Genomic DNA, 111,079 nt, shown 5'->3' with positions numbered 1-111,079 from the left:
CTGCCGGCGGATCGGCCGGCGATCGGCCAGACGCAGTCGCTGACGAGCGCCGCCGTCGCGGCGGACGGCGAGCTGGCGCGGCGCGTGAAATCTCCCTCCACGACGGGAGAGGCCCAAGCCGCCGCGGCGCGCGCGCTCGTCGATCATATTTTCGTCGAGGGCGGCGAGCAGCCGAGCCAGCCCGGCCGCGCCGATGATTTTTCCTGGCCGCGAGGCGCCGCCAGGGTCACGCCGGTCTCCACGCCGACGCCGGCGCAGGCTTCGACCCCGGCGCCCGCCGTCGCCCCCTCCGCCGCCGAGACGCGCTGAGCGGGACGGTTCGCTCAAAACGCGCGGAAACCGTCAATTCCGCATTCAATTCGTCTCGAATGAAGCGCGCTGGCGAAGCGGCCTCGAGGGAACAGGCGCGCCGGCGGCGCATTTTTCTCCCGCTCGAAAGGCCCGAGGGCCTCGAAGGGAGTATCCATCATGTATTTTCGTCGTTCGTCTCTTTCTGTCGCGCTCGCGCTGGGCTTCGGCTGCGCTGCGCCCGCCGCGCAGGCTTTCGAAAACCCGTTCGCCTTTCTGTTCAGCGGACGCTCGGCGGCGGCGAGCGCCCCGTCCTCTTCCGAGGGCCAGCTCTCCGGCGAATATTCCTCGACGCGCTCGGTCGTCGCCGATCCGACCCGCCAGCGGCCGGGAACGGTCACCGTCGACACGCAGAATCGCGTTCTCTATCTGTCGATGAACGATGGCCAGGCGATGCGCTATGGCGTCGGCGTCGGCCGTCCGGGCTTCACCTGGCGCGGCCATACGCATATCGGCCGCAAGGAGGCCTGGCCGGCTTGGACGCCGCCTTCCGCCATGCTGCACCGCCGCCCAGATCTGCCGCGCCATATGAGCGGCGGAGCCAATAATCCGCTCGGCGCGCGCGCCATGTATCTCTACTCGGGCGGCCGCGACACCATGTTCCGCATCCATGGCTCCAACGAGCCCTGGACGATCGGCCATGGCGTCTCTTCCGGCTGCATCCGCATGCTGAACGGCGACGTCAGCGACCTCTATAGCCGCGTGAAGGTCGGCACGCAGGTCCACGTCCTCTGACGAGAAACGCCGGCGGCTCGTCTCGCGACGAGCGCCGGCGTCTTATTTTCGGCTCGGTCGCGTCAGCCGACGCAATTGGCGTTGGTCAGGCCGGAGATGATGACCTGCGCGACGACCCAGACGCCGATCAAAATCCAGGCGATACGCGTTTTCTTCTGCCCATAGAGATAGGCGCCGCCGATCGGCATGGCGAGCAGCGCATAGGGCAGAGCCGAATTTCCGATATTCTCGCAGAACCACAAGGCCGTGGGCATGTTTTCCTCACCTCGGTAGATTTGTTTCGCCCATCAGGAAGGCGTCCACCGAGGCGGCGCACTGCCGGCCCTCGCGGATCGCCCATACGACAAGCGATTGCCCGCGCCGCATGTCTCCGCACGCGAAGACTTTTTCGCGTGACGATCGATAGGATTTGACGTCGGCGGCCACATTGCCGCGCGGGTCCAGCGTGACCGCGAGCTTTTCCAGCAGGCCCTCGCGGACCGGCGAGACGAAGCCCATGGCCAGCAGCACGAGATCGGCCTTCAGCGTGAACTCGCTGCCAGGAATGGCGGCCAGCTTGCCATCGACGCGCTCGCAGCGCAGGCCGGTGACGGCTCCGTCGGCGCCGATGAACTCGCGCGTCATCACCGCGAATTCGCGGGTCGACCCCTCGTCATGGGAAGAGGAGGTGCGCAGCTTCAGCGGCCAGTCCGGCCAGGTGACGAGCTTGGCTTCCTTCTCCGGCGGGCGCGGCATGATCTCGAGCTGCGTCACCGAAAGCGCGCCCTGGCGCACCGATGTGCCGATGCAGTCCGAGCCCGTGTCGCCGCCGCCGATGACGACGACATGCTTGCCGGAGGCGAGGATCGGCTCATTGGTGACGAGCGGCTCGCCTGAGACGCGGCGGTTCTGCTGCGGCAGGAAATCCATGGCGAAATGCACGCCGCGCAGATCGCGCCCCGGAATGGAAAGATCGCGCGGCTGCTCGGAGCCGCCGGAGAGGATCACGGCGTCATGCTCGGCGACGAGCTTCTCCGCCTCGAGATCGACGCCGACATGCACATTATAGTGGAAGGCCACGCCTTCCGCCTCGAGCTGCGCCACACGGCGGTCGATGAGATGCTTCTCCATCTTGAAGTCGGGAATGCCGTAGCGCAGCAGGCCGCCGGCCTTGGCGAACTTCTCATAGACATGCACGTCATGGCCGACGCGCGCCAGCTGCTGCGCGGCGGCGAGCCCGGCCGGGCCGGCGCCGACGACGGCGATGCGCTTGCCGGTCTTGGTCTTCGGCGGCTCGGGCGAAATCCAGCCCGCCTCGAAGCCGCGGTCGACGATCGCACATTCGATCGTCTTGATCGTGACCGGCTGGTCGACGAGATTCAGCGTGCAGGAGGCCTCGCAGGGCGCGGGGCAGACGCGGCCGGTGAATTCCGGGAAGTTGTTGGTCGAGTGGAGATTGGCCAGCGCGCGGCGCCAGTCGCCGTGATAGACGAGGTCGTTCCAGTCGGGGATCTGATTATTGACCGGACAGCCATTGTGGCAGAACGGAATGCCGCAATCCATGCAGCGCGCCGCCTGATTGCGGGTCGCCTCCTCGGAGAGGGCGATGACGAATTCGTCATAATGGCGGATACGGTCGGCGGCCGGCTTATATTTGCGGTCCTGCCGGTCGACTTCCAGAAACCCCGTGACCTTTCCCATGCCTCGCCAACCCCTCGGCCCGTCGCATCAATGGCGCCTTCGAGGGATTTTTTACCACGAAGACGCGTAGGACACGAAGCAAATCGTCTCGGATATCGCTTTCCCAGCTCGTCCGCCGGCTCGCGAATGTCTCTCCGCGCGCGCTTTTACGCGGCGAAGCTCAGGCGGCGGCCGCTTTCGGATCGACTTCGCGCGTGTAGTCTTCGATCAGCGTGCGCGAGATCGCGCTCGGCGTGAAGCGATAGGGACCGGCCTCCGCGACCGGCGTGACCTCGGCGCCCGTGCCGCAGATGAAGCACTCGCTGAACTCCGGCAGCTCGTCCGGCATGATGCGGCGCTCGATCACCTCTATCCCGCGGCGGCGGGCGAGGTCGATGACCGTACGGCGGGTGATTCCGTCCAGAAAGCAATCGGCAATGGGGGTGTGCAGCACGCCGTCCTTCACGAAGAAGATATTGGCGCCGGTGCATTCGGCGACGCGGCCCTGCCAGTCGAGCATCAGAGCGTCGGCGTAGCCGCGGCGCTCGGCGCGATGCTTGGAGATGGTGCAGATCATATAGAGGCCGGCCGCCTTGGCCAGCGAGGGCGCAGTCTGCGGATCGGGCCGGCGATAATCGGCGACGTCGAGGCGAATGCCCTTCATCTTGGTGGCCACGTCGAACATGCTCGGCCAGTCCCACACGGCGATCGCGACATTGATCGTCGAATTCTGCGCGGCGACGGCCATCATCTCGCTGCCGCGCCAGGCCACCGGCCGCACATAGCAGCTGTCGAAGCCATTGGCCTTCACCACCGCGGCCTTGGCGGCGTCGAGCTCGGCGACGCTATAGGGAATCTCGAAGTCGAGGATTTGCGCGGAACGCTTGAAGCGCTCGGAATGCTCGGTCGATTTGAAGATCGCGCCGCCATAGGCGCGCTCGCCCTCGAACACGCTGGAGCCATAGTGCAGCCCGTGCGAGAGAACATGGAGCTTGGCGTCGCGCCAGGGGATGAGCGCGCCATTGAACCAGATGTAGCCGTCGCGCTGGTCGAAAGGCAAAACCGACATCCGACACTCCGATGAGGTCAAGGGCGAAAAAGAAGGGAGCCGTCCCGTGCGGCGGCCGGTCTCGAGCCGGCCTTCTCCAAACCACTAGCCATCGGTCAGAAATATGTCAATATAGCTGACGTATAAGTTCAGGACGATCGAGCGGCGCCGGAGGGAGCGTTTCACCCTCCCATTCAGAGGGCGGGCTTCCGAGCGCCCTGTCCAGGGCATGGTTCACGGCTTTTTCGCTTCCACCGACATATAGCGGTTCCCGACGTGAAAGCATCCATTGAACGCAAGCCATTGCGCCCGACCTCGACGCAGGCGCTCGTCGGACGCGAGCCTGCGCCCGAGAGCGAACCCATGTTCGATCTCATCGAGCTGTTCTTCTTCGCATATCGCGATTTCGTCGGCGACGCCGACCGGCTGCTCGAGAATTATGAGTTCGGCCGCGCCCATCACCGCGTTCTGCATTTCGTCTATCGCCGCCCCGGCCTCGCCATCGCCGCCCTGCTCGATATTCTGAAAATCACCAAGCAGAGCCTCAACCGCGTGCTCAAGCAATTGCTCGACGCCGGCTTCGTCGAGGCGCGCGAGGGCGCGACCGATCGCCGCCAGCGCCTCCTCTTTCCGACGGCCAAGGGCGCGCGTCTCGCCCAGGAGCTGGCGACGCTGCAATCGGAGCGCTTTCGCCGCGTCTTCGGCGAGTTGCCGCCGGAGGCGCGCGAGACGACCGTCGATTTTCTGCTGGCCATGGTCAACGCGCCGGACCGCGAGAAAGTGCGCGCCCATCTGCCGCCGCGCCGGCGCCGGCGGCAGCTCACCGAAGACGACGCCGCATGAGCGCGCCGGCGCCGCAGACCGCGGCCGAGCCCGGCCCACATATTCTCGTGGTCGACGACGACAGGCGCATACGCTCGCTGCTGTCGCGCTATCTCGCCGCGCAGGGCTATCTGGTCAGCGCCGCCGGCGACGCCGCCCAGGCGCGCGCGCGGCTCGCGGACATGACCTTCGACCTCATCGTCCTCGATGTGATGATGCCCGGCGAGAGCGGACCGGAATTCGCGCGCAAATTGCGTAGCGAGGCGGAGCCGCTGCGCTCCTCCCCCATTCTCATGCTGACCGCGCGCGGCGAGACGGCCGATCGCGTGGCCGGGCTGGAGGCCGGCGTCGATGATTATCTCGCCAAGCCCTTCGAGCCGCGCGAACTGTCGCTGCGCATCGCCAGCATTCTGCGCCGCGCCGGCCGCGCCGCCCGCCCTGCCCCGGCGGCCGCGAGCGTGCGTTTCGGCGCCTTTGGCTTCGATCTCGAAAAGGGCCGATTGCGCGAGCATGATCGAATCGTCCATTTGACGACTCGCGAAGAGGAGATTCTGCGCGTGCTGGCGACGAATGCGGGCGAGATCGTGTCACGGCAGAGGTTGGCGCAGCGCCTCGTCAATGGCAAAGTCGAAAGCGCCGGCGAACGCAGCGTCGATGTCGAGGTCGCGCGGCTGCGCCGCAAGCTCGAGAGCGACGCGCAAGGCCCGCGCCATTTGCAGACGATCCGCGGCCGCGGATACAGGCTGTGGGCGGACGCCGTCATCGGACCGGACGAGGAATACGGAAAAGCGCAATGACATCAGCCCTCCCCGCCGCGCTCGACGCCCCGCGCCAGCTCTGGCGGCGCTTCGCCGGCTGGCTGCACGAGCGCATGCCCAAAGGCCTCTACGCACGCTCGCTGCTGATCGTGATTCTACCGATCGTGCTGCTGCAATCGGCGGTCGCCTATTTCTTCATGGAGCGGCATTGGCAGGCGGTGACGTCGCGCCTTTCCGCCGCCGTGGCGCGCGACGTCGCCGCGCTGATCGATTTCTACGAAGCCTTTCCTAAGGATGAGCATCGCGACATCATCCAGCGCATCGCCGGCGAGGATTTGAGCATAGACGTTCATTTCCTGCCCAAGGAGCCGCTGCCGCCGCCCGCCGCCAAGCCCTTCTTCTCGCTGCTCGACCATACGCTGTCGCGGGAATTGTCGCTGCGCCTGCAGCGCCCCTTCTGGATCGACACGGTGGGGCGCTCCAACATCGTGGAAATCAGAGTCGCGCTCGACGATTCGGTGATGCGCCTGCTCGCGCATCGTACCCAGGCCTATGCGTCCAACTCGGAAATCTTCTTTATCTGGACGGTGATCGCGTCTCTGGTCATCATCGCCATCGCCACCTCCTTCCTGCGCAATCAGATCCGTCCGATTCTGCGCCTCGCCCGCGCGGCGGAGGAGTTCGGCAAGGGCCGCGAGGTCGCCTTCAGCCCACGCGGCGCGCGCGAGGTGCGGCAGGCCGGCGCCGCCTTTTTGGAGATGAAGCGCCGCGTCGAGCGCGCCATGGAGCAGCGCACCACCATGCTCAATGGCGTGTCGCATGATCTGCGCACCATCATCACGCGCTTCAAGCTGTCGCTCGCCCTCATCGGCGAGACGGCGGAGACGGCCGAGATGAAAAAGGACGTCGACGAGATGGAGCGCATGGTGGAGGCCTATCTCGCCTTCGCGCGCGGCGACGGCGGAGAGGCGACGGCGGAGACCGATGTGACCGCCATTCTGGACGAGCTGAAAACCGACACGGAGCGGCGCGGCCTTCGGGCCGAGACGAGCTTCGCCGGCCGCAGGCAGGTCGCCGTGCGCCCGGCCGCCTTCCGCCGCTGCCTCGCCAATCTCGTCGGCAACGCCCAGCGCTATGCGAAAAACATATCGCTCACCGCCGTCAATGACGGCCATATGCTGACCATCCACATAGACGACGACGGCCCGGGCATTCCGGTCGAGCGGCGAGAAGACGCCTTTCGGCCCTTCTACCGGCTGGACGAGTCGCGCAATCAGGACGAGAGCCATTCGGGCCTCGGCCTCGCCATTGCGCGCGACATCATGCGCTCGCATGGCGGCGAGGTGACGCTCGAGGGCTCGCCGCTCGGCGGCTTGCGCGCGACCGTCACCTTGCCGGTGTGACGGTCAGCCCTCCGCCGGACAGGGGATTTCCTTCGTCACGCCTTCCAGAAAGGCCTTCATGCCGCAATTGGCGCGCAGGGGGCTCGGCTTCTGATTGCCTTCCCAGGTCAGGAAGGTGACGATCCCGCGCGGATTGATGGCGATCACCTTGTATCGCTCCGGTCCGCGGGTCGCATAGCATTTGCCTTCTTTTATGTCCTCGGCGGTCAGGGCCATGTTCTGATCTCCTTTCGCAATGTGCCTGACCTCGTCCCGCAAGAGCCGTGCCGAGCCTCAATGCGCGTGATCGTGATCGTGATCGTGATCGTCGTGGTCATGATCGTGATCGTCCTCATGCGCCGCGCTCTTCTTGTGCACGACATGCTCGGTGAGGAAATCGCCCGCGGCGATCACCCCGTCATCGTCCATCGCATGCTCGAGACCCTTGCGCGTCATCGACAGGACCTTGGCGCCCTGCCCTGTGAGAGCCGTCTTGGTCTCGCGCACGGCGGCGAGCGGCGCGATGGCGTCGGCGTCGCCATGGATCAGCAGCACGGGCGGCGCGCCATCAGGGCCGATGGACGGCGCCGCGCCATAGGGACCGCCGGCAAAGGCGACCACCGCCGCCGCCGGCCCCGGCCGCGCGACGCCGGCGAGCAGCGAGAGGGTCGCTCCTTGCGAGAAGCCGACCAGCGCCAGATGCGAGGCGGGCAGCCGGCGCTTGGCCAGCGCCGCCTCGAGAAAGCGCTCGAGCGCCGCCAGCCCTTTGGCGAGCCCCTCTGGATCAGCGGCGTCGAACCAGCGCTTCACGCCATCGGCGCCGGCGGGCGCCTCGGCGGAGAGAAACTCGGCCTTGGGCATGGTGGGCGCCCAATTGAGCGCATGATCGACCATGGTTTGGCCGTCGGCGCCCTCCCCATGCAGCATCACGACGAGAAAAGCGGGCTTGCCGCAGGAGAGAGCGGCCAGCGCCGGCCCTTCCACAATGTCGGTCATGGGGTGCGTCCTCCGTGCGCCGGCGCCCCGCCGGCCAAAAAGGGAGGTTCAATAAGCGTGCCGCCGCATGTCTCGGCATATGGCGCCCAATCTGCTTCATCGTCGCCGCGCCGGAGACGGACCGGCGCACCGTGAGACCCAACGCAAAGCAACAGGAGGAGGACCGCGTGGCGGACTACAAAGTGACGGTCGAGGAGCAGGCCGACGGAAAATGGGCCTGTTTCCTGCACGTGCCGGGTGAGGAGCCGTATAATCTCGGCAAGTCGTTCAAGAGCGAGGACCGCGCGGACGCCTGGCTGACCGTCGGCGAGGCGACGACGGCGATCGATATGGCGGTGGCCAAGCTCACCAAGAAGTGAGCGAGCGGTAAGGGCCGCGACGCGCGCCTGTCGGATATCCGACAGGCGTTCCCGGCCCTTCGTCCATTTTGTCCCGCGCCGCCGAAGCCGCGCGCACCAAGGAGCGAAAAAAATGGCCGTTGATTTGAAGGGCGATTGGACCGACGCCGACATTGCGAAGCTCATCGGCTCGGTCGTCGACGACCGCGACTGGCGGCTCGAGGTCAGCACCGACGGAATCGCCTCGCTCGTCGACAAGACGGCGCATCCGACCGACGACGCCTATGACAACACGCTCCACTGCTTCCTCGAGACATGGATGCAGGGAACGGATTTCGTCGGCCCTTCGGCCGCCGGCGACAAGGATCTCGTCGGCAAGGTCGCCAAGGCGCTGCGCGAGAACTACCCGACACTCAAGGGCCTCAAATTCGTCTACGTGTCCTTGTGACGCTCGCGCATCGTGGCGCAAAGGCCACAGCGTGAAAATGTTTCCGCTCTGTTAACGATCGTGGCCAGACTGTCACCGAATCGTTAACAGGCGGCCATAGACCTCCGGCCAAGCTAAAGCCGGGGGATAAAATGCCTTTTCGTAACTGGTTGCTCGCGTCCATCTCCACGCTCGCGCTTCACGGCGCCGCAATGGCGCAGACCTATCGTACGCCCAATATCGTCGCCAATGACGGCGCCGCCTCCGTCGGCCTGGGTGGCGTGACCTTCACCAATCAAGGTCTCGTCGGAACCGGACGTCTTCCGGCGGGGACGATCGACTTCCTCGGCGACACGCTCGGCTCCTTCTCGAGCCTCGCCATCGACCCTTATTCCTGGCGGCGCAGCGGCTCGACTTTCGTCGCGACCATGCTCGCCCTGCCCGACCGCGGCCTCAACGATCCCGCCAATGGCGTCTTCTCCGATTATGCGGGACGGCTGCTGCGCTTCAACATCGCCTTCTCGCCCTATTCGGGCGCGAATCTCCCCGCCTCCACCAGCTCGCAGAATCAGGTGCAGATGACGCCCGACGGCGGCGTCCTGCTGCGCGACAATCAGGGCAAGACATTCACCGGCGCCGATTCTGGGTCGGGAGCCGTCAATCTCTTCGGCCGCCTCACGCCGAGCCCTTCCGCTGGCTCGATCGGCGCCGGCAAGCTATCGCTCGACGCCGAGGGGCTGGCCTTCAAGACCGACCGCAGCTTCTACGTCAGCGACGAATACGGCCCGTCGATCTTTTATTTCGACGCCAATGGCAATCTCGTCGGCTCGGTCGGAGTTCCCTCGGCGCTGCTGCCGCGGACCAATGGCGCGATCGACTTCAATTCGACAGTCGCGCCGACGACTGGACGCCGCAACAATCAGGGGCTCGAGGCGGTCTCGGTCAGCCCGGACGGCAACCGGCTTTTCGCGATCCTGCAGAGCGCGACGATGCAGGATCAGGCCTCTGGACAGCAGACGCGCAACAATACGCGCATCCTGGTCTATGATATTTCGCTCAATCCGACGCCGGCGGCGCCGATCGAGACCTATGTGCTGCAGCTGCCGACCTACAGGCTGAACGGCGATGGCGGCAGCGCCAATCGCACCGCGGCGCAGAGCGAGATGGTGGCGCTCAACGACAAGCAGTTCCTCGTGCTGGCGCGCGACGGAACCGGCCAGGGTCCGGCGGGCGGCAATCCCATCATGGTCAAATCCATCTATCTCGTCGACATCGGCAATGCGACCAATATCGCCGGCACGGCCGCCGATACGACGGCGGGCGGCCAGGTCGCGCCCAATGGCGTGCTGAATCCGGCGATCACGCCGGCGCAGTCGGTCGAGCTCGTGAACATGCTCAACACGACGCAGCTCGCCCGCTTCGGCCTCAATCTGAACAATGGCGCGCCCGGCCAGTCGGCGCAGTCGCAGCTCACTCTGGCGGAGAAATGGGAGGGCATGGCGCTCGTCCCGACGCTCGTCGAGGGCCGGCCGAACGACTTCTACCTCTTCGTCTCCAACGACAATGATTTCACCACGACCAATGGCGTGATGCAGGGCCAGAGCTATAACTCCGGCCAGAACAACGACAATATGGTCCTCGTCTATCAGCTCACCCTGCCGACCGCCGTCGATCCGCTGTTCCTCAAATCCATGCGCGATACGACGCCCCAGGTGCTCGGACGCATCGACGCCGGCGCTCTCGGCCTCGCCTCGAGCGCCGCCGCGCCGGTCATCGCGCAGCTGCAATCGATTCGACGCGCGCAGAGCGGCGTCTTCGCGGCGCAGGGCCTCTCGACCTGGCTCGGCGGCAATGTCGATTTCGGCCCCACTGCGTCGCGGCCCGGGCTCGACGGCGACCGCACGCTCTATGGCGGCTCCTTCGGCGTCGATTATGGCTGGAAGGAGATTCGCGTGGGCGTCGCGGCGACGGTGCGCGCAGGCCAATATGGCGGCGGCGCGCTCGGCTATTTCGACATTTCGCCGACCGTCTCGCCGAGCCTCTACGCCGGCTATTTCGGCGATCTCTTCTATCTGCACGGAACGGCGACCTTCTCACCGGACGTCGGCTTCTCCGACATTCGCCGCCTCGGCGCCTATGGGCTCACCGGCGTCGGCCGCACCAGCGTCGATTCTTACGCGTTCGGCGGCGAGATCGGCGCCAAGCTGAAGCTCGACGCCTTCCAATTCACGCCCTTCTTCGGCGTGACGCAGACCCATGCAACCATTCGCGGCTATACGGAGAGCGGGGCGGCCGGCGGCAATGTCGTCTATCCGGAGCACTCGACCTATGCGACGACGCTGCGCTTTGGCGGCGAGGTCTCGGCCTCTTTCCTCGGCGTCAATCCTTGGGTGCGGGTCGCCTATAATGAGATGCTCGACCGCGATCCCAGGCGTGTGAACGTCAGTCTCGCCGGCGTGCTCAGCCAAATGGCGACGCAGACGATCCTCATTCCGACCTATGATCGCAATTCCGTCACGGTCGGCGTCGGCGCGCAGGGCGATCTCGCGCCGAATATCGGCTGGCGCATCGGCTATGACGCCGATGTCGCGACTCGCAACGGGGCCGTCGCCCATTCGGTGACGACGGCCGTGCGCATCGGCTTTTGATGAAAGCGGGACGACGCCGCCGTCAAGCGGTGGCGTCGTCCGGATGCCGGCGATGGCCTTCGCCGTGGTGATGGCCATCGGCGTGAGGATGATCTTCGGCGTGGTGATGACGCCGACGCGCCTCCTCATAATCTTCCTCGAACTCATCGTCGCGGTCGCGCGCATGATGGCGGTGGCGACGGCGGCCGGTCATTCCGCGGAACACCGCCCGCGCCAGACCACGCAGCGGCGAGGTCAAGCGGCTCACATCCTCGATCCGCTCGATCACCGCCTCGCTACGTGAGAGCTCACGGTCGAGCGCGGCCTTGGTGCGACACAGATCGACGTCGCGATCGTCGAACCAGGTTCCGAGCACGCGCCACCAGGCGATGGAGAGGCCTTGCAGCTTCAACGCGCCGAGCGCGCCTTCGCTGTCTATGTCGGCGGCCTCCAGCATGAAACGCATGGAATTGACCGTCTCGCGATTGAGCGCGGCGGCCGCCAGCGGATCGGTGGACGCCCATTGCGACACCGATTCCAGCGCATTGCGATAGGGCTCGAGCGCCTCGAGACGGCGCAGCAGCACCTCATAGAGCCGCTCCTTGGCGGGCTCCGAGGCGTAGCGGCCGGCGAAATCCTCCAGCACCTGCCGGTCGATCTTGCGCGAGAAAGCCGCCAGCACCGCGCCCTTGGACGGAAAGCAGTCGCGGAAATCCGCGAGCGAGACATCCGCGTCCTGGGCGATGTCGGAAATCGCGATATCCTCGAAGGCGCGGCGCGCCGCCAGCCGCATCAAGGATTCGACGATACGGTCGCGGACCGAGCCGCTTCCATTGCCTGTTTCGTTGGTCTTGCCGCTCGTCGCCATCGCCGCCTCCTCACATCGCTCGAAGCCAGCCGCTTCCAAGAAGTCAATTTAGGCATGTTAATTTAGGGCGTTTTTGCCGGATCGGAAGCGCTTTGCGCCGCTCAGCCGGACAATTCCCCCGCCCGGCGCTTCGCCGCGGCGACCGCGCGCTCCAGCAGCGGCGCGAGGCCGTCGCCCGCCATCAGGACCTCGAGCGCCGCCGCGGTCGTGCCGCCGGGCGAGGTGACGTTCTGACGAAGCGTCGCCGGCGTCGTATCGGCGCTCTGACGCAATAACTCGCCGGCGCCGGAAACGGTTGCGCGGGCCAGCCGCGCCGCCGTCTCCTCCGGCAGGCCGGCCTCGACGCCCGCTCTGGTCAGGCACTCGACGAAATAGAAGACATAGGCCGGACCGGAGCCGGACACGGAAGTCACGGCGTCGACCAGCGGCTCGGTCTCGACCCAGACCACCTCGCCGACGGCGGCGAGCAGAGCCTCGGCCAGCGCGTGATTCTCCGCATCGACGGCGGGCGCGGCGAAGACGCCGGTGATTCCACGGCCGATGGCGGCCGGCGTATTGGGCATTGCGCGCACGAAAAGCCGCGCCTGCGGCAGCCGCGCGGAAAGATCGGCGACGCGCTTGCCGGCGAGAATGGAGACGATGAGCGTATCGGCGCCGGCCTCTCCCGCGATCGTCGGCGCGACTTGATCCAGCGCCTGCGGCTTCACGGCGAGCAGAAGCGCGCGCGGGGCCTCGCGATTTTCGGGGTTGAGGCGAAAGCCGCGCTCCTGCGCGAACGAGACGAGCGCCGGCGAAGGCTGCGGCTCGACAATGGTCACGCCCGCGCCAGAAAGCCCGCGAGCCGCCCAGCCCTGCAGCAGGGCGAAACCCATTTTTCCGGCCCCGACCAGAGTGATGGAGCGGGGCAGCTCGGCCGCGTCGGCCATTTGGATCACGCTTCTCCCTTGGTCTCGAAGGTCGCGGTCTCGAGCGCTTCCTTAGCGCCCTTGCCGGCCCAGAGCACGAATTGGAACGCCTGATAATAGCGCTCGCAGGTCTCCAGCGCATGGTCCAGCAGAGCGGCGCATTGCGGGCCGGAGGGTTGGGCGCCGCCGGTCAGCAGCAGGCCCTGGCGATGCATGACCACCCCTTCGGTCGGCCAAAGATCGAAATGGCCGACCCAGAGCTGCTCGTTGATGGTGCGGATCAGCGCCTGCGCCTCGGTGCGGCGGCGCTCCGGCACCCGCAGATCGAAGGCGCAGCTCACATGGAGCGTCTCGAGCTCCGCCAGCCAGGTGAAGGCCACATGATAGTCCGTCCAGCCGCCGGCGACCGAGATGGAAATCTCGTCTTCGGCGTCACGATCGAAGCTCCAGTCATTGGTGGCCGCCAATTGCTCGACGATGTCGACGGGATGCAGGGGACGGTCGAAGTCTTTGTCAGGTGCGATCAGCATGAGCGAAACCTAATGTGAGGGTCGGCCAGACGAGGGCGACGGACGCTTCTCTCTTCAGAGACGCATACGCTGACTGCGAGCCTCGCGTTCCCGTTGTTCGGGAACCGCCGACGAAACGAATCGTCCTGCTCGTTCACTATACTCGAAACGATTGAAATGCCGCCGACTCAACTCTTCGTGGGCGCGAACCTCAAGTGCGTTCGTCGATTTGTCGCACAGTGGTGGATTCGTTCCGGCCGGTCTACAGGCGGCGGGCCGACGTCCACAAGCTGAAGCATTCGCGGAACGAAAAACCATGGGACAAGTCTCCGCCGCTCGGCTTGCGCGAAGCTGCGCGACGGCCTTGGAGCTGTTCCGCTTTCGTCTTTCGAGCGCGTCATCCCTCCGATCCGACCGGATGACGCACTCTATTGTCTATTGGGGCGTGAGTTCTGATCGATCGAAAAGCGTGATCAGGGCGTCATGACCACCGGCGTGCCCACGCCGACGCGCTCATAGAGGTCCACAACATCCTCGTTCAGCATGCGAATGCAGCCATAGGAAGCGGCCGTGCCGACCGAGGCGCGCATCTTATTGGTGGTGCCGTGGATCGCCACCTGATTGCGGTCGAGCGTCAGGGCGCGAACGCCCATCGGATTATGCGGCGAGCCGCCATGGATGAAATTGGGCAGCTCGGGATGGTCCTGCTTGACCACCGCCGGCGGAACCCAATCGGGATTCACATATTTCCCGTCGATATGGGCGTAGCCGGACCATTCCTTGCCGGCCTTGGGCACGGCGACCGGATAGCGAATGGCGGTGCCGTCCCCGTTAACCAGGAACAGGCTGCGCTGGCGGGCGCTGATGACCACAGTGCCCGCCTGAACCGGGGCGCTGTAGGAGACGACATTATGCGCCGCGCTCGCCGTCCCCGGCAGAGCGAGGCCGCCCGCGAGCGCCGCCGCGGCCGTGAAACTCGAAATACGCTGACGAAACGAAATGCACATGGCTCACCTTCTCCGAATGGCCGGCGTCGCATTCGAACATGTCGCGCATTCTAGCTTCGGCCACATTCCGCGCCAGCCATCCCATAGTTGCGGTTACGGTTTAACACTAAGATTTCCTTACCTGTCTCGCTAAAGCGCGACAAATGCCGAGAAATCCCCGCCTAATTTCCGCCGCCCCATTTCCGGCGCGCCGGGCGGCGGTTGCGCGGGGCGCGCGTTCGGGGCATGACGGGGCATGGAGAGAGGACAGTCCGCGCCGGCGATCTTCGATCGCGCTCTGCTGCGTCGCCGGCTGGCGCGGGCCGCAGCGCGCGGCGCGCCGGATTTTCTATTGGCGCGCGCCGCCGATGATCTCGCCGACCGGCTGGCGGGCATAAAGCGCCCCTTCCCCCGCTCTCTCGATCTCTGCACCCCCGCGGCGCATTTCGCGCAGACCGTCGCCGCCGGCGGGCGGCCAGCGCCGCTGCGGGCCGGGCGTTTCTACGAGCCCGGCGTCGATCTCGTCGCCGAGGAGGAGGCGCTGCCCTTCGCGGCGGAGGCTTTCGACCTGATCGTCTCCGGCTTTGCGCTGCAATGGGTGGACGATCTGCCGGGCGCGCTCGCCCAGGCGCGGCGGATGCTGGCGCCGGATGGGCTGTTTCTGGCCTGCTTTCCGGGCGGCGCGAGCCTCATAGAGCTGCGCGCCGCGCTCGCCCAGGCGGAGGACGAGATATGCGGCGGCGCCAGCCCACGCGTCTCGCCTTTCGTCGATCTGCGCGATCTCGGTGGGCTGTTGCAGCGCGCGGGCTTCGCTCTGCCAGTGACGGACGTCGATTCCTTCACGCTGCGCTATGATTCCATGTTCGCGCTCTGCGCCGAGCTGCGCGCCATGGGCGCGGCCAATGTGCTGACGGAGCGCTCCCGCAAGCCGCTGCGGCGCGCCATTCTGCTGCGCGCGGCGGAAATCTACGCCGAGCGTTTCTCCGACGCCGACGGCCGCGTTCGCGCGACGATGGAACTGGTCTGGCTCTCCGGCTGGGCGCCGCATGAGAGCCAGCAGAAGCCGCTGCAGCCGGGCTCGGCGCAAATGCGGCTCGCCGATGCGCTGAAGCCGAAGGACGGCTAGCGCGCGAGAATTTTGATCGTCCGCCGCTGAACGGCCCGCTTCTCCCACGGCCGCTCCTCGACGAAGACGAGGCCCGCCCTCCCCGCGGCGACGGCCGCGATGCGGAAGAAACGCCGACCCGGCGCGCCGACCAGCGGCCGATCCGGCGCGCCGCCCGCGGGCGCGAAGCCGCCGTCGCCGACCCGCACGATCGCCGGATTTTCGCTCGCCTCGCGATCGAAGCGCCAAACATAGCCGGTAGAGGGGTTCTCGACGAAATCGATCGTCCGCGTCTCGCCCTTGGCCAGAGAAAGACACCCCTCCCCGGCCCGAACCGCAGATAATTCGAGCAAAATCATCGTGATCGCGACAAGAATCGGCTTTGTCATCCTTAAGCCTCGACCGCAATTGCCGCGCATCCGATCAACTCGGCGATCTTCGCCGCGGCAGCCGCCGCGCCATCCTCTCGGCCAATGCGATCGGCCGCCTCGCGGGCCTTCCGCGCATGGCCCTCGTCAGCGAGCAGCGCGCCCAGCTCCTTCGTCAGGCGGTCGGCGGCGCAGCGCTCATAGGGCAGCAGCCGCCCGACGCCGAGACGCGCCACTCGCGCCGCATTGTCGTGCTGATCGCCGAAGACGGGGACGACGAGCTGCGGCCTCCCGGCGCGCAGCGCCTGCCCGCAAGTTCCCGAGCCGCCGTGATGCACGATTGCCGCAGCACGTGGGAAGATCAGCGAATGGCGGATATGGCCGGCGACTAAGAGCTGCGGCGGCAATCCCTCGGCCAGCGCCTCGCGCTCCTCCTCGGCGACGAGCAGCACCGCGCGGCGCCCGAGCTGCATCGCCGCGCTGCCGGCGGCGCGGTAGAAGTCCGAGCGGGCATGGACGACGAAGCTGCCCAGCGTCACGACGATCGGCGGCTCGCCCGCGGCGAGAAATTCCGCTAACCCCGCCGGCAAGGCCTCCGCCGTATCGGTGAAGCGATCGTGGAAAGTGTGGCCGGCGAGGAAGAGATCGGCCGGATGATCGGGCTGCGGCGGCGCCAGCAGCGGGCTCAGCAGGCCGAGCGTCGCCTGCGCATAGGGGCCTCCGGTCAAGAGCGCGCGCCCGCGTCGATGCGGCAGGCCGAGCTCACGCCGCAGCCGCGCGATCGGCCGGCCCTGAAAGGCCAGAAAATGCGTCAGCGCGAAGCCGAGCGCCTCATTATAGGCGAGCGCGAGACCCGAGCGCGGCTGCGCCAGAAAGCGCGAGCGCGGGCCGAGCGGCGGATCATAAGCGGAGAGCAGAAAGAGCGACGACACGACGCCGTCGAAGAGCGGAACGCCGAGCCGCTCCGCCGCGAGCTTGGCTGAGAAACATATGCTATGCGCGACGATCGCCGCCGCGCCCTCGCTGGCCGCGGCGACATCCTCATAGCTCTCGCGCAGATAAGGAAAGATCAGCTCGCGGAACATGAAGCCATCCTCGCGCGCGACGCGATCGGCGAGCCCGCCGATATCCGTGCCGAGCCGCGCGGCCAGCTCGTCTATATCCGGCCGCATGACGGCGAAGCCGAGCCCCTCGCTCTCGATCCACTCCCGATAAAAGTCGCTGGCGACGATCACCGGGCGAAAGCCGAGGCGTTTCAAGGCATGAGCGAGCGCCACATAAGGATTGAGGTCGCCGAGCGAGCCGAAGGTCGCTATGACGATTTTCCGCCCGTCTCCCATAACCGCTTTGTTCCTCCGCCCCATGGAGTCGGCCCGCGCACATGTTATACTGCTTTCCTCGTGAGAAAGAGGACTTAGATGACCGCCGCTTCCGCTTCCGATCCAATGCCGTCGCTCGCCGGCGCCACGCGCGCCGAGCTGGCCGATGCGCTGCGCGCCATAGAGATTCCGGAGCGCGAGATCAAAATGCGGGTCTCGCAGCTGTGGCATTGGATCTATTTCCGCGGCGCGCGCGAGTTTTCCGAGATGCTCAACATCTCGAAAGTCGTGCGCGCAAAGCTCGCCGAGCGCTTCACCTTGCGGCTGCCGGAGATCGCCGCCGAGCAGGTCTCCACCGACGGCACGCGCAAATGGCTGCTACGACTCGATCCCGTCGACGCCAACGACAAGGGCGCGGAGATCGAATGCGTCTATATTCCCGAGAGCGATCGCGGAACCTTGTGCGTCTCCAGCCAGGTGGGCTGCACGCTCAATTGCAGCTTCTGCCACACCGGCACGCAAAAACTGGTGCGCAATCTCTCGACGCGCGAGATCGTCGCGCAGCTTCTCGTCGCGCGCACGCGGCTCGGCGATTTTCCCGGCCTTGAGCCGCCGACCGATGGGCTCGTGCCCTCGGGGCCGGATGTGCGCGCTGTCTCCAACATCGTCTTCATGGGCATGGGCGAGCCGCTCTATAATCTCGAGCAGGTCGAGGATGCGATCGAGATCATGTCCGACGGCGACGGACTGTCGCTGTCGAAGCGGCGCATCACCGTCTCGACATCGGGCGTCGTGCCGCAGATCGAGAAGCTCGGCGCCGAATGCGGGCCTATGCTCGCGATCTCGCTGCACGCCGTGCGCGATCCGTTGCGCAATGAGCTGGTGCCGCTCAACAAGAAATATCCGATCCGCGAATTGCTCGACGCCTGTCGCGACTATCCAGGCGCCTCCAATGCGCGGCGCATCACTTTCGAATATGTGATGCTGAAGGGCGTCAACGACAGCCCGGCGGAAGCGCGCGAATTGGTGCGGCTGCTGAAGGGCATTCCGGCCAAGATCAATCTGATCCCCTTCAACCCCTGGCCGGGCGCGCCCTATGAGTGCTCCGATTGGGAGACGATCGAGCGCTTCTCCGACATCGTCTTCAACGCCGGCTATGCGAGCCCGGTGCGCACGCCGCGCGGCCGCGACATTCTCGCGGCCTGCGGTCAGCTGAAGAGCGAGACGGAGAAGCTACGCGCAAGGGCGCGGCTCGCGGTGGAGTGAGCCGGGCCGGAACAGTCAGCCCAGCAGCCGGCGCAGCGCCTCCGCGCTGGTGACGGGGCCATTGGCCGGCGCGCCCTTATTGGCGAGCTTGTCGAGCGTGATGAGGATCTTCGTCAGCTTGTCCTGCATCAGATTGACGTCATTGGCGAGCTCGTTGAAACGATTCTCCAATAGGATGAGATGCCGGCCGAGCGCCCGCGTGTTGGGCGAACCGTCCGGACTGGTCTGAACGCCCTGCGTCTGCATGTCGTATTGCTGGAAGACTCGCATCGAATTCTCCGATTGGTCGCCGCCGAGAGGAATGGTCACATCTCTATCGGGCAGAGGATGGCGCGAGCCGGCCCTGCGACAAGGCCGCTCGGAGAATTTCAGCGCCCGCCGCGCGCGGCGCGAAAGCCGATGGCGGCGAGAGCGGCCGAGATCAGCACATTCCAATTGCTGAGCGTGAGCGCGAAGATGCGCAGCGCCGGACGATCGCAGCTCACCACTTTCATCTTGTCGAGCGAGGAGCGGAAATCGTCGAAGGAGCCGGCCTTGCGCAGAGCGCCCGTGCATTCGGAGGGGCCGGGAAAGAGCTTCAGCTCGACGCCCGAATGATAGAGCGCCAGCGCCGTTCCCGCCGCGAACAAAAGCCCGAGCAGCGCCAGGGCGACGCGCGCGGCCCCCTCCCCGCCCCGCTGCAGCGCTATGGCCGCGAAGGCGGCGAGCGGAATGCCGGCATAATAGGGAATGCGCTGCTTCAGGCACAGCTCACAGGGGGCGAAGCCCATCGCCTCGATGATCCAGGCACCGCCTATGGTGGCGACGGCGACGCCGAGAACGGCCAGCGCCGCGCGTTGTCGCGTGGAGAGCAGCGCCGCGATCACAGGAATTTCGCCGCCACGACGAAGCCGACGACGACGATCGCCGCCATCCCGCCGATGAACAGGCCGAAATGCGCCTCGAGCTTGTCGCGCAGAAAATCGCCGAAATGATTGATGGCGGCGGCGAGGATGAAGAAGCGCAGGCCGCGCGTCACCAGCGAGAGCGCGAGAAACAGGCCGAAATTATAATCCATCAGCCCGGAGACGATGGTGACGAGCTTGAAGGGAATGGGCGTCAGCCCTTTCACCAGAATGAAGAGAGCGCCCCAATGGGCATAGAACGCCCGCAGCGCCTCCATTTTGGCGGCGTAGCCATAGAGATCGATGAGCCACAGGCCGATCGTGTCGTAGAACAGCGCGCCTATGGCGTAGCCGAGCGCGCCGCCGGCCACAGAGGCCACGGTGCAGATGCCGGCATAGAACCAGGAACGCTTGGGCTCGGCCAGCGACATAGGCAGGAGAATCACATCCGGCGGAACCGGGAAGAAGGAGCTTTCCGCAAAAGCTATGGCGCCGAGCGCGAACGGCGCATGCCGGCTGCCGGCGAGCGACATGGTCCAGTCGTAGAGCTTTTTGATCATTTTCCAACCGGTTCTAAGGGCGAAGCGCCCCTCGCTTACCATCTCGCGGCGCCGGAGGCGAGGCTGGCCGCGCATCGGCCGTGCGAAACGCGCAAGCTCGCCTTGACGGAGGCTTCGGCCCGGCTAATATCCGCGCCGCGACGCCGGCCCCGCCGGCCCGCGCCCCTGTGGCGGAATTGGTAGACGCGCTCGACTCAAAATCGAGTTCCGCAAGGAGTGCTGGTTCGACTCCGGCCAGGGGCACCAATAGCCTAATAATTCAAGTAGATAGAACCGCGCCCGCATCTCAATAATGCGGCGGCGGTCGCTCCGGCGCGTCGCGGTGGCCGAGCGTCTGGAACTCCTCGCGCAGGCGAGCGATCTGCCGTTCCAGCGCGTCGATCCGTCGCCATTGCGAGGCGATGACGTCGTTCAGATCGGCGACGGTCTTGTCCTGATGCGCGAGCGCCGTCTCCAGGGCGACGAGACGAGAGGACAAATCCGAAAGCTCACCGCTCATGAGGGCTCCATTGCGCCGCGCATTCCATCGGCCGGCGCGCGCATCCAAGCTTCGATCGCGCGGAAAGACAAGAGCTTCCGCTCCGGCTCCGCCCGGCCGGAGCGTGTGTCGCCCCGTCAATCCGCCGCCAACGCCTTCAGCGTCTGCAGCGCCACGGAGGTCGCGGAGGAGCGGCTGTCGACGCCGAGCTTCACGAAAATGCGCTCCAAATGCTTATGCACCGTGCGCGGTGAGATGCAGAGAATCTCGGCGATGTCGTGATTCGACTTGCCGCGCGCGAGCCAGCTCAGCACCTCCGCCTCGCGCAGCGTCAGCGCGAATTTCTGGGCCAGAAACGCCTCGTCGCTGACGCTCTGCGGCTCGGTCAGGCGAAACAGCAGCTCGTCGCCGCCGATCTCGCAGAGAAAGGAGATGGCGACCGGCCCCGCCGCCGCGGAGGCATCATGGTCGCGGCGCTCGGCCGCTTCGCGCAGCAACGCCGCAAAAGCCTCCGGCGGCTGCGAGCGCAAGATCTCGAAGGGGCCGAGTCGCGCCGCGAGAAGATCGGCCGCCTGCGGCGTGCACCAGAGCAGGCGTCCGTCGCGATCGGTGGCCAGGAGATGGCGGCCCGTGGCGTCCAGCGCGACGCGTGCGCCAAAGGCGGCCTTGGCGTTGGAGACGTGAATGCGGATGCGGGCGACGAGCTCCTCTATGATGACTGGCTTCACCACATAATCGACGCCGCCGGCCTCGAGGCCCATGAGCACATGGCTCGTGTCCTTGAGCCCCGTGAGGAAGATCACCGGCAGATGTGCGAAGCGCGGATTCTGCTTTATGCGCCGGCAGGTCGCAAAACCGTCGAGGCCGGACATCACCGCGTCGAGCACGACGACATTCGGCGTCACGCGCTCGAGCAGAGCCAGCGCCGCCTCGCCATTGGTGGCGGCGAGCGCGGTGAAATCGGCGCGCTCCAGCGCCTCGACGAGCAGGCTCAGCTCGTCGCGATTGTCATCGACGACGAGCGCCGTGTCGCGTTGGCGCAGATCAGCCGACATGCTCGGCCTCCTGCGTCAATGCGGCCTCGAGCGTCTGCGCCAGCTCCTCGAATTCGAAATTCTGCGCCATGGCGCGCAATTGCGCGATCGCCGCGGAACGCTCCGGCGCAGCGGCCTCGATCTCGCGCAGCGCCGTCTCGATGCCGCGGCTATGGCCGACGCGGCAGAGCCGCAGCAGCTTCTCGACGCTCTCGCGCGGCAAAGCGAGCGCGGCGGGCGCGAAAGGCTCCTCGCGGGCGATCGAGCGCGCCGTCACATAGAACCAGTCGAGCCCGAGAAGATTGCCGATGCGGTCCAGCATTTCGGAAAATTCGATCGGCTTCACCAGAAAATCATCATGCGGCGAATCGGGGCCGCGACGCTCCATCAGCTCATGGGCGTTGGCCGAGACCATCATGATCGGCGTCTCCGGCCCGAGCGCGTCGCGCAATCGCCGCGCCGCTTCCCAGCCGTCCATGCCGGGCATTGCGATATCGAGCATGACGAGATCGGGATTGCGCTCGATGGCGAGCGCGACGCAATCGGAGCCATTGGAAGCCGTCAGCACGTCGAAGCCGAGCCCGCCCAGCGATTGGCGCATCACATCGATGTGCGTCGCCGTGTCGTCGGTGACGAGAATGGTCTTGCGCGCCCCGGCATAGCCGCGAATCTGTGGCGGCTTCTGCCCCTCCTCCGGCGAGGTCGCGGCGGTGAGATAGAGGCGCACGACAAAGCGGCTACCGCGACCGACCTCGCTCTCGACGCGCATCTCGCCGCCGATGATCTGCGTCAGCAGCTTGGTGATGGTGAGGCCGAGGCCGGTGCCGGGAATGGCGGAGACAGCCGCCATGCGGCCGCGCTCGAAGGGCGCGAAAATGCGCTGCATATCCTCCGGCATGATGCCGATCCCCGTGTCCTCGACGATGAACTCCGCAATGTCGTTGCGATAGGAGACCTTCAGCCCCGCATGGCCGCGCTCGGTGAATTTCACGGCGTTGGAGACGAGATTGATGAGGATTTGCCGCAGGCGCTTCCTGTCGGTGCGCACATAGCGCGGCAGATCGGGGCTGCGCTCATAGCGAAAGGCGACGCCCTTGGCCGCCGCCTGCAGGCGGAACATATCGACGAGCTGGTCCAGCGTCTCGTCGATGCGGAAAATATCGCGCGCGACATCGAGCGAGCCGGTCTCAATCTTGGCGACGTCCAGCAATCCGTCGATGAGATTGGTGATGTGCTCCGTGCTGCGGCGGATGACGCGCACCGCGTCCTGCGGACGATCGGTGGCGTCGCGCTCCAGCAATTGCGCATAGCCGTTGATGGCGTTGAGCGGCGTGCGAATCTCGTGATTGAGCCCCGCTATGAAGCGCGTCTTAGCGATATTGGCCGCCTCCGCCGCCTCCTTGGCGCGTTGCAGCTCGGCGTCGGTGCGCTCGTGAGCCGCGATCTCCTCGTGCAGAATCTCGGTCTGCCGGCGGGTCTCCTCCTCCGCGACGCGGCGGCTCTCCTGCGCGAGCACCAATGTCCAGGCGGCGACGCCCATGACGAGCAGCAGGCCGACGAAAACGATCTCCAGCGTCGTGCGAATGATCGGCCTCTGCACCGGGCCGACGACGGCGGCATATTGGAAATAGATCGCGCCGAGGATCGCCGCGCTCGTCACCGCGAGCAGACCGAGCACAACGAGAAATCGGCCAGCGCGCGTCGAGAAGAAGGGCAGCGAGAATCTCGGCAGAAGAGCGGAGAAGAGCGCGCGCGCCTGCGAGGCGAGCCGCGCCTCCGGCTTGCAGGCGTCCTTGCAGCGCATATCCAGCGAGCAGCAGAGCGAGCAGATCGCCGCGCCATAGGCCGGGCAGGACGCCATATCGCTGGGCTCGAACTCGTTCTCGCAGATCATGCAGCGCATGGGCTCGCGGAAGACAGCCTGCGGGCGCGCGATATAATAGCGCCCGCCGGTGGCGTAGGCGATGAGCGGCGCGAGCGAGAAGGCGACAATAAAGCCGACGATCGCCGAAAGCGGCTGCAGCGTGTCGCCGAGCAGGCCATAGAGCGCCGCCGTCGAGACGATGAGCGAGCCGAGCATCGCCCCACAGCCGACCGGATTGACGTCATAGAGATAGGCGCGGCGAAACTCGATCTGTGGCGGGCTCAATCCGAGCGGCTTGTCGACGACGAGATCTGCGGTCAGCGCGCCGATCCAGGCGACGGCGAAATTCGAGTAGAAGGTCAGAATGCTGTCTATGACATGGCTGACGCCGAATTCCATCAGCAATAGCGCCAGAGTGACATTGAACACCAGCCAGACGACGCGGCCGGGATGGTTGTGCGTGATGCGCGAGAAGAAGTTGGACCAGGCGATGGAGCCGGCATAGGCGTTGGTGACATTGATCTTCGTCTGACAGACGACGACGAAGAGACCGGTGAGCGCCAGCGCGAGGCCGGGCGAATGAACGAGGCTCGAGAAGGCGAGATAATAAATCTCGCTCGGCTGCGCCGCCCGCTCGGCCGGAACGCCGAGCGACAATGCCTGATAGGCGAGAAAGGAGCCGGCGGCGAGCTTGGCGACGCCGATCAATATCCAGCCCGGCCCGGCCGCGAAGAGCGCGAAACGCCAGCTGCGCGCGCCGATGCGCGCCGTCGTCGGCAGAAAGCGCAGATAATCGACCTGCTCGCCGATTTGCGGCAGCAGCGACAGCAGGATCGAGGCGGAAAGCCCGAAGAGCTTCAGATCGAAAGAGCCGTTCAGCGCGCCCGAAGCGCCGGCGAACGACATCCAGCCGGAGACGGCCGGCCCACCGACGGCGATGAGATAGACGAGCGGCGCGGTCTGCAGCACGAGCCAGATCGGCTGCGTCCATAGCTGATAGCGGCTGATGAAGCGAATGCCCAGCGCTGCAATGGGCAATATCGCGAGCGAAGAAATAGCGTAAGCGAGGCCGAGCGGCACGCCGAGGCACATTTGCAGCGCATCGGCCATGATCGTCGCCTCTATGGCGAAGAGGATGAAGGTGAAGCAGGCGTAGATCAGCGAGGTGACGGTGGAGCCGATGTAGCCGAAGCCGGCGCCGCGCGTCAGCAGATCCATGTCGACGCCATATTTGGCCGCGTAATGGCCGATCGGCAGGCTGGCGAGAAAGATCAGCGCGCCGACGGCGAGGATCGCCGCCATGGCGTTGGTGAAGCCGAACATCAGCGTCACGCCGCCGCCCAGCGCCTCGCAGGCGAGAAAGGAAATCGCCCCGAGCGCTGTGTTGGCGACGCGCCAAGGCGTGAAGCGGCGCGCCGCTTCCGCCGTGTAGCGCAGCGAATAATCCTCGAGCGTCTGGTCCGCGACGAACTTGTTATAGGTCCGACGGACCGGGAAAATTCGCTGCTGCTCGCGCATGCTCTCTTTACGTTGGGGCGTCGCCCGCGTCAGACCGGCCGAGGCTCGCCCGCCGGTCGCCAGCCCTGCGCCTCGAGACAGTCTAGCATGGGCTTGGTCAGGATCGTCGTCGAAGGCGGCGGCGACACCAGCGTCGGCCGCTCGGCCTCGCCGAGCTTCTTGACGCAGGCGTCTGTGGCTTTCTTCAGGCCGCCCATATCGCCGCCGATGTTCCACCACATGTCCACGGCGTAGCGTGGCGCGGCGACCGAAGCGGCCGGCTTCGTCCCCTTATGGCTCTTCGACGATGCGTTCGCCTGCCCCACCGCAAAGACGAGCGCGAGCGTTCCCGCAGTCAATCCGAAAATATCCAGTGCCGTCGATCTGCGCATGCGCGTCTCTCCCCCAGCGCCGACGAATCTGCGTCGGCTCTCATGCCCTATTCGACGAAAAGGCGCGAACGGAGCAATACGCATTTCAGCGTATTCCTACCTAGGGGCTCGCACGACTAGTCCTTGACGTGACGAAACCGGCGCGAATCGCCGGGGGGACGACACGAGGGGGACAGATGAACCAATCCCACGAAGCACTTGCGGCGCAAGAAACAACGCGCCGTCGGTCCAAGCTCGCGGCCAAGGCCGCGCCGGCGCTCGCCTTGGCGGTCTGCTGCCTGATTGGGGATCAGGCGGCGCAGGCCCGTGTGGTGGTTCCGTTCGGCGACGATCAATGGGTCAGCGTCGGATTCGGCCTGCGTCCCTTCTTCAGCGACGTCACGCGCAATCACACGCCCGGGACCAATCCCGATCGCGTCGACCTCGAGAGCTTCCGCATCTTCTCCTCGGCGTCCTTCAATCAATATCTGAAGGCGACCTTCAACACGGAAGTCTCCAGCAACAATACGATTCAGGTGCTCGACGGCTATGGCCAGTTCGAGCCGCTGGACGAGATCAACGTCTGGGGCGGCCGCATGCTGCCGCCGAGCGACCGCGCCAATCTCGACGGTCCCTATTATCTGCTCGGCTGGTCTTATCCCGGCGTCGTCTCGCGCTATCCCGGCAAGGTCTCCGGCCGCATGGACGGCGGCACGGTCTGGGGCAAGCTGTTCGAAAAGCGCCTCACCTATTCATTCGGCGTCTATGACGGCCACAATCAAATCATCGGCGCGTCGAACCAATCCGGCAATCCGCTGTTCGCCGGCCGCCTCAATCTCAATCTGCTCGATCCCGATCCCGATCCCGCCTATTACACCAGCAGCACCTATTTCGGCGGCGCAGATGTGCTGGCGATCGGCGTCGCGGCGCAATATCAGCAGGACGGCGTCGGCAATCAGCTGCAGCGCGCCGACTTCACCGCCTGGAACGTCGACGTTCTCTTCGAGAAGAAGCTCGGCGAATTCGGCGCCGCGACCTTCGAGGGCGCCTATTACCGCTATTACACCCATGGCGTGAACGACGTCGCCACCAATTTCAACAACGCCCGCTCGACCGATCTCGTCGGCGGCATACGGCCCGGCGAAGCCTATATGGTCGGCGCCGGCTATCTCATTCCTTACGTGATCGGATGGGGCCGTTTCCAGCCTTACTTCCGCTATCAATCCTTCCGCGACACGCTCGCCGCGACATGGGAGCGCCAATACGACATGGGCGTCTCCTATGTGATCGACGGACACAATCTGCGCATCACGGCCAATTACGCGATCAACCAATTCACCGCGCGCAAGGACATCGACAAGTTCATCCTCGGCGTTCAGATCCAATTCTGAGCGCGGCGCGACCTATCCGACCTGGGAGAGAGACGAATGAAACGTAGAGTTATGGTGAAGAGTCTCGGCATGCTCGCCGCAGGCGCGTTGCTCGCGTCGACCGCGCTCGTTCCGGCGCACGCGGAGGAAAAGGGGCCGATCAAGGTCGGCATTCTGCATTCTCTCTCCGGCACCATGGCCATCAGCGAGACCGTGCTGAAGGACACGGCGCTGATGGCGATCGAGGAGATCAACGCCAAGGGCGGCGTGCTCGGGCGCAAGCTCGAGCCCGTCGTCATCGATCCCGCCTCCAACTGGCCGCTCTTCGCCGAAAAAGCGCGCCAGCTGCTCGCCACCGACAAGGTCGCCGTCGTCTTCGGCTGCTGGACCTCGGTGTCGCGCAAATCCGTGCTGCCGGTGTTCAAGGAGCTGAACGGCCTCTTGTTCTATCCGGTGCAATATGAGGGCGAGGAGCTTGAGAAGAACGTCTTCTACACGGGCGCGGCGCCGAACCAGCAGGCCATTCCCGCCGTCGAATATCTGATGAGCAAGGCCGGCGGCGGCGCCAAGCGCTTCGTGCTGCTCGGCACCGATTACGTCTATCCGCGCACGACCAATAAGATCCTGCGCGCCTTCCTCCATTCCAAGGGCGTCGCCGACGCCGACATAATGGAGGAATACACGCCCTTCGGTCATAGCGATTATCAGACCATCGTCGCCAACATCAAGAAATTCGCCTCCGGCGGCAAGACGGCGGTCGTCTCGACGATCAATGGCGACTCCAACGTGCCCTTCTACAAGGAGCTGGGCAATGCCGGGCTCAAGGCGACGGAAGTTCCGGTCGTCGCCTTCTCGGTCGGCGAGGAGGAGCTGCGCGGCGTCGACGCCAAGCCGCTCGTCGGCCATCTGGCGGCGTGGAATTACTTCATGTCGCTGAAGAACCCCGCCAATACGGAGTTCAAGAAGAAATGGGCCGCCTACGCCAAGGCGCATGGCGTCGCCAACGCCGACAAGCCGCTGACCAATGATCCGATGGAGGCAACTTACATCGGCGTCAATCTCTGGAAGCAGGCGGTCGAGAAGGCCAAGACCACCGATGTCGACAAGGTGATCGCCGCCGTCGGCGGTCAGAAGCTCGAGGCGCCGTCGGGCTTCACCGCCGAGATGGATGCGAAGAACCACCATCTCCACAAGCCGGTGTTCATCGGCGAAGTGAAGGCGGACGGCCAGTTCAATGTCGTGTGGAAGACGCCCGGCCCCGTGCGCGCGCAGCCCTGGAGCCCCTTCATTCCCGGCAATGACAAGAAAAAGGACGAGCCGGACACGCATTGACGAGACTGGCGGGCGGCCCGGCGATCGGGCCGCCCGATGCGGCTTTGAAATGGAGCGTTGAAACTTGCGTATGCTCAGACTGATCGTCGGCCTGCTGCTGGCTATGTCCGTCGCGCCGGCCATGGCGCTCGACCGCGAGACGATCGCCCAGCTGACCGGCGGCGATCCCGACGAGCAGCATAGAGCGCTGGGCGCCGCCGCCGCGCGCGGCGATCTCTCCGCCATCCCTTTTCTACGCGATCTCCTCGCCGACCGCGTTAAGCTCGCCGGCGACAAGGCGTTCATCGTCGATGGCGACAAGGTCGTGGACGCGCTGGAACGCACGCCTGCCGAGCTTCCCGCCGACGCCGAGGACGCCTCGACCAGCAATAGCCTGCGTCTCGCGATCGAGGAGACGATCGCGCTGATCGAGCTTGCTTCGCCCGATCGCGCCGCCCGGCTCGAAGCGGTGAAGCGGCTGCAGAGCGCCGAGCTCGACGAGAGCCGCGTCGCCTTGCTGGCGAAAGCCGAGCAGAAGGAGCGCGACGCCAGCGTCCGCGACGTGCTGCGCCAGATGCGCGCGCTCGGCGAGCTGCAGAGCGCCGATCGCGTGCAGCGCCTCTCCGCCGCGCAGGCGCTGCGCACCACCATATCCGGCCGCGTCCGCGAGGCGTTGAAGACGCGCCTCGCCACCGAGGACGACGGCGAAGTGCGCGTCGCGCTGACGCGCTCGCTGCGCAATGTCGAATCGAGCCTCGCCATCGGCGAGAATCTCGGCGTCGTCTTCTCGGGGCTGAGCCTCGGCAGCATATTGCTGCTCGCCGCGCTCGGCCTCGCCATCACTTACGGGCTGATGGGCGTCATCAACATGGCGCATGGCGAGATGATGATGATCGGCGCCTATGCGACCTATATCGTTCAAAATCTCTTCCGCGCGCATCTGCCCGATCATTTCCAATGGTATCTCGCCGCCGCCGCGCCGGTCGCCTTCCTCGTCGCCGCTCTCGTCGGCGTCGCCATAGAGCGCACGGTGATCCGCTTTCTCTATGGCCGCGCGCTGGAGACGCTGCTCGCCACCTGGGGCGTCAGCCTCATATTGATGCAGGCGGTGCGCAGCCTGTTCGGCGCGCAGAATGTGCAGGTGGAGAACCCCGCCTGGATGTCCGGCCGTGTCTTCGTCACCGACAATCTCGAGCTTCCCTATAATCGCATCGTCATACTGATCTTCTCGGTCGGCGTGCTGCTGCTCGTCTCCTTCCTGCTGGCGCGAACGCGCCTCGGCCTCTTCGTGCGCGCCGTCACGCAGAACCGCGGCATGGCGCGCTGCGTCGGCGTCGATTCCTCGCGCATCGACACAATGGCATTCGCGCTCGGCTCCGGGCTCGCCGGCCTCGCGGGCGTCGCGCTATCGCAAGTCGGCAATGTGGGGCCGGATCTCGGCCAACACTATATCGTCGACAGCTTCATGGTGGTGGTGCTCGGCGGCGTCGGCCAGCTCGCGGGCGCCGTCTATGCCGCGCTCGGATTGGGCGTCGCCGGCAAGATCCTCGAGAATATGGCGGGCGCCGTGCTCGCGGAGATCGCACTGCTGATCTTCATCGTCGTCTTCATACAAAAGCGTCCGCAGGGCCTGTTCGCGCTCGGCGGCCGGCAGGCCGATTGAGTTAGCAACATGCTCTACATCCCCCCTGCCCCATCACTCGCCACGCGGCTGTTCGGCTTGCGCGGCTGGCTCGCCTTCCTTGCCGCGGCGCTGACGATATTCATCGCCGCGCCGCTCGCCAATCTCGTCGCGCCGGAGGGCTCCTTCCTCCACCTCTCCGACGCCTCGGTCGCGCTCATCGGCAAGCTCTTCTGCTACGCCATGCTGGCGCTCGCCATGGATCTCGTCTGGGGCTATGCCGGAATTCTCAGCCTCGGCCATGGCATATTCTTCGCGCTGGGCGGCTACGCCTTCGGCATGTATCTGATGCGCCAGATCGGCCGAGACGGCAGCTATCATTCCGATCTGCCGGACTTCATGGTCTTCCTCGATTGGAAAGCCCATCCCTGGTTCTGGAGCTTCACCGATCATTTCGCCTATTCCGCCGCGCTCGCCATTCTCGCGCCGGCGACGCTCGCCTTCGTCTTCGGCTATTTCGCCTTTCGCTCGCGCATCAAAGGCGTCTATTTCTCCATCATCACCCAGGCGCTCACCTATGCGATGATGCTGCTGTTCTTCCGCAACGAGACCGGCTTCGGCGGCAATAACGGCTTCACCGATTTCAAGCGCATATTGGATTATCCGCTGGCGACGCCGGAAACGCGCATGATCCTCTTCACGCTGACCGGCGCCTGCCTTCTCGCGCTCATTCTCGTCTCGCGCTTTCTCGTCTCCAGCAAATTCGGCCGTGTGCTCACGGCGATACGCGAGGCCGAGAGCCGCGTGATGTTCTGCGGCTATGACACGCTCTCCTACAAGCTCGCGATCTGGACCTTCTCGGCCGCGATCTGCGGACTCGCCGGCGCGCTCTATGTGCCGCAGGTCGGCATCATCAATCCCAGCGAAATGTCGCCGGCCGCCTCGATCGAGATCGCCATATGGGCGGCGGTCGGCGGCCGCGGCACGCTGATCGGCCCGCTCATCGGCGCCTTTCTCGTCAATGGCGCGAAGAGCTTCTTCACCGCCGCCATTCCCGAATATTGGCTGTTCTTCCTGGGGCTCCTCTTCGTGCTCGTCACTCTGCTGCTGCCCAAGGGCGTCATCGGCCTCCTCGACACGCTGGCCTCCTTCCGCAAGGAGCGCGCGCGATGATCGGCGAGCCGGATATCTCCAGCGGCGTCGCGCTCTATCTCGACGATGTGCAGGTCACGTTCGACGGCTATCGCGCGCTGCGTGGCCTCTCTCTGTCTATCGACACGGGCGAGCTGCGCTGCATCATCGGCCCCAATGGCGCCGGCAAGACGACGATGATGGATGTCATCACCGGCAAGACGCGGCCGGATGTCGGAACCGTCTATTTCGGCCGCACGCTCGATCTCACCAAAATGAACGAGCCGCAGATCGCCGCCGCCGGCATCGGCCGCAAGTTCCAGAAGCCGACCGTGTTCGAGCATTTGACCGTGTTCGAGAATCTCGAGCTCGCGATAAAGGCCGACAAGAGCGTGCGCGCCTCGCTGTTTCGTCGCCTCACCGGCGAGCAGATCGACCGCGTCAGTGAATTGCTGGAGACGGTCGAGCTCGCGGACAAGGCCAAGGAGCGCGCCGGCCTGCTCTCGCATGGGCAGAAGCAATGGCTGGAAATCGGCATGCTGCTCGCGCAGCGCCCGCTGCTGCTGCTGCTCGACGAGCCGGTCGCCGGCATGACCGATCACGAGACGAAGCGCACGGCCGAACTGCTGCTGTCGCTCGCGGGAAAGCATTCGATCATGGTGGTGGAGCACGATATGGAGTTCGTCGGCGCCATAGCGCGCAAGGTGACGGTGCTGCATGAAGGCGCCGTGCTCGCCGAAGGCCCGCTCAGCGAGGTGCAGAGCGACGAGCGCGTTATCGAAGTCTATCTGGGGCGCTAGGACCATGCTCGAAGTCAGCGGCCTGCATCAATATTACGGCAGCAGCCATATTCTGCGCGACGTCTCCTTCACCGCGCCCAAAGGCGCCTGCACCGTGCTGCTCGGGCGCAATGGCGTCGGCAAGACGACGTTGCTGCGCAGCATAATGGGCGTCACGCCGATCCGCGGCGGCGCCATAAGCTTCAATGGCGAGGACATCTCCAAGCTCTCGCCCAATCAGCGCGCCGCGCGCGGCGTCGCCTATGTGCCGCAGGGCCGCGAGATTTTCTCCCGTCTCACCGTGGAGGAAAATCTGCTGATGGGCATGGCGGTGAAGCCCGCGCGCAAGGCCTCCACCGTGCCGAGCGAAATCTATGAGATGTTCCCGGTGCTGAAGGAGATGCTACGCCGCCGCGGCGGCGATCTCTCCGGCGGCCAGCAGCAGCAGCTCGCTATCGCCCGCGCGCTGGTTTCCGATCCCAAGCTCATCATTCTCGACGAGCCGACGGAAGGCATCCAGCCCTCCATCATCAAGCTCATCGGCGAGGTGACAAAGAGCTTGAGCAGGCGCGGCGATCTCGCCATTCTGCTCGTCGAGCAATATTATGACTTCGGCCGCGAGCTGGCGGATCATTACATGGTCATGTCGCGCGGGCAGATCGTCAAGCAAGGTCTCGGAGCAGATATGGACAAGGACAATATCAGGGATTTCGTGGCGTTGTGAACGGCCCTCAACGCGCGAGGGGCCGAATAGAATTGCGCTATGCGCAAGTTCAGGGAGCGAGCCGGTTGCGACATCTGGCGCAGGAGGCGCCGCTGAGGGCGCTGTTTCCCGCAGTCGAGCCTAATGAGGCGCCCGAGGCGGCGATCGTCAACACCGGCGGCGGCGTCGTCGGCGGCGATCGCTATGCGCTGAACATAGAAGTCGAGGCCGGCGCCGCGCTGACGATCACCACGCCAGCGGCCGAGAAAATCTATCGCTCCGCCGGCGAGGACGCCGAGATCGTCACGCATCTTCGTTGCGGCGCGGATGCGCGGCTCGAATGGCTGCCGCAGGAGACGATCCTCTTCGACGGCGCGCGGCTGCGCCGACGCATCGACATAGAGCTCGCGCCGAGCGCGCGCTTTCTCGGCGTCGAGACCATTCTCTTCGGCCGCCGCGCGAGCGGCGAATGGCTGAGCCATGGCGCCTTGCGCGACGCCTGGATGCTGCGCATCGACGGCAAGCTGGTCTGGGCCGACGCCATCGGCCTCGCGGGTGATATCGCCGCGCATCGTGACGCGCCTTTCGGAATTGGAGACGCCGCGGGCTATGCGACGATCGTCGTCGCCGCGCCGATGGTCGCAGATTTGTTGCCGCTGGCGCGCGATTGCGCGGCCGGCGCCGCGAGCCTCGTCAATGGAGTCCTGCTGCTGCGCTTCCTCGAGGATGATGCGTCGCGGCTGCGCCTCATGCTCGTCGAGGCGCTGGCGGCTCTACGGCCGCTCGCGACGGGCGGGCGAGGCGGCGCGCCGCGTCTGTGGATGAATTGAATAGCTGCGCCGGGGGTGCGAGCCTGAAGGCTCGCGGTCCGGGCGCGGGTCCTTGGACCGCGAGCCTTCAGACTCGCTCTTTAGATAAGCAAGTGGGAGGACGCGGAATGCATCTGACGCCGCGCGAAAAAGACAAGCTGCTCGTCGCCGTGGCGGCGATGGTGGCGCGCCGGCGCCTCGAGCGCGGCGCCAAGCTCAACTATCCGGAGGCGGTCGCGCTCATCACCGATTTCGTCGTCGAAGGCGCGCGCGACGGACGTTCGGTGGCGGAGCTGCGCACGCAGGGCGCGAGCGTGCTGACGCGCGAGCAGGTAATGGAGGGAGTGGCCGAGATGATCGAGGCGGTGCAGGTCGAGGCAACCTTCCCGGATGGCGTCAAGCTCGTCACCGTTCACGAGCCGATCCGATGATACCGGGCGAGATCATTCCCGCCGAGGGCGAGATCACCCTCAATGAATGCCGCGCCACCATCTCGCTCGCAGTCGCCAACACAGGCGATCGGCCGATCCAAGTCGGCTCGCATTATCATTTCGGCGAGACCAATAGCGCGCTGCAATTCGACCGCGCCAAGGCGCGCGGCATGCGGCTCGACATTCCCGCCGGCTCGGCCGTGCGCTTCGAGCCGGGACAGACGCGCATCGTCACGCTCGTTCCTTATGCGGGAGAACGCGCGGTCTATGGATTCAATGCCGCGGTGATGGGACCTCTGGAGGCGCGCGATGGCGAATAAGATTTCCCGGCGCGCCTATGCCGGAATGTTCGGACCGACGGTCGGCGACCGCATTCGCCTCGCCGATACGGAGCTGCTGATCGAGATCGAGCGCGATCACACGATTTATGGCGAAGAGGTGAAATTCGGCGGCGGCAAGGTCATCCGCGACGGCATGGGCCAGAGCCAACGCTCCAATGCGGAAGGCGCGGTCGACACCGTCATCACCAACGCCGTGATCCTCGATCATTGGGGCATCGTCAAAGCCGATATCGGCATCGTCAACGGGCGCATCGCGCGCATCGGCAAGGCCGGCAATCCCGATGTTCAGCCCGGCGTCGATATCATCATCGGACCGGGCACGGAGATCATCGCCGGCGAAGGCCGCATCGTCACCGCGGGCGGCATAGACACGCATATTCATTTCATCTGCCCGCAGCAGTGCGAGGAAGCGCTGGCGAGCGGCGTCACGACGATGCTCGGCGGCGGCACTGGCCCCGCCGAAGGGACAAAGGCGACGACATGCACGCCCGGCCCCTGGCATTTGAGGCGCATGCTGCAGGCTGCCGAGGGGCTGCCGGTCAATCTCGGCTTTTTCGGCAAGGGCAACGCCAGCCAGCCGCGAGCGCTCGTCGAGATGATCGAGGCCGGCGCGATCGGCCTCAAGCTGCATGAGGATTGGGGCTCGAGCCCGGCGACGATCGATTGCGCGCTGACCGCCGCCGACGAATATGACGTGCAGGTCACGCTGCACAGCGACACGCTGAATGAGAGCGGCTTCGTCGAGGCGACGATCGCCGCCTTCAAGGGCCGCACCATTCACGCCTTTCATACGGAGGGCGCCGGCGGCGGCCATGCGCCGGATATCATCAAAGTGGCGGGCGAGCCCAATGTGCTCCCCTCCTCCACCAATCCGACGCGCCCGTACACGATCAACACGCTCGACGAGCATCTCGACATGCTGCTCGTCTGCCATCATCTCGATCCGAAGATTCCCGAGGACATCGCCTTCGCCGAGAGCCGCATTCGCAAGGAGACGATCGCGGCGGAGGATATCCTCCACGACCTCGGCGCGCTGTCGATGTATTCCTCCGACAGCCAGGCGATGGGCCGCGTCGGCGAGGTGATCATTCGCTGCTGGCAGACGGCGGATAAGATGCGCCGACAGCGCGGCAAGCTCGCAGGCGACGGCGCCGGCAACGATAATTTCCGCGCCCGCCGCTATGTGGCGAAATATACGATCAACCCCGCCATAGCGCATGGAATCGCCGATCTCGTCGGCTCGATCGAGCCGGGCAAGCTCGCCGATCTCGTGCTGTGGTCGCCGGCTTTCTTCGGCGTTAAGCCGGATCTCATATTGAAGGGCGGCAGCATTGCGATGGCGGCGATGGGCGATCCCAACGCCTCCATTCCGACGCCCCAGCCGGTGCATTATCGGCCGATGTTCGCCGGCTTCGGCCGCAGCCTCACGCAGAGCTGCGTCACCTTCGTCAGCCGCGCCGCGCGGGAGGCGTCTGTCGCGCAGAAATACGGGCTCGAGCGGCCACTGCATGTCGTGACCAACACGCGCGGCGGGATTTCCAAGCGCAGCATGATCCTCAATGACGCGACGCCGAAGATAGAGGTCGATGCGCAAACTTACGAAGTGCGCGCCGATGGCGAGCTGCTGACCTGCGAGCCGGCCACCGTGCTGCCAATGGCGCAGCGCTATTTCCTGTTTTGAGGAGGCGAAGATGCGTGCGGCGCATAGGCTTCCCGCGGGAAGCTGGGACAAAGGGCGAGAGCGCGGGACGGCGACGCTGGATTGGGACGAGCGCCATCGTCGGCGCCGCAGCCTGACCAGCGATCAGGGCGAGGCTTTCCTGCTCGATCTCGCCGAAGCCGCGCGGCTCGGCGAAGGCGACGGGCTCGCGCTCGAGGACGGCTCGGTGATCCGCGTCGTCGCAAAACCGGAGCCGGTTCTGGTGATAGAAGCGGGAACCGCGGGCCTGCCACGCCTCGCCTATCATCTCGGCAATCGCCATCTCGCCATTCAGATTTTTCCCGATCGGCTCGTCATTCGAGACGATTCCGTCATCGCCGACATGGTCGAAGGATTGGGCGGGAACGTCACACGGCGCGATCTGCCCTTCGATCCGGAGAATGGCGCCTATGGCGGCCATTCCTCGCATGGCCACGATCATCATCACGCGCACGGTCATCACGATCATGGACACGGCTGAGCCGCGCGACTGGCTGCTGTCGCTGCTGACATTCCTGTCGCCGGCCTATCCTGTCGGCGGCTTCGCCTTCAGCCACGGATTGGAGTGGGCCGTGGAAACGGGCGACGTCAGCGACCGCGGCGGCCTCGAAGCCTATACCGGCGCAGCGCTGGAAAAGGGCGGCGGCTGGTGTGATCTCGTCTTTCTCGCCGCCGCTTGGCGCGCCGCCCGCGCCAATGACGTGGATGGGCTAGACGTGACAGCCGATCTTGCCGCCGCCTGGCGCTCGAGCGCGGAGACTGCGCTGGAGTCGCGCCATCAGGGCGCGGCCTTCGCACGCGCTACATGCGCCGCTTTTCCTAGTTCGCCGCTCGATGCGCTCGCCGCGCGGCGCGATGGCGAGATCGCCTTTCCCGTCGCGGTCGGCGCGGCGGTCGTGGACGCGCCGCTGGACGCTGCTCTGCGCGCCTTTGCTCACGCCTTCGCCGCCAATCTCGTCTCGGCCGGCGTGCGGCTCATTCCGCTCGGCCAGACCGATGGGCTGCTGGCGCTCGCCGCGCTCACGCCCATCATCATGCGCGCCGCGCGCGCCGCCGAGACGACGCCGCTCGACACGCTCACTACCTCCGCCCTGCGCATAGACATCGCGTCCATGCGCCATGAAACGCAATATACGAGGCTGTTCCGCTCATGACCGCGCCCCATTCTCCTCACGGTCCGCTGCGCGTCGGCGTCGGCGGCCCGGTCGGCTCCGGCAAGACCGCGCTGATGGACCGGCTGTGCAAGCGGCTACGCGACCATTATCGCCTCGCCGCCATCACCAATGACATTTACACGAAAGAGGACGCGGAATTTCTTACCCGCTCCGGCGCGCTCGCGCCCGAGCGCATCATCGGCGTCGAGACGGGCGGCTGCCCGCATACGGCGATCCGCGAGGACGCTTCCGCCAATTTGGCCGCCGTCGCCGAGATGAACCGCAAATTCCCCGATCTCGATCTCATCCTCATCGAGAGCGGCGGCGACAATCTCGCCGCCACTTTCAGCCCCGAGCTCGCCGATATCACCATCTATGTCATCGACGTCTCGGCCGGCGACAAGATTCCGCGCAAAGGCGGCCCCGGCATCACGCGCTCGGACCTTCTCGTCATCAACAAGATCGACCTCGCGCCTCTGGTCGGCGCCTCGCTCGAGGTGATGGATCGCGACGCCCGCCGAATGCGCGGCGGCCGGCCCTTCGTTTTCGCCAATCTGAAGGAGAATATCGGGCTCGATACAATCGCCGGCTTTATCGAGCGCATGGGCGGACTTACCCGCGCCGAGGCGCGCTGAGGCCGCTCGATCTCACGCCTGCGCCACGAAGACCTGATTGCGGCCGCCGGATTTCGCGGCGTAGAGCGCCTTGTCGGCGGCCTCCTTCAGCGCGGAGAGATCGCTCGTCTCCTGGTCGGAAAGCGCGATGCCGACGCTGACGGATGACAATCCGTCGCCGAGCGCCGCCGCCGCGGAAACATAGGCCGAACGAATGCGTTCGGCCACGGCGACCGCCCGCGCGCTATCGACCCGCGTCAGCAGCAGCGCGAATTCATCGCCGCCGATGCGCGCCAGAAAATCCTCGTTGCGAATGCTCTTGGCCGCCACTTCGCCGAAAGTGGTCAGCGCGCGGTCGCCCATCGAATGGCCGAAGCTGTCATTGATCGCCTTCAGCCGATCGAGATCGAAGATGAGCAGCGCCGAATCGCCCTGGCCGCGCGAGCTGCGGATCACCGCATCGGCATTATGATCGAAGCTGCGCCGATTGGAGAGGCCGGTCAGCGGATCGGTCGCCGCCATGAATTTTTGCCGCGCGACGGCCCGCTCCTTGGTCACGGCCAGCAGAGCAAAGCCCATCAGCAGACCATAGCTCACGGATTCCAGCGCGACGGAGACGACGAAGGGCTTCGGATCGAAAGGAGCGCCGCGCGCCATCAGCATGACGACGATGACCGCGACCACCGCCCCGAAGCAGGCATGCGCGGCGGCGAGCGCGATCGTCGCCTGCTGCGTGCGCGTCCTGTGCCGACGCACCGAGGAGAATTCGTCGGCGAGCAGAAAAGCATAGACCGCCGATATAGCGCAGCGGTCGACGATACGGACCGAATCGACGCTCAGGGAGAAGAAGAGCAGCCAGATCGCGCCGCCGGCGAGCGCCAGACGCATGTCCACGGGACGGCCGATGAAAACCCGCGACCCGCCCCAGACGAGGCCGACGCCCCACAGAGTGAGCGCATTGCCGAGGCCGATCGCGAGCAGCGGATAGGATTCACGCAGGGACAGCAGAGCGACGCCCAGGCTGATCGTGAGCTGCGCCGCGCACCACCAGCGATATTCCACCGCCTCGGGATCCTCGCGCCAGACGAGATAGAGAAAGGCGCCGAGAACCGCGAATACGGCAGAATTCATCAGCAGCAAGGTCGGGAGACAATCCGCCATAGTCACACGATCCGGATGAGACTTTCCGACCGGCTCCGCCATGCGAATGGAAAACGCATATGAGCGAGGCGGCCGAAAAGCGAGCGCTGTTGAAACAGACTGCGCAAAATGGAGCGGGCGATGGGAATCGAACCCACGACATACAGCTTGGGAAGCTGTCGTTCTACCACTGAACTACGCCCGCGTACCGCCTGAAGACAGTTATTCCTATAGGGTTTTTCTGCTCTGTGGGCAAGGTCGGACAATTTATCCCGCGGTGAAAAAAGAAGCGCCGTCCGAGCGCTCTTTCGCCGCGAACTCGGCGAGAATCCGCGCCGCCGCCGCTGAGGCGCCGGCCTGCGCCGCCGCCGATAGGGGCGCGCCCGGAGCGAAGCCCTCGCCCTCGATCGTGAACAGAACGCAAACAGGCGGAAACGCGCCGAGGGCGCGCGCGAGGCCGATCGCCTCGGCGAGGCCGAAGCCGTGGCTGGACCAGCCAGAATCGATCGGTAACAGCTCCCCCTCGTCGCCGAGGTCGAAGCGCCGCACCGTCCCGGCCGGCGCGCCGGAAATGGCTGCATCGACGATAACCGCCTCGGCGGCCTCTTCCAGCGCCGCGAGAATGGCGCTCGCGTCGCCGCGGCATTCGACGATATCGAGCGCAGCCGCCTCGCGTAGCAGCGCGCCGACGCGTGGGCCGGCGCCGTCGTCGCCGCGATCCGGATTGCCGACGCACAGAAGGATGCGACGCCGCATCTTCAGCCCCGATCGATTTCGAGCCGCAAAAAATGCGTCGAGCAGGAGATGCAAGGATCGTGATTGCGAACCGTCTGCTCGCAGCGATGGCGAAGCTCGTCCTCCGGCAGATGCAGGAAGGCGCCGGTGAGGCGCTTCAGATCCTCCTCGATCATCGCTTGATTCTGCGAGGTCGGAGGGGTGATGATCGCCTCGGCGATCGTTCCGTCCGCCTCGAGCCGATAGCGATGATAGAGCATGCCGCGCGGCGCCTCGGTCGTGGCATGGCCGACGCCGGCGCGCGGCTCGATCGCGACGCAGGAGGCGTCCGGCTCCTCATAGCGCGCGATGATGCGCAGCGCCTCGTCCAGCGCATAGATCGTCTCGACCGCGCGCACGATGATGCTGCGATATGGATTGACGCAGACGGCCTCGAGGCCCGCCTCGCGCGCCGCCTCCTTCGCCAGCGGCGACAGCGCATCCGCGTTGAGCGCATAGCGGGCGAGCGGGCCGACGAGATAGGGCTCGTCGCAAAGGCGCATGCGCGCATGCAGCGCGGTCGAGCGCTGGACGTGAAACTCCTCGAAATGCGTCTCGAAATCGCGCGCGGCGATGTCGAGCCCGCGGCTCGACACGATGCGGCCTTCGTTGAAGGGATATTCATCCGGATGCCGCAGCGACACGAAGACGTAATCGCGCGCGCAATCGGGAAAGTCGAATCCGGCGACGAAGCGTGCGACCTGAAGCGCCTGTTCCAGCGCGCGCTCCAACCGCTCCGCCAATGTGCGCAGCTCGCGCTTGCGCGGCGCGCGATAAAAGCCGCCGACGCGCACATTGATCGGATGAATCTCGCGCCCGCCGATGAGCGTCATGATCTCATTGCCGACCTTTTTGATCGCGAGCCCACGCCGCACGATATCGCCATGGTCGCGCGCCATATCGACGCCGCCGGCGTAACCCAGAAAATCCGGCATATGCAACATATGCACATGCAGCATGTGGCTCTCGATCCATTCGCCGCAGTAGAGCAAGCGCCGCAGATCGCGCAGCGGACCCGTGACGGCGACGCCGAGCGCATCCTCCATCGCATGCACGGCGCTCATCTGATAGGCGACGGGACAAATGCCGCAAATGCGCGCGGCAATGTCCGGCGCCTCGGTGAAGGCGCGCCCGCGCATCAGCGCTTCGAAAAAGCGCGGCGGCTCGAAAATATTCAGCGCCGCGCTCTTCACCTCGCCGTCGCGCAGCACGATCTCGAGCCCGCCCTCGCCTTCCACACGCGCCAGCGCGCCGACCGAGATGGTTCTACTCGTCATGGCGCTCGCTCTCCTCGCGGAAGGCCTCCGCCTGCGCGTTGAATGTGCGATAGACGCGCTGCAACGCGTACTCATCCATGCCGAGCGACGAGAGACGCGCGCTCAGCGATGGCGCATTGGGCGTCTCGGCGGGGCCGAAGCAGCCATAGCAGCCGCGATCATAAGAAGGACACAGCGCGCCGCAGCCGGCATGAGTGACGGGGCCGAGACAAGGCGTCCCCCGCGCCACCATCACGCAGACATTTCCCTTCAGCTTGCATTGCAGACAGACGCTATGCGACGGCGTCGCCGGCTTGCGGCCGGCGAGAAAGCTCGAGATCACCTCGATCAGCTGGCCCTTGTCGATCGGACAGCCGCGCAGCTCGAAATCGACCTTCACATGATCGCTGATCGGCGTCGATGTCGCGAGCGCATGGATATAATCCGGCCGCGCATAGACGATCGACGCATATTCACGCACATCGGCGAAATTGCGCAGCGCCTGTATGCCGCCGGACGTCGCGCAAGCGCCGATGGTGATCAGCGCGCGCGAGCGGCGCCGCACATCCTGTATACGCTCGGCGTCATGCGGCGTGGTGATCGAGCCCTCGACGAGCGAGAGATCGTAAGTGCCGCGGATCGGCGCGCGCGTCGCCTCTGGAAAATAGGCGATATCGAGCGCCTGGGCGACGGCGAGCAGCTCGTCCTCGCAATCGAGCAGGCTGAGCTGACAGCCATCGCAGGAAGCGAATTTCCATACGGCGAGCCGCGGCGCGGATGACGTCCGATGATGCGTCGCGCTCATGCTCAGATTTCCTTCTTCGCGATGAGGCCGCGCAATTGCGAATAGGGAAACACCGGCCCGTCGCGGCAGATGAAGACCGGCCCGAATTGGCAATGGCCGCACCAGCCGATCGCGCATTTCATATTGCGTTCCATTGAGAGATAAACGCGCTCTTGTGCGACGCCTCGCTCGAGCAGCGCATTGGCGACGAAGCGCATCATGATCTCCGGTCCGCAGAGCATGGCGAGCGCACTGGCGGCGTCGAATTGCGCGCGCGACAGCAGCGTCGTCACCACGCCGACATTGCCGCGCCAATCGCCGCGCGCATGATCGACCGTCGCCTCCACCTCTATGTCGAGCCGCCCGCGCCAGGCTTCCAGCTCGTCGCGAAAGAGGATATCCGCCGGGCTGCGCGCGCCGAACAAAAGAAGAATACGGCCGTATTTCTCGCGCTCGGCGAAGAGCCGATAGAGCGCCGGCCGCAGCGGCGCGAGACCGAGCCCGCCGGCGACGACGATCACATCGCGACCCTCCGCCTCCACCATCGGCCAGCCGCGTCCGAAGGGGCCGCGCAGGCCGATCGGCTCGCCCACATGCAGCTCTGTGAGCGCGCGCGAGACGGCGCCGACGGCGCGGATCGTATGAACGAGCCGCGCGCTATTGTCCGGATCGCCGCTGACGCTGATCGCCGCCTCGCCGACGCCGAAAGCGGTGAGCATGTTGAATTGCCCCGGCGCGAAATCGAAAGCGCCGCCATCTATCTCGAGAGTCACGACATCCGCGATTTCGCGCTTTCGCCTCACGACGCGCGCGACACGCGGAATCATGGGATCGGCGACGCTCGCCGCGGAAAATGCATCAGTCATGGGCGCCATAAATGTCGATCATCTGCATTCGCGCGGCCTGCAATCGCTCGACCAGCGGCGGCATGAAACGCTTCATCATGTCATAGCCGAGCCGTGGATCGGCCTCGCTCTTGCGGCGCAGGCAGGCGGCGTCGACGGCGATGGCGCGGACGAGAGCGATCGCGCGCGCATCATAGGTCCAGCGATAGGGCGGAACGAGCCAGGAAAGGCCGCAGAGATCGCCCTCATGCAGCGTCTGCACGGTGACGGCGCCGCGCGCCGGATCGCGCAGCTCTATGGCGACGCTTCCATTGCGCAGCAGAAAGAACCAATCGGCGCTGTCGCCTTCATGAAAGAGATATTGGCCCGGATCGAAGCGCGCATTCTTCGCGCAGCCGGAGACGAGCGCGACGAATCCCGCATCCATGCCGGCGAAAAAGCGATGTTCTTTGACGATATGCTCGATGCTCTCGATCATGTCGCGCCTTTCTGCGCGTCGCTCTCGCGAATGGCGCGCGCTTCCTCGGTCAAATCTATGCCGACGGGACACCAGACGATGCAGCGTCCACAGCCGACGCAGCCCGATGTTCCAAACTGATCATGCCAAGTGGAGAGCTTATGCGTCATCCATTGGCGATAGCGCGATTTGACGCTCTGCCGGACGCTGCCGCCGTGAATATAGGAAAAATCCAGCGTGAAGCAGGAATCCCAGCGGCGCGAGCGCTCGCTCTCTAGGCCTGTGAGATCGCTCGCATCCTCGACGCTGGTGCAAAAGCAGGTGGGGCAGACCATTGTGCAATTGGTGCAGGCGAGGCAGCGCGCGGCGACATCATCCCAGCGCGGATGCTCGAGATTGCGCGCGAGCAAGTCCCGCACATCGCCGGCCTCGAGACTGCGGCCCATATTGTCGGCCGTATGCGCGAGAATAGCCTCCGCCTCCTCTGTCTCGCTCGCGCTCGCCGCGCGATGCGGCAGAGAATCGAGGAGCGCCCGGCCCGCATCCGTGCCGATCTCGACGAGAAAGGAGCTTCCAGCGACGATTTCGGTGAGCGCAATGTCGAAGCCCATGGTCGCCTTCGGCCCCGTATCCATCGAGACGCAGAAGCAGGCGCCGCCGGCGACGCCGCAATTCACCGCGACGATGAAGACGTCCTCGCGGCGCGCACGATAATGCGGATCGGCGTAAGCGCCGCCGAGGAACACGCGGTCTTGAATGGCGATGGCGTGCAGCTCGCAGGAGCGCGCGCCGATGAAGGCGAATTTCTCGGCGCGAGTCGGCTCGGCCTCGACGCGCAACGCGTCGCCCTCGCGCCGCGCGCGCCACAGGCGCAGCACGGGCGGGTGCAGCAGCTTTTTCCAGGATTGCGGGCCGACGACATAGCCGAACAAGGCTTCGTCATTGCGGCGCGTCAGCCGATAATGGCCGCCGTCCTGCTCATCGCCGGCGCCGCGCGGCAGATCGTCCAGCGTGGCGATCTCGTCATAGACGATCGCCTCGTCGCGCACGGTCGGGCCAATGAGCGCATAGCCCTGCCCGCGCAGAGCCTCGAGCAGAGCCTCGAGGCCGGCGGCGTCGACGATGGAACGGGCCTCGGCCATGCCTTTGTCCATTGTCTCGAATCTAGCGTTCGAAATGCGTGCGGCGGCAGCGTGACGAGCGGCGTGCGAGCGTCGCGGATCATAATTGCGGCGCCGCCGCTTTTGATCTCATCGAATTATTGCAGTTTCCCGACAAAAAGCGAGGCGACGCGCTGTCGCGCCACTTCAGATGAGAATCATGACGATCGCAATGGCGATTGTGAAGATATTTTCAGTCGGCGCATAAGCCATGCATCGGCTCGGGTTCAGCGGATCATAGCTTATTTCGACTTCGTCGTTCGCTTCGGCGCCAATACGTACTTGACCGAAGGTTTGCTGGACGTCGGAAACATATCGGCGATCGGATATGACGTACGCGACCTCGATCTTATCTCCTATGAACTCACCAGGCAGCGTCTGACGTTCCACAATCGTTCCCGTCACACGCCCCCAACGTCTGTAGCGGAGGAGATTGAATGCCGCCAGGACCAGCAGCAGACATCCCGGGATCACAAAAATGTGATGAACGCTCTGGGACAACATCTCCGTCTCCGATCAGCCGCTCTCGGACGCGCTCACGGGGCCTTGAAATGCTTGGAGAGCTTCAGCTCCTGCCCCTGGTAATTGGAGACGCCGCCCTGACCGTAGAGAATCTTCGGCTCGGCGGCCATTTGCTCATAGACGAGCCGGCCGATGACCTGTCCATCCTCCAAGATAAAAGGCACGTCATGGCTGCGCACTTCCAGCACGGCGCGGCTGCCCGGGAGGCCCTGTGCGCCATAGCCGAAGCCGGGATCGAAAAAGCCGGCGTAATGCACGCGGAACTCGCCCATGGCGGGGTCGATCGCCATCATCTCGGCCGAGAGATGCGAGGGAATGCGGATGCGCTCGCGCGAGGCGAGAATGTAGAACTCGTTCGGATCGAGGATGAGCTTGCCGCGACGCGGCGCGAGGCGCTCCCAATAATCCTCAATGGCGTAATGATCGACGCGATCGACATCGATCACATCCGTATGCTTTTGCGCGCGATAACCCACGACATCGCCGAGCCCGTCCAGCGCGACGCGCAGGATCAAGCCGTCGCGCAGCGTCAGCTCGCCATCGGCGAGCGGCGCGCGCGAATGCTCGGCCGCGAGCGCGGCGTCAGAGAGCGTCGCTTCGCCGGCGGCCGCGCGCCGGCGCAGGCGCAGCTGATCGAGCCGCGAGCCCTGCCGCGCGCGCACGCTGAAGCTGCGCGGCGAGACCTCCGCATAGAGCCGCCCGCGATAGCCGGCCGCGACATGATCGAAAATCTCGGTGTCGTCGGTGATGAGGCGGGTGAATATATCGAGCCGCCCGGTCGAGCTCTTGGGATTGGCGACGCCGGAAACATCCTCCGGCAGATGCAGGCTCTCGAGCAGCGGAATCACATAGACGCAGCCGCGCTCGAGCACCGCGCCGGCGCCGCGCAGATCGATCTCGTCATAGGTCAGCTCGGCGAGCAGCGCCTCGACGCTGCGGCGCTTGCCGGGCAGAAAGCTGGCGCGCACGCGATAGGCCGTCGGGCCGAGGCGCAGATCGAGGCTCGCCGGCTGATGCTGGCCGTCCTCGATCGGCTGCGTCGCGGCGATCACGCCGGCGGCGGCCAATTCTCGGATCTGCTCGCAGGAGAGCACGCCATGGACGGCGGACGCCATAGAAACTCCTATTACAACGGTTCGGTCGTCTTACAACGGTTCAGTCGTCATGGGACCTTACACGCCCGACGCCACCGTGTTCTAGTGGCGATAAAATCGGTGAGCCGCAAGCATGCGGCAGAGTGTTGACTTGGCCGCGTCCTTCGGTTCATTCTGTTAAAAGAACGCGTGGTTCTTTGAGCCGGCCGGCTTGCCGCCACGTAAAACAAGGCGCTAAAAGGCCGGGTTTCCTCGTGAAATCCGCTTTTTGTCGCCGTGGCGCGCCCCGCGCGCCGCAGGGGAGACCAAAGTTGAGCGACGACGAGAAGAAACTGCGCCCCGCGACACAGCTCGTGCATGGCGGGGGGCTGCGCTCGCAATTCGGCGAGCTGTCCGAGGCGATGTTCCTCACGCAGAGCTTCGCCTATCCGACGATGGAGGCCGCCGAGGCGCGCTTCAAGGGCGAGGACCCGGGCTTCATCTATTCGCGCTTCTCCAATCCGACCGTCGCGATGTTCGAGCAGCGCATGTGCCTGCTCGAGGGCGCCGAGGCGGCGCGCGCCACGGCGAGCGGAATGGCCGCCGTCACCGCCGCGCTGCTGGCGCAGCTTCGCGCCGGCGATCATATCGTCGCGGCGCGGGCGCTGTTCGGCTCCTGTCTCTATGTGGTGGAGGATCTGCTGCCGCGATTCGGCGTCGCCTCGACCTTGGTCGATGGGGCCGATCTTTCGCAATGGAAGGCCGCCGTCCGCAAGGAGACCAAGCTCTTCTTCCTCGAGAGCCCGACCAATCCCGGCCTCGAGGTCTATGACATTCGCGCCATCGCCGACATCGCCCATGAGGCGGGCGCGCGGCTCGTGGTCGACAATGTCTTCGCCACGCCTCTGCTGCAAAAGCCCTTCGAATTGGGCGCCGATGTCGTCGTCTATTCGGCGACCAAGCACATAGACGGCCAGGGCCGCTGCCTCGGCGGCGTCATTTTGGCGTCGCAGGCGCTGATCGAGGAGAACATCCATAATTTCCTGCGCCAGACCGGGCCGGCTCTGTCGCCCTTCAACGCCTGGACCATGCTGAAGGCGCTGGAGACTCTGCCGCTGCGCATCGCGCAGCAGACGGCGAGCGCGGCGCGGATCGCCGATTTCCTCGCCGAGCAGAAGGAGATCGCCCGCGTTCTCTATCCTTTCCGCGCCGATCACCCGCAGGCGGAGCTGGCGCGGCGGCAGATGACGGGCGGCGGCACGCTGGTGACCTTCGACGTGGCGGGCGGCAAGGCGGCGGCCTTCCGCCTCGCCAACGCGCTGAAAATCGTCAAGATTTCCAATAATCTCGGCGACGCCAAGAGCCTTATTACCCATCCGGCGACGACGACGCATCAGCGGCTGACGCCACAGGCGCGGGCGCTGATCGGCGTCGGCGATGGGCTGCTGCGTCTCTCGGTCGGGCTCGAGGATACGGATGATCTCCTCGACGATCTGGCGCGCGGCCTCGTCGCCGCGCGCGGCTGAGCGCGGTCAGAACTGACCGAATTTCGCGCGGCGCTCGAGGTCGATGAGGCGGCCGCTGCGCCGCGCGGCGATCACGGGCGCCGGCGATGGCTCGGGCTCCTGCTCGGCTTGCGGGATCGCGACCGGGACGACGATCGCCCCGCGCGTCTCGAACACGCCGAAGGCGCGGCGCTCGCCGGCGAGCGTGCGCAGAAAATCACGAAAGAATGCGCCCACCCCGGCGCGATTGCTCATTGAAAGTCGAAACACTGTTTCCCCTCCCCGCGCCGCTTTGGCGACGCGTCGTCTTTTCGAAGCGATGATCGGCGCCCGCTTACGCGGACGGTCGAATTCGGTTGGAAAGTCAGATGGAGAGAGGCGGCGCCCGTGCGCGCCGCGCATGATCCGCCGCAAAGACCACGGCGCGCGCGACCGGCGCCGGCCATTGCGCCGCGGCCCAGTCGGACGAGACGACGCCGGAGACTTCCGGCCGCGCCGCAAACGGCCCCGCGCCGCCACAACATAGAGCGCAGAGGTCGCAAAGTCCGGGGCCGATATCGGCGTGGCCGATTGGAGCGGCCGAGGTCGCGTCAGAGGCTTGGGTGAGGGAGGCTTCAGTGAGAGAGGTTTGGTCGGCGAGAGTCGCGCAAATCTGCCCCTGGCCGAGCGCGGAATGGGCGAGCCCTGCCGTCGCGGACGCGAGGGCCTGAACGGCCAGCGCCAACGAAAACAGCAATATGCCAGCCAAATTCCGACGCATGAAAGCTCCTGCCTGCGACGGGGACAGAGTCTGTCGCAAATCACCCCGCGGGGCAAGAGAGCGAGCGACGGGGAATGTGATGCGCCGCAGCATCCCCTCCCCGCCTCCGTTTTTGGCGCCGCTCGAAATTCCGTTCGAGCGGAAGGCCCTTACTTCGCGCCGAGCTTCACATCAGAGAACATGCCCGAAGCCGGACCGCCGAAGTCGTATTTCAGACCGAGGAAATAGGTCCGCTGCGGATAGGGGTTCGGATTGACGTAGTATTTCCACCGGCCGATGTTGTCGATTCCGGCGTTCAGCGTCCATTCCCTGGTGATCTTATAGGTCGCCTTGGCGTCGAAGACGAGATATTCGCTGTCCACGCTGCCATAGTTATTATGGTTGAAGTCTGAGTTGTTGAGGCTGACGAAGGCGCCCGTCGCATAGCGCATGCCCGCCGAGATGGAGAACTCGTCGGTCGGCGCATAGGAGGCGACGGCGCGGATGCGGATGCGCGGAATGCGCGGATATTGCATCCCCTGCACCCAGGGCTGCTGATAGTCGGACACGACCTTGGCGTCGGTAAAGGTCACGCTGCCATTGAAGTCGAGGCCCTTCCAAACAACGTCCTTCAGCACGACGGCGCCTTCGACGCCGCGGAAGATCGCCTTTCCGACATTGGAGTTCTGCGTCACGCCGACGCCGGTGGAGAAATCCGTCTGCGAGACGATTGCGTTCCAACGATGGTCCATGAACAGCGAGACGCGCGGCCGCGCCTCGCCGATGAGGCCGTCGAACACATTGGTCGTGACATATTCGCCAGTCAGGTCATAGGAGGTGCCGCTTTCCGGCTGCAAGTCCGGGTTGCTGATCGAGATGGAATTGGGACCAGCGATATTCTGGAACAGCTCCAGCACCGTCGGGAAGCGATAGTAGCGCCCCAACGAGCCGCGCAGATTGAGGTCTGGAAAGACTTGATATTCGATCGCCGCCTTGGGCGAGAAGGTCGGCTTGGCGACAGACGGCAGATAGGGCGGCGTGACCAGCGACGGCGGCCAGCCGGCGAAACCGGGCGTGTATTTTTGGCCGAGCGTGTTGTTGACGCCGCCAAAGGCGCTCCAGAACTCCTCGCGACCGCCGAAGGTCAGCTTCCATTTCGGCGCGAACTCCCAGACGTCTTGCAGATAGACGGCTTTCGTCTCCGTTTTTCCGTAGTTTATCGCCTGGATGGAGTAGTAGTAATTATCGGTGAAGACATTGGTGTTGGTCAGCGTCTGCGAGAGCGAGTAGAGGTCCCAATGCGCGCCGATCGAAACCTCGTGCTTGCCGAGATCGGTCCATTCCGGGCGCCAGATTCCGCGCGCGTCGAAGGTGCGCCAGAAGGTGCCGGTCTGATTGGTGTTGGAGCCCCGAGGATCGATCGAATAGGCGGTTCCGGCCGCATTGGGCAGGAGACCATAGGCCTTGGCGGTGTTGTTGTAGTCGCGCAGGAAATTATAGGACGTTCCCGAGAAGTCGAAGTCGAAGACGCCTCTGGTGTCCGACTTGAACGAGAGCGCCTGCATCAGATGCGAGGCGTTGCCATGGCTGGGATTAACGGTGAACGGGAAGACGGCGCTGCCGACCTGCACATTGCCGTTCTGGGTGTTGTAGATCGGAACGCCATTCGCGTCGCGGATGTAGGTCGTCGGGCGGGTATTGTCGACGAGCGACCAGAAGCCAAGCTGGTAGGCGGCGTGGATCTTGGGCGCGAGCTCATAGTCGAGCTTGATCTTGCCCATGTGCTGCTCTGAATGGTCGGCCTGATTGGCGCCGCCCACGAATCGCGGATTGCCCGCCTGGTCGATGTCCGCGTAGCCGCCGAGAATGCGCGCGCCGGAGCCGGATTTGACATTGCCGCCCGGGAAGGTCTGCGACTGCCCCTGCGCGTCGAGCCGGTCATAGCTGGCCCAGAAAGAGAAATCATTGATCTTGTCGCCGACGAGAATATTCATGTCGCCGGCGAGATTGGTCTCCTTGGAGCCATAGAGCGAATAGGGCTGCAGGCCGGCGTTGCCGGAGAAGTGAAACTCGAAATTCTCCGGCATACGCGTCGTGATCGCCATCACGCCGCCCATGGAATTGCCCGGATAGAGGGCCGAGAAAGGCCCGTAGACGAGGTCGATGCGGTCGATCTCGCCCGGCGACACCATGCCCCAGCGCGGCGCCGTGTTAAAGGAATTGCCGAGCAGATTGGAAAGCAGAATATTGTCGGCGTAGACGAGGTTCTGCGCGCCGGCGATGGGCGAGTTCACGCGCGTCTGCAAAATGCCGTTGCGATCGCCGATGAAGCGCTCGCGCACCAGCACGCTCGGCAGATATTTCATCGTCTCGGCCGTGGTCATTACATTGACCGTGCGGTCGATGTCGGCGCGGGTGACGCTCTCGACCACGGCGGGGATGTTCTCGGGTATGGCGCGGCGGACCGGGACCGCCGCCGGAGCCGGCGCTTGTCCCTCGGAGCCATTCTGGGCGCCGGCGATATCGATGCCGGGAAGCGCCTCCTGCGCCTGCGCCGCAGCGGCGAGCGAGAAAGCCAGCGCGCAGGCGGAGACGCCGCGCAGCAGATGACGATGGTTCATTTTTTTCCTCCTGCGCCTTCGGACGGGCGCTTTCGGACCTGTCGCGGCCGCGGCCTCTCGAGGGCCGGCGCGCGCAGTCTCGACGATGACGGGAAGCTGATGGCGCGCGTTCCAGCAAAGCGCCATGCGCTTTAGCGAAACGTCTCACGGGCTCACGCCGCCGGCCAAAGGGCCGCAGCGTTATCGCTTCAGGAGATGCCGGGGGGCGCGCGGGCGCGCTGCGCCTGGGGGAGACTGAAGCCGAGCCCGATGCGCGCGCCGAATGTCCAATCCGCCTCGGCGACGCTGCGCGGGTCGAGCGCATGGCCCGCGACGGAGAAGAGAAGGAAAGGCGAGAAGCCGGCGAGGCAGCTCTGACAGGCGATGCAGGCGCCGGCGTCCCTGTGGCCACCGATCGGCCCGCGGCGATCGGAGGTACCGTCGATCGCGGCGCAATAGGCGGAGTCCCCACGGCCATGCGCGGCCGCAGGCGGAGCGCCGAGCGCATAGACCACGCTCAGCGTCTGAAGCGCCAGGGCGACAGCCGCCAATAAGCCGCGGAGAGAAAATCGACGCATCGCCACCTGTCGCCGTCGGGAAAGATTATGGCCGAAGCTACGCGCAGCCGAAGGCGTGGGCAATCGAGCCGATACGCCGCCGAGGAGCTTTTCCTTGACCCGTGTCAATTATGTCACAGATTTTGCTACGCGGAGATGGCTCGGCGCCGGCTTTCACAGTGGGCGGCGACGCATTCCACATTTCCCTTCGGCGCGATGCGTCCTAGAGTAGGTCCCATGTATATATCCATCACAAGAGACATTCAGGTCACTGCTCTGCCGGACTTTCTCCACGAGCAGTCGGACCCCGCCAACGATCGCTTCGTCTGGTCCTACACGATCGAGATCGCCAATCTCGGCAAGGAGCGCGTCCAACTCCTGTCACGTCACTGGATCATCATCGACGCTTATGGGCGCAAGGAAGAGGTGAAGGGACCGGGAGTCGTCGGCGAGCAGCCGGTGCTCGAGCCCGGCGAGACGTTCCGCTACGCCTCGGGCTGTCCGCTCACGACGCCCTCCGGACTGATGAAGGGAAGCTATACGATGATCACCCCCCACGGCGAGACCTTCGACATAGAGGTGCCGGCCTTCTCGCTGGACAGCCCGCTTTCTAAGCCGACGCTGAACTGAGCCAGGCGCATGTCAGGCGACATTTCGACGATCGAGCGCGCGATCGAGCTGACCGGACGGCTCGTCGCTTTCGACACGGAGAGCTCCAAGTCTAATCTGGCGCTCATCGATTTCGTCGAATCCTATTTGCGCGCGCAGGATGTGCCCTGCATTCGCGCGCCCAACGCGACGGGCGACAAGGCGGCGATCTTCGCGACGATCGGCCCGCCGATCGCGGGGGGCGTCGTGCTTTCCGGCCATACGGATGTGGTGCCGGTCACGGGCCAGAGCTGGACCGCCGACCCATTCACCCTGCGTCGCGAGGGCGACCGCCTGCTCGGCCGCGGCGCCGTCGACATGAAGGGCTTCGGCGCCGTCTGCCTCGCCATGATTCCCGAGTTCAAGGCGGCGGGGCTCACGCGGCCGATCCACATCTTCCTCAGCTATGACGAGGAGACGACCTGCCTCGGCCCGCTCGATCTCCTGGGGCGCCTCGGCTACGATCTGCCGCGGCCGGCCGCCGCCGTGATCGGCGAGCCGACTTCCATGCAAGTCGCCGACGCGCATAAGAGCGTGACGACCTTCGTCACGCGGGTCCGCGGCTATGAGATTCATTCCGCGAATCTGCATCGCGGCGTCAGCGCCGTGCATGTCGCCTTGCTTCTCGGCGCGGAGCTGCTGCGAATCGGCGAGGAGCTGGCCGCGGCGGGCGACCCCACCGGGCGCTTCGACCCGCCCTACTCCACTCTGCATATCGGCGTGATAGAGGGCGGCACGGCGCGCAATATCGTCGCCAAGGACTGCGTCTTCCATTGGGAGGTGCGCGGCGTGCCGGGAACCGACGCGGCCCGAATCGTCGAGGAGAGGCTTTCCGCCTATTCGGCGGAGCTTATGCAGCGTTACTTCGCGCCCTTCCCCGGAACCGGCATCGAGACGCGAATGGAGGTTGCGGTTCCGGGCCTCGCGCCGCAGCCGGGCTCGCCGGCGGAGACTCTGGCGCTACGGCTCGCCCGCGCCAATCGCACCATCGCCGTACCCTACGCCTCCGAGGCCGGGCACTTCCAGCAGACCGGCATTCCCAGCGTGATCTGCGGCCCCGGCCGCATAGACGAGGCGCATCAGCCGGACGAATATATAGAAGTGGGCGAGCTCGCGGCCTGCGTGGACTTCATGCGCGGCCTCGCCCGAGAGCTCGGCGCCTGAGAGCGCCGAGCCGGGCGCGAGCCTTTAGTAGCAGGCCCAGACCCAATAGCCGGCCCAACGCCAGCACGGCCCGACGCCATAATTATACCAGCGCCCATGCCAATAGCGGCCTCGTCCGCCGTGGCCATAGGCGGGTCCTCCGCGCCAGCCGGGGCCGCCATGCCAGCCGCCGCCGTAGCCGCCGCCATGGCCGCCACCGTGCCAGCCGCCACCGCCATGGCCACCACCATGACCGCCGCCACCGCCGCCGTAATGCTGAGCAAACGCTTCCGACGGCAGCGCGAGCGCGGCGCCCAGCGCGGCGACGAGCGATAATTTCTTGAACATCGGAATTCTCCTCACTTCGCTTCGAAGCGCGCGGAGCCCCTCCGCCCCGATGCTTCCGAGAGGCGACATATTCCCCCGCCGAGGCCGCCGACTGTGAGTTGTCGCACAGACCTCGCCGAATTCCTATCGCCGAAGGCGCCGCAGCGCGGCGCCGGCCGCCATTGATTTCGGGATAGGGCCGGCTATAGTCCGCGCCCGTTGCAAGGCGGCTTCCTGCCGGCACGAAGGCGCGCGCGCCGCTTCTAAGAGATCGAACATGAAATTGATCCAGACCGCCCAAGCTCAGACCGACGCACCCGCGGCGCCTCCCGCTCCGCCCGCCCCGGCTGCTCCCCCCGTTCCGGCGGCTCCCTCGGCGCCGCCCGTCCCGCCCAGCACGACGGTGCAGACGGCGCCGGATGTGGGCGCTCCTCCGGCGGCTCCGGCTCCCGACATGATCACGCAGCTCGTTCCGCTGCTGCTCGTCACCATGATCGTCTATTTCATCGTGCTGCGTCCGCAGGCGCGCCGTACGAAGGAGCAGAAGGAATCGCTGAAGAATGTGCGCCGTGGCGATACGGTCGTCACCAGCGGCGGGCTGATCGGCAAGGTCACCAAGACCATCGACGACGCCGAGGTCGAGGTCGAGATCGCCCAGAACATCCGCGTGCGCGTGCTGCGCTCGGCCGTCACCGAGGTGCGCGCCAAGGGCGAGCCGGTGAAGGATCAGGCGGCCTCGCGCTAGCCTTCTTTCAGAACGCGACGCATCCATCCCGGCCGCCTCCCGGCGCCGGGACCTTTCTTTTAGGACCGCCTCACAGGACCGACGATCCATGCTGCGCTTCGCCACCTGGAAGATCATCGCCATTCTGGCGCTGACGCTCGCCGCCGTTCTCGTCGTCGTCCCCAGCATGCTCGCGCCGGCGAGCGTCAAGGCGCTCGAAAACGCCCTGCCCTCCTGGGCGCAGCCGCGCACCATCGTGCTCGGCCTCGATCTGCAAGGGGGCTCCTATGTGATGCTGGAGGTAGACAAAGCCTCGGTGCTGCACACGCAGGTGACCAATCTGCGCGACGACGTGCGCCGCATCCTGCGCGAGGAGAAGATCGCCATCACCGGCGGCATAGGCGCGCAGACGCGCGGCGTGCAGCTGCGCATCCCCGACGCCGCCGAGCGCGCCAAAGTGCTGCCGAAGTTCCGCAATCTGGCGCAGGGCTTCGGCGCGAAAATCGGCGGCGCGCCGCCGCTGGAGGTGCGCGATTCGGGCGACGGCCTAGTGCAAATCGTCGTCACCGATTCCGGCGTGACCGACAAGGTCCGCCACGCGGTCGATCAGTCGATCGAGGTCATCCGCCGCCGAGTCGACGCGCTCGGCACGCGCGAGGCCAGCATTCAGCGCGAGGGCGACGATCGCATCATCGTCCAAGTGCCCGGCCTGCAGGACCCGGAACAGCTCAAGACCATTCTCGGACAGACCGCCAAGCTGGAGTTCCGCCTCGTCGCCGAGCCGGGCCAGAGCCAGTCCGAGCTCGAGGAGCTCGACCAGGTCGACCAGCCGGGCAAGATCGCCATCGAGAAGCAGATCATGGTGCAGGGCGAGGATTTGACCGACGCCCAGCCCGGCTTCGACCAGCAGCGCGGCGGCGAGCCGGTGGTCAATTTCCGCTTCAACATTCGCGGCGCACAGAAATTCGGTGAGGTCACCTCCAAGAATGTCGGCCGGCTCTTCGCCATCGTGCTCGACAATAAGGTGATATCGGCGCCGCGCATCCTGCAGCCGATCACCGGCGGCTCCGGCCAGATTTCCGGCCATTTCACCGTCGAGCAGGCCAACAACCTGTCGATCTTGCTGCGCGCCGGCGCCCTGCCCGCCAAGCTCGACATCATTGAGGAGCGCACCGTCGGCCCCGGCCTCGGCCAGGATTCGATCGACGCCGGCAAGCGCGCCGCCTATGTCGGCGCCGGCCTCGTCGTCGTCTATATGCTCATCACCTATGGCGTGTTCGGAATCTTCGCCAATCTGGCGCTGTTCGTCCATATCGCCTTCATCTTCGCCGGTCTGGTGCTGCTCGGCTCGACGCTGACGCTGCCGGGCATCGCCGGCATCGTGCTGACGATCGGCATGGCGGTCGACTCCAATGTGCTGATCTATGAGCGTATTCGCGAGGAGCAGCATGCCGGCCGCTCGATCCTCGCCGCGCTGGACGCGGGCTTCAACCGCGCCTTCGCGACCATCGTCGACTCCAATGTCACAATGTTCGTCGCCGCAGCGATCCTCTACTTCCTGGGCTCCGGCCCGGTGCGCGGCTTCGCCGTGTCGCTCGCGCTCGGCATTCTGACGACCATCGTCACCGCCGTCACCATGACGCGGATGATGATCGCGGTCTGGTATCATTACGCGCGCCCGACGCGCCTGCCGATCTGAGGGTGAAACAGATGAAGCTGCTGCGTCTCGCCCCGGAGAACACCAAGTTCCCCTTCATGCGGTTCCGCCGCGTGAGCTACCCCTTCTCGGCCGTGCTCTCGATATGCTCGATTCTGCTGTTCATCTTTAGCGGCATGAATTTCGGCATCGACTTCGCAGGCGGCACGGTCATCGAATTGCGCGCCAAAGCCGGCCAGGCCGAGATCGCGACCCTGCGCCAAACGATCGAGAAGCTCGAGCTCGGCGACGTCGAGGTGCAATCCTTCGGCAATCAATCCGATGCGACCGTCCGCTTCGGACCGCAGAAGGGCGGCGATTCCGCCCAGCAGGCGGCGGTCGAAAAGGTCCGCAGCTCGGTCGGCTCGGATTATGAGCTGCGCCGCGTCGAGGTGGTCGGCCCGCGCGTCTCCGGCGAGCTGGTGCAATCGGGAACGCTCGGCGTCGTGCTGTCGATCATCGCCGTGCTGACCTATTTGTGGTTCCGCTTCGAGTGGCAGTTCGCCATCGGCGCCGTGATCGCGACGATGCACGATCTCCTGCTCACAGTCGGCTTCTTCTCGCTCACGCATCTCGAATTCAATACGACGTCGATCGCGGCGATCCTGACCATCGTCGGCTATTCGCTGAACGAGACTGTCGTCGTGCTCGACCGTATCCGCGAGATGATGCGCAAATACAAGAAGATGCCGACAGATCAAATGATCGATCTCTCGATCAACGCGGTGCTGCCGCGCACCATCATGACGGCGACGACCGTGTTTCTGGCGCTTCTCTCGCTGGCGATCTTCGGCGGCCATGTGATCCGCAGCTTCTCGCTCGCGATGATCTGGGGCATTTTCGTCGCCACCTATTCCTCGGTCTTCATCTGCTCGCCCATGCTGATCTATCTCGGCCTGCGCAATGAGGATGCCGACAAGGCGCCGGAGGCGGCGTCCAGCAAGCCGACCGCCAAGGCGACGACGCGCGCCAAGCCCAAAGCGGCCTGATGGCCGAGCTGGGTCGAGGCTTCGTTCCGGGCCGCCACAGGATCGAGACCTATGGCGGCGGCGGCTTTCGCTTCGCGGAAATGTCGCATCGCGGATCGCTGCTCGCCCTGCCCTCGGGGATTCATGCGCTGGAGGCCGTCGCCGCGGCGGAGATCGACGAGGCCACGCTCGCGCCGCTCTTCGACGAGAGCGCCGGCGCGGTCGAGCTGCTGATCTTCGGCTCAGGCGAGAATTTGCGACCGCCCTCGGCCGCCTTGCGCGCGCGGCTGAAGCAGGCGGGAATCATGGTCGAGGCCATGGCCACCGGCGCAGCCGTTCGCACCTATAATATGCTGCTCGACGAGGACCGCCGCGTCGCCGCCGTGCTGATCGTGGTGTGAGCCGAGGTTTTTCGCCCATGGACGAGGCCGCGACGACCGAGCGCGAGACGGAGCTCGCCGACCATTACCGCCATTGCGAGGCCGCGCTGCGCGAGCAGGATCTCGACCTCTGGCTCGCCTGCCTGTTCGCGCCGGCGCAGGCGCGGCCGCATCTCCATGCGATCGGCGCTTTCTGCGCGGAGATTTCCAGCGTGCGGGCGCGCGTCTCGCAGCCGATTCTCGGCGAGATGCGGCTGCGCTGGTGGTACGATTCGCTGGAGGCGCCGGCCGATAGCGAGGGCGCCCGCGCCCATCCGATCGCCGACGCTCTTTTCGATACGCTCAACCGCTGCGCCATCCCCAGCGAGGAGGTCGTCGAGCTGCTCGAGGCTCATAGCTTCGATTTCTATGACGAGCAGATGGAGAGCCTCGCGGCGCTGGAGACCTATAGCGACCGCGTTTTCGGCGCGCCTCTGCGCTGGCGCGCCCGCGTCATCGACGCCGAGGACGCCGCACGGCAGGAGGAGGCGCTGCGCTTCGCCGGGCGCGCCTATGGCCTCACGGCGATTCTGCGCGCTCTTCCCCGCCATTTGGCGCAGGGTCAGCGATTCTTGCCGCTCGATCTTCTCGCGCGCCATCGCGCCGAGAGCGATTTCGTCGAGGCGAAGCTCACGCCAGCGCTCGCCGCCGCTCTGGCGGAGCTGCGCGGCAAGGCGCGCAATAATTTCGAAAAGGCGCGCAAAGCCGTGCGCGGCGATGGCGCAGCGCGCGCGGCGCTGCTGCCCGCAGCATTGATTCCGCTCTATCTCGGCGCGATGGAGCGCAAAGGGTTCGATCCGCTCCATATGATCGCCGAGCCGGCGCAATGGCGGCGGCAATGGCGGCTATGGCGCGCGGCAAGGGGGCGCGGCATATAGTCCTGCGGAAAATCGCTGCGGAGCACGGGCGAAACGCGCTACAAATCGCAGAGCCGCGCGTCTCGCGCTGCTGCAATTTTCGAGACGAAGCCGCCTCATGACAAACTCCGCCGACGCCGATTTCGGCCATCAGGCCCGCCAGCTTCGCGTCGACACGCTCATCATCCTGCGCTGGCTGGCGATCGCCGGCCAGACCTTCGCAACGCTCGTCACCTTCTTCTATTTTCAGTTCGATTTTCCGATCGGGCTGAGCTTCATCGCCATCGCGACCTCGGCCTGCCTCAACGCCGCGCTGCGCCTGGCGACGACGCGCACCTTCCGCCTCGACGACGGCGAGGCGGCGCTGCTCTTGTCCTATGACATATTGCAGCTCTCGGCCCTGCTCTATCTCACCGGCGGCGTCGCCAATCCTTTCGCCATGCTGTTTCTGGCGCCGGTGATGATCTCGGCCGTGTCGCTGCCGCGCAAGCTGACCATTCTGCTCGGCGTGCTGATGATCGCCTCGGCGACGATACTGACCGTCGAGTTTCAGCCTTTGCCGTGGTACGAGGGCGTCGAGCTGCATTTCCCGCTGCTCTATCGCACCGGCGTCTGGACCGCGCTGGTGCTGAGCGCGGCCTTCGTCGGCCTCTACGCCGCGCGCGTTTCGGACGAGGCGCGGCAATTGTCGACGGCGCTGGCGGCGACGGAGCTGGTGCTGGAGCGCGAGCAGCATCTCTCGCAGCTGGACGGCCTCGCGGCGGCCGCCGCGCATGAGCTGGGCACGCCGCTCGCGACCATCGCCGTGGTGACGAAGGAGCTGCAGAAATCCGCGCCCGCGACGGCGCCGGCGCTCGCCGACGATCTCGCTCTGCTCGCGCAGGAGGCGCGGCGCTGCCGAGATATTCTGCGCAAGCTCGTCTCGCTCGGCCAAGCAGATACGGGCGGCCTGCTCGACATGCAGACGCTCGAGACCATGCTCGAGGAAGTGATCGAGCCGCATCGCGCCTTCGGCGTGGACATAGAGCTGACGCGGCGCGGCCCACCCGCCGAGCCGAGCTTCTCGCGCAATCCCGGCATCGTCTACGGCCTCGGAAATCTCGTCGAGAACGCCGTCGACTTCGCCCACTCGCGCGTCCGCATAGAGGCCTTGTGGTCCAAGGAGCTCGTCGTCATCGTCATAGAGGATGACGGCCCCGGCTTCTCGCAGGCGATTCTCAATCGCCTCGGCGATCCGTATGTCAGCGGACGTCCGACCGATCGGCGCACCAAGAACGAGCCCGGCTCCGGCCTCGGCCTCGGCCTCTTCATCGCCAAGACGCTGCTCGAGCGCTCCGGCGCGACCGTGACGACGGCCAATGTGCAATCCCCGCAGACAGGCGCCAAGGTGACGATCTCCTGGCCCCGCACGGCGCTGGAGCGCTCCGTCGGCGCCGCCGAGGGAGGCGGGCGCGAGCGTGGCTTAGACCAACAAACGCCTTCGTCCGACGCGGCGTGATGCTATATTGAATAATCCCAAACCAGGACGACGACGCATGATCGACGACGCTGGCGCAGCCGAACACACCGATTTCGATGCGGCCGTGGAGGCCGCGCTCGGGGAGCTCCCGCAGGAGCGCTCGCTGCTGATCGTGGAGGACGACAAGCCCTTCCTCAGCCGGCTCACGCGCGCGATGGAGGCGCGCGGATTTCTCGTCACCGCGGTCGAGAGCGTCGCCGACGGACTGGCAGCCGTCGAAGCCGCCCCGCCCGCCTTCGCCATCATCGACATGCGGCTCGGCGACGGCAATGGCCTCGACGTCATCTCCTCGCTCAAGGTGAAGCGGCCGGACGCGCGCGGCATCATCCTCACCGGCTATGGCAATATCGCCACGGCGGTGACGGCGGTGAAGCTCGGCGCCTTCGACTATCTGGCCAAGCCCGCCGACGCCGACGAAATCTATCATGCGCTGATGGCGACGAAGATCGACAAGCCCGACGCGGTCGACAATCCCATGTCGGCGGATCGCGTGCGCTGGGAGCATATTCAGCGCGTCTATGAGAGCTGCGACCGCAATGTGTCGGAGACGGCGCGCCGCCTCAACATGCATCGCCGCACCCTGCAGCGCATATTGGCCAAGCGTGCGCCGAGATGAGCGCGCCGCGATGACGCACGGCGGCGCGGGTCAGAATTCGTCGCGATGCAGGGCGTAGTGAAGCCGCTCCGCCGCCGCGCCGGCGAAACGCAGCAGCATGGCCTTGCGGCTGGCCGGAGCGAGCTTATGGACCGGCGCCTCGCGCGTCAGCATGGCGCCATGCGCGTCGGCGACGATGAGGCCGGCGTCCGCGGGAAAGGCCTCCTCGGAAAGATCGCAGGGAATGGCGAAATAAAAGCGATCACAATGGAGGCGATAATCCATCCATTTGCGATCGGCGCGGAAATCGGCGAGCGAGCTCTTCACCTCGATGATGCGCAATGCGCCATCCGGCGCGAGAGCGACGAGATCGGCCCGCCGCCCGCCCGGCAGCGGCAGCTCCGCGAGGACGGAAAAACCCGCCGCGCGCAAATAGCGGCGCGCGCCGCGCGTCACGAGACGGGCGTTTTGCTCGCGCAGACTTTCCAGCGGAGAGGCGGACTCCATCGCATAATCTCGGAATGGCGGGAGAGCGAGAGGTCGGCCATTGTGCCCATGAGGCGACGCGCCGCGCAAGCGTCGAAGCAAATCGCCGGGCGTTGAGGGAGAGCAGGTCGAATGAGAATCCTCGCCGCATGTCTGTTCGCGCTCGGGGGCGCCATGGGCGCGCAGGGCGCCGAGCGGGTCGTCAACATCTTCAATTGGAGCGATTATATCGACCCGCGCGTGCTCGAGGATTTCACCCGCGAGACGGGCGTCAAGGTCGTCTACGACACCTATGATTCCAACGAGATATTGGAGACGCGCCTGCTCGCCGGCGCCGCCGGCTATGATGTCGTCGTTCCCTCGGCGACCTTTCTGCAAAGGCAGATCAAGGCCGGCGTCTATCGCCCGCTCGACAAGAGCCGGCTGAAGAATATCGACAATGTCTGGCCGGAGATCGCGCAGCGTCTCTCGCGCTATGATCCGGGCAACGCCCATGCCGTGAGCTATATGTGGTTCACCACCGGCGTCGCTTATAATGTCGCAAAGATCAAAGAGCGCATCGGCGACAAGCCGATCACCTCCTGGGACCAGGTGCTGAAGCCGGAAAATCTGCGCAAATTCGCCGATTGCGGCGTCTATGTGCTCGATAGTCCCGAAGATCTCTTCTCGATCACGCTCAATTATCTGAAGCTCGATCCCAATTCCAAGGATCCGGGCGACATTCGGCGCGCCGCCGATCTGCTCTCCGGCCTGCGGCGGCACATAAAGAAATTCCACTCCTCGGAATATATCAACGCGCTCGCCAATGGCGACATTTGCCTCGCCATCGGCTGGGCCGGCGACAGCTTCCAGGCGCGCAATCGCGCGCGCGAGGCCGCCAATGGCGTCGAGATCGCTTATGTGATCCCGCAGGAAGGGACGTTGATGTCGCTCGACAGCCTCGCCATCCCCAAGGACGCGCCGCACCCGGACGAGGCGCATCTCTTCATCGATTATCTGCTGCGGCCGGAGGTCGCCGCCCGCAACACCAAGATCACCAATTTCGCCAATGGCGTCGGCGCCTCGCGGCCGCTGGTGGACAAGGAGATCGCCGACAATCCGGCCATCTATCCCGATGCGGCGACGATGAAGCGCCTCTTCACCGTCACGGCGCCGGATCAGCCGATCCAGAAGATCGTCACCCGCGAATGGACGCGGGTGAAGACCGGCCGCTGAGAAAAACGGTTCGCCTCTTGCTCCGAGTGGGATGGCGGCGCCGCCGCCGTCTCATTCTGAAACAGGACGGAGCCATCGATGATCCGCGCGACCGAACGCAAGAAGACGCTGTTCCTGGTCTCGACGGCCACACAGCCTTGCGGCGTCGAATCCTTCGCCCGCCATGTGGCGGCGCGCTGGGGCGAGCTCGGCCTCGAGGCGCAACGGCTCGCCGTCTCCGGCAAGCTCGGCGATTGGGCGGCGATCTGGCGCGCGCTCGGCGAGGTCGACGCCATTGCGATCAATCTGCCGGTCGTGGCCTGGAAAAAGGTCGTGCTTACGCCGCTCGTCGCGCTCATCCTCGCGCTGCTGCGCGGGCGCGGCCGTGTCCTCGTCCTGCATGAATGGGCCGATCTCGACTGGCGCCGCCGTCTCATCGTCTCCGTCTACGCCCTCTTCGCGCAGCGTTTCGTCTTCTCCTCGCCCTTCGTGCGCGAGGGCTTCGCCAAAGGCGCCGTCACGCGCTTTCTGGCCGCCCGCAGCGCCATCGCGCCCATCCCCTCCAATATTCCGCCGACCGCGCCGGATGGCCCCTCCCCGCTCGCCGAACGCATTGGCGCCGCGCGCGCCGAGGGGCGCATCGTCATCGGCCATTTCGGCTCGATCTATCCCAAGAAGCAATCCGACTTCGTGCTCGATGTCGCAGCGAGGCTGCGCGACTCCGGCCGGCCGGTCCTCTGCCTCTTCATCGGCGGCTTCGTCAAAGGCGTCGATCGCATCGAGGAGGATTTCCGCGCCAAGACGCAGGCGCTCGGCCTCGCCGAGGATTGCCTCGTGACCGGCTATGTCGACGGCCATCGCGATCTGCATGCGCTCTTTGCCGAGGTCGACTGCTTCCTCTATCGCTTTCCCGAAGGGCTCACCTCGCGCCGCGGCAGCGTGCTCGCCTGCCTGCAATCCGGCAAGCCGGTGATCGTCAATGCGCCGCGCGAGGCGGGCGAATTCGACCATCATCGCGCCTATCGCCGCGCCATCGCCGACGGCTCGCTGAAGCTGCTCGCCAATGACGCCGATGCGCGCGCTTATGCGGACTGCCTCGCGCGCACGGAAAGCCTGCCGTCACGCTCGCTCTCGCCGCTCTACGATCAGTGCTGGCGCGACGCGGCCGCCGCGATCGCCGCCACGCTCGACGTCGAGCCCATGAGCGCCGCGCCGTTTCCCGCCGAGTGAAGAAAAGGTCGGCCGCTCAGGCGGTCTTGCGCGTCTCCGCGCGACGGCGCGCATCGCGGCGCGGCAGCCAGGGATCGCTATGATCGACTCGCAAAATCACCGCGATCTTGGCGCGCAGCGCCGCGGGAAGCTCGGCGATCGCTGTCTCTTCATCCTGATCGCGGCCGAGCACCGGCGCCACAAAGTCGAGCCGCTCGAACATGCTCTCGTCCGAGCCGACGCCATCGCAGAGCACAATGTCGACCTCCGCCGGAATGCCGTCGCGGAAGCCATCGACGATGCGTTCCACGGCGCCCGCCGCGCGCGAGCGTCGATCGATCGCCGGCAGCGCCAGCAGCACACTGTCGCCGGTGCGCACAAAAGGATCGTCGGCGTCGCCGAACGCCTCGAGCCCGTCCTCTATGAGAACGGTGAGCGCCGCATGATCGCGGTCCGCATCGACGAGCGCCACCTCGAGATGCTGCAGCCGCAGCGCCAGAGCGATATTGACGGCCATCACCGTGCGAATGGAGCCGGGCGCATCGCCGACCAGCCCGATGACGAGCGGCCGATGCGCGCTCTCGGCGACCAGCGCGCCGAAGCGCGACACCACCGCCTCGAGCTCGCGGCGATCGGCGAAAGGCCGCACGAAAGGAATGCCGAGCCGCGTCAGCTCGAGCCTCTCCGGCCCCGCCGTCGGCCCGCGCACGGTGAATTTCGTCGCATCGGTCACAGCGACGCGCACCGGCTCGGTCTCGACATCGCGACGCGGACCAGACTCGGGCGCGCCGCCAAATCCGCGCTCACGCAGAAAAGCGAGGCCGAGACCCAGAGTGAGGCCGGCGACGAAGCCCGCGCCCGTCATCAGCCCGGCGCCGGGCGGAAAGCTGCGCGCGATCGGCGGCGTCGCCATTGTGATGATATGCGTGCTGGCGGCGTCGAGCTGCCGCGCCTCGCCGGTCTGACGCGAGCGCGTGAGGAAGGATTCGTAGATCGTGCGGCTGACCTCGACCTCGCGCTCGAGATCGCGAAGCTTGACCGAAGCTTGCGCCGAGACGACGGCCTTGCCCTCGAGCTTCTGCATCTCGCGGTTCAGCGCCTCCTCGGTGCTGCGCGCGCGCTCATAATCCTTGCGCAACGAAACGGCGACGCGCGCCAGCTCGGTATTGACGAGGCGCTTGGTCTCGGCGAGCCGCGCCGTCGCATTTTTGACGACCGGATGCTGCGGCCCGAGCTCGGCGGAGAGATCGGCGAGCTTTTGCGCCGCCTCCGCCTGCTGGCCGCGCAGCGCGTTCAACGTCATCAAATTCATATTGGCGGCGATGGCCGCGAGCTCCGTGTCCGAATGCGCCGCGCGCTGCACCTGCTCGAAGCGCGAGCGCGTGTCCTCGAGCCGGGTGCGGGCGAAGGTGAGCTGCTGATTGAGCTCTTTCAGCCGCTGCTCGTCTATGTAGGAATCGCGCGTGCCGACGAAGCCGTTCTCCGCCTTATAGGCCTCGACGGATTTTTCCGCGGCGAGCAGACGCTCGCGCAGCCCGTCGAGACGCCCGGTGAAGGAGGTCGCCGCCTGCTGCGCGGCGTCCTTATGCATCGTCGAGCGCACATCGATATAGGCCTGCGCCACAGCATTGGCGATGCGCGCCGATTTCTGCGCATTGTCGCTCGAGGCGGCGATGTCGATGATAAAGGTGCGCTCGGGACGGCGCACCATGACTTTCGTGCCGAGAGCGCGCACGGCGCCGTCGACGATCTCCTCCTTCGTCGGCGCGCGGCCGAAGCGGCCGAACAACTTGCCGAACAAGGACGTCGATGCGCCGAACTCGGGATCGTCGGTGAGCTTCTCCGCCTCCACGACGCGCTCGAGCACGACCTGCGAGGTCAAGATGCGCGTCTGCGTCTCGACGAAATTGATGAAGCCGGTCGAATCCTGGCCCTGATTGGCGTCGCCCTCGAGACCGGGAAGCCCGCGCGGATCGAGATAGATCTGCGCGGCCGCGACATAGCGCGGCGTCAGCAGCTTGGTGAGCGCATAGCCGCCGACCGCGCAGGCGAGCGCGACGGACAGGATGAAAAGCTTGTTGCGAAGCGCGAGCGAGATCAAGCGTCCCGGCGTCAGCGAGGAGCGCGCGCGCGGAGGCTCCGCGGCCATGGGCCGCTGGCTTTCTGCGAGACTTTTCGACCCGGATTCATAATCCAACATCACGCGAGTTCCGTTCCGACGTCGAACAAGCGAGCACAGTCCCGCATTCGCGTTGAAGGCGAATGTTCCATTTCATGGTTAACGTTTCTTAAACTCCTCTCTCTCATTCATCCTCTTCATGTCGAAAATAGGGTCCGCGGAGACGATTCGCCACGTTTCACGGTCATGACAGAATTCGAGACGCCTCGAGTGTCTCAGCCATGTCCAGAGCATCATAGCCGCGTATCATTTTCACGCAAATGGCCGCGTATTTCTTGCCTGAACGGGTCAAATTTTATGGAACGAATTTGGCAATGATCAAATCCGCAAACTGTTCACCAACGAGCGGCAATTTAGCTGAAAATGCTGCGCGAGCGCGTATGGTGACGATGAACCTCGAGCTTGGTCGATGGAGATAATGATGCTCGATACGATTAGACGACTCGTCGACGAACAAGGTCGCTTGGCCGTGGCCGCCGAAGCGATCGGCGACAACGCCGATCTCTACGCCACGGGCCTCACATCTTTCGCCGCGGTCCAGCTGATGCTGGCGCTCGAAGAGACCTTCGACGTCGAATTCCCCGACCGCATGCTCAACCGTCGCAGCTTCTCCTCGATCGCCTCGATCGCCGGCTGCCTGCACGAGCTCAAGGAAGCCGCCTGATGAATGCGCCACTCGATCGCGGAGCGAATGTCGTTGCGACGGCCGCCCGCCACGCCGACGATGTCGATCGCAAAGGCCGCTTCCCGATCGAAGCGTTTCAGGCCCTCAAGGACGCACGCCTGCTCTCGCTGCAGATCCCGATCGAATTCGGCGGCGGCGGAGCCTCGCTCGCGGATGTCGCGGAGCTCTGCACGTCGCTCGGCCAGCATTGCGCCTCGACCGCGATGGTCTTCGCCATGCATCAGATCAAAGTGTCGAGCCTCATCGCGCATGGCCGCGGCAGCGCCTGGCACGAGAGCTTCATGCGCCGCGTCGCCGACGAGCAGCTGCTGCTCGGCTCTGCGACGACGGAAGGCGGCGTCGGCGGCAATATGCGCAACAGCATTTGCGCCTTCGAGCGTGACGGCGCGACATTCCGCATCGCCAAGGAAGGCGCGCTGATTTCCTACGGCGCCTATTCGGACGCGATCCTCGTCACCGCGCGCCGCTCGGCAGACGCTCCGCCCTCCGATCAGCTGATGGCCGTGCTCGAGAAAAGCCAATATCGGCTCGATCGTACCGGCGGCTGGGATGCGCTCGGCATGCGCGGCACTTGCAGCGAAGGCTTCACCTTCAGCGGCGAGGCCCCCGTCGAGCAAATATTCACCCATGACTTCGCCGAGATCGCCTCCGAGTCCATGCTCGCGACCGCGCATCTCCTGTGGAGCGCGGTTTGGTACGGCGTCGCCTCTGACGCGCTCTCGCGCGCGCAATCCTTCGTGCGCAAGGACGCACGTCGTCATCCCAATGGCCCGGCTCCCGGCGCGCTGCGCCTCGCCGAGGCGACGGCCAAGCTACAACTCATGCGCTCCAATATCGTCCAAGGGCTGAAGCGCTTCGCCAAGGCGCAGAAGAACGAGGATGATCTCAATTCGATGAGCTTCGCCGTCGCGATGAACAACATCAAGATCGGCTCGTCGCAGCTCTCGATCGAGATCATCAATCATGCGCTGCTGATCGCCGGCATCGCCGGCTACAAGAACGACACGCCCTTCAGCGTCGGCCGCCATATGCGCGACGCGCTCTCGGCGCAGGTGATGATCTCCAATGATCGCATCTTCACCAATCTGTCCACCATGCTGCTCGCGCAGCGCATCGACCAGCGGCTGGGAGACTGACCCATGTGCCAGGCCTGCGACAGCTTCCTCGATCGCCTCTTCGCCAAGGGCGTTCTGCATGAGACCGGCGTCGACGGACTCTATGGCCGTGGGCAGGCCTTCGAGGCGGTCATAGAGGGAATGGATCGGCTGATCACGCGCCTCGCCGAAGGCGATCACGCCGAGGTCATCCGCTTTCCGCCCGGCATGAATCGCGCGCTCTTCGAGAAGAGCGGCTATATGAAGAATTTCCCGCAGCTCGCCGGCACGGTGCACAGCTTCGCCGGAAGCGAGAAGGACCATCTCGCCCTTCTCGACAATATTCACAACGGCGGCGACTGGACCGGCGGTCAGGGCGCGACCGACATCGTGCTCACGCCCGCCGCCTGCTATCCGCTCTATCCGATCGTCGCGCGCCGCGGCCAGCTCGCGCCCGAGGGCGGCCTTTTCGACATTCAATCCTATTGCTTCCGTCACGAGCCGTCGAAGGATCCGGCGCGCATGCAAATGTTCCGCATGCGCGAGTTCGTTCGCATCGGCCTGCCGGAGCAGGCCGCGAGCTTCCGCGAATCCTGGCTGGAGCGCGCCCGCGGCTTCGCCGAGACGCTCGAGCTGCCGCATCATATCGATGTGGCGAATGATCCATTCTTTGGCCGCGCCGGACGCATGATGGCCTCGAGCCAGCGCGAGCAGGCGCTGAAATTCGAGCTTTTGGTGCCGATCGAGAGCACGGAAAATCCGACCGCGTGCCAGAGCTTCAACTATCATCAGGACCACTTCGGCGAGCTCTGGGGCATCAAGACCGCTTCGGGCGAGACGGCGCATACCGCATGCGTCGGCTTCGGCATGGAGCGCCTCGCCCTCGCCTTGTTCAAACATCACGGGATCGACACCAATGGCTGGCCGACCTCAGTCCGCGCTGCTCTCTCTCTCTGACGCAGAGCTTTCGCCGCCGAAGCCGGCGAAGCCGCATTTCCGTCACGCGCTGCATCATGCAGAGCGTGATTGGCCGCAGACCAATTGCTATGTCGATCTCATGATCGAGCTCGTCGCCATGCGCGGCTTCGAGCCGGAGGCCATGCTCGGCTTCACGCTGGCGCAGGATTACGAAGAAGATCAGTTCACCTTCTTCAAGCCCCGCCTCGCCGATCTCGAGCGTCTCTACGGCCTGCGCGTCGAGGAGCTGGCGCTCTATGATCGACTGGACGATCACATCGCGCGCCAGACCACGCGCGGCCGCGTGGTGATGGTGGAGGTGGACGGCTATCATCTGCCGGACACGCGCGGCGTCACCTATCGCATCGATCACTCCAAGACGACGATCGGCGTCACGGAAATCGATCTTTCCGCGCGGCGGATCGACTATTTCCACAATGACGGCTATTTCGCGCTCGACGGCGAGGACTTCGACGCGATCTTCGGCCGCGCCGGCGAGGCGCGCGATCTCGCCGCTCTGTTTCCTTACGCCGAATTCGTGCGCTTCGACCGCGAGCGCACACATGCGGATTTGCGCGGAGCGGCGGAAGAGCTGGCGAGCGAGCATTTCGCGCGCCGCCCCAGCGACAATCCGATCCGCGCCTTCGCCGCGCGCTTCCCCGCGCTGTGGAATGTGCTGGAAGCGCGCCCGCCGTGCTTCTTCCACAGCCTCGCCTTCAACACGTTTCGCCAGCTCGGCGCCAATTTCGAGCTGCTCGGCAGCCATCTCGATTGGCTGCGGCCGGATGGCGATCTCGCCGCCGAGGCGAACGCCTGCCGACGCATTTCGGCCGGCGCCAAGGCGATGCAGTTCCAGGCGGCGCGCGCCTCTGCGCGCAAGCGCGTCTATGATCCGCGCGAGACGCTCGACGAGCTCGCCGGCGTCTATGACGGCTTGTTCGGAGGTCTCTCGGCGAAGCTGCGCTGAGGCCGATGATGCGTGCGCGCGTCGAAGGAGAAAAGCGCCAGCGCCTCGCCGCCGCTTGGACTTTCGCGATCGACGAGGCCGGCGAATGGACGGAGCCCTCCACCATTCCCGGCGCCGCGTCTTGGCGCGCCGCGCGCGTTCCCGGCACGCTGGCGCAGGCGCTGATCGATGAAGGCGCGCGCTTCGACGAGCTGCCGCCGCTCGACGCCATCGACGTCTGGTACAAGACCTCCTTCGTCAATTCGACGCCGGCCGAATTGCGCCTGCACGGCCTCGCCACGCTCGCGGACGTCTATCTCGACGGACGGCTCGCGCTGCGCTCGGACAATATGTTCGACGCGCATGCAATAGAGGTCGCGACGCCCGGCGCGCATGATCTTCATATTCGCTTCCGCTCCGTCGAGCGCGAGATCGCGACGAAGAGCGGTCGCGCGCGCTGGCGGCCGCGCATGATAACGCCGGCGGGCCTGCGCCACATACGCACGACGGCGCTCGGCCGCCTTCCCGGCTTCGCGCCGCCGACGCCGCCCGTCGGTCCCTGGCGCGAGATCGAGCTGATCGAGCATGGCGCGCTGCGCCTGCGCAATGTGCATATGCGCGCCACCGTCCGCGATGGTCGCGCCAGCCTGCACGTCGCCCTCGAAATTTCCGGCCTCACGGATTCGTCCGCGCAGCTCTTTTGCGGCGGAGCGGAAGCGCCCTTCACGCGCGTTGCGGATAATCGCATCATCGCCGAGCTGTCGCCGCCCGACGCGCGGCTGTGGACGCCACATACGCATGGCGAGCCGCATCTCTATGATGTCTCGGCGACAATCGGCGCGCATCGCATCGATCTCGGCCGCACCGGCTTTCGTGATATTCGCGTCGATCGCGGCGCGGATGGCGTCGGCTTCGCGCTACAGGTGAACGATATTCCGCTGTTCTGCCGCGGCGCCTGCTGGACGACGGCGGACGCCGTGTCGCTCGCCGGCGGCAGAGAGGATTGCGCGCCGCTGCTGCGCGCGATGCGCGACGCCGGCATGAATATGGTTCGCGTCCCCGGCGTCACTCTCTATGAGAGCGATGATTTCTACGCGCTCTGCGACGAGCTCGGACTCTTGGTTTGGCAGGATTTCGCCTTCGCCAATTTCGATTATCCGTTTCAGGATGCGGCCTTCCGCGCCAGCGTCGAGCGCGAGGCGGCGGAATTTCTGGCGCGCACGCGATCTTCGCCTTCGCTCGCCGTGCTCTGCGGCGGCAGCGAGGTCTATCAGCAAGCGTCGATGCTGGGCCTCGCCGAGGCCAAATGGCGCTCGCCTTTCTTCGACGAGACTCTGCCGAAGCTCATCGAAGCGGAGCGTCCCGACACCATTTATGTCGAGAACTCGCCCTCCGGCGGCCCCCTGCCCTTCCATGCCGATGTCGGCGTCTCGCATTACTATGGCGTCGGCGCCTATCGCCGCGGCCTGGACGATGCGCGCCGCGCCAATGTGCGCTTCGCTTCCGAATGTCTCGGCTTCGCCAATATTGCGGATGACGCCGCGCTGCGCCGCGACTTCGGCGACGACCCGCTCGGCTCGAAGCTCTTCGCCGAACGCATCGCGCGCGACATGGGCGCGACGCAGACTTTCGGCGACGTCACCGAACATTACATGCGCCTGCTCTATCGCTGTGATCCGGCGACGCTGCGCGAGAGCGATCCGCAGCTCTATCTCGACATAGCGCGCGCCGCAGTGGCCGAGACGATGGAAGCGACGATCGGCGAATGGCGACGCGGCGGCTCCACGACTCATGGCGCCATCGTCTGGTTCCTCGAGGATCTTTGGCCCGGCGCCGGCTGGGGCGTTCTCGATGCGCACGGCGAGCCGAAATCCGCCTATCACGCTTTGGCGCGCGCCTTTCGTCCGCTGTCGCTCATGCTCACCGACGAAGGCGTCAACGGGCTTTTCGCGCATTTGCGCAATGACGGACCGCAACGCATCGAGGGCGAGATTTCGCTGGCCTGCTATCGCGACGGCCATGTGCCGGTGATGAAGGCGAGCCGCAACGTCGCCGTCGAGCCGCATGACGTCGCAACATTGCGCGATGCGGAATTCTGGGGCGGGTTTTTCGATACGGCGCTCGCCTATAATTTCGGGCCGCCGTCGCATGATTTGACCGTCGCGCGCTTCATCGGCGCGAATGGCGTCGAGCGCGAGGCCTTCCATTTTCCGCTCGGTCGCAGCGCCGCGAAATCGCAGCTCGGATTGACGGCGGAGATAGAGGAAGACGATAGCGGATTCACTCTCGCTCTATCGACGACTATCGCCGCGCAATCGGTGGCGATCGAGGATGAATTCTTTCTGCCTCGCGAAAATTGGCTGCATCTCGCTCCGGGCGCGACGCGGCGCATTCGCCTCGTCGCGCGATCGGCCGATGGGAAACGCCCCAAGGGCGTCGCGAGAGCGCTGAATGGGGAAGCGATCCGCTACGGCTAGAGTTTTCGAGCGAAGTGGGAACCGGTTCGCGTGAAGAAAACACGACCGAACAAGGAATCACTCTAGCCAACATGCTCGGGGAATTCGAGCCGCACCAGCGTGCCATGTGGTGGCAAGCGCTCGAAGAAAGCCTCGCCTTTGAGCTGGCGCGCTAGGCCCCGCATCAGCTGTAGCCCATCGCCACGCACGACATTCGCCAGATCGAAGCCGCAGCCATTGTCGGAGACTGTCAGCTCGAGCCTGTCGCCGATGCGGCGCAGGCGCGCATGCACCTCGCCATGCGCGCCGCCGGGAAAGGCGTGCTTCATCACATTGGTGACGGCCTCGACATAGACGAGGCCGACGCATTGCGCGCGGCGATAATCGAGAAAAATATCGTCGTCTGCGAGCGTCTCTCCGACGATGCGATCGTCGAATGCTTTGCGGCGGGCCTCGGAAAGCGCCCAAAGATAGGAGGACATGCAGATCTCGGCGTCATCGTCCTCGTCCAGCGCATTATGCAGCTCGACGGCGCTGCGCAGGCGCATGGCGCAATTGCTGCAGCCCTCGGGCTTCTCGAGCCGCCGCGACTGCGCCGAGATCAATGTCGCCAAAGCCTGCAGATCATTGCGGACGCGATGACGAAGCTCGCGATAACGCTCCTTCTCGGCGCGCAGCTCGACATGAACGCTCGCGAGCTCAGCCTCGAGCTCGGCAATTTTGTTCTTGCCCCCGACAACCGAGGATACGCCAGCGACTTCGCTCATTCAGCCCGATCCCTCCGAGCGACGCCGGAGACGACAGCCGGTCGCACGGACCTGTTTTCATTTATCTGAAGCGCGCGTCCCGAATTTTCAAGCTACACTTCGGCCGATTGTGCGCCGGCGCGCGTCGCGCGCGCGAGCTTGCTGCGCTTATGGCCATAAGAAAAATAGAAAATCAGCCCCAGAGCCATCCATATGGCGAAGCGCTCCCAGGCCGCGGCGGGCAGCTTGGAGAGCAGCCATAGGGAGAAGCCGACGCCGGCGAGCGGAACATAAGGCACGAGCGGCGTGCGAAAGCTGCGCGGCGCATCCGGCCGCGTGCGTCGCATGACGATGATGGAAAGGCAGATGACGACGAAGGCGGACAGGGTTCCGATATTGACGAGCTCGGCGACCTCGCGGATCGGATAGAGCCCGGCGACGATGGCCGTCAGCCCGCCGATGACGAGCGTCGGGCGATGCGGCGTATGGAAGCGCGGATGCGCATGGGAGAACCAGGCGGGCAGCAGACCGTCGCGGCTCATGGCGAAGCAGATGCGCGCGCAGCCGAGCAGAAACGCCAGCATGACGCTGATGATGCCGGCGACCGCGGCGACGGAGACGACGAAGGTCGCCCATGGCAAGCCGACGGCGGTGAAGGCCGCTGCCACCGGCGCCGGATTGTTCAGCGTGTCGTAGCGCACCATGCCGGTGAGCACGAGCGACACTGCCACATAGAGCGTCAGCGCGACGGCGAGCGAGAGCAGCACAGCGCGCGGCAATTGGCGCTGAGGGTCTTTCGCCTCCTCGGCCGCTGTGGTCAGCGTGTCATAGCCAAAGACGGCGAAGAACACGACCGCCGCGCCCTCGACGACGCCGCCAAAGCCATAGGGCATGAAGGGCGTCCAATTCTCGAGGCGCACATAGGGAAGGCCCGCCGCCACCACGAGCAGAACCGCCGCGGTCTTGACCACCACCATGACGGCGTTGAAGCGCGCGCCCCATTCGATGCGCAGCACCAGCACGCCGGCGACGAAGAGCGCGCCCAATATGGCCGCAAGATCGACGACCCTGCCCTCGCCGGTTCCGGCCGCGCCCGAGGCCCAGACCGGCAGAGCGAGGCCGAGCTGCCCGAGCAGCGCCTGCAGATAGCCCGACCAGCCGATGGAGACCACGGCGACGACGAGCGCATATTCGAGCAGCAGGTCCCAGCCGATGATCCAGGCCGCGAGCTCGCCGAGCACGGCATAGGCATAAGTATAGGCGCTGCCCGCCGCCGGAATCATTCCGGCGAATTCGGCGTAGCAGAGCGCCGCCGCCGCGCTGGCGACGCCGGCGATGAGAAAGGAGAGCGAGACCGCAGGCCCGGCCTGGGTCGCCGCGACCACGCCGGTCAGGACGAATATGCCGACGCCGATCAGGCCGCCGAGGCCGATGCTGGTGAGCTGCCAAAGGCCCAGCACGCGGCGCAGCTCGCTCGGCGTGCCGGACTCCGCCGCGAGCGTCTCCAGCGGCTTCACGCGCAGGAGATCATGCAGGGACAGGAGATCATGCAGGGAGAAGCGTCTCTCGGTCATGCCGTCCCTTCGGTTGGAGTCTCTGCCGAAGTCTAGCATGTCCGCCGAAGCGGCGGATGGTCTTCAGTGCTTATCCGCCGCGCGAAACTGAACCGGCACCTCAAAGGTGAGGCCCTCGTCCGCCACTGCGGGAGGCGGTGGCGGCACGGGATCGGCGCGCTTCATCATGGCGAGAGCGGCGTCGTCGAAGATGCGGTCGCCAGCCGAGCGCCTGACGCTGGCGCTCACCACATGGCCGAGCCGATCGAGCGTGAAGGCGACGGCGACCTCGCCGGCGCGCCGCCCCGCCCCGCTCGGATAGCGCTTGGCGCGGTTGATATGCGCCATCAGCGCCTTCAGCCAGGTGAGCTTGGCCGCACGCGCGACCTTGTCGGCGCCTTGGACGGGAGCGACGGCGCGCGGCGCCTCGGCGAGCGCATCGGTCTTGGGCGGCGCGGCCGCCTCGGAAGCGGCGGACTCGGCCGAGATCACTGGCGTCGCCTGACGTTTGGTCGGATCCTCGACCGGCTTCTCATGCTTTTCGGCGGTCGTGTAATCGGCGTCCTCGGCCTCGACGCGCGAGATTTTGGGATCGTCGTTTTCCTTGGTCTGCGAGGCGGCGACGGCCGGCGCGGCGGCGGCGGCTTCATCGGCCTGCGGGCCGGGGGGAGCGTCGGGCGAATCCTCGACATGAGGCGCTGCCGGCGCGAGGCCGATCTCGATCGCCGGGGCGCCGCTGGCGTCGTCGTCCGTCTCGATCTCGAAGACGACGAAAATAGCGGCGAGCGCCAGAAGATGCGCGGCCAGCGCGGCCAGCGCCGCGCCGGTCCAGATGCGATTGTTCCGGCCCGTGTCGAGATCGGCGGCGATGCTCATTTCGCAGCTCCGCCCGTCGCCGCCCCACCCCCGTCGAGCGCGACGAGAGAAATCTTGGCGTAGCCGCCGGAGCGCAAGCGCTCGAGAATGGCCATCATCTCGCCATAGGGCACCGCCGTGTCGGCGCGCAGGAAGACGCGCTTCTCCTTGTCGCCGCCGGCGAGCGAATCCAGCGAGGCGATGAGATCATTGCGCTTCACCGGCGTCTCGCCCAGAGCCAAAGCGAGATCGGCCTGAATGGTGAGATAGATCGGCTTGTCGGGCTTCGTATGCGTCGCCGCGCTCGCGGCCGGCAGATCGACGGGAAGATCGACAGTGGCGAGCGGCGCCGCCACCATGAAGATAATCAGCAGCACGAGCATCACGTCGATGAAGGGCGTGACATTGATCTCGTGAGTCTCTTCGAGCGCGCCGCGCGACGATCCTCCGATATTGCCGGCCATGATCGTTACTCCGCGGCGCGCAGAGCGGCGGGCGCCTGCTGGACGCCGCGATCGAGATCACGCGAGACGATGCGCAGCAGCTCGCCGGAGAGATTGGAGACGAGCTCGAGATAGGCGCTCGTCTGCCGCGCGAGATGATTATAGATCAGCACGGCGGGAATGGCGGCGATGAGGCCGATGGCGGTGGCGAGCAGCGCCTCGGCGATGCCGGGCGCGACGACGGCGAGATTGGTCGTCTGCGCTTTCGATATGCCGATGAAGCTGTTCATAATGCCCCACACAGTGCCGAACAGGCCGATGAAGGGACCGGTGGAGCCGACCGAAGCGAGCAGGCCCGTGCCGCGACGAATGGAGAGGCTCTCGGCGCGCTCGATCTCGGCGAAGCTCGAAGCGACGCGCTCCTTCAATCCGCCGGCGGAGGAAAGATCGGAAGAGAGGCGGAACTCGCGCAGCGCCTCGGCGATCAGAGCGCTCGCCAGAGGATCGTCGCCGCCGAGCGCGAGACGCGCTTCCGCGAGGCCGCGCGCCTCCTGCAGACGCTCGATCGAGCTGCGAATGCGCGCGCGCGCGCGCCGCAATTCGATCGTCTTGGCGATGAGCACCGTCCATGTGCCGATGGAGGCGCTGACGAGGCCCAGCATGACGATCTTTACGACGATGTCGGCGTTGAGGAACATGCTCGACACGGAGAGATCATGCGGACGATTGATGATGTCCGCGCGCCCTTCGGCCAGACAGAGAGACGTCGAGAGGAGGAGAGACGAGGCCGCGATCGCTAGCGTCTGATATGATCGTTTCATGCTTCCGCCCATATGCGAATGAGATTGTGATAGACGCCTGTCAGCTTGACGCAGGCCGGATCGCCCGCGCCGAGCCGTTCCGTGAGACCTTGAATCGTCTGGTCCAAATCAAAAAGCAACGAACGTACCACGTTGTCGCGAATCATGCTTTGAAGCCAGAAGAAGGATGCGACGCGCTCACCGCGCGTCACTTCTCGCACGAGATGCAGGCTGGTCGATGGATAGAGCACCAGATGACCGGCGGGCAGCTTCACTTCCTGCGCGCCATAATGATCCTCGATGACCAATTCGCCGCCGTCGTATTCGTCTGGATCGGCGAGAAAAAGCGTGACGGAGAGATCGGTGCGAATGCGCACCGAAGTGCGCGGCACGCCGCGAATGGCGTTGTCGACATGCAGCCCGAAATCATGGCCCGCGCCATAACGATTGAACAGCGGCGGGAAAATCCGCAGCGGCAGAGCGGCAGAGACGAAAGTCGGACAGGCTGCGAGCGCATCGAGCACAAGATCGCCCAATTCGCGGGCGGCGGCGCCGTCTTGCGGCAGCTGCAAATTATTCTTCACCAGGCTCGATTGCGAGCCGGCGGTCGAGCGGCCGTCTTCCCACACGGTCTGCGACATCACGTCGCGAAAATAGGCGATCTGCCGCGCATCGAGCACATCGGGTATGCAGATCAGCATGACGCGACCCTCATACCTCGCTCCAATGGCGTATGAGATTGTGATAGACGCCGCCGAGCTTCATCACATCCTCGTCGTCTCCGCCGAGGCGCGGCGCGAGCTGCTGAATCGCCGCGTCGAGATCATAGATCACATCGCGCACGCTCTCCTGGCGGATCATGCTCTGCACCCAAAAGAAGGAGGCGACGCGCGCTCCGCGCGTGACCGGCGAAATCATGTGCAGATCGCTCGCCGGATAGACGGCGAGCGCGCCCGCCGGAAGCTTGACCTGATGAGAATCATAGGCGTCGTCGACGACCAGCTCGCCGCCGTCATATTCCTCCGGCTCCGAGAGAAAGACGGTGACGGCGAGATCGGCGCGAATGCGCATGCCGGTCAGCGGATCGCCGCGCACGGCGTTGTCGACATGCACGCCGAAGCGATGTCCGACACGATAGCGATTGAACATGGGCGGATAGATGCGCAGCGGAATCGCCGCGGCGACAAAGCCCGGATGCGAGACGATCGCCTGCAGAAGGCGCTCGCCGAGGCGCCGCGACAATTCGCCATTGGGCGGCAGCTGCTCATTGCTCTTCACCGAGGGCGGCTGCGCGCCGGCGGTGGAAGCGCCGTCCTCCCATTCCGCCGCGTCCATGACGCTGCGGAATTGAGCGACCGTCTCCTTGCTCAGAACGTCCGGCACGCAGATCAGCATTTCCGCACATTCCATTTTTTGCGGCGCAATGAAAAGGCGCCGGCTCCTTGTTTGAAACTTTTCCAAGGGAGCCGGCGCCTGCGACGATTTGTCTTCAGAATTTGGCGCGCGCCTCGAACAGCACGGTGCGGCCCGGCGCCACCTGGGTGAAGGGCGTCGCCGTCTGATAGAAGGCGTCATAATAGGTACGGTCGAAGAGGTTCATGACCGAGACCTTGAGCGTGATATTCTCTGTCACCTTGCCCTCGAGGAAGGCGTCGAAGCGCCAATAAGAGGGCAGGACGGTCGGCACATTCACGAAGGGATTGGCCGCCGTCGGCGCCGGCCACCCCGTCGTGCCGTTCACCGCCGTCGCGCCATTGGCGATGATGTTGTTGCCGCCGTAGATCTTCGAGCGATAGACCGCCTGTCCGCCGAACTCCAGACGATCCGCCTCGAGGCCGAAGAAGTCGCCGAACTCGTATTTGCTCAGCAAGCTGAAGGATTCATGCGCGATATTGGCGAGCGGCAGGCCGACATTGGTGACGATCTGCGATTGCGTGACCTTCGACTCCATGATGACGATGCCGCCGGTCACGCTCCATTTGTCGGTGATATTGCCGGCCACCTCGAGATCCGCGCCCTGGACGTAATAGGCGGCGTTGCCCGTCGTCACCGAGCCGTTCACCTCGCGCGCGCCATTCACATCGGTGCGGAACAGCGCCGCGGTCGCGAGGAGATGGCGATCGAACAGCTCCCACTTCAAGCCGATTTCCTTGGCGTAATTGCGCTGCGGCGGGAAGATCTGCACGGCCGTGGTGAGACCGCCGTAATTGGCCGCGCCGCCGTCGAGCTCCGCGCCGACAGGATTGGCGGAGGTCGCATAAGCGGCGTAGAGGCTGACTTCCGGCAGCGGCTTCAGCACCAGGCCGAAATTGTAATTGACGAGGCTGGTGTGATTGGCCGCGAAGGTCGTATAGGCCTCGTTGCGGTTGGTGATCGTGTAATCGTCGAAGCGCACGCCGGCGTTGGCGATGACGATGTCATCGAAATTGGCCGTCTCGATCAGATAGCCCGCCTTGGTGTCCACGGCGACGCGCGTCACATTCTGATTGCGCGTCGGCGTGTTGAGGAAAGGCAGAGAATTGCACGGCAGATAGAGATTGCAGACCAGCGCTGAGCCGGTCGAGCCTCCGTTCAGCTCCGACGAGAGATTGGTGTAATTGGTTCTCGTCACGCCTTCGCGGCTGTATTCCGCGCCGAGCACCACCTCGTGCTTCACCGGGCCGGTGGCGAATTTGTAATTGATGTCCGTCTGGTTCGCGAGGACATTGGTCACTTGATAGCGGCTCTGCGCGCCAATGTTCACTGTTCCAGCAGCCCAGCTGGCGCTCTGCGTCAGCGTGCCGATGTAATCGATGACGGATCGCTCCTGCCGCAGCCGGCTAGTGATCTTCAGATCGTCATTGACGCGATACTCGCCGGTGAAAGTGCCGAAATCCTGGCGATATTTTTGGTAGTCGCGATTGAGCAGCCCATACCAGGTGCTGCGCGAGGTGACGCCTTCCGCGTAAGGCCGATTGGTGGTGCGATTATAGGGAATGCCGAAGTCCGGCAGGCCGTTCTGATAGGAATGGGTGTAATTCGCCGTGAGCGTGAAGTTGTCGATCGGCTTGAAGACGACGGAGCCCGAGACGCCATTGCGGTCGTCGGTGACGTAATTGCGCCCGGCGACATTGGCGTCCTGGAACAGGCCGTTGAGGCGCACGGCGAGAATGGGGCTGATCGCCTTGTTCACGTCGATCTGCACGCGCTTGGAATTATCCGACGGGCCGCCGGTGAACTTCATATCGTAGAAGTCCTGCTCCTTGGCCGTCTTGGTGACGATGTTGAGCGCGCCGCCAGCGGTGCCGCGGCCGGCGAAGCTGGAGCCCGGACCGCGCAATATCTCGACCTGCTCGGTATAGAAATTCTCGCGCAGGCTGACGCCCGGATCACGCACGCCATCGACGAAAATATCGTTGCGGGCGTCGAAGCCGCGAATGAAGAAGCGATCGCCGAAGGCGTTGCCGCCCTCGCCCGAGCCCAGCGTGACGCCGGCCGTGCTGCGCGCGATCTCCTTCAGCGTGGTCGCATTCTTGTCCTCGAGCACTTCCTTGGTGAGGACGGTGACGGTGCGCGGCGTGTTGAGCAGCGGCTGCGTGAATTTGTTGGAGGACAGGCGATCGGCTTTATAGGGGGCCTTGGGATCGGCGTAAGGATTGGCGTCGGCGGGCGCGGCGCCGCCCCCTGCCCCGGCCTGCGCGCTCTGGGCTCCTTGCGCGCCCTGCTGCGGGGCGGCGGGCTGCTGCGACGGCGCATGCGCGGCGCGGCGCGGCTTGGCGGCGTGATGCGCGGCGGGCGCCGCATGGACGACCGGCTTGGGCTTCTCCTTCGGAGCATCGACACGGACCGCCGGCAGAGGCTGCGTGGCCTCCTGCGCTGCCGCGACTCCGACGCCGGCCGCAAGCAGCGCCGCCGCCCCCAATACTTTCACGGACGGGCCGTCGATGCGCGCGACCGATGCGGATGAGCCGCGCCGAAGGCTGCGCAGTGAAAACGGCGCTTTGATGTTGTTCATTCTGTCCTGCCCCCGTGGAATCATATCCGGCAAAGCCGGTAAGGTCTTCCACTATGAGTATTTTTAGCTAGGAGCAGGGTCAATCGAAGGATGCGTAGCTTGGAAATCTTGCAAGAACGCTATTCTTGGAATGCTCGAGACAAAATCCTCTGTCGCCTTTCGAACATTGTTCGAAAGGCGCTGATTGGAATATTTCCATTTTGGAATTGGATGGGTTTATCTCGCTCGTCTCATGCCGCTCTCGCGCGCAGCGAGCCTATTGTCGCGCTCTTCGAGTGTTTTCGAGCGACGTGGGAACCGGTTCGCGTGAAGAAAACACGGTGGAACAAAGGCTCTGGACGGCGCGCCACGGCGCCGCCCGTCCAACTCGGGAAGCGCTTATTTTCCTTCGATCGTCTTGCGCGCCTCGTCGCGCAGCAGACGGCGGGAATCGTCGCGGATATAGGACATGTGTCCGCCGGGGACCGTCACGAGCCGCACGCGGGTCGGGTCGCCGAAGGCGGGCAGCTGATCAATGAGCAGCTTGCTCGCATAATAGGGCGTCACCAGATCGGCGAGCCCATGGGCGACGAGCACCTTCAAGCGCGCATCGAGCGCGAGCTCGTCGCGCAGCGTCGAGACCGCCTCCGCATTGGCGCGGCCGCCGCGGCCGAAGTCCCAATCGCGCGCGACCTTGTGATTGAGAATCTCATAGCGCGCGTCGCCGATCGGCCATTGCAGCTTCTCGATCGTCACCCGCGTCATGGCGGCGCCGAGCGGCGCGGCGAGCGCGTCGAGCACCGGATCGGACCAATCGCTCTCGCGCGAGAAGGGCCGCGGATCGAAGCCCGTCACCGCGCCGTCATAGGCGCTGGAGACGAGATGCGAGGCGCGCAGACGATCGCGCAGAAAGGTCTTCAGCGCAACGCGGCCGCCCTCCTCCGTCACGATCCGCGATTCGAGCCCGGTGAAGCGCGTGACATTGGCGTCGAGCCGCTCCAGCGCCTCCTTGTCGCGCGGGCCTTTGAGCAGATCGACGAGAAATTCGCCGGAGGCGTAAGCCTCGACATCGGCGAGCTCGGCGCGCTGCTTGGCGTCGCGCGCCACCGCCGCATAGGATGGCAGGCGGCCCGCCAGCGACAAGAGATTGCGCGGGCTGTCCAGCCAGGCGAAATCCAGCGCCGGCGAGATCAGCACCAGCCCTTCGACGCCGATGCTCTCGCGCTCGCGCAGCGCATGGGCGAGCTCGACAGCGCGAAAGCCGCCATAGCTCTCGCCGACCAGAAACTTCGGCGAGGCGATGCGCCGATGCGTCGCCAACCATTTGCGCACCACGACCGCGAGCGCCTCGGCGTCGCCCTGCGCCGAGAGGAAATGCTTTCGCGTCTCCTCATTATCGGTGAGGAATTTGCTGTAGCCCGTGCCCGGCGGATCGATGAAGACGAGATCGACGAAGGGTAGCCAGCTCTCGGCATTGTCCACGACGACGGGCGGCGCGGAGGGCGACAGCGGCCCCGCGCCCAGCGACAGGCGCCAGGGCGAGATGCCGCCGAGGCCGAGCCAGGCGGAAGCCGCGCCCGGCCCGCCATTGAAGACGAAGGCGATGGGCCGGGCCAGCGCATCGACGTCGGAGCGCTCATAGGAGACGAAAGCCACATCGACGCGCGGCGCGCCGCTCTGGGCGTCGCGCAGCCGCACCGCGCCGGCGCGGGAGAGGAAGGCCAGCTTCTCGCCGCGAATCGACATGGAATGCGTGGTCGTGACCTCGGTCGGAAGACCTTGCGATGGGTCCGCCGCCTCCTCGCTCTCCTTTTTCTGCGCTGCGGGCGGCGCGGCGAGGCTCGAGGAGCCGGCGAGACAAAGAGCCAGCGCGAGCGCAATCCAGGCTTTGGAAATCATGTCACGACCTTTCATTCCACGATGTGAGAACAGATAGCGCCGCGCTCGAGCGCGGCGAAGGGCGATGGAACCATCTCCATCGGCAAGAATTGTCATCCGATCCTGCGGCGCTCGCAAATAGACGCGCCCGAGCAGAGGAGAAGAAAGATGGAATGGAACCAGATCCAAGGCAATTGGAAGCAGGCTACGGGCAAGATCAAAGAGAAATGGGGCGACTTGACCGATGACGATCTGACCAGAATCCAGGGCAAGCGCGACCAATTCGAAGGCGAATTGCAGAAACGCTATGGGAAAAGCAAGGAAGCCGTTCAAAAAGACGTGGATGAATGGCTGAAGACGCTCCACTGAGCGACGCCTCTCCACTGCGCTCCCAGGGGAGAGACAAAGCGGCGGCCGGTTCTCCCGGCCGCCGCGGCTCTGGTCAGCGCGGCAGAACCGCCCAATAGTCGAGGTCGAGCAGCACGTCTGGATGCGGCTTGCCCTCGGCCGTCGTCAGCGGGAAATCCGCCGGCGGGTGGTCCTTGGCGGCGACGAGCCGCAGGCGCAGCGCGCCAATGTCCGAGCGGCCGGGAATCTCGGCCTTGTCGAGCACTTCCGACCAGGCGAAGACGGTGCCGCCGGCGAACAGCGGATTGACATGGCGCCCGCCATTCACCGCGGCGATGTGGAAGGCGTTCTCGAGACCGTTGAAAGAGAGCGCGCGGGCGAGCGAGATCACATGCCCGCCATAGATGATGCGCTTTCCGAAACGCCCCTGCGCCTCGTAATATTGGTTGAAATGGACCTTGGAATTGTTCTGGTAGAGGCGCGTCGCGATCTGATGCTCGGCCTCCTCCACGGTCATTCCGTCGATATGGTCGATCTTCTCGCCCACTTCATAATCGCCCCAGAAATAGGGCGAGCCGGCCAAATCCTTGTCATAGGCGGCGACGTTTATCGCCGGCACGGCTTTGCCGAGATCGGCGGGGGCGACGGATTTCGGCAGCGTCGGCACGACTTCCGGCCCCACGGGGGCGTCCTTGTCGCGCTTCTTCACCATCACCCAGCGGGCGTAGTCGAGCACCGTCTCGCCGCGCTGATTCTTGCCGGTGGAGCGCACATAGACGACGCCGGTCTCCTTATTGGAGTTCTCCTTGAGGCCGATGACCTCGGAGCTTGCCGTCAGCGTGTCGCCCGGATAGACGGGCGCGAGAAATTTGAAATCGGCATAGCCGAGATTGGCGATGGCGTTGAGCGAGACGTCTGGCACGGTCTTGCCGAGCACGAAATGGAAGACGAGAATATCGTCGATCGGCGCTTCTCTATAGCCGATCGCCTGGGCGAAGGCCGCCGAGGATTGGACGGCGAAGCGCGGCAGATAGAGCGCCGTGTAGAGCGCGACGTCGCCCACCGTCACCGTGCGCGGCGCGGCGTGGCGGATCACCTGACCCAGCGAGAAATCCTCGAAAAAATTTCCGACCTTCGACTTGCTCATGCCTCAACCATTTTTTGTCGCGCCGGTTTTCTCCAGCGCTGCGAGGAGCCGTGCGGGATCGCCCGCGATGAAGAGCTTTTTCAGCCGCGCCGTGTGACCGGAGACGATCGACACGGCTCTGCGCGGCGCGCCGATCGTCTCGGCGACCAATTCGACCAGCGCGTCATTGGCGCGCCCATCCTCCGGCGCCGCCCGCACCCTGGCCTTGAGCACCGCCCGGCCGTCGGCGAGACGCTCGACGCCTTCCACAGCGTCGCGGCCGCCCTTGGGCGTCAGCCGAACCCAGAGAGCGACGCCGTCACCCTCTGCGCTCCAGGCCGCAGCCTCCGCCATGTCAGCCCATGCCGCCGAGCTGGCCGGCGACGAGATTGCGCAGGAATTGCAGCGCGAGCAGCAGGATGATGGGCGAGATGTCCATTCCGCCCAGGCTCGGCAGCACGCTGCGAATCGGCCGCAGCACCGGCTCGGTCAGCGCGTTCAGCGCGTTCCACAGCGAGTAGACGACGCGCGATCTGGTGTTCACCACATCAAAGGCGATGAGCCAGGACATGACCGCCATTGCGATGACGACCCACCAATAGAGATCGATGATCGTGAAGATAAGATTGGCCACGGCATATTGCATCGTTGCGCTTCCAACGGTCGAATTCGTGAGAATTCTCTATCCTTCCTGCTCCGCCGCCGCAATCCCCGAGCGCCTCCGGCGCGGCCGTGACGCGCTCGGCCTCGAGGCCCCGAGCCTGCCCCGCGCGGAAAGCTCCGGCTCGGCCATCGGACGAAGACCATTTCGGAATGGGGAACGATTTCGACTCGGAGCGGATTGACAGCCGGATAGGCGCCGAAGTATCCAGCGCCTCGGAACGGGGCTGTAGCTCAGATGGGAGAGCGCTGCAATCGCACTGCAGAGGTCCGGGGTTCGATTCCCCGCAGCTCCACCAAGGAAATCAGCGAGTTAGAAGCTGATTTTGAAAACCCGTGAAGGTGGTAGCTACCAAGTAGCTACCATACGGCTCGAATCACCGTCCCTATTTGGCCAATTTGACCGCCTCGCCGAATCGCGCCGCCAAGAGCGACAGACGCAAAAACGCCGCGGCCGTTCATCCGGGCTCGCGGCGTTTCAGGCAACGGGCCGAATGTTCGGCCGGTCGATCTTGATCACAAATTAGGCGAGGCGAATCAGTGGCGCAAGTTTTGGCGTGAATGCCCGGATTCGGGAATAGTCCCGTAAGTGGGCGAGGAACCGCCGGGCGCCAGCGGCTGCGCTTGGTCGGCGCGAATCCAAGGGGCGATCCAAACGGCGAGGCCGGCGAAGAGGCGCGCGCCCCGGAGCGCCAGCCGGGCGAGCATCGTGCGCAGGACGGTCGGCTCGGCCATAGCGAGCGCGCCATCGGCGAGACCGGCGAGCGCCAAGAGCGCGCGGGCGGCGACGAGACGAAGGAACCTCACGACGGTTTCCTTTCACGTATCGCATAGAACTTCTCACTGAGTTCCTTCGTCATTGCCCCGACTCGATAGACTGAAAACAAAATGATGTCGGCCTCACGTTCAGTTACAGCTCTCATTTTTTGATCGCCGATCTCGACGCGTGTAAGTGGTCTGCCTAGACATTCTTCGATAAACGAATTCGCGAGGTCGGACATATCTCGCAAATCGGAGATATCCGACTCCAAATCGCTGTATTCGAAGGCGCAGTCCGCTGCCGCTTCCTGCTGAACGGCCTCGGCGGTCGCCTCAGCGGGGCCGACCTTTTCCGGGCTGGAAAAGCTGCGCTCTCCGCCATCGATCCGGCGGATCAGCGCGTCGAGCCCGCTGGCCACGTCGTTGGCCTGCTGATTGAGCCCATCGTGGGCGCGCGCAAGAGCCTCGCCGTCGAGATCGACGAGCATCGTCTCGAGCACCGCCGCCCGAGCGCGTAGCTTCGCCAGTTCGTCGCCGATGTCTCCGAGGGTCGAGGCCGCCGGCGCGGCGGCGACAGGCGCCGGCGCGGCCACGACGATATCCCAGCCCGAGGCCGCCTCGCGCAGATCCGTGAGATCGCGCTTGAGAGCGGATTGAATTCCGAACATGGCGCCTTCGGCAATCACCTCGGTTGCGCCGGTCTCGGCTACGGCGAAAATCGCATCGGCGAGGCCTTCCAAGCGGTAGAGCGTCGCCACCAGCGCATCTTGGTCGGCGAATAGGGACTTCGTATCAATCGGCATGTGATCTTCTCCTGCAGGCAAGCCGGGAGCGCTCGCCGGGACGGGAATGTCCGGCGTGGTTGGCGCATCTGTCCTTGCTCTGCTTGCTTATTTTGTGTAAGACCTATTTATGGCGAAGTCAATAGAGGTCTTACCTAAAAAGCGCGGCCGTCCGGCAACGGGGAAAGACCCGATGCTGAACTTCCGCGCGCCGCCCGCCCTGGTGGAGCGCGTCGATAAATGGGCGGCGAAACAGGACGACGCGCCATCGCGCTCGGAGGCAATTCGGCGGCTTCTTGAGAAGGCGCTCGGCCAATGCGGGATCAATTGAGCTGATACCCTTCTCGTCGTCGTCGAGCTCAATCCCGTCGCGCTCGGCCTGGTCGCGGACTTCATCGTCGGTCATCGCCTACCGCCTCGCGACCGAAGGTCGGAGACCGAAGCCGCGTAGCGTCGCCAGCCCCGCCGTCGATCGCAGACCGGCCGCAACGGTTTCTCCGATGACGACCTCCACACGTCTATTTCCGCGCGAATCTGTCGTTTCCCTGGTCTGTGTGCCGGCGGGCGCGTTGTGGACATGAACCTCAGTTTTCGGCGCCGGCTGTGCTGAAGAATTGGCGTTGCCGGCGCCTGACGCGAGAGACCGCGCATAGGCGAGGCTCTGCGCATTCGGCGTGACGCTGGCTCCGCGCGGCAGATTGAGATTGACCGGAATCCCGCCGCTCTTCAGCGGGACAAAGGCCTCGGGGCCGGAGCCCTCGCCATACATGGCGAGCTGCGGAGAGGAAGCAATTCCGCCATCCGCATACCGCCGCAGCGGCAGCGGGCCATGCGAGGTCATCACGCCACCATCGGCGAAGGCGAATAGTGAGCCGATCCCTGAAATGAGAGTGCTAAGGAAGCCGCCGCTTTGCTGAAACGGCCCCATCGCGCCGGCCGGCTGGCCAGCGAAATTGGAGCCGCCGCCGAAGAGACTTCCGAGGAGACCGCCGCCGGTGCCGCCACCGATGAGGCCGCCGACGCCGCCATTGATATTGACGTTCGCGGCTTGCACGTTCATCGCGCCGACTGACTTCGGCCCGAGGCCGAGCACATCGCCGAGCCCGCCGAATAGGCCGCCGACCGCGCCATCCTTGCCATTGAGGCCGAACAGCTTCGCGTAGGGGCCGCCGCCCGTAAGCGACGCGTCGAGGAGCTGGCCCTGCATGGATTGCAGGGCCTTTTGCAGAGCGTCGCCTGGCTTGCCGCCGTTGAGAATGTCTTTCAGCGCGCCGGAGATCGTGCTGCTCGCCGACGAATAGGCCTCGTTGAACTTCTTGGCCTCTTCGTTGAGGCGCTCTTGCGCCTTCTTTGCCTCGTCGAGCTTGGTGACGAGGGCGGAGACGCCATCTTTTTGCGCCTGCGTCGCGCCGACTCCAAGCTCGACGAGGCGTCGCTCGGTTTCGATCTGAAGCGCGATCCGATCATGTTCGGCACCTTGCGATACGAGGAGCGATATTTGATTCTGAAGCTGGCGTGTGATGCTCGTATATTTCTCTTCGGCGCGATCCGCGGCGGAAAGTGCGCTGCGTCCGCTCGACGCCTTTCCGCCGCTCGCGTCCGACTCCTCCCGCGCTGCATATCGAGCGCGCGTATCGCTGGCCGTGATCTGCGTCAACTTCGGGCCGCGTGCGAAGAAATCGCCCTTCATGCGATCGAAATCGTTCTGCGTGCTCATGTCGATCAGCCGGCCGAACGGCCGCGGCGGCTGTTGCTCGAACAGCTTGCCGACTACGTGCGGCGCATTCGCGAGCGTGTCGATAGGATGCATCAAGCCCTGCATCACCTGCCGCAGTTCTTCGCTACGCGAGATCGCATCCCCGATCGAACCGACGACACCCCACCAACCGAGTTTTAGGTTATCGATCGGGCTTCCGAGATCCTGAAATGCTACTAAAAGCTTCGTCCGCGCGACCTCGGCAGCCTCGTCGATTTGACGCTGAACGTCTTCCGCCTTCCGCGCGAGTTCGTCGTTTATGCCACCGGCCCGGGTGGCCTCGTCGCCGAGTGCGCGCATGCTCAGCGCTCCGCTACGGATGTTGTCGAACAGCCGCGCGCCAGCGTCTTCTCCAAAGAGCTTACGGGATAGGTCGAGACCTTCCTCTCGAGGCAGAGCGCGGATTTTCTCGCCGATGGTGTCGACGAATTCGCCCGCATTACGCGCGCGATCGGCGACTTTAAGGAAGCCCTCGTCGATATTCTCGAGCGCGCTCTTCACGCCCCCATCATTGCGACGATAGGCGTCGAATTCGCGGCCGGCGTTGTTGAGGGCGCCGCGCGTTTGGTCCTGGGTGAGGCCAGAGCGCGCGCCGACGATTTGCGCGCCGGCGATCTGATTGACGCCAAGGCCGGACTGACGGGAGACTTCCTGAAGATCGCGGAGCGCTTCCTGCGCTCGATTGCCTATCAGCGCGAGTGCGCCCTCGGCCGCGGCGCCCGCGGTGATCGCGATGGCGGGAAGCCCGCCGAGCGTCGCGCCGAGCAATCGAATCGGCATGACTACGCGATCGATTTCGTTTCCACTGAAACTCGAATTGTTCCACGCGAATGACTGCACGCGATCAACCGCGGAATTGAACCGATTCGCGCCTTCCGTCGCATGATGGAACGGGTCGATTCGGGAATTGTCGTTCGCAGAGCGAGAGAGTTCGGACTGTTGGCGATGAATGCCGGCGAGCGCAAGCTCATAGGCGCGCGTCCCGCCGAGCCCCGCGTTGTAAGCTCGGTTCAACGATTCTTGATCCGTGCGCAGCCGCTCGACGGCTCGATATTCTTGGTCGTATCGCTTCGCTAGCCGGTCGACCGCAGCCTCGCTACGCTCGCGAATCTTTGTTTGCTTGTCGGATGCAACCGTAAGGCCCTCCGTCTGATGCTGCGCTTTCCCTTCGGCCGCGATGAGTTTTTCGAGCGACTCAATCGCCTTATCGGCGTCTGAGGTAACTTGAATATCGATGCGGCTTTTTACGGCTTCGGCCATGTCTTACGCTCCTCGCATCGCGCGATCGATCGGCGCCGCGCCGTTTGCGCGATTCATGATCCGACGATAGATTTGCTCGGCCTCCGCCTCGATTTCCAGCTCGCGCGACAGCTCGTCGAGCAACATCTCGTCGGCGAAGTCCTCGGCCTCGTCGGCTTCCATGCCCGAGGCGCGGCAGCGCCGGATTAGTTCATCACGATTCGTCATTGCCCGTTCCTTTCTCGATGAGCGCGACGCGCATGGCGAGGCGATCGAAGCGCGCGCGCCATGCCTCGTCGTGGCGGCGCAGCGCGCGGCCCATCGCCTCTATGAGATCATTTTCGCGCCGGTCTACTTCGGCGCGTGAGATCGGCGGGGGCGTCGGCGCCGGGGCGGGCGCTTTCGCCGCAGCGCGCGCCGGCGAGGGCCAGGGGGTGCTCGTCGCCTCACGGACGAGCGCCTGATAGTGATCTGCGGCGCCATCGCACGGGCGGGGCTCGGCGAGCGTGGCATTTGCGCGCTCGATCGTCTCGAGGGCCAGTGCCTTCGCCGCTGCGGCGCGGTCGCGGGCGCCGCTCATGGCCACGTTCCCGCGACGGCGGCGATTCGGCCGCCGCGCATCGCGAAAGCAACATCGACGATGAGCCGCAGCGCGACGGAGTTCGTTTGCCAGAGACTGCGGGCCGGATCACTTATCGTTCCAGCCGCGTCGACTATTTCGAGAGGATCGTCGCTCATATGCAAGAGAGCTTCCGTCGTCGGATAGATGTCGACGCTTCCGAACGAAACCGCGAGCGCGGCGGGGTCGAGGCCGAGCAAGGTTCCCGCGGGTAGCGCTGTGGAAGCTAAAACTTCGAACGGTTGCAATGGAAATCTGACGCGAATCGCCATCGCCTGCGATGGTGCCGCGACGATTACGACTGTCGAGCCGCCGGCGTCGGCCACGGCTGCGGCGACTTTCTCGACGTCGCCGTCCGGGTAGCCAGAGGTCGACAGCGGTGTGAGGCCGTAGCGTAGACCAGCGTGCGCGGAGGCGGACCCTGCCGTGTCGCTGAAGAGCGCGGCGTCGAGCGCCGCCGCCGCTTTCTCTTTGAGAATCGTCTCGAAAATAGCTTGGCCGCCGGAGCGCTTCGCCAGCTCGGCCGAAAATGCCACGATCGACGCGAATTTTTTCTGGGGGCCGAGGGTGTCATGGGAGAGCGTGCCGCCGCCGACGGGGATAGGCTCGCCCTCCGCCACCCATTCGGCCGCCACCGGCGTCGAAGACGAGCGAGGAAACGAAATCGACGATCTCGATTCGAGCGGAATGCTCGTCGCCTGCGCGATCAACCGAGCGCCGGCGCTGGGAAGGTTCGAGAAATAATCGGCGACGCCGGCTTGCGCCAGCGCGGCGTGGTTCGCCGTGGCGCCGATGGTCTGGTCCGCCCTGGTGACGATGGGGTTCGCCAAGCGCTGCACGATCGGATCGGCCGCCTCGATTCGCTCGGCCTCGTCTCGCCGTCCTGCAGCTCTCAGAAATTTCGCCCACGCCGCGCGGGCCAATGGGTTCGGTTTCTCGGCGCCCGGCGCCCGTAGTGCCTGAAAAAGTTCTCTCGCCATCAATGCCTCCTGATGCGTGATCAGATTCGCATATCTGAACAAGCCGTGGCGTTGCGCGTCACGCGCGGGAATGCAGGGCGATCAATCGTTCGAGCAGCCGGCCGAGCGCGTCATCTACTGCATTCGGATCCTCGGCGAGAGCGGGCGGCAGATCGCCGAGATCGGCGAGCAGCTGTTCTAGCGCCACCTCGTCCGCCTCGATTTGGAATACGCGCCTGCCTGCAGCGCGCCGAGCGCGCGTGCGTCGCATCCGTGCCGCCGAGCCAATGCAAGGCCGAGGTGATTTCATTGCCCGCCCCTTTGATTTCTGTATTTTCTCGGCCGTTTCGGCGATCCGTTGGATTTCTGCCCCAGCCGAAAAAACCTCTGCGTGGCACCCATGCCGGTTGAATCCTCCCGCCGCCGAGGAATCCTCGATGTCCCCTTCGGGTTGAATGCGGATGCTTTTTTCTTTCATTTCGCACGGTCGAAAAATCGACCCCCATGCCGGTCGCGGCGCCCCTGCGCCCAGGTTCTCGACCTCCCCCCCTGTCCGAGCGCATCAGGGGGGGCGCGTCTCGTTTCGGAGCGCGAAGGGGCGAGTAACCGGCATGGGTGGTCTGCGCGCAACTCCGCGAATTAGCGAGTGGGTATCGAGCGCGCCGTCCGGTCCGGTCGAGGCGATGCGCCACCCATGGATTGAACCTGTGGAGGGCTTTTCCATCCAGGTTGTCTCGGCCTTGTCTCGTCTGCCCTTCCCTTAGGAAGGGAAAGGGCGAGACAGCGAGACAAGAAAGGCTTTTGTCTCGGGTCTTGTCTCGGGTGAGACAGCGTTTTTTCAATGCCTTACATGCGATCTTGTCTCGGCCCATGTCTCGCGAGACAAGGCGAGACAAAAAGGGGGTTTTGTCTCGGGGGGCGAGACAAGATTTTCGGGCGTCATTCGAGGGCTTTTCGCCCCTTCGCGGTCGCGCGCCATTTGTCCAAAGTTTGCTCGGCGAGGCTTGCCTTCGCCAAGCGCTGGAGCTTTCGAGAGACGCTGGAGCGATGAATCTTGGTCGCATCTGCATACTCGCGGATGGTGAGGCCAGGCCGTTCGATCATGGCGCGTAGGAGCGTCCGATCGGTGTCGGCCTCGGCCTGTTGCCGATCGTCGGCGGATTGCTCGGAAGCGGGCCGCAGCGTCGGCAAAAGCACGTCGCGTCCTTTGGCGTCGCGGAGGTCGGGACAGCCAGAGATTTCGAAGCGGAAATGAACCGGCTCGAATTCGAGGCCGCGGAGCTTGCCTTGCCAGTGGAGAGAGACGAGGCCGGTCTCGGGCTTTTTCCACAGCGTCAGATTGCCGTCGATCTCGTTCAGGATCGCGCCCGAGCCGTAGGGAACGAGGGCTTCCTCGCCTGCATTCTTCACCGGATGCGCGGCGACGAGAACGGTCGGAATCCCGGCGATTTGCGTGATAGGCCGCAGCCGGCGCATGAACTGTCCGCCCTGCACAGCATCGTTGATATTGTCGCCGTCGAAGAAAGCAGCAAGCGTGTCGACGATGACGAGCGCGAACGGCTTTTGCTTTGCGAGGCGGACCAGTTCGGCGTGAACGGCCTCGGGCTTCGCGCGCACTTCGAGAATCATGATCTCGTCGCCGAGGGCTTCGATGTCGATATTGAGAAGCCATGCGGCGATTGTCAGCCGCATTCGAATATCATCGGGATTTTCGCAGGCGAGATAGGCGACGCGGCCTTGCGCGACCTCTCGGCCGAGAATGTCGGCGCGTCCAGTGGCGACGGCGAGCGCCGCCACGACGTTGAAGGCGGTTTTGCCTGCGCCTGTCTTTGCTGTGAGCGCGTAGAGCGACGCGCTGCGCAACATCGGTTCGATGACATATTTGAGCGGAACGTATTCTCGCACGAAGACGCCCGCCGTCCGAAACGATATCGGCGGGCCGGTTTCTTCGCCGCGGGGACTGCGCCGTCCATCGGCGCGCGCCGCAGGCTTGGACAGGCGAAAGCCTTGCGGGATCGGCGCCGCATTGTCTTCTTGTGCGAATGATCGGCTCATTCGCCCCCCGCAGCAATATCGATGCGCAGCACGCCCCATTCTCGAAGAGCGGTAAGCGATTCATCGAATGTCCAAGCGACGACATGCGGCGCGCCGTGCGAGATACACCACGCGCGGAACTCTTCCTGGTCGTCCGACAGCGTCTCGCCGAGCCGCTTCAACTCGAGGCAATGCAGCACGCCGCGCGGCGATACGAGAACGAAGTCCGGCCATCCGCGCTTGACGCCCATTTGCTTCAATTTCGAGGCCGTGCGCACGTCACGCAGCTCGCCGCTCGGAATATGTGTCCATTGCCATTCGGGACGGGCGTAGTCGCGCAAGAGCTTCGCGACCGACATATGCAACGCGATCTCTTTCGGGCGCTCCACTGGGGCTTTGCGGAGCCGCGGCTTGCGGCCCTCGGCGAGCATGAGGAGAGGCGGAATCGTCATCGCGGCGCCCCCTCAAGATAGCGCGCAAGCGACGCGAGATCGTCACCGCGGCGGCCGGAGGCCTCGTCGAGCCAATGACCGGAATATCTGTTGAGGCGAAGTCGCGGCCATCGTCGCGCCAGCACGGCGCGAGACGGGATTTTCGATTGCGGTTCGAGCGTGGGGGCGATATTTTCGGAACCGTTCGCCGCCAAGCTGAACGATTTCCGAGCCCCGTCCGCGCGCCCCGCGGCGGGGTTCGATGTTTTTGAGGCCATGATTCAAGCGGCCTCCAGCTCGGATGTCGTGCGGATCGGCTTCGAAAGGCGGGACTGCGCCCATTCCATCGCATCGCCCCAGCGGTAGAGGGGCTTCTTTCCGAACAGGCGATAGATCGGCCCGCCGCCGCGGGTCGCGTAAGTGGACAACGTGTGCGGAGAGACGGGATAGCCGGCCGCAGTGAGCGCGGCGGCGACGTCCTTGCGGGAAAGGAGATCGTCGGGGTTGTGGACTGGCATTAGTCACCATTTGCTGCGCTCGGAGCGCGTTTGAGGTGACAGCACCAATATGCACAAAAAAATCAGAGAAAAATGCCGCGGAGATTTCTTCCTATTTTTTTCTCGGTCGACCGCGCTTTTTTTTCGGTGCTGGCGCCACCCCCTCCTTTCTTGGCCGCCCCCGCGTCGCGGCCGAGCGTCCCAAATTCGCAAGATCGCTCGGGCGAAGCTGCGCCTCGAGAGCATCGATGTAATAGCTCTTGGCGGTCTCATAGAGCGTCCGCGCCGACTCAATGTCGCCTTGGTCGACGAGTTCCAGTCCGCGCTTCGCAGAGCGATAAGCGGATCGAAGATGCAGCCGCCCAGACTCTAAATCATCACGCACGCGCCTCTCGTCCGCGTTGCCCTCTCCCCACCAAGAAGGCGCAGCAATCGACGCGCCGCCCGCCGTCTTTTTCATGAAATCCTCGAGCAAATGGCGAAGGCCGTCTGCGCTAATCATCAGCCGCCCTTTCCGATCGCGACCGCATTCCTGCGCTTGATGGTCGAACGAAAGGATGCCTTGGCCTCCATCAGCTCGACAATCCGATCGGCGGCGAGATCGGCCGCGGCGAGTAGGACCGCGTCGGCAGAGTGGATGTAGCGGCTTGTGATCGATCTGCCCTTGTGCCCGATCAGCGCCCCGATCGTCAGTTCCGAGAGGCCGAGATCGGCGGCGACCGAGGCGAAGCTATGCCGCAGCACATGGGGGGTTACGTCCGAGGGCAGGTCCGCCGCCTCGGCGAGACGCAACCAAATTTTGTGAAATCCGCCCATCGGCTTTTCGCTGTCTTTGGGCGACGGAAAAACAAGAGTCCCGGATCGCGGGAGCGCCTTAAGGACGGCGCACGCGGCGCGAGAGAGAGGCCGCGACGACGCCCCGGTCTTCGTATCGCTCAGTCGCGCGGTCCGAGCGGCGAGATCCACCTCGGCCCATTTGAGCGCGAGCATTTCCCCGCGGCGCCAGCCCGTGAGCGCGAGAAAACGCACGCCCTCGCGGGCGACAGGCACAATCTGGTTTGAGGTCGCATGGAGCGCTGCGCCGAGCGCGGCGTATTCCGCGTCTGAGGCCCGCCGCTCCCGCTGCTCATAGCCGTGTTTTTCTACTCCGTGGGTAGGATTGTCCGGCCGCAGCCCGAGCCGAACGGCGTAAGAGAAGATGACGCCCACAAGGGCCAGTGTCCTGGTCGCAGTGCCACGGCCCCCGGTCACACGCGCGAGCCCGTGCTTCCCCGTCTTCACGGTCGCAGCCGTCTCGCCGCTGGCCACGGCGTTATAGAACCGCTCCACGTCCAGCCGCGTCACGGCCTTGACCTTCAGACTCCCGAGCTGAGGCTTGATGTGCCGCTCGACTCGGCCTTTGTCGGTCGCCAGGGTCGAGGCCTTCTTCGCCTTGCCGCGCCGCAAGATTTTTCCGGACGTCGCGTCGGCGAGATAGAGGTCTGCCAGCTCGGCGACGGTTGCAGCCTTGCGGCCCTCTTGCCTATCTGCAGCCGGATCGCCTCCCGAGACGATTTCCCCGAGCAACCGCCTCGCCTCGGCTCGGGCGAGGTCGGGCGTCCATGGGGCGCCGTGCCGGCCGATCGTGTGCCAACGCTGGCGGCCGTCGAGTGTCCGATATTTTAGAACGTAGGAGGCCCGATCCTTCTGGCGCCGAGCGCCGAAGCCCGGCACGGCTCCCCTGCCCTCGTCCCATATCGTCGACCCGGCCGGCAGGATGGCAATGTCTTTGAGCGTAATCATGAGCGCCTCGCGCTGTAGCTACCACGAGATCGCAAGCGCCCGCAAACCGAAACCGTGACGTGCAATTCAAAACATGCTGTTTTTCAGTGACTTTCCAACTTCCATCAAATCCCGCCAAACCGCGCCAAAGCCAAAAAACTGCAATCGCACTGCAGAGGTCCGGGGTTCGATTCCCCGCAGCTCCACCAGGCCGAATTCGGCCGCCCGCTCGCCTCTACCCACGACCTCGATCGTCACGCCCGAGAGGTCGGGACGCGCTCGTCGAAACGGCGACGTGGGAAAGCCGCCCTGAACAGCATTATCACGAGATTGAGCAGGACGAGCCCGACGAGCAGCGTCAGCGCCCAATCGCCTATGCTCGCGGTGGCGGGCGTCTGCAGCACCGAGTTGAGCGCGGTTTCACCCTTCGCCCATACGCAGCTCACCGCCTCGCAGAATGTCATCGACGCCAGCGGCTGTTCGCAGGACTCCATGATACGGCTCCCGATTTTGCGTATATCGCTATGCAATTAGCGGCGCTGCGGACGACTTCAATCCCACACTTGGTTGCGCTGCGGCGTGGACGTCTGGGCGGAGCCGCGCCCGCGAAGTGATTCGCACGAAAAAGTAGAGATATGCGGCGCGGCGTCTATCGTCGCGTGCGGTAGAGTAACAAATTTGTTACCGCGGCGGCATTTTCGCTCGACATCGGCTAAGTATTCGCCCACTCTACCCGTGTTCGGAATTTCCGTTCATCCTGGGAAAACTCGGAGCCGGCTGACCGATTCGGACGAACAATCGTCCGACGGAAGTCGTTTCGCCCCCATCGACGCCGGAGACCCATGCGCCGCATCGTCCGCCCTTTCGTCAAGGAATTCAAATCTCGCTCCGCCAAGGCGGCGGCGGGTCGCCTCGGCCCGCTCGACGAAGCCCCGCCCGAGTCCAAACCCGCTTTTCTCGATCTCGCGACCTTCGCGCCGCGAGTCGTGGAGCGCGAGGCGCAGCATGACGACAGCTATGAAGCCGCGATGAAGGCGGCCGATCTCGTCTTCGGCAAGAAGGCCGAGCCCGTGACGGCGGAAGCCGCGCCCGGCGCGACGACGACCGGCCGCGTGCTTCCCAGCCTCATAGAGATCGTCGCGCCGCAGCCCGAGCCGGAAGAGCCGGTCCGCCGCGGTCCCGGCCGCCCGCGCGGCGTGAAGAAAGCCGTCGAACCGAAGATCGAGGCCGAGATCGAAGCGCTGGCCCCGGCCCCGGCGCGGGCTCGCCCCGGCCGTCCGCGCAAGGCGGTGGAAGCGACTCCGGCGCCCAAGCCGCGGCGCGCTCCCACGCCCACGCCGACAGCCATTGTCGCGCAGCCGCAGGCGCCGATCGCCATTCCAGTCTCCGCCATCCCGGTCGCCGTGGAGAGCGAGACGAACGGCCGACGCATCCGCCGCCCCATTCAGCTGCGCTGGGTCCTGAATAAGGAGCTGCGCGCCGGCGAACGCTGGAAACGGCGCCTTCCCGAGGCCGCCCGCTGACTCCCTCAGCGCCGTCTTTCGGCACGATAGCCGGCAAGACGGCGCTAACCTTCGCCTGCGCCATTCGCTCAAAATCCTTGCTCCTCGGGCCGATCGGCGTCATATACGGAGAGCGATGACGGACGCTCAAGAAACCACGCTGATCGAGGCCTTGAAGAAGGTCGATGCGCATGGCGACATAGCGCCGCCGCATGTGCAGGATCCCATGACCATGGCGCTGCGCCAGCGCGCCATAGCGGCCGATCTCATGCGTTGGGACGATAGTCGCGGCCGCTATGTGCTTACCGGCACTGGCCGCAGCCGCATCAGCGCCCGCAATCGCGCGCCCGGCGCAGTGCTGCGCTTCCGCCGCCGCGACGAGAGCGACGGCGCCTCGCAGCGCAAGGCCGACTGAGGCGCGGCCGCCTCGGCCCTATTTCCCCTTCCCGAAGGTTCCGTTTTTCACATCGGCCACGGCCGCGTGATATTTTTTCTTGATCTGCGTCAGATCGACGCGCGTCGGCGGCAGCTTCAGCCCCATCTCGTCCAGCGTGTCGACGACGATGCGCGAGATGACGAGATCGCGAAACCATTTGTGATTCGACGGAACCACGAACCAGGGCGCCTGCTTCGTGCTGGTGCGCGACAGCGCCTCCTCATAGGCCTCCACATATTGCGGCCAATATTCGCGCTCCGTGTAATCGCTCTCGCTGATCTTCCAATTGCGCGCCGGATCGTCGAGCCGCTGCTTGAAGCGCGCGAGCTGCTCCTCCGGGCTGATGTGCAGATAGAACTTCAAAATCTTCACATTGCCGTCGCGCGTCAGCAGATGCTCGAATTCGTTGATCTCGTCATAGCGTTTCGACCAGACGTCCCGCGGGACGAGCTTGTGAACGCGCACGACGAGAACATCCTCGTAATGCGAGCGGTTGAAGATGACGACGCCGCCCTTGGACGGCGCATGGGCGTGGATGCGCCAGAGAAAATCATGCTCGTGCTCGATCGGCGTCGGCTGCTTGAAGCAGGCGACGGAAACGCCTTGCGGATTCATGCCGGAGAACAAATGGCGGATGGTGCCGTCCTTGCCGGCGGCGTCCAGCCCCTGCAGCACGATGAGCAGCGCCTGCGAGCCGTCGGCGTAGAGCAGATATTGCAGCTTGGCCATGCGCTCGACATGGTCCTTGATCTTGGGCAGCGCCTCCTCATGGGACTTGTGCTTGCCCGTGTCCGAGGGGTCGTAATTGGAGAGGCGGAGCTTTCCGCCCGGCTCGACCCCATATTTCTCACGCCAATCCATCGGCTCTTTCCTCTCAATTGGACTTTTGGGCCGCGAGCGCGAGCCCGCCGGCGAGCGGCCGCTCGACGGTGGCGATGCTCTTCTCCTGCCGTTTCATGCGATGGTCCACGACGCGCGCCACGATCTTGCGCACCAGGCCGAGGACGAACATGAAGGCGATGCAATAGGCCCAGACGATGCCGATGAGCCGCAGCGAGATCGGCGGCACGAGCCAGCCGAAATAGCACATGGCCGCGGCGAGAATCTGCGTCGCCACGATCGCGAAGAGAAGCTTCCACGCTGGAAAAGGCGGCATGAAGAACCAGCGCCGCGTGCGCGCGACCAGCAGCAGCAGATGGCCGCCGACGACCAGCTGCAGGAACATCATCGTCTGCAATTGCTGCGGCGTGAACAGCTGCATGGCCTCTTTCAGCGGCTCATGCGCCAGAGCCCGAACGCCGATGAGCAACAAGCCGAATGATTCGATGACGCAGACGAGGCCGAGCATGGTCGCTATGGCGAGAAGCCGCGGCATGCGCCAGCGTATGGGCCGCGGCTCCACCGGCGTGTTGTCATAGGCGATGGTCATGATCGGCGCGTCGTCGAGCAGCGACATGACGACGATCATCGCCGCGGTGAGCGGCGTGAAGCCGAGGAAAACGCTCGACAGCACGACGACGAACATGATGTCGATGGTCAGAGCGACACGATAGGTGGTGTAGCTCTCTATGCGTCCGAAGATGCGCCGCGCCTCGTCTATGGCGCTGGAGATGACGGACAGGCCCGGCGCGGTGAGAATCAGCGCCGCGGCGCCGCGGGCGGCGTCAGTGGCGCCGGAGACGGCGATGCCGCAATCGGCCTGCTTCAGCGCCGGCGCGTCATTGACGCCGTCGCCGGTCATGGCGACGAGATGGCCGCGCTGCTGCAAGGCCTTCACGATCGCGTATTTATGCTCGGGAAACACGCGCGCGAAGCCGTCCGCCCGTTCGATCGCGTCGACGACATCGACGGAGAGATGATTGGGATCGAGATCTTTCGGGAAGATATCGGCGGCCGCGACGATGTGATCGCCGAGGCCGAGCTGGCGCGCCGTCTCTATGGCGATCGCCGTATCGTCGCCCGTCACCATCTTCACCACCACGCCCTTGGCGCGCGCGGCGGCGATCGTCGCCTTGGAATCAGCGCGCGGCGGATCGAACATGGGCAGGACGCCGAGCAGCCGGAAGCTCGCGCCATCATCCTCCGAGCGCGCCACCGCCAGCGAGCGCGAGCCCTTCTCCGCGAGCTCGGCGACGATGCTCTTCACGCGCTGCGCCACGCTGGCGTCGGGATGGACGAGATCGACGATCGCCTGCGGCGCGCCTTTGGAGACGATGATCGATTTGCCCTGCGCATCCGTGACCATCGCCTGCGTGCGCTTGCTCACCGGATCGAAGGGCGTGAATTTCGTCATCGAATAGGCTTTGAGCGCGTCCTTGTCCTTCAGCGCGTCGATGCAGGCGGTGTCTATGGCGTCGCGATCCTCGAGCTTGGAGGCGAGCGCGGCGGCGAGAATGCAATCCTGCGGATCTTTGGAATCGAAGAGGATGGGCTCGCTCAATGTCAGCTGATTCTTGGTGAGCGTGCCGGTCTTGTCGGAGCACAGAATATCGACGCCCGCCATCTCCTCTATCGCCGAGAGCTTGGAGACGATCGCCTTCTCCTTGGAAAGCGCGAGCGCGCCGAGCGCCATTGTCACCGAGAACACCGCCGGCATAGCCACCGGAATGGAGGCGACCATCAGCACCAGCACGAATTGCAGAATGGAGAGCGCGTCCTTCATGCTCCAGTCATCGGCGACGACGAGATCGCGATAGACCTTTACCGCAACCAGCACCACCGCGAGCGCGACGGCGACGACGATGAGAAAATCGCCGATCTCGAACATGGCCTTTTGCGCATGGCTCACGGCGCCCGCGCCGGCGACGAGGCTGGCCGTGCGGCCGAAAAACGTGTTGCCGCCCGTCGCCGTGACGACGCCGATCATCTCGCCCTGCTTCACTATGCTGCCGGAATAGGCCACATCGCCGATCTTCTTGCCGATCGGCAGAGATTCGCCCGTCAGCGCCGCCTGGTCGATCGAGGCGTAATCGCCGGCGACGAGCCGCAGATCGGCGGGAACGACCACGCCGAGCCTTATCTTCACAATGTCGCCGGGCGCCAGCTCGGCCGCGGGCTTGGCGCTCCAGTCGCCGTCGCGCAGCACCGTGGCCTCCGGCGCGAGGCCTTTCTTCAGCGCCGCCAATGCGTTGGAGGCTTTGCGGTCCTGCCAGAACTCGAGCCCGGCATTGAACAGCAGCAGAGCCAGAATAATGGCGAAATCATTCCAATGGCCGATCAGCGCGGAGACGATCGCCGCCGCCTCGATCATATAGGCCATGGGTCCCGCGAAATAGCCGACGACCTTGCGCCACAAGGGAATTCGCTTCTCTGGGAGCGCATTGGGACCATAGGCTTTCAGCCGTCGGCGCGCCTCCTCCGGAGAAAGCCCGCGCTTGGGATCGACGCCGAGCCACGTGAGGACTTCATCCAACGGCATTTTCCCGTAATCCGCGGCCGCCGGCGGAACATCTGCGGCATGCGTCGGGCGCGTCCTGGTCGTCAGCGACATGGCGTGTCTCTTGTTCGGATTGCCTCTCGAGGGCGCGCCCGCGACGACGAGCGCTCTGCTGACATAGAGCCGTGCGCGCCAGGAAATAGTCTCCCCTTCATGATGAATCGCGCCGAGGCGCTCCATTCACCATGACATTGACAAGCCGGCGCCCCTCGCCCAAGAGGACGATCGCCGGCGGGGGCCGCAGATCGAGAAATGGATCGCATTTGACGAAGCAGGCAATCGCGCTCCTTCCCGAAAAGGACGTCGCCATCGAGAACGGCCGCTTCTTCTCGCTCTCGAAGGAGCCCTGGCTGCGCGTGGAGGGCGACTTCGGCGCGCGTCCTTTCGTCGAGATCGTCTTTCGCGCGAGCCTGCTCGACGATCCCGTGCGTCCGGTGCTGCGCTTCGTGACGAAAGATCGCGTCATCGATCGCATTCTCCCCGGCCCGGTGGCCGGCGCGGGCGTCTGGATCGGCGCCCTGCCCCGTGGCGCGCGCGAGATTCTCATCAGCCCCACCAACAGGCCCGGCGCTTTCGGCTTCGCGATCGAGAGCGTGCGGCCGGTCGGCCTCGTCGAGGCGCTCGTCCGCGTTTGGCGCCGCAAGCCCGCGAAGCTCTGGTCCTATTTCCTGCCGACGCTCTTCGGCTATCGAGCGGAGGCGGAGAGCGCGATCGATTGGGCGAGCAATTTCGAGCCGCTCGACGCATTCGAGAATTGGCGCGCGCGCCGCGCCCGTCCCTTCGAGCCCGCGGGCCTGGACGCGCCGCGCGGCGCGCCGGGCAGCGAGCCGCGCTTCGCCATTCTCCTCTCCGGCGCGGAGGCGACGCCAGAGCAATGGGCGCGCACGCTCGCCTCTATCGAACGGCAATCCTATCCGTCACCCGCACGCCTCGCGCGCAGCGAGGCCGAGCTCCTTCCCCTTCTCGCGGAGGCGGATTTCGTCGCGCAATTGCGCGCGGGCGATGAATTGGCCGATCACGCCTTCGCCGCGCTCGCCGCGCAGATCGCGCGCGCTCCGCAGACGAAGCTGATCTATGCCGACGAGCTGCTGCGCACAGCGCACGGGTTGCGCCCGCGCTTCACGCCCGATTGGAGCCCGACGCTGGCGGCGGCGCGCCCCTATTTCGGCCGCTGCGTCTTCTACGCCGCCTCGACGCTCGCCGCAGAATCGATCGACGCGGCGATGCGCGGGGCGCCCTTCCGCCTCGCTCGCGAGGAGGTCGCGCATCTGCGCCGCTGGCTGCTCACGCGCGACGAAGAATCGGAGCCGCCGCCGGTCGTCGCGGCGCCGGCGCCCGCAGAGCCGGCGCCGAGCGTCTCCATCATCGTGCTGACGCGCGACCGCGCCGATCTCCTCGGCCCTTGCGTCGAAAGCATCCAGCGCCTCTCGACGCATCCGTCCTTCGAGCTCGTCATCGTCGACAATGGCAGCCGCAAGCCGGAGACCTTCGCCATTTTCGACAAGGCGAAGAAAGACCCACGCGTGCGCGTGCTGTCGCGCCCGGAGCCATTCAACTTCGCGCGCCTCAACAATGACGCCGTCCGCGCCTCGCGCGGCGAGGTCGTCCTCTTCCTCAACAATGACACGGTCGTCGTCAGCCCGGATTGGCTGGAGACGCTGGCTCGCCGGGCCATGGCGCCGCAGACGGGCGCCGTCGGCGCGCTGCTGCTCTATCCCGACGGCCGCATACAGCATGCGGGCGTCACCATCGGGCTCGGCCAGGACGCCGGCCATTTCGGCGCGCTGGTCGCGCCGGCCTCATGGCTCGGCCGCGCCGGCCTCCCGCATGAGTGCTCCGCCGTCACCGCCGCCTGCATGGCGGTGGAGCGCCGCAAGTTCGACGCGGTCGCCGGTTTCGACGAGATCAATCTGCCGATCGAGTTCAACGACACCGATCTCTGCCTGCGCCTCGCAGAGCGCGGCTGGACGTCGCTCTATGAGCCGGCCGCGCGGCTGCTACATTATGAATCGGCGTCACGCGGCTCGGCGCGGTTTCGTCCGATGAGCGTCTATGCGAAGGAGCGCGACTATTTCCGCGACCGCTGGCGCGAGGTCATTCGCGATGACCCCTATTATCACCCCGCTATGTCGCTCTATGCGCGCCATCCGGCGCTCTGGTAGCCTCTCCCCGAAGAAGTGAAGATGACGCGCCGGATCGTCTATGACGCGACACATCTCGTCTCGCTCGGAACGGCGTCGGGCGCGGCCGGCATCGGCCGCCTCGACCTCGCTTTCGCGCGCCATTTCGCCGCGCATCCACGCCTTGCCTGCGGCGCGCATTACGGCGCGCGCGGCCCGCATGCGCTCGCGCCGTCCCGCCTCTCCCGAATCGTCGCCGATGTCGGAGCCGCCTCCGCGCCAGACGATTCGGCGGAATGGACGCGGCTCCGCGGCTGGCTGCTCGGCGAGGAGGCCGCGCCATTCGCCTCGGCCCCTGCGTCGCGCAGCGCTCTCGGCCAATTTCTCTGGCGCGCGCCGCTGCGTCTGGCCAATGACAGGCCGCGCGCACTGCCGCCCGGCGCGCTCTATTTGAACATAGCGCAGCACGCCTGCGAGTTTCCCCTGCTGTTTCGATGGTTGGAGCGGCGGCCGGACATGCGCGCCGTCTTCTTCGTGCATGATCTCCTGCCGCTCGACCGGCCCGAATTCTTTCGGCGCGGCTATGAGGCGCTGTTTCGCAGGCGAATCGATACGATTCTGCGTCACGCCCACGCGCTGCTGACGACAACAGAAATCGTCGCCGAGCGCCTCGAGCGCGAAATGGCGCGCAGCGCCACGCGCGTTCCGATCCATTCCGAGCCGCCGCCATCGACGCTCGAGGACATAACGGAATCCGCACGCGACGAAGAGCTCGCCCGGCGCGACTACTTCGTGCTCCTCTCCACGCTGGAGCCGCGCAAGAATCACCTGATGCTGCTCAATGTCTGGCGCGCGCTGGCCGCTGGCCCGCAGCCGGCCCCCAAGCTCGTCCTCGTCGGCGGACGCGGCTGGGAGAATGAGCAGATCGTCGGCATGCTGAATCGCTGCGAGGCGATCCGCCCCTGCGTGCGCTGGGCGACCGGCCTGCCCGCGGCGCAGCTGCGACGTCTGCTTTCCAACGCCAACGCCTTGCTGATGCCGAGCTTCGCGGAGGGCTATGGCCTGCCGGTGGTCGAGGCGCTCTCGCTCGGAACGCCGGCCATTGTCTCCGACATTCCCGTGTTTCACGAGATCGCGCAGGAGCGCGCGCTGTTTCTGTCGCCCATAGACGGGCTCGGCTGGAAGCGCGCGATCGAGGACTTCTCCACGGCGGATTCGCCCCGCCGTCTCGCCGCCATCGACGCCGCACGCCGATTCGAGGCGCCGAATTGGACGCGCTATTTCGAGCGTGTCGAGACCTTTCTCGACAGGCTCTGATCCTAGAGTCTTCTCGGTTCAGATTGAACCGAGAAGACTCTACATCGACTTGTTTTATCGTGTTTTCCTCACACGAACCGGTTCCCGCTTCGCTCGAAAACACTCTAGCGCCAGAGCCGCCACGCCATCCGGCGAGAAATTCGACCGCCCCGCATCGTGACGGCGATAGACGCCGACAAATGCAAAAAGCCCAGCGCATGCGCCGGGCTTTTCGTTTCTATTCGCTCGCCCTTATCGGGCGACCGCCAAATCAGTATTTGGCGACGACCGGAGCAGCGGCCGGGCTGAACAGGTTGAAGTGGTAGTTCACGCCGGCGCGAACGACATGGCCGTTGAAGCGAGCCGAGGAGGCGGTGGTGGCGACCGGAGCGGCGATGCCCGTGAAGCCGATCACGCCCGAGGTCGAGACAGTGCCGAGATCGTAATAGAGATATTCGACCTTGGCGCTCCACTTCGGCAGGAACAGCCACTCGACGCCGCCGCCGGCCGTCCAGCCCACGCGGGTGTCGGAGAAGGCGCTCGACGAGGTGCCGACGAGGCCGCCGACCGCCTGGAAGACGCTGCTGCTCAGATTGGTCTGGCCATAGGCGAGACCGCCCGTGCCGTAGATAAGCAGCGAGGGGGTGACCAGATAGCCGAGACGGCCGCGGACGGTGCCGAGGTAGTCGATCGACTTCGAAGCGCTGATCGTCGAGGTCAGCGGGCCGAAAGCCGCAACCGAGGACACGCTGGTGTTGCTGCCGGCGACGCCCTGGATGTCGGCCTCGATGCCGGCGACGAAGGCGTTAGCGAACTGATAGTTGTAGCCGATCTGGCCACCACCGATGAAGCCGTCGACGCTCGTGCCGAGCACGCCCGAGCCGGCGATGCCGACGATCGGGTTGAAGGGGGCCAGCGAGCCGGAAGCCACCGTCACCGAGCTGCTCTCATCCCAGGTGTAGCCGGCGTTCAAGCCGACGTAGAAGCCGGTCCACAGAGCCGCCGGCGGCGGGGGGGGCGGCAGCAAGGGCGCGGCCTTCTTCGACGGCAGGTCGGCAGCCAACGCCGAGCCCGCGGAAACGGCCAGCGCGAGCGCGGTGGCGGCGAGCAAAGACTTTTTCATCATACGGCCCTCAGTTAGATTTATGGGTCTTCGATCCGCCGCCGCCGGAGCCCCCCAGGGCGCCCAACGATCGATCGCCGACCGCGACAACCGGCCACCAGAGGTGCGCCGTCTGTGGTGAATAGCTACGGATCATTACGATAGTCGTCAACAAAGGCGGAGCCGTTGGAGGTCCAATTCGCGGATTTTGTCGAAGCCTGTGTCAATTGCGCAACAGTGCTGGAGGTCCTATAAAAATAATTCGCGAGCAACACCGCGCTTGCCAATAATTTGCCGCTTTGGCATATCTCAACTCGCGTTCGCCGGAGCGCCGAGATTCGGAAGCTTCGGCGTCAGCGCATCGAGCGCCTGCGGAGACGTGGCCGAGAGGCTGAAGGCGGCGGTTTGCTAAACCGTTATAGGGTTGTAAAGCCCTATCGAGGGTTCGAATCCCTCCGTCTCCGCCAGCGCCTCGGCGCCCTCGTCCCCCGCATCCTATCCCGCCGACGGTTGCGCTCCGCTTCGCGCTGGGGCTAGATTGGGCCGATTGCGGCCCATAGGCGCGCCATTGCTTTTCGAATCACAGGTTGGACCGCCCATGCGTAGACTTTCCGCGGCGCTCGCGGTTTCGGCCGCGCTCGCGTCTTCCGCCTCGCCCGCGATGGCGGAGCCGGCGATCGGCTCGGCCGCCACCATCGAGAAGGACGTGCGCGGCGAGATCGCCGAGCGCGCCGCCGCCAAGCTCGCCGTCGGCGACGAGATTTTCGCGCAGGAGGTTCTGCTGACAGGAACCGAGAGTCGCGGAAAATTCGTCTTCCAGGACCGCACAGATCTGCAGCTCGGCCCCTCCTCCCGCGTCAAGCTCGATAATTTCGTCTATTCCGGCGAGAATGGCGTGACCTTCAACGCCGCCAAGGGCGTTTTCCGCTTCGTCAGCGCGCCGGCCGGACACAAGGACTATGTCGTGCGCACGCCCAATGCGACGATCGGCGTGCGCGGAACCGCTTTCGGCGTCCGCGTCGTCTTCGGCCGCACCGATGTGGTTCTCTACGACGGCGCCGTCGAGGTCTGCTCGATTCTCGGCGGTCTGTGCCGGACGCTCGCCTCCGCCTGCACCTTCGTCACCGTCACCGGCGATTTCGTCACTCCGCCGCAGCCGCTCGGCCGCGAAGATTGGAGCTTCGACGACAGCTGTGGCGGCGCCGGCCAGCGCGCCGCGCGGACCTATCGCGCCGGGCCGGTCTTCTATCCAGGCGCCGGCGGCCTCGCCTCGGGCGGCGGCGGGGGCGTCGGACACCCTCTCGTCAGCCCGAACTGATCATTTCTCGTCCGCGCCTTTTAAAGGATGCGGACTTTTTTCGTGGGGCGGCGGCGGGCGGCTCATTGCCGATGCGCCCGGCAACGCCTATAAATCAGCGGCGTTCCGCCCTCGGGCGCGCGACCCTTTTCAAAAAGAGACGATATGCCCTGGAGCAGTCAAGGCGGCGGCCCTCGCAAGCCGAACGACAATGGCCCTTGGGGCCAAGGCCCCTGGGGGAGCGGCGGTCCGCCCGGCGGCGGCTCTCCGCCCGATCTCGAGGAGCTGCTGCGCCGCGGCCAGGACGGCCTGCGCCAGATGCTGCCGTCCGGCCTCGGCGGACGCGGAATCGCAATTCTCGCTCTGCTGACTGTGCTCGCCTGGCTCGCCAGCGGCTTCTACACGGTCGGGCCGAATGAGGTCGGGCTCAATCTGATCTTCGGCAAATATCGCGGCAAGACGCAGGCCGGCCTCAACTACAACCTCCCCTCGCCGATCGGGACGGTGATCAAGCTCGCCGTCACCGACCGCAACGCCGTGGACATCGGCTTTCGCGAGCAGCCGGCCGCCTCGCGCCGCGGCCCGCTGGCGCCCGAGGCGCCGGAAGAGAGCCTCATGCTCACCGGCGACGAGAATATCGCCGACGTCAAATTCCGCGTCTTCTGGCAGATCGACCCGGCCCATCCGGAGGATTTCGCCTTCAATGTCGCCAATCCGCCGGCGACGGTGAAGGCGATCGCCGAGAGCGCGATGCGCGAGATCGTCGGCCAGTCGCAGATTCAGAAGATTCTGACCGCCGACCGCAAGCTCATCGAGCCGGCCAGCCAGCAGCTGATGCAGAAGGTGCTGGACGATTATCACAGCGGCGTTCTGGTGCTGCAGGTGCTGCTGCTCTCTGTCGATCCGCCCGCCTCGGTCATCGCCGCCTTCCGCGACGTGACCTCCGCGCAGCAGGATCTGCAGCGGCTCGGCAATGAGGCCGAGGCCTATGCGAATCGCGTCGTGCCAGAGGCGCGCGGCGCCTCCGCCCGCATTTTGCAGGAGGCCGAAGCCTATCGCGAGCAGATCGTCGCCGAGGCGCAGGGCCAAGCGTCCCGCTTCGATCAAATCTACGACCAGTATAAGAAAGCGCCCTCGGTGACGCGCCAGCGCCTCTATCTCGAGACGATGGAGCGCGTGCTCGGCGGCGCCGAGAAGGTCATCATCGACGAGGCGCCGGGGGGTGGCTCGGTCGTTCCCTATCTTCCGCTGCCCGGCTTCTCCTCGGCGCAAGGAGGCCGCAAGTGAAGAGTTCTCTGGCTCTCTCCGGCGTTCTCCTCGCCCTCGTGGCGCTGATCGCGGCGGGCGGCGCGCTGTTCACCGTCACCCAGACGGAGCAGGCGCTGGTGCTGCGATTCGGCGAGCCGGTCGCCGGCCGCGGCCTCATCACCGAGCCCGGCCTGCATTTCAAGATTCCCTTCATCGAGAATGTGATCTTCCTCGACAATCGCATTCTCGATGTCGAGAGCCCCAATCTCGAGGTGCTCGCCTCCGATAATCAGCGGCTCGAGGTCGACAGCTTCATCCGCTACCGAATCGTCGATCCGCTGCGCTTCTACCAATCGGTGGGCGGCATAGCCGGCGCCAATAATCAGCTCGCCTCCGTGCTGAACTCGGCCGTCCGCCGCGTGCTGAGCGAGGCCAATCAGCAGCAGATCGTGCGCGACGAGCGCGCAGGGCTGATGGTGAAGATTCGTCAGCAGGCCAATCTCGAGGCGCGCAAGTTCGGTGTCGACGTCGTCGACGCCCGCATCCGCCGCGTCGATCTCCCGCAGCAGATTTCCGAGAAAGTCTACGGCCGCATGCAGACCGAGCGCGCCCGCGAGGCGGCGGAATATCGCGCGCAAGGCTCCGAGCAGGCGCAGAAGATCACCGCCAAGGCCGATCGCGACGTTATCGTGCTGAAGGCCGAGGCGCAGCGACGGGCCGATCAGCTGAAGGGCGAAGGCGACGCCGAGCGCAACCGCATTTTCGCCGAGGCCTTCGGCAGGGACCCGGATTTCTTCTCCTTCTACCGCTCGATGCAGGCCTATGAGGCCGCCTTCAAGGCGGGCGATACGCGCTTCCTGGTCAGCCCGCGCTCGGATTTCTTCAAGTTTTTCGGCACGCCCTCGGCCGGCAAGCCCGTCGAGGAGCCGACGCCCCCGACGCCGCAAAAGAAATAGAGTCGCGAAGGCGATCAAAATAAGGTACAGAAGGTAGGATTTAAGCGAACGCCCAACTCTCGCCGCTTTGCTGGCAGAGTGCGAGCGCAGTCATTCGACAGTCTACGCAGCCCGTCGAATCGCGCGAGACGCAAATCGCGCCTTCGCCGCCGCTCGAGGCGCCGCCCGGTCTCAGGAGAGCAATAGTATGACATCTGCCGCGTCCGTTTCGCTTTTCACGGCGCTGAGGCGCGCCCTCGCCGCGGGGCTCGTCGGCGCGCTCGTCTCCCTCCCGCTGGCGGCGACGCCGGCGCGCGCCAAGGGACCCGATTCGCTGGCCGATCTGGCCGCGTCGGTGCAGGACGCGGTGGTCAACATCTCCGCCACTCAGACCGTCGACCCGAAGCGCTCCTCCAAGGAGGCCGCTCCGAACGGCCAGCCCTCGACGCCCTTCGACGAATTGTTCGAGGAATTCCTCAAGCGTCGTCAGCAGCAGGGCCAGGGCGGCCCGGAGCTGCCGCGCCAGCGCAAATCCGCCTCGCTCGGCTCGGGCTTCGTCATCGACGCCTCCGGCATCGTCATCACCAATAATCACGTCATCGCCGACGCCAATGAGGTGACGGTCATCTTCACCGATGGGCAGAAGCTCAAGGCCGAGGTGATCGGCAAGGACCAGAAGGTCGACGTGGCGGTGCTGAAGGTGAAGCCCGAGAAGCCGCTGAAGGCGGTGAAATTCGCCGATAGCGACAAGGCTCGCGTCGGCGATTGGGTGCTCGCGGTCGGCAATCCTTTCGGCCTCGGCGGCTCGGTGACGGCCGGCATCGTCTCGGCACGCAACCGCAATATCGACAGCGGTCCCTACGACAATTACATCCAGACCGACGCCTCGATAAACAAGGGCAATTCCGGCGGCCCGCTGTTCAATCTCGACGGCGAGGTGATCGGCATCAACACCGCGATCCTGTCCCCCTCGGGCGGCTCCGTCGGCATCGGCTTCGCGACGCCGGCCAATACGGTGCAGCCGGTCATCGAGCAGCTGCAGAAGTTCGGCGAGACCCGGCGCGGCTGGCTCGGCGTACGGATTCAGAATGTCGATGACACCATCGCCGAAAATCTCGGCCTCGGCGCCACGCGCGGCGCGCTGGTCGCGGGCGTCGACGACAAAGGCCCTTCCAAGACCGCCGGGCTGAAGGCCGGCGACGTGATCGTCAAATTCGACGGCAAGGCCATCAAGGAATCGCGCGATCTGCCCAAGCTCGTCGCCGCGACGCCGGTCGGCAAGGAGGTCGAGGTCCTCATCGTCCGCAACGGCAAGGAGCAGACGAAGTCGATCAAGCTCGGCCGCCTCGAGGATGGCGAGAAGCTCGCCTCCACCGAAACGCCCAAGAGCGAGAATATCGAGAAGACCGCCGCGCAGAAGGCGCTCGGCCTCGAGCTCTCCTCGCTCTCCGACGAGCTGCGCAACCGCTTCCAGATCAAGGAGAATGTGAAGAACGGCGTCATCATCACCGGCGTCGATCCGCGCTCCGATGCGGCCGATAAGCGTCTGCAGGCGGGCGAGATTCTTCTCGAGATCAATCAGGAGCCGGTCGCCGATCCCGCCGATGCGGTGAAGAAGGTGAAGGCGCTGAAGGACGGCGGCAAGAAATCGGCGCTGCTGATCGTCGCCAACGCCCAGGGCGACACGCATTTCGTCGCTCTGACGCTGGACTGACGACAGCCCCAGGCTTTCGCCTTCGCGAGAGCGCCCTATCTGGCGAAAAGATCGCCCGCGTCGGAGATCGACGCGGGCGTTTTCGTTTGCCGGACAGACTTTCCCATGCGCTCGACCATCGCCCGCGCCAATTTCCTCTCAGTCGTCCTCATCGGCGTCATCGTGCTGGCGCTCGGATGGCTCGCCGCTCATTCGGAGCGGCCGCTCACCAGCCCTTCTTTCGCGCTGCATGTCGCGCTCGGCGTCCTCGCCGGCGCCTTGCTGCTCGCGCAGCTCGTGCTGCGTTTCGCGGTTCCGCCGCCGGCCCTGCCGGCGCGCTGGTCCAATGGGCGCCGCGCGACGACCGCCCTCTGCGAATTTCTCGTTTATCTCTCGCTCGCGCTGCTGGTCGCGACCGGCGCGCTCTGGGGCTATTTCGGCGGCGCGCCGCTGGAGGTCTTCGGCCACCCCCTGCCCGTTTCGCCCGCCGCCGACCCCAGGCTCGCCGATATTCTGGGACAGGCCTGGGCGCAGCCGCTCGGCCTCGGCGGCGCGACCGCCTCGGAAGCGCTGCTGGCGGCGCATCGGCTGCTCGCCTATGCGCTCGCCGGCTCGACCGCGCTCTATCTCGCGCTGGGCGGCTTTTCTCGCTTCTCGCCTCAGGCTCCGCCGCCCGAATCGACGAAGCGCGCGCCGGCGCTGATCGAGCCCTCGCCGACCTCGAGACTCTCCTCACGCCTGCGCCTGTTCGGCTGGCTGCAATTCTGGCCGCAGCTCGCCATTGCGCTGGCCAGCGCCGTGCTGCTGCAATTTTCCACATCCGGGCGCGCCTTCAGCCCGAGCCAGACCGGCTATGGCGACGCCATCTATTGGAGCCTCTTCGCTTTTCTGCTGCTCTGCGCGGCGACGGCGCTTGCCTTCTTCTACACGCGCGCGGCCCCTTCCGTGGCGCAGGCCGACTATCTCGGCGTCCACAAGCTCACGGCTTTCTGGTTTCTCACGCTCGGCCTGGCGATCGGCCTCATCGGCGTGATCGTCTCCTTCGTCGGCCTGTCGCTCAGCGTCTCTCTGCTGGTGGCCAAGACCGTGTCGCAGCCGCCGGGCATCGCCATCACCGATCCCAATAAGATCATTCGCGCGCTGGACGTCTTCGTGCTGCTGGTGAATTTCGCGCTGCTGCTGGCGCATTTCATCGGCGTCAGCATCGCCGTCTTTCTGACCTCGGAGGCGACCCGCGCCCGCTTTCGCTTCAGAATAGCGGAACCGCCGCAGGAGAGCCGCGCCTGAGCCGTCAATCCTCGGCCTCGACGATATCCGCCCGCCGATAGCCCTGTGCGAAGAGTAGAGCGGTGAGATCAGCGCGATCGACGCGGGCGCCCGCAGCCTCCGCCACTTTCGGCTTGGCGTGATAGGCGACGCCCAGCCCGGCCGCCGCGAGCATGTCGAGATCATTGGCGCCGTCGCCGACCGCGAGCGTCGCCTCCATGGGCAGCGCGAGCCGAGCGCGCAATTCCTCGAGCGCCTCGCGCTTGGCGGCGGAGCCCGAGATCGGGGGCAAGACGATGCCGGTTATGCGCCCCTCGCGCGTCTCCAGCCGATTGGCGCGCGCCTCATTAAAGCCGAGGCCGGCGCCGATGCGCTCGGCGAAAAGGGTGAAGCCGCCGGAGACGAGCGCCGTATACGCCCCATTGGCGCGCATGGTCGCGATCAGCCGCCGCGCGCCGGGCGTGAAGCTGATGCGCTCGGCCAATATGGTCTCGATGATCGAGACCGGCAGGCCGCCGAGCAGAGCGACGCGCTCGCGCAGCGCCGGCTCGAACTCCAGCTCGCCGCGCATGGCGCGCTCGGTGATCTTCGCGATGCGCTCGCGAATGCCTGCGAATTCGGCCAGCTCGTCGACGCATTCCTGGCCGATCATGGTCGAATCCATATCCGCGACGAGGAGACGCTTGCGCCGCCCGGCCTTCGGCTGGACGATCACATCGGCGCCGGCCTCGCGCGCGGCCATCTGAAGCGCGAGCCGAAGCTCCGGCAGCGCCTCCGGCGCGAGCTCGAACGAAACATCGGCGGCGACGCCCGGCTGCAGCCAGTCCAGCGCGCTGGCCGGCGCAATGGCCCGCACAGCCTCGACCGTCAGCGGCGGGCCGCCGGCGCCGGCGATGAA

General features: G+C 65.3%; 115 protein-coding genes, 4 tRNA genes and 1 riboswitch (1 of these 120 cut by a window edge). Of the genes, 54 read left to right on the top strand and 65 right to left on the bottom strand.

The features are described 5' to 3' along the window. Together A1351_RS04810 and A1351_RS04805 are read left to right on the top strand one after the other, a co-directional pair. Positions 1–309, top strand: the final stretch of a protein-coding gene (locus tag A1351_RS04810; RefSeq protein ID WP_083967132.1) for an SGNH family hydrolase. Its footprint begins 1,053 nt before the window's first position; 309 of the gene's 1,362 nt are visible here — the last part of the coding sequence; the start codon falls outside the window, past its left edge; it ends in the stop codon at positions 307–309. Positions 310–468: 159 nt separating this feature from the next. Beyond that, positions 469–1,083, top strand: coding sequence for a L,D-transpeptidase (locus tag A1351_RS04805; RefSeq protein WP_024879742.1), 615 nt, complete (start codon positions 469–471; stop codon positions 1,081–1,083). Positions 1,084–1,145: 62 nt separating this feature from the next. Here A1351_RS04805 and A1351_RS04800 read toward each other — a convergent pair whose 3' ends face one another. The 3 genes from A1351_RS04800 to A1351_RS04790 form a co-directional block, all read right to left on the bottom strand. Then, positions 1,146–1,337 (bottom strand): hypothetical protein, encoded by a 192-nt coding sequence (locus A1351_RS04800; protein ID WP_024879741.1) that lies wholly within the window; start codon positions 1,335–1,337, stop codon positions 1,146–1,148. 7 nt (positions 1,338–1,344) lie between these two features. After that, complete coding sequence (locus tag A1351_RS04795; RefSeq protein WP_026598491.1) at positions 1,345–2,763, bottom strand: glutamate synthase subunit beta; 1,419 nt, start codon at positions 2,761–2,763, stop codon at positions 1,345–1,347. 160 nt (positions 2,764–2,923) lie between these two features. After that, on the bottom strand, positions 2,924–3,811 hold the full coding sequence (locus A1351_RS04790) for a branched-chain amino acid aminotransferase (protein ID WP_064032367.1): 888 nt from the start codon (positions 3,809–3,811) through the stop codon (positions 2,924–2,926). Between the two features lie 255 nt (positions 3,812–4,066). On the opposite strand from A1351_RS04790, the gene A1351_RS04785 reads away from it, so the two are divergent. The 3 genes from A1351_RS04785 to A1351_RS04775 are packed head-to-tail and all read left to right on the top strand — an operon-like array spanning position 4,067 to position 6,773. Beyond that, positions 4,067–4,633, top strand: coding sequence for a MarR family winged helix-turn-helix transcriptional regulator (locus tag A1351_RS04785; RefSeq protein WP_083967128.1), 567 nt, complete (start codon positions 4,067–4,069; stop codon positions 4,631–4,633). Further along, positions 4,630–5,409, top strand: coding sequence for a response regulator (locus tag A1351_RS04780; protein WP_064032365.1), 780 nt, complete (start codon positions 4,630–4,632; stop codon positions 5,407–5,409). Before A1351_RS04785 ends, A1351_RS04780 begins: the two co-directional genes overlap by 4 nt. After that, a complete protein-coding gene (locus A1351_RS04775) occupies positions 5,406–6,773 on the top strand; it encodes an ATP-binding protein (protein ID WP_064032364.1) in 1,368 nt (455 codons plus the stop codon). The genes A1351_RS04780 and A1351_RS04775 overlap by 4 nt, the downstream gene beginning before the upstream one ends. 3 nt (positions 6,774–6,776) lie before the next feature. Here the strand turns inward: A1351_RS04775 and A1351_RS04770 are convergent, their stop codons facing one another. After that, positions 6,777–6,989 (bottom strand): hypothetical protein, encoded by a 213-nt coding sequence (locus A1351_RS04770; RefSeq protein ID WP_018265794.1) that lies wholly within the window; start codon positions 6,987–6,989, stop codon positions 6,777–6,779. 57 nt (positions 6,990–7,046) lie between these two features. Next, positions 7,047–7,748: an alpha/beta hydrolase gene (locus A1351_RS04765; RefSeq protein WP_064032363.1), complete on the bottom strand. Its 702-nt coding sequence runs from the start codon at positions 7,746–7,748 to the stop codon at positions 7,047–7,049. 167 nt (positions 7,749–7,915) lie between these two features. Between A1351_RS04765 and A1351_RS04760 the strand changes: the two genes are divergently transcribed. From A1351_RS04760 to A1351_RS04750, 3 genes are all read left to right on the top strand, one after another. Continuing rightward, on the top strand, positions 7,916–8,107 hold the full coding sequence (locus A1351_RS04760; protein ID WP_024879734.1) for a hypothetical protein: 192 nt from the start codon (positions 7,916–7,918) through the stop codon (positions 8,105–8,107). Positions 8,108–8,219: 112 nt separating this feature from the next. Beyond that, positions 8,220–8,534: a hypothetical protein gene (locus A1351_RS04755; RefSeq protein WP_024879733.1), complete on the top strand. Its 315-nt coding sequence runs from the start codon at positions 8,220–8,222 to the stop codon at positions 8,532–8,534. A gap of 131 nt (positions 8,535–8,665) precedes the next feature. After that, positions 8,666–11,161 (top strand): esterase-like activity of phytase family protein, encoded by a 2,496-nt coding sequence (locus A1351_RS04750; protein ID WP_198162222.1) that lies wholly within the window; start codon positions 8,666–8,668, stop codon positions 11,159–11,161. A gap of 22 nt (positions 11,162–11,183) precedes the next feature. On the opposite strand, the gene A1351_RS04745 is transcribed toward A1351_RS04750, so the two are convergent. The 4 genes from A1351_RS04745 to A1351_RS04730 all read right to left on the bottom strand — a co-directional run bounded on the left by A1351_RS04745 (position 11,184) and on the right by A1351_RS04730 (position 14,429). Beyond that, positions 11,184–12,008, bottom strand: coding sequence for a TetR/AcrR family transcriptional regulator (locus A1351_RS04745; protein ID WP_026598485.1), 825 nt, complete (start codon positions 12,006–12,008; stop codon positions 11,184–11,186). Between the two features lie 101 nt (positions 12,009–12,109). Then, entirely contained in the window at positions 12,110–12,934 is an 825-nt protein-coding gene (proC, locus tag A1351_RS04740) for a pyrroline-5-carboxylate reductase (RefSeq protein ID WP_064032361.1), read from the bottom strand. A 5-nt stretch (positions 12,935–12,939) separates the two neighbouring features. Beyond that, positions 12,940–13,443, bottom strand: a complete 504-nt coding sequence (locus tag A1351_RS04735; protein WP_024879729.1) for a YbjN domain-containing protein — start codon at positions 13,441–13,443, stop codon at positions 12,940–12,942. Between the two features lie 452 nt (positions 13,444–13,895). Further along, positions 13,896–14,429 carry a L,D-transpeptidase gene (locus A1351_RS04730; protein ID WP_051592447.1) on the bottom strand — a complete coding sequence of 178 codons (534 nt, stop codon included), beginning with the start codon at positions 14,427–14,429 and terminating at the stop codon, positions 13,896–13,898. Between the two features lie 235 nt (positions 14,430–14,664). Between A1351_RS04730 and A1351_RS04725 the strand changes: the two genes are divergently transcribed. Beyond that, positions 14,665–15,534, top strand: coding sequence for a methyltransferase domain-containing protein (locus A1351_RS04725; RefSeq protein WP_064032360.1), 870 nt, complete (start codon positions 14,665–14,667; stop codon positions 15,532–15,534). On the opposite strand, the gene A1351_RS04720 is transcribed toward A1351_RS04725, so the two are convergent. Further along, the gene (locus A1351_RS04720; protein ID WP_064032359.1) at positions 15,531–15,902 is read right to left on the bottom strand and encodes a protease inhibitor I42 family protein; all 372 of its coding nucleotides are present in this window, start codon (positions 15,900–15,902) and stop codon (positions 15,531–15,533) included. The genes A1351_RS04725 and A1351_RS04720 overlap by 4 nt on opposite strands. Positions 15,903–15,904: 2 nt before the next feature. Further along, entirely contained in the window at positions 15,905–17,221 is a 1,317-nt protein-coding gene (locus A1351_RS04715; RefSeq protein ID WP_198162221.1) for a glycosyltransferase, read from the bottom strand. A 78-nt stretch (positions 17,222–17,299) separates the two neighbouring features. Between A1351_RS04715 and rlmN the strand changes: the two genes are divergently transcribed. Next, positions 17,300–18,466, top strand: a complete 1,167-nt coding sequence (rlmN, locus tag A1351_RS04710; protein WP_064032357.1) for a 23S rRNA (adenine(2503)-C(2))-methyltransferase RlmN — start codon at positions 17,300–17,302, stop codon at positions 18,464–18,466. A gap of 15 nt (positions 18,467–18,481) precedes the next feature. On the opposite strand, the gene A1351_RS04705 is transcribed toward rlmN, so the two are convergent. The 3 genes from A1351_RS04705 to A1351_RS04695 are packed head-to-tail and all read right to left on the bottom strand — an operon-like array spanning position 18,482 to position 19,910. Next, complete coding sequence (locus A1351_RS04705) at positions 18,482–18,775, bottom strand: hypothetical protein (protein ID WP_064032356.1); 294 nt, start codon at positions 18,773–18,775, stop codon at positions 18,482–18,484. Positions 18,776–18,834: 59 nt separating this feature from the next. Continuing rightward, the gene (locus tag A1351_RS04700; protein WP_064032355.1) at positions 18,835–19,332 is read right to left on the bottom strand and encodes a disulfide bond formation protein B; all 498 of its coding nucleotides are present in this window, start codon (positions 19,330–19,332) and stop codon (positions 18,835–18,837) included. Further along, positions 19,329–19,910, bottom strand: a complete 582-nt coding sequence (locus A1351_RS04695; RefSeq protein WP_024879721.1) for a YqaA family protein — start codon at positions 19,908–19,910, stop codon at positions 19,329–19,331. The genes A1351_RS04700 and A1351_RS04695 overlap by 4 nt, the downstream gene beginning before the upstream one ends. A gap of 161 nt (positions 19,911–20,071) precedes the next feature. On the opposite strand from A1351_RS04695, the gene A1351_RS04690 reads away from it, so the two are divergent. Next, positions 20,072–20,156: transfer RNA gene (locus A1351_RS04690), tRNA-Leu, on the top strand. A 40-nt stretch (positions 20,157–20,196) separates the two neighbouring features. Here A1351_RS04690 and A1351_RS04685 read toward each other — a convergent pair. From A1351_RS04685 to A1351_RS04670, 4 genes are all read right to left on the bottom strand, one after another. Beyond that, on the bottom strand, positions 20,197–20,409 hold the full coding sequence (locus tag A1351_RS04685; RefSeq protein ID WP_024879720.1) for a SlyX family protein: 213 nt from the start codon (positions 20,407–20,409) through the stop codon (positions 20,197–20,199). Between the two features lie 116 nt (positions 20,410–20,525). Further along, positions 20,526–21,443 (bottom strand): DNA-binding response regulator, encoded by a 918-nt coding sequence (locus A1351_RS04680; protein ID WP_024879719.1) that lies wholly within the window; start codon positions 21,441–21,443, stop codon positions 20,526–20,528. Then, complete coding sequence (locus tag A1351_RS04675) at positions 21,433–24,804, bottom strand: ATP-binding protein (RefSeq protein WP_024879718.1); 3,372 nt, start codon at positions 24,802–24,804, stop codon at positions 21,433–21,435. The genes A1351_RS04680 and A1351_RS04675 overlap by 11 nt, the downstream gene beginning before the upstream one ends. 29 nt (positions 24,805–24,833) lie before the next feature. Next, positions 24,834–25,175, bottom strand: a complete 342-nt coding sequence (locus A1351_RS04670) for a hypothetical protein (protein WP_024879717.1) — start codon at positions 25,173–25,175, stop codon at positions 24,834–24,836. A 176-nt stretch (positions 25,176–25,351) separates the two neighbouring features. On the opposite strand from A1351_RS04670, the gene A1351_RS04665 reads away from it, so the two are divergent. The 13 genes from A1351_RS04665 to ureG all read left to right on the top strand — a co-directional run bounded on the left by A1351_RS04665 (position 25,352) and on the right by ureG (position 37,138). Further along, complete coding sequence (locus A1351_RS04665; protein WP_024879716.1) at positions 25,352–26,545, top strand: hypothetical protein; 1,194 nt, start codon at positions 25,352–25,354, stop codon at positions 26,543–26,545. Positions 26,546–26,581: 36 nt separating this feature from the next. Then, a complete protein-coding gene (urtA, locus tag A1351_RS04660; RefSeq protein ID WP_024879715.1) occupies positions 26,582–27,856 on the top strand; it encodes an urea ABC transporter substrate-binding protein in 1,275 nt (424 codons plus the stop codon). Between the two features lie 70 nt (positions 27,857–27,926). Then, positions 27,927–29,498: an urea ABC transporter permease subunit UrtB gene (urtB, locus tag A1351_RS04655; RefSeq protein ID WP_024879714.1), complete on the top strand. Its 1,572-nt coding sequence runs from the start codon at positions 27,927–27,929 to the stop codon at positions 29,496–29,498. Positions 29,499–29,507: 9 nt separating this feature from the next. Beyond that, positions 29,508–30,629, top strand: a complete 1,122-nt coding sequence (urtC, locus tag A1351_RS04650) for an urea ABC transporter permease subunit UrtC (protein WP_064032354.1) — start codon at positions 29,508–29,510, stop codon at positions 30,627–30,629. Further along, entirely contained in the window at positions 30,626–31,387 is a 762-nt protein-coding gene (gene urtD, locus A1351_RS04645) for an urea ABC transporter ATP-binding protein UrtD (protein WP_064032353.1), read from the top strand. Before urtC ends, urtD begins: the two co-directional genes overlap by 4 nt. 4 nt (positions 31,388–31,391) lie before the next feature. Then, entirely contained in the window at positions 31,392–32,090 is a 699-nt protein-coding gene (gene urtE / locus A1351_RS04640) for an urea ABC transporter ATP-binding subunit UrtE (protein WP_064032352.1), read from the top strand. A gap of 65 nt (positions 32,091–32,155) precedes the next feature. Beyond that, positions 32,156–32,899, top strand: coding sequence for an urease accessory protein UreD (locus tag A1351_RS04635; protein ID WP_083967125.1), 744 nt, complete (start codon positions 32,156–32,158; stop codon positions 32,897–32,899). A 107-nt stretch (positions 32,900–33,006) separates the two neighbouring features. Then, positions 33,007–33,309, top strand: coding sequence for an urease subunit gamma (locus tag A1351_RS04630; RefSeq protein ID WP_018265822.1), 303 nt, complete (start codon positions 33,007–33,009; stop codon positions 33,307–33,309). Continuing rightward, complete coding sequence (locus A1351_RS04625) at positions 33,306–33,629, top strand: urease subunit beta (protein WP_064032351.1); 324 nt, start codon at positions 33,306–33,308, stop codon at positions 33,627–33,629. Before A1351_RS04630 ends, A1351_RS04625 begins: the two co-directional genes overlap by 4 nt. Further along, on the top strand, positions 33,619–35,331 hold the full coding sequence (gene ureC, locus A1351_RS04620) for an urease subunit alpha (RefSeq protein ID WP_064032350.1): 1,713 nt from the start codon (positions 33,619–33,621) through the stop codon (positions 35,329–35,331). Before A1351_RS04625 ends, ureC begins: the two co-directional genes overlap by 11 nt. Positions 35,332–35,341: 10 nt before the next feature. Continuing rightward, a complete protein-coding gene (locus A1351_RS04615; RefSeq protein ID WP_064032349.1) occupies positions 35,342–35,830 on the top strand; it encodes an urease accessory protein UreE in 489 nt (162 codons plus the stop codon). Continuing rightward, on the top strand, positions 35,760–36,503 hold the full coding sequence (locus A1351_RS04610; RefSeq protein ID WP_371441449.1) for an urease accessory protein UreF: 744 nt from the start codon (positions 35,760–35,762) through the stop codon (positions 36,501–36,503). Before A1351_RS04615 ends, A1351_RS04610 begins: the two co-directional genes overlap by 71 nt. Continuing rightward, entirely contained in the window at positions 36,500–37,138 is a 639-nt protein-coding gene (gene ureG, locus A1351_RS04605; protein ID WP_064032348.1) for an urease accessory protein UreG, read from the top strand. The genes A1351_RS04610 and ureG overlap by 4 nt, the downstream gene beginning before the upstream one ends. Before the next feature lie 12 nt (positions 37,139–37,150). On the opposite strand, the gene A1351_RS04600 is transcribed toward ureG, so the two are convergent. From A1351_RS04600 to A1351_RS04555, 10 genes are all read right to left on the bottom strand, one after another. Beyond that, positions 37,151–38,278, bottom strand: a complete 1,128-nt coding sequence (locus tag A1351_RS04600; RefSeq protein ID WP_064032347.1) for a diguanylate cyclase — start codon at positions 38,276–38,278, stop codon at positions 37,151–37,153. A gap of 109 nt (positions 38,279–38,387) precedes the next feature. Beyond that, positions 38,388–38,462, bottom strand: a tRNA-Gly gene (locus A1351_RS04595). A 62-nt stretch (positions 38,463–38,524) separates the two neighbouring features. Then, entirely contained in the window at positions 38,525–39,013 is a 489-nt protein-coding gene (locus A1351_RS04590; protein ID WP_064032346.1) for a hydrogenase maturation protease, read from the bottom strand. 2 nt (positions 39,014–39,015) lie between these two features. Then, positions 39,016–40,308, bottom strand: coding sequence for a Ni/Fe hydrogenase subunit alpha (locus A1351_RS04585; RefSeq protein ID WP_064032345.1), 1,293 nt, complete (start codon positions 40,306–40,308; stop codon positions 39,016–39,018). Next, positions 40,298–41,092 carry an oxidoreductase gene (locus A1351_RS04580; RefSeq protein WP_064032344.1) on the bottom strand — a complete coding sequence of 265 codons (795 nt, stop codon included), beginning with the start codon at positions 41,090–41,092 and terminating at the stop codon, positions 40,298–40,300. The genes A1351_RS04585 and A1351_RS04580 overlap by 11 nt, the downstream gene beginning before the upstream one ends. A 2-nt stretch (positions 41,093–41,094) precedes the next feature. Next, positions 41,095–41,946, bottom strand: a complete 852-nt coding sequence (locus A1351_RS04575; RefSeq protein WP_064032343.1) for an FAD/NAD(P)-binding protein — start codon at positions 41,944–41,946, stop codon at positions 41,095–41,097. Continuing rightward, the gene (locus A1351_RS04570) at positions 41,930–42,394 is read right to left on the bottom strand and encodes a cyclic nucleotide-binding domain-containing protein (protein ID WP_198162220.1); all 465 of its coding nucleotides are present in this window, start codon (positions 42,392–42,394) and stop codon (positions 41,930–41,932) included. The genes A1351_RS04575 and A1351_RS04570 overlap by 17 nt, the downstream gene beginning before the upstream one ends. Beyond that, positions 42,391–43,515 (bottom strand): 4Fe-4S dicluster domain-containing protein, encoded by a 1,125-nt coding sequence (locus A1351_RS04565; protein WP_064032371.1) that lies wholly within the window; start codon positions 43,513–43,515, stop codon positions 42,391–42,393. Before A1351_RS04565 ends, A1351_RS04570 begins: the two co-directional genes overlap by 4 nt. A 165-nt stretch (positions 43,516–43,680) precedes the next feature. Then, entirely contained in the window at positions 43,681–44,037 is a 357-nt protein-coding gene (locus A1351_RS04560; protein ID WP_064032342.1) for a hypothetical protein, read from the bottom strand. Between the two features lie 32 nt (positions 44,038–44,069). Next, positions 44,070–45,170 carry a 2'-deoxycytidine 5'-triphosphate deaminase gene (locus A1351_RS04555; RefSeq protein WP_024879696.1) on the bottom strand — a complete coding sequence of 367 codons (1,101 nt, stop codon included), beginning with the start codon at positions 45,168–45,170 and terminating at the stop codon, positions 44,070–44,072. A gap of 158 nt (positions 45,171–45,328) precedes the next feature. Next, positions 45,329–45,407, top strand: a riboswitch (SAM riboswitch). 53 nt (positions 45,408–45,460) lie between these two features. Between A1351_RS04555 and A1351_RS04550 the strand changes: the two genes are divergently transcribed. Then, on the top strand, positions 45,461–46,654 hold the full coding sequence (locus A1351_RS04550) for an O-succinylhomoserine sulfhydrylase (RefSeq protein ID WP_064032341.1): 1,194 nt from the start codon (positions 45,461–45,463) through the stop codon (positions 46,652–46,654). Positions 46,655–46,660: 6 nt separating this feature from the next. Here the strand turns inward: A1351_RS04550 and A1351_RS04545 are convergent, their stop codons facing one another. The 4 genes from A1351_RS04545 to A1351_RS04530 form a co-directional block, all read right to left on the bottom strand. Continuing rightward, positions 46,661–46,903: a hypothetical protein gene (locus tag A1351_RS04545; protein ID WP_157096106.1), complete on the bottom strand. Its 243-nt coding sequence runs from the start codon at positions 46,901–46,903 to the stop codon at positions 46,661–46,663. A 94-nt stretch (positions 46,904–46,997) separates the two neighbouring features. After that, positions 46,998–47,393, bottom strand: a complete 396-nt coding sequence (locus A1351_RS04540; RefSeq protein ID WP_051592441.1) for a hypothetical protein — start codon at positions 47,391–47,393, stop codon at positions 46,998–47,000. Positions 47,394–47,542: 149 nt separating this feature from the next. Beyond that, positions 47,543–49,993 (bottom strand): TonB-dependent receptor, encoded by a 2,451-nt coding sequence (locus tag A1351_RS04535; protein ID WP_051465511.1) that lies wholly within the window; start codon positions 49,991–49,993, stop codon positions 47,543–47,545. Between the two features lie 188 nt (positions 49,994–50,181). Continuing rightward, positions 50,182–50,523, bottom strand: coding sequence for a hypothetical protein (locus A1351_RS04530; protein WP_064032338.1), 342 nt, complete (start codon positions 50,521–50,523; stop codon positions 50,182–50,184). Positions 50,524–50,766: 243 nt separating this feature from the next. Here A1351_RS04530 and apaG point away from each other — a divergent pair, with 243 nt between their 5' ends. Together apaG and argE are read left to right on the top strand one after the other, a co-directional pair. Beyond that, positions 50,767–51,159: a Co2+/Mg2+ efflux protein ApaG gene (gene apaG / locus A1351_RS04525; protein ID WP_024879690.1), complete on the top strand. Its 393-nt coding sequence runs from the start codon at positions 50,767–50,769 to the stop codon at positions 51,157–51,159. A gap of 9 nt (positions 51,160–51,168) precedes the next feature. Further along, on the top strand, positions 51,169–52,341 hold the full coding sequence (gene argE / locus A1351_RS04520) for an acetylornithine deacetylase (protein ID WP_064032337.1): 1,173 nt from the start codon (positions 51,169–51,171) through the stop codon (positions 52,339–52,341). A 24-nt stretch (positions 52,342–52,365) separates the two neighbouring features. Here argE and A1351_RS25145 read toward each other — a convergent pair whose 3' ends face one another. After that, complete coding sequence (locus A1351_RS25145; RefSeq protein ID WP_064032336.1) at positions 52,366–52,668, bottom strand: hypothetical protein; 303 nt, start codon at positions 52,666–52,668, stop codon at positions 52,366–52,368. Positions 52,669–53,101: 433 nt separating this feature from the next. Here A1351_RS25145 and yajC point away from each other — a divergent pair, with 433 nt between their 5' ends. From yajC to A1351_RS04480, 7 genes are all read left to right on the top strand, one after another. After that, positions 53,102–53,392: a preprotein translocase subunit YajC gene (gene yajC / locus A1351_RS04510; RefSeq protein WP_036290817.1), complete on the top strand. Its 291-nt coding sequence runs from the start codon at positions 53,102–53,104 to the stop codon at positions 53,390–53,392. Positions 53,393–53,480: 88 nt separating this feature from the next. Next, positions 53,481–55,070 (top strand): protein translocase subunit SecD, encoded by a 1,590-nt coding sequence (gene secD / locus A1351_RS04505; protein WP_024879686.1) that lies wholly within the window; start codon positions 53,481–53,483, stop codon positions 55,068–55,070. A gap of 11 nt (positions 55,071–55,081) precedes the next feature. Next, positions 55,082–56,056, top strand: coding sequence for a protein translocase subunit SecF (secF, locus tag A1351_RS04500; protein WP_064032335.1), 975 nt, complete (start codon positions 55,082–55,084; stop codon positions 56,054–56,056). Then, positions 56,056–56,436, top strand: a complete 381-nt coding sequence (locus A1351_RS04495) for an Mth938-like domain-containing protein (RefSeq protein WP_064032334.1) — start codon at positions 56,056–56,058, stop codon at positions 56,434–56,436. Before secF ends, A1351_RS04495 begins: the two co-directional genes overlap by 1 nt. Positions 56,437–56,453: 17 nt before the next feature. After that, on the top strand, positions 56,454–57,332 hold the full coding sequence (locus A1351_RS04490; protein WP_064032333.1) for a squalene/phytoene synthase family protein: 879 nt from the start codon (positions 56,454–56,456) through the stop codon (positions 57,330–57,332). Positions 57,333–57,429: 97 nt separating this feature from the next. Continuing rightward, a complete protein-coding gene (locus A1351_RS04485) occupies positions 57,430–58,809 on the top strand; it encodes an ActS/PrrB/RegB family redox-sensitive histidine kinase (protein WP_064032332.1) in 1,380 nt (459 codons plus the stop codon). Positions 58,810–58,846: 37 nt separating this feature from the next. Further along, positions 58,847–59,446, top strand: coding sequence for an ActR/PrrA/RegA family redox response regulator transcription factor (locus tag A1351_RS04480; protein WP_026598455.1), 600 nt, complete (start codon positions 58,847–58,849; stop codon positions 59,444–59,446). Positions 59,447–59,476: 30 nt separating this feature from the next. Here the strand turns inward: A1351_RS04480 and A1351_RS04475 are convergent, their stop codons facing one another. Then, entirely contained in the window at positions 59,477–59,932 is a 456-nt protein-coding gene (locus tag A1351_RS04475) for an MmcB family DNA repair protein (protein ID WP_026598454.1), read from the bottom strand. Positions 59,933–60,043: 111 nt separating this feature from the next. Between A1351_RS04475 and A1351_RS04470 the strand changes: the two genes are divergently transcribed. Both A1351_RS04470 and A1351_RS04465 read left to right on the top strand, forming a co-directional pair. After that, the gene (locus A1351_RS04470; RefSeq protein WP_051592440.1) at positions 60,044–61,126 is read left to right on the top strand and encodes a polyamine ABC transporter substrate-binding protein; all 1,083 of its coding nucleotides are present in this window, start codon (positions 60,044–60,046) and stop codon (positions 61,124–61,126) included. 78 nt (positions 61,127–61,204) lie between these two features. Continuing rightward, positions 61,205–62,335: a glycosyltransferase gene (locus tag A1351_RS04465; RefSeq protein WP_024879678.1), complete on the top strand. Its 1,131-nt coding sequence runs from the start codon at positions 61,205–61,207 to the stop codon at positions 62,333–62,335. Between the two features lie 16 nt (positions 62,336–62,351). On the opposite strand, the gene A1351_RS04460 is transcribed toward A1351_RS04465, so the two are convergent. Then, positions 62,352–64,463, bottom strand: coding sequence for a GumC family protein (locus tag A1351_RS04460; protein WP_064032331.1), 2,112 nt, complete (start codon positions 64,461–64,463; stop codon positions 62,352–62,354). Positions 64,464–64,914: 451 nt separating this feature from the next. Between A1351_RS04460 and A1351_RS04455 the strand changes: the two genes are divergently transcribed. From A1351_RS04455 to A1351_RS04435, 5 genes are read left to right on the top strand one after another with little or no spacing between them, the layout of a single operon-like run. Further along, positions 64,915–65,157: an acyl carrier protein gene (locus tag A1351_RS04455; protein WP_024879676.1), complete on the top strand. Its 243-nt coding sequence runs from the start codon at positions 64,915–64,917 to the stop codon at positions 65,155–65,157. Next, positions 65,157–66,314: an acyl-CoA dehydrogenase family protein gene (locus A1351_RS04450; protein ID WP_024879675.1), complete on the top strand. Its 1,158-nt coding sequence runs from the start codon at positions 65,157–65,159 to the stop codon at positions 66,312–66,314. The genes A1351_RS04455 and A1351_RS04450 overlap by 1 nt, the downstream gene beginning before the upstream one ends. Positions 66,315–66,317: 3 nt before the next feature. Continuing rightward, positions 66,318–67,229: an amino acid--[acyl-carrier-protein] ligase gene (locus A1351_RS04445; RefSeq protein WP_024879674.1), complete on the top strand. Its 912-nt coding sequence runs from the start codon at positions 66,318–66,320 to the stop codon at positions 67,227–67,229. Further along, the gene (locus tag A1351_RS04440) at positions 67,189–68,196 is read left to right on the top strand and encodes a DUF1839 family protein (protein ID WP_036308783.1); all 1,008 of its coding nucleotides are present in this window, start codon (positions 67,189–67,191) and stop codon (positions 68,194–68,196) included. The genes A1351_RS04445 and A1351_RS04440 overlap by 41 nt, the downstream gene beginning before the upstream one ends. A gap of 5 nt (positions 68,197–68,201) precedes the next feature. After that, positions 68,202–70,652 carry a glycoside hydrolase family 2 protein gene (locus tag A1351_RS04435; protein ID WP_051465399.1) on the top strand — a complete coding sequence of 817 codons (2,451 nt, stop codon included), beginning with the start codon at positions 68,202–68,204 and terminating at the stop codon, positions 70,650–70,652. A 62-nt stretch (positions 70,653–70,714) separates the two neighbouring features. Here the strand turns inward: A1351_RS04435 and A1351_RS04430 are convergent, their stop codons facing one another. The 9 genes from A1351_RS04430 to A1351_RS04390 form a co-directional block, all read right to left on the bottom strand. Further along, positions 70,715–71,398 (bottom strand): sensor histidine kinase, encoded by a 684-nt coding sequence (locus A1351_RS04430; protein ID WP_024879671.1) that lies wholly within the window; start codon positions 71,396–71,398, stop codon positions 70,715–70,717. Positions 71,399–71,490: 92 nt separating this feature from the next. Further along, positions 71,491–72,951, bottom strand: a complete 1,461-nt coding sequence (locus A1351_RS04425) for an amino acid permease (protein ID WP_051465398.1) — start codon at positions 72,949–72,951, stop codon at positions 71,491–71,493. Positions 72,952–73,014: 63 nt separating this feature from the next. Next, the gene (locus A1351_RS04420; protein WP_024879669.1) at positions 73,015–73,806 is read right to left on the bottom strand and encodes an energy transducer TonB; all 792 of its coding nucleotides are present in this window, start codon (positions 73,804–73,806) and stop codon (positions 73,015–73,017) included. Beyond that, positions 73,803–74,249, bottom strand: a complete 447-nt coding sequence (gene exbD, locus A1351_RS04415) for a TonB system transport protein ExbD (protein ID WP_024879668.1) — start codon at positions 74,247–74,249, stop codon at positions 73,803–73,805. Before exbD ends, A1351_RS04420 begins: the two co-directional genes overlap by 4 nt. Positions 74,250–74,254: 5 nt before the next feature. After that, on the bottom strand, positions 74,255–75,049 hold the full coding sequence (exbB, locus tag A1351_RS04410) for a tonB-system energizer ExbB (RefSeq protein WP_064032330.1): 795 nt from the start codon (positions 75,047–75,049) through the stop codon (positions 74,255–74,257). Beyond that, positions 75,046–75,729, bottom strand: a complete 684-nt coding sequence (locus tag A1351_RS04405) for a Fe2+-dependent dioxygenase (protein WP_024879666.1) — start codon at positions 75,727–75,729, stop codon at positions 75,046–75,048. The genes exbB and A1351_RS04405 overlap by 4 nt, the downstream gene beginning before the upstream one ends. Positions 75,730–75,739: 10 nt before the next feature. Beyond that, positions 75,740–76,423, bottom strand: coding sequence for a Fe2+-dependent dioxygenase (locus A1351_RS04400; protein ID WP_024879665.1), 684 nt, complete (start codon positions 76,421–76,423; stop codon positions 75,740–75,742). 94 nt (positions 76,424–76,517) lie between these two features. Then, complete coding sequence (locus tag A1351_RS04395; RefSeq protein WP_024879664.1) at positions 76,518–79,022, bottom strand: TonB-dependent siderophore receptor; 2,505 nt, start codon at positions 79,020–79,022, stop codon at positions 76,518–76,520. A gap of 378 nt (positions 79,023–79,400) precedes the next feature. After that, positions 79,401–80,900 carry a S10 family peptidase gene (locus A1351_RS04390; RefSeq protein ID WP_024879663.1) on the bottom strand — a complete coding sequence of 500 codons (1,500 nt, stop codon included), beginning with the start codon at positions 80,898–80,900 and terminating at the stop codon, positions 79,401–79,403. Positions 80,901–81,047: 147 nt separating this feature from the next. On the opposite strand from A1351_RS04390, the gene A1351_RS04385 reads away from it, so the two are divergent. Beyond that, positions 81,048–81,248 carry a CsbD family protein gene (locus A1351_RS04385; RefSeq protein WP_024879662.1) on the top strand — a complete coding sequence of 67 codons (201 nt, stop codon included), beginning with the start codon at positions 81,048–81,050 and terminating at the stop codon, positions 81,246–81,248. Positions 81,249–81,321: 73 nt separating this feature from the next. Here the strand turns inward: A1351_RS04385 and A1351_RS04380 are convergent, their stop codons facing one another. From A1351_RS04380 to A1351_RS04370, 3 genes are read right to left on the bottom strand one after another with little or no spacing between them, the layout of a single operon-like run. Beyond that, entirely contained in the window at positions 81,322–82,374 is a 1,053-nt protein-coding gene (locus A1351_RS04380) for a MaoC family dehydratase (RefSeq protein ID WP_024879661.1), read from the bottom strand. A gap of 3 nt (positions 82,375–82,377) precedes the next feature. Then, entirely contained in the window at positions 82,378–82,707 is a 330-nt protein-coding gene (locus A1351_RS04375) for a DUF167 family protein (RefSeq protein ID WP_064032329.1), read from the bottom strand. A 1-nt stretch (position 82,708) separates the two neighbouring features. Beyond that, positions 82,709–82,999: a YggT family protein gene (locus A1351_RS04370; RefSeq protein ID WP_064032328.1), complete on the bottom strand. Its 291-nt coding sequence runs from the start codon at positions 82,997–82,999 to the stop codon at positions 82,709–82,711. A 237-nt stretch (positions 83,000–83,236) separates the two neighbouring features. Here A1351_RS04370 and A1351_RS04365 point away from each other — a divergent pair. Beyond that, positions 83,237–83,312: transfer RNA gene (locus A1351_RS04365), tRNA-Ala, on the top strand. Between the two features lie 238 nt (positions 83,313–83,550). Here the strand turns inward: A1351_RS04365 and A1351_RS04360 are convergent. Both A1351_RS04360 and A1351_RS04355 read right to left on the bottom strand, forming a co-directional pair. Next, complete coding sequence (locus A1351_RS04360; protein ID WP_024879658.1) at positions 83,551–83,820, bottom strand: hypothetical protein; 270 nt, start codon at positions 83,818–83,820, stop codon at positions 83,551–83,553. Further along, positions 83,817–84,575, bottom strand: coding sequence for a hypothetical protein (locus A1351_RS04355; RefSeq protein ID WP_024879657.1), 759 nt, complete (start codon positions 84,573–84,575; stop codon positions 83,817–83,819). Before A1351_RS04355 ends, A1351_RS04360 begins: the two co-directional genes overlap by 4 nt. A gap of 109 nt (positions 84,576–84,684) precedes the next feature. Between A1351_RS04355 and A1351_RS23710 the strand changes: the two genes are divergently transcribed. Beyond that, a complete protein-coding gene (locus A1351_RS23710) occupies positions 84,685–84,885 on the top strand; it encodes a ribbon-helix-helix protein, CopG family (protein WP_083967123.1) in 201 nt (66 codons plus the stop codon). 78 nt (positions 84,886–84,963) lie between these two features. Here A1351_RS23710 and A1351_RS04345 read toward each other — a convergent pair whose 3' ends face one another. The 12 genes from A1351_RS04345 to A1351_RS04300 form a co-directional block, all read right to left on the bottom strand. Further along, on the bottom strand, positions 84,964–87,090 hold the full coding sequence (locus A1351_RS04345; protein WP_157096105.1) for a hypothetical protein: 2,127 nt from the start codon (positions 87,088–87,090) through the stop codon (positions 84,964–84,966). Positions 87,091–87,573: 483 nt separating this feature from the next. Then, entirely contained in the window at positions 87,574–87,777 is a 204-nt protein-coding gene (locus tag A1351_RS24425; RefSeq protein ID WP_157096104.1) for a hypothetical protein, read from the bottom strand. Further along, entirely contained in the window at positions 87,764–88,129 is a 366-nt protein-coding gene (locus A1351_RS04340) for a hypothetical protein (protein ID WP_024879654.1), read from the bottom strand. The genes A1351_RS24425 and A1351_RS04340 overlap by 14 nt, the downstream gene beginning before the upstream one ends. Then, entirely contained in the window at positions 88,126–89,190 is a 1,065-nt protein-coding gene (locus tag A1351_RS04335; RefSeq protein WP_036308780.1) for a phage major capsid protein, read from the bottom strand. Before A1351_RS04335 ends, A1351_RS04340 begins: the two co-directional genes overlap by 4 nt. A 16-nt stretch (positions 89,191–89,206) precedes the next feature. After that, the gene (locus A1351_RS24420; RefSeq protein WP_157096102.1) at positions 89,207–89,605 is read right to left on the bottom strand and encodes a hypothetical protein; all 399 of its coding nucleotides are present in this window, start codon (positions 89,603–89,605) and stop codon (positions 89,207–89,209) included. Positions 89,606–90,066: 461 nt separating this feature from the next. Beyond that, positions 90,067–91,182 carry an AAA family ATPase gene (locus A1351_RS04330; protein ID WP_024879652.1) on the bottom strand — a complete coding sequence of 372 codons (1,116 nt, stop codon included), beginning with the start codon at positions 91,180–91,182 and terminating at the stop codon, positions 90,067–90,069. Beyond that, positions 91,179–91,613: a VRR-NUC domain-containing protein gene (locus A1351_RS04325; protein WP_024879651.1), complete on the bottom strand. Its 435-nt coding sequence runs from the start codon at positions 91,611–91,613 to the stop codon at positions 91,179–91,181. Before A1351_RS04325 ends, A1351_RS04330 begins: the two co-directional genes overlap by 4 nt. Before the next feature lie 260 nt (positions 91,614–91,873). Further along, complete coding sequence (locus A1351_RS04315; protein WP_024879649.1) at positions 91,874–92,110, bottom strand: hypothetical protein; 237 nt, start codon at positions 92,108–92,110, stop codon at positions 91,874–91,876. A 91-nt stretch (positions 92,111–92,201) separates the two neighbouring features. Further along, complete coding sequence (locus A1351_RS04310; protein ID WP_198162218.1) at positions 92,202–92,549, bottom strand: hypothetical protein; 348 nt, start codon at positions 92,547–92,549, stop codon at positions 92,202–92,204. Between the two features lie 41 nt (positions 92,550–92,590). Beyond that, a complete protein-coding gene (locus A1351_RS04305) occupies positions 92,591–93,802 on the bottom strand; it encodes a site-specific integrase (RefSeq protein ID WP_198022759.1) in 1,212 nt (403 codons plus the stop codon). Positions 93,803–93,937: 135 nt separating this feature from the next. After that, positions 93,938–94,108 (bottom strand): hypothetical protein, encoded by a 171-nt coding sequence (locus A1351_RS24415; protein WP_157096101.1) that lies wholly within the window; start codon positions 94,106–94,108, stop codon positions 93,938–93,940. Beyond that, on the bottom strand, positions 94,105–94,344 hold the full coding sequence (locus tag A1351_RS04300) for a hypothetical protein (protein ID WP_018265882.1): 240 nt from the start codon (positions 94,342–94,344) through the stop codon (positions 94,105–94,107). Before A1351_RS04300 ends, A1351_RS24415 begins: the two co-directional genes overlap by 4 nt. A 348-nt stretch (positions 94,345–94,692) precedes the next feature. On the opposite strand from A1351_RS04300, the gene A1351_RS04295 reads away from it, so the two are divergent. Both A1351_RS04295 and A1351_RS04290 read left to right on the top strand, forming a co-directional pair. After that, positions 94,693–95,373 carry a hypothetical protein gene (locus A1351_RS04295; protein ID WP_024879646.1) on the top strand — a complete coding sequence of 227 codons (681 nt, stop codon included), beginning with the start codon at positions 94,693–94,695 and terminating at the stop codon, positions 95,371–95,373. A 115-nt stretch (positions 95,374–95,488) separates the two neighbouring features. After that, positions 95,489–95,767: a hypothetical protein gene (locus A1351_RS04290; protein ID WP_024879645.1), complete on the top strand. Its 279-nt coding sequence runs from the start codon at positions 95,489–95,491 to the stop codon at positions 95,765–95,767. Positions 95,768–95,785: 18 nt separating this feature from the next. Here A1351_RS04290 and A1351_RS04285 read toward each other — a convergent pair whose 3' ends face one another. Then, positions 95,786–96,649 carry a polyphosphate kinase 2 family protein gene (locus A1351_RS04285; RefSeq protein WP_024879644.1) on the bottom strand — a complete coding sequence of 288 codons (864 nt, stop codon included), beginning with the start codon at positions 96,647–96,649 and terminating at the stop codon, positions 95,786–95,788. Positions 96,650–96,662: 13 nt separating this feature from the next. Then, complete coding sequence (locus tag A1351_RS04280; protein WP_064032370.1) at positions 96,663–99,278, bottom strand: plasma-membrane proton-efflux P-type ATPase; 2,616 nt, start codon at positions 99,276–99,278, stop codon at positions 96,663–96,665. Positions 99,279–99,487: 209 nt separating this feature from the next. Here A1351_RS04280 and A1351_RS04275 point away from each other — a divergent pair, with 209 nt between their 5' ends. Together A1351_RS04275 and A1351_RS04270 are read left to right on the top strand one after the other, a co-directional pair. Beyond that, on the top strand, positions 99,488–101,386 hold the full coding sequence (locus A1351_RS04275; protein WP_064032326.1) for a glycosyltransferase: 1,899 nt from the start codon (positions 99,488–99,490) through the stop codon (positions 101,384–101,386). Between the two features lie 21 nt (positions 101,387–101,407). Then, positions 101,408–102,661 carry a glycosyltransferase family 1 protein gene (locus A1351_RS04270; RefSeq protein WP_064032325.1) on the top strand — a complete coding sequence of 418 codons (1,254 nt, stop codon included), beginning with the start codon at positions 101,408–101,410 and terminating at the stop codon, positions 102,659–102,661. Between the two features lie 250 nt (positions 102,662–102,911). Here the strand turns inward: A1351_RS04270 and A1351_RS04265 are convergent, their stop codons facing one another. Beyond that, entirely contained in the window at positions 102,912–103,763 is an 852-nt protein-coding gene (locus A1351_RS04265; protein ID WP_024879640.1) for an outer membrane protein, read from the bottom strand. A gap of 352 nt (positions 103,764–104,115) precedes the next feature. On the opposite strand from A1351_RS04265, the gene A1351_RS04260 reads away from it, so the two are divergent. The 6 genes from A1351_RS04260 (at position 104,116) to A1351_RS04235 (ending at position 110,202) form a co-directional block, all read left to right on the top strand. Beyond that, positions 104,116–104,209: transfer RNA gene (locus A1351_RS04260), tRNA-Ser, on the top strand. Positions 104,210–104,340: 131 nt separating this feature from the next. Next, positions 104,341–105,060: a FecR domain-containing protein gene (locus tag A1351_RS04255; protein ID WP_064032324.1), complete on the top strand. Its 720-nt coding sequence runs from the start codon at positions 104,341–104,343 to the stop codon at positions 105,058–105,060. A 144-nt stretch (positions 105,061–105,204) separates the two neighbouring features. Further along, on the top strand, positions 105,205–106,326 hold the full coding sequence (hflK, locus tag A1351_RS04250) for an FtsH protease activity modulator HflK (RefSeq protein ID WP_024879638.1): 1,122 nt from the start codon (positions 105,205–105,207) through the stop codon (positions 106,324–106,326). Then, a complete protein-coding gene (gene hflC, locus A1351_RS04245; protein ID WP_024879637.1) occupies positions 106,323–107,243 on the top strand; it encodes a protease modulator HflC in 921 nt (306 codons plus the stop codon). The genes hflK and hflC overlap by 4 nt, the downstream gene beginning before the upstream one ends. Before the next feature lie 187 nt (positions 107,244–107,430). After that, positions 107,431–108,936 (top strand): Do family serine endopeptidase, encoded by a 1,506-nt coding sequence (locus tag A1351_RS04240; RefSeq protein WP_024879636.1) that lies wholly within the window; start codon positions 107,431–107,433, stop codon positions 108,934–108,936. Positions 108,937–109,041: 105 nt separating this feature from the next. Further along, positions 109,042–110,202: a DUF3611 family protein gene (locus tag A1351_RS04235; RefSeq protein WP_024879635.1), complete on the top strand. Its 1,161-nt coding sequence runs from the start codon at positions 109,042–109,044 to the stop codon at positions 110,200–110,202. A gap of 4 nt (positions 110,203–110,206) precedes the next feature. On the opposite strand, the gene serB is transcribed toward A1351_RS04235, so the two are convergent. Continuing rightward, on the bottom strand, positions 110,207–111,079 hold an 873-nt coding region (gene serB, locus A1351_RS04230; RefSeq protein WP_371441448.1), incomplete at its 5' end, for a phosphoserine phosphatase SerB.

Origin of the sequence: Methylosinus sp. R-45379, assembly GCF_001644125.1 — a bacterium.
Classification (GTDB): domain Bacteria; phylum Pseudomonadota; class Alphaproteobacteria; order Rhizobiales; family Beijerinckiaceae; genus Methylosinus.
This window is presented reverse-complemented; position numbering and strand designations above follow the sequence as displayed.

Bases quoted from the DNA above. Each gene is read 5' to 3' on its own strand.
- A1351_RS04805 (WP_024879742.1), top strand. From the start codon at position 469: ATGTATTTTCGTCGTTCGTCTCTTTCTGTCGCGCTCGCGCTGGGCTTC.
- A1351_RS04800 (WP_024879741.1), bottom strand. From the start codon at position 1,337: ATGCCCACGGCCTTGTGGTTCTGCGAGAATATCGGAAATTCGGCTCTG.
- A1351_RS04795 (WP_026598491.1), bottom strand. From the start codon at position 2,763: ATGGGAAAGGTCACGGGGTTTCTGGAAGTCGACCGGCAGGACCGCAAA.
- A1351_RS04790 (WP_064032367.1), bottom strand. From the start codon at position 3,811: ATGTCGGTTTTGCCTTTCGACCAGCGCGACGGCTACATCTGGTTCAAT.
- A1351_RS04780 (WP_064032365.1), top strand. From the start codon at position 4,630: ATGAGCGCGCCGGCGCCGCAGACCGCGGCCGAGCCCGGCCCACATATT.
- A1351_RS04775 (WP_064032364.1), top strand. From the start codon at position 5,406: ATGACATCAGCCCTCCCCGCCGCGCTCGACGCCCCGCGCCAGCTCTGG.
- A1351_RS04770 (WP_018265794.1), bottom strand. From the start codon at position 6,989: ATGGCCCTGACCGCCGAGGACATAAAAGAAGGCAAATGCTATGCGACC.
- A1351_RS04765 (WP_064032363.1), bottom strand. From the start codon at position 7,748: ATGACCGACATTGTGGAAGGGCCGGCGCTGGCCGCTCTCTCCTGCGGC.
- A1351_RS04755 (WP_024879733.1), top strand. From the start codon at position 8,220: ATGGCCGTTGATTTGAAGGGCGATTGGACCGACGCCGACATTGCGAAG.
- A1351_RS04750 (WP_198162222.1), top strand. From the start codon at position 8,666: ATGCCTTTTCGTAACTGGTTGCTCGCGTCCATCTCCACGCTCGCGCTT.
- A1351_RS04745 (WP_026598485.1), bottom strand. From the start codon at position 12,008: ATGGCGACGAGCGGCAAGACCAACGAAACAGGCAATGGAAGCGGCTCG.
- proC (WP_064032361.1), bottom strand. From the start codon at position 12,934: ATGGCCGACGCGGCCGAGCTGCCCCGCTCCATCACTCTGGTCGGGGCC.
- A1351_RS04735 (WP_024879729.1), bottom strand. From the start codon at position 13,443: ATGCTGATCGCACCTGACAAAGACTTCGACCGTCCCCTGCATCCCGTC.
- A1351_RS04730 (WP_051592447.1), bottom strand. From the start codon at position 14,429: ATGTGCATTTCGTTTCGTCAGCGTATTTCGAGTTTCACGGCCGCGGCG.
- A1351_RS04725 (WP_064032360.1), top strand. From the start codon at position 14,665: ATGGAGAGAGGACAGTCCGCGCCGGCGATCTTCGATCGCGCTCTGCTG.
- A1351_RS04720 (WP_064032359.1), bottom strand. From the start codon at position 15,902: ATGACAAAGCCGATTCTTGTCGCGATCACGATGATTTTGCTCGAATTA.
- A1351_RS04715 (WP_198162221.1), bottom strand. From the start codon at position 17,221: ATGGGAGACGGGCGGAAAATCGTCATAGCGACCTTCGGCTCGCTCGGC.
- rlmN (WP_064032357.1), top strand. From the start codon at position 17,300: ATGACCGCCGCTTCCGCTTCCGATCCAATGCCGTCGCTCGCCGGCGCC.
- A1351_RS04695 (WP_024879721.1), bottom strand. From the start codon at position 19,910: ATGATCAAAAAGCTCTACGACTGGACCATGTCGCTCGCCGGCAGCCGG.
- A1351_RS04685 (WP_024879720.1), bottom strand. From the start codon at position 20,409: ATGAGCGGTGAGCTTTCGGATTTGTCCTCTCGTCTCGTCGCCCTGGAG.
- A1351_RS04680 (WP_024879719.1), bottom strand. From the start codon at position 21,443: ATGTCGGCTGATCTGCGCCAACGCGACACGGCGCTCGTCGTCGATGAC.
- A1351_RS04675 (WP_024879718.1), bottom strand. From the start codon at position 24,804: ATGCGCGAGCAGCAGCGAATTTTCCCGGTCCGTCGGACCTATAACAAG.
- A1351_RS04670 (WP_024879717.1), bottom strand. From the start codon at position 25,175: ATGCGCAGATCGACGGCACTGGATATTTTCGGATTGACTGCGGGAACG.
- A1351_RS04665 (WP_024879716.1), top strand. From the start codon at position 25,352: ATGAACCAATCCCACGAAGCACTTGCGGCGCAAGAAACAACGCGCCGT.
- urtA (WP_024879715.1), top strand. From the start codon at position 26,582: ATGAAACGTAGAGTTATGGTGAAGAGTCTCGGCATGCTCGCCGCAGGC.
- urtB (WP_024879714.1), top strand. From the start codon at position 27,927: ATGCTCAGACTGATCGTCGGCCTGCTGCTGGCTATGTCCGTCGCGCCG.
- urtC (WP_064032354.1), top strand. From the start codon at position 29,508: ATGCTCTACATCCCCCCTGCCCCATCACTCGCCACGCGGCTGTTCGGC.
- urtD (WP_064032353.1), top strand. From the start codon at position 30,626: ATGATCGGCGAGCCGGATATCTCCAGCGGCGTCGCGCTCTATCTCGAC.
- urtE (WP_064032352.1), top strand. From the start codon at position 31,392: ATGCTCGAAGTCAGCGGCCTGCATCAATATTACGGCAGCAGCCATATT.
- A1351_RS04630 (WP_018265822.1), top strand. From the start codon at position 33,007: ATGCATCTGACGCCGCGCGAAAAAGACAAGCTGCTCGTCGCCGTGGCG.
- A1351_RS04625 (WP_064032351.1), top strand. From the start codon at position 33,306: ATGATACCGGGCGAGATCATTCCCGCCGAGGGCGAGATCACCCTCAAT.
- ureC (WP_064032350.1), top strand. From the start codon at position 33,619: ATGGCGAATAAGATTTCCCGGCGCGCCTATGCCGGAATGTTCGGACCG.
- A1351_RS04615 (WP_064032349.1), top strand. From the start codon at position 35,342: ATGCGTGCGGCGCATAGGCTTCCCGCGGGAAGCTGGGACAAAGGGCGA.
- A1351_RS04610 (WP_371441449.1), top strand. From the start codon at position 35,760: ATGGCGGCCATTCCTCGCATGGCCACGATCATCATCACGCGCACGGTC.
- ureG (WP_064032348.1), top strand. From the start codon at position 36,500: ATGACCGCGCCCCATTCTCCTCACGGTCCGCTGCGCGTCGGCGTCGGC.
- A1351_RS04600 (WP_064032347.1), bottom strand. From the start codon at position 38,278: ATGGCGGATTGTCTCCCGACCTTGCTGCTGATGAATTCTGCCGTATTC.
- A1351_RS04590 (WP_064032346.1), bottom strand. From the start codon at position 39,013: ATGCGGCGTCGCATCCTTCTGTGCGTCGGCAATCCGGATCGCGGCGAC.
- A1351_RS04585 (WP_064032345.1), bottom strand. From the start codon at position 40,308: ATGACGAGTAGAACCATCTCGGTCGGCGCGCTGGCGCGTGTGGAAGGC.
- A1351_RS04580 (WP_064032344.1), bottom strand. From the start codon at position 41,092: ATGAGCGCGACGCATCATCGGACGTCATCCGCGCCGCGGCTCGCCGTA.
- A1351_RS04575 (WP_064032343.1), bottom strand. From the start codon at position 41,946: ATGGCGCCCATGACTGATGCATTTTCCGCGGCGAGCGTCGCCGATCCC.
- A1351_RS04570 (WP_198162220.1), bottom strand. From the start codon at position 42,394: ATGATCGAGAGCATCGAGCATATCGTCAAAGAACATCGCTTTTTCGCC.
- A1351_RS04565 (WP_064032371.1), bottom strand. From the start codon at position 43,515: ATGGCCGAGGCCCGTTCCATCGTCGACGCCGCCGGCCTCGAGGCTCTG.
- A1351_RS04560 (WP_064032342.1), bottom strand. From the start codon at position 44,037: ATGTTGTCCCAGAGCGTTCATCACATTTTTGTGATCCCGGGATGTCTG.
- A1351_RS04555 (WP_024879696.1), bottom strand. From the start codon at position 45,170: ATGGCGTCCGCCGTCCATGGCGTGCTCTCCTGCGAGCAGATCCGAGAA.
- A1351_RS04540 (WP_051592441.1), bottom strand. From the start codon at position 47,393: ATGCGTCGGAATTTGGCTGGCATATTGCTGTTTTCGTTGGCGCTGGCC.
- A1351_RS04535 (WP_051465511.1), bottom strand. From the start codon at position 49,993: ATGAACCATCGTCATCTGCTGCGCGGCGTCTCCGCCTGCGCGCTGGCT.
- apaG (WP_024879690.1), top strand. From the start codon at position 50,767: ATGTATATATCCATCACAAGAGACATTCAGGTCACTGCTCTGCCGGAC.
- argE (WP_064032337.1), top strand. From the start codon at position 51,169: ATGTCAGGCGACATTTCGACGATCGAGCGCGCGATCGAGCTGACCGGA.
- A1351_RS25145 (WP_064032336.1), bottom strand. From the start codon at position 52,668: ATGTTCAAGAAATTATCGCTCGTCGCCGCGCTGGGCGCCGCGCTCGCG.
- yajC (WP_036290817.1), top strand. From the start codon at position 53,102: ATGATCACGCAGCTCGTTCCGCTGCTGCTCGTCACCATGATCGTCTAT.
- secD (WP_024879686.1), top strand. From the start codon at position 53,481: ATGCTGCGCTTCGCCACCTGGAAGATCATCGCCATTCTGGCGCTGACG.
- secF (WP_064032335.1), top strand. From the start codon at position 55,082: ATGAAGCTGCTGCGTCTCGCCCCGGAGAACACCAAGTTCCCCTTCATG.
- A1351_RS04495 (WP_064032334.1), top strand. From the start codon at position 56,056: ATGGCCGAGCTGGGTCGAGGCTTCGTTCCGGGCCGCCACAGGATCGAG.
- A1351_RS04490 (WP_064032333.1), top strand. From the start codon at position 56,454: ATGGACGAGGCCGCGACGACCGAGCGCGAGACGGAGCTCGCCGACCAT.
- A1351_RS04485 (WP_064032332.1), top strand. From the start codon at position 57,430: ATGACAAACTCCGCCGACGCCGATTTCGGCCATCAGGCCCGCCAGCTT.
- A1351_RS04480 (WP_026598455.1), top strand. From the start codon at position 58,847: ATGATCGACGACGCTGGCGCAGCCGAACACACCGATTTCGATGCGGCC.
- A1351_RS04475 (WP_026598454.1), bottom strand. From the start codon at position 59,932: ATGGAGTCCGCCTCTCCGCTGGAAAGTCTGCGCGAGCAAAACGCCCGT.
- A1351_RS04470 (WP_051592440.1), top strand. From the start codon at position 60,044: ATGAGAATCCTCGCCGCATGTCTGTTCGCGCTCGGGGGCGCCATGGGC.
- A1351_RS04465 (WP_024879678.1), top strand. From the start codon at position 61,205: ATGATCCGCGCGACCGAACGCAAGAAGACGCTGTTCCTGGTCTCGACG.
- A1351_RS04460 (WP_064032331.1), bottom strand. From the start codon at position 64,463: ATGGCCGCGGAGCCTCCGCGCGCGCGCTCCTCGCTGACGCCGGGACGC.
- A1351_RS04455 (WP_024879676.1), top strand. From the start codon at position 64,915: ATGCTCGATACGATTAGACGACTCGTCGACGAACAAGGTCGCTTGGCC.
- A1351_RS04450 (WP_024879675.1), top strand. From the start codon at position 65,157: ATGAATGCGCCACTCGATCGCGGAGCGAATGTCGTTGCGACGGCCGCC.
- A1351_RS04445 (WP_024879674.1), top strand. From the start codon at position 66,318: ATGTGCCAGGCCTGCGACAGCTTCCTCGATCGCCTCTTCGCCAAGGGC.
- A1351_RS04440 (WP_036308783.1), top strand. From the start codon at position 67,189: ATGGCTGGCCGACCTCAGTCCGCGCTGCTCTCTCTCTCTGACGCAGAG.
- A1351_RS04435 (WP_051465399.1), top strand. From the start codon at position 68,202: ATGATGCGTGCGCGCGTCGAAGGAGAAAAGCGCCAGCGCCTCGCCGCC.
- A1351_RS04430 (WP_024879671.1), bottom strand. From the start codon at position 71,398: ATGAGCGAAGTCGCTGGCGTATCCTCGGTTGTCGGGGGCAAGAACAAA.
- A1351_RS04425 (WP_051465398.1), bottom strand. From the start codon at position 72,951: ATGACCGAGAGACGCTTCTCCCTGCATGATCTCCTGTCCCTGCATGAT.
- A1351_RS04420 (WP_024879669.1), bottom strand. From the start codon at position 73,806: ATGAGCATCGCCGCCGATCTCGACACGGGCCGGAACAATCGCATCTGG.
- exbD (WP_024879668.1), bottom strand. From the start codon at position 74,249: ATGGCCGGCAATATCGGAGGATCGTCGCGCGGCGCGCTCGAAGAGACT.
- exbB (WP_064032330.1), bottom strand. From the start codon at position 75,049: ATGAAACGATCATATCAGACGCTAGCGATCGCGGCCTCGTCTCTCCTC.
- A1351_RS04405 (WP_024879666.1), bottom strand. From the start codon at position 75,729: ATGCTGATCTGCATACCCGATGTGCTCGATGCGCGGCAGATCGCCTAT.
- A1351_RS04400 (WP_024879665.1), bottom strand. From the start codon at position 76,423: ATGCTGATCTGCGTGCCGGACGTTCTGAGCAAGGAGACGGTCGCTCAA.
- A1351_RS04395 (WP_024879664.1), bottom strand. From the start codon at position 79,022: ATGAACAACATCAAAGCGCCGTTTTCACTGCGCAGCCTTCGGCGCGGC.
- A1351_RS04390 (WP_024879663.1), bottom strand. From the start codon at position 80,900: ATGATTTCCAAAGCCTGGATTGCGCTCGCGCTGGCTCTTTGTCTCGCC.
- A1351_RS04385 (WP_024879662.1), top strand. From the start codon at position 81,048: ATGGAATGGAACCAGATCCAAGGCAATTGGAAGCAGGCTACGGGCAAG.
- A1351_RS04380 (WP_024879661.1), bottom strand. From the start codon at position 82,374: ATGAGCAAGTCGAAGGTCGGAAATTTTTTCGAGGATTTCTCGCTGGGT.
- A1351_RS04375 (WP_064032329.1), bottom strand. From the start codon at position 82,707: ATGGCGGAGGCTGCGGCCTGGAGCGCAGAGGGTGACGGCGTCGCTCTC.
- A1351_RS04370 (WP_064032328.1), bottom strand. From the start codon at position 82,999: ATGCAATATGCCGTGGCCAATCTTATCTTCACGATCATCGATCTCTAT.
- A1351_RS04355 (WP_024879657.1), bottom strand. From the start codon at position 84,575: ATGCCGATTGATACGAAGTCCCTATTCGCCGACCAAGATGCGCTGGTG.
- A1351_RS23710 (WP_083967123.1), top strand. From the start codon at position 84,685: ATGGCGAAGTCAATAGAGGTCTTACCTAAAAAGCGCGGCCGTCCGGCA.
- A1351_RS04345 (WP_157096105.1), bottom strand. From the start codon at position 87,090: ATGCCGATTCGATTGCTCGGCGCGACGCTCGGCGGGCTTCCCGCCATC.
- A1351_RS24425 (WP_157096104.1), bottom strand. From the start codon at position 87,777: ATGACGAATCGTGATGAACTAATCCGGCGCTGCCGCGCCTCGGGCATG.
- A1351_RS04340 (WP_024879654.1), bottom strand. From the start codon at position 88,129: ATGAGCGGCGCCCGCGACCGCGCCGCAGCGGCGAAGGCACTGGCCCTC.
- A1351_RS24420 (WP_157096102.1), bottom strand. From the start codon at position 89,605: ATGAAAGAAAAAAGCATCCGCATTCAACCCGAAGGGGACATCGAGGAT.
- A1351_RS04330 (WP_024879652.1), bottom strand. From the start codon at position 91,182: ATGAGCCGATCATTCGCACAAGAAGACAATGCGGCGCCGATCCCGCAA.
- A1351_RS04325 (WP_024879651.1), bottom strand. From the start codon at position 91,613: ATGACGATTCCGCCTCTCCTCATGCTCGCCGAGGGCCGCAAGCCGCGG.
- A1351_RS04315 (WP_024879649.1), bottom strand. From the start codon at position 92,110: ATGCCAGTCCACAACCCCGACGATCTCCTTTCCCGCAAGGACGTCGCC.
- A1351_RS04310 (WP_198162218.1), bottom strand. From the start codon at position 92,549: ATGAAAAAGACGGCGGGCGGCGCGTCGATTGCTGCGCCTTCTTGGTGG.
- A1351_RS04300 (WP_018265882.1), bottom strand. From the start codon at position 94,344: ATGGAGTCCTGCGAACAGCCGCTGGCGTCGATGACATTCTGCGAGGCG.
- A1351_RS04295 (WP_024879646.1), top strand. From the start codon at position 94,693: ATGCGCCGCATCGTCCGCCCTTTCGTCAAGGAATTCAAATCTCGCTCC.
- A1351_RS04290 (WP_024879645.1), top strand. From the start codon at position 95,489: ATGACGGACGCTCAAGAAACCACGCTGATCGAGGCCTTGAAGAAGGTC.
- A1351_RS04285 (WP_024879644.1), bottom strand. From the start codon at position 96,649: ATGGATTGGCGTGAGAAATATGGGGTCGAGCCGGGCGGAAAGCTCCGC.
- A1351_RS04280 (WP_064032370.1), bottom strand. From the start codon at position 99,278: ATGTCGCTGACGACCAGGACGCGCCCGACGCATGCCGCAGATGTTCCG.
- A1351_RS04270 (WP_064032325.1), top strand. From the start codon at position 101,408: ATGACGCGCCGGATCGTCTATGACGCGACACATCTCGTCTCGCTCGGA.
- A1351_RS04265 (WP_024879640.1), bottom strand. From the start codon at position 103,763: ATGAAAAAGTCTTTGCTCGCCGCCACCGCGCTCGCGCTGGCCGTTTCC.
- A1351_RS04255 (WP_064032324.1), top strand. From the start codon at position 104,341: ATGCGTAGACTTTCCGCGGCGCTCGCGGTTTCGGCCGCGCTCGCGTCT.
- hflK (WP_024879638.1), top strand. From the start codon at position 105,205: ATGCCCTGGAGCAGTCAAGGCGGCGGCCCTCGCAAGCCGAACGACAAT.
- A1351_RS04240 (WP_024879636.1), top strand. From the start codon at position 107,431: ATGACATCTGCCGCGTCCGTTTCGCTTTTCACGGCGCTGAGGCGCGCC.
- A1351_RS04235 (WP_024879635.1), top strand. From the start codon at position 109,042: ATGCGCTCGACCATCGCCCGCGCCAATTTCCTCTCAGTCGTCCTCATC.